Source organism: Noviherbaspirillum malthae, from assembly GCF_015352985.1.
Classification (GTDB): domain Bacteria; phylum Pseudomonadota; class Gammaproteobacteria; order Burkholderiales; family Burkholderiaceae_D; genus Noviherbaspirillum; species Noviherbaspirillum malthae.
On record NZ_JACYXF010000018.1, the window covers coordinates 1 to 101846 of the forward strand.

The 101846-nt window shown below is 61.7% G+C and carries 93 protein-coding genes; 46 read left to right on the forward strand and 47 right to left on the reverse strand.

All coding sequences use genetic code 11. The annotated features are described in order from the left end of the window. Positions 1-102 precede the first annotated feature (102 nt). Together IGW03_RS19000 and IGW03_RS19005 are read right to left on the reverse strand one after the other, a co-directional pair. The gene (locus IGW03_RS19000) at positions 103-489 is read right to left on the reverse strand and encodes a winged helix-turn-helix domain-containing protein (protein WP_194724112.1); all 387 of its coding nucleotides are present in this window, start codon (positions 487-489) and stop codon (positions 103-105) included. Between the two features lie 94 nt (positions 490-583). Beyond that, positions 584-2239 (reverse strand): ABC transporter permease, encoded by a 1656-nt coding sequence (locus IGW03_RS19005; RefSeq protein WP_194724113.1) that lies wholly within the window; start codon positions 2237-2239, stop codon positions 584-586. Between the two features lie 73 nt (positions 2240-2312). Between IGW03_RS19005 and IGW03_RS19010 the strand changes: the two genes are divergently transcribed. The 13 genes from IGW03_RS19010 (at position 2313) to ureG (ending at position 14709) form a co-directional block, all read left to right on the forward strand. Beyond that, the gene (locus tag IGW03_RS19010) at positions 2313-3419 is read left to right on the forward strand and encodes an ABC transporter ATP-binding protein (protein ID WP_194724114.1); all 1107 of its coding nucleotides are present in this window, start codon (positions 2313-2315) and stop codon (positions 3417-3419) included. A gap of 483 nt (positions 3420-3902) precedes the next feature. After that, the gene (gene urtA / locus IGW03_RS19015) at positions 3903-5156 is read left to right on the forward strand and encodes an urea ABC transporter substrate-binding protein (RefSeq protein ID WP_194724115.1); all 1254 of its coding nucleotides are present in this window, start codon (positions 3903-3905) and stop codon (positions 5154-5156) included. A gap of 148 nt (positions 5157-5304) precedes the next feature. Continuing rightward, positions 5305-6909 carry an urea ABC transporter permease subunit UrtB gene (gene urtB / locus IGW03_RS19020; RefSeq protein ID WP_194724116.1) on the forward strand — a complete coding sequence of 535 codons (1605 nt, stop codon included), beginning with the start codon at positions 5305-5307 and terminating at the stop codon, positions 6907-6909. Further along, on the forward strand, positions 6906-7991 hold the full coding sequence (gene urtC / locus IGW03_RS19025; RefSeq protein ID WP_194724117.1) for an urea ABC transporter permease subunit UrtC: 1086 nt from the start codon (positions 6906-6908) through the stop codon (positions 7989-7991). Before urtB ends, urtC begins: the two co-directional genes overlap by 4 nt. A 5-nt stretch (positions 7992-7996) precedes the next feature. Then, positions 7997-8833 carry an urea ABC transporter ATP-binding protein UrtD gene (gene urtD / locus IGW03_RS19030; RefSeq protein WP_194724198.1) on the forward strand — a complete coding sequence of 279 codons (837 nt, stop codon included), beginning with the start codon at positions 7997-7999 and terminating at the stop codon, positions 8831-8833. 31 nt (positions 8834-8864) lie between these two features. Then, positions 8865-9563, forward strand: coding sequence for an urea ABC transporter ATP-binding subunit UrtE (gene urtE / locus IGW03_RS19035; RefSeq protein WP_194724118.1), 699 nt, complete (start codon positions 8865-8867; stop codon positions 9561-9563). A gap of 7 nt (positions 9564-9570) precedes the next feature. Further along, on the forward strand, positions 9571-10431 hold the full coding sequence (locus IGW03_RS19040) for an urease accessory protein UreD (RefSeq protein ID WP_194724119.1): 861 nt from the start codon (positions 9571-9573) through the stop codon (positions 10429-10431). A gap of 40 nt (positions 10432-10471) precedes the next feature. After that, positions 10472-10774 (forward strand): urease subunit gamma, encoded by a 303-nt coding sequence (locus IGW03_RS19045; RefSeq protein ID WP_194724120.1) that lies wholly within the window; start codon positions 10472-10474, stop codon positions 10772-10774. A gap of 8 nt (positions 10775-10782) precedes the next feature. Then, on the forward strand, positions 10783-11091 hold the full coding sequence (locus IGW03_RS19050; RefSeq protein WP_194724121.1) for an urease subunit beta: 309 nt from the start codon (positions 10783-10785) through the stop codon (positions 11089-11091). Continuing rightward, complete coding sequence (ureC, locus tag IGW03_RS19055; protein WP_194724122.1) at positions 11088-12788, forward strand: urease subunit alpha; 1701 nt, start codon at positions 11088-11090, stop codon at positions 12786-12788. The genes IGW03_RS19050 and ureC overlap by 4 nt, the downstream gene beginning before the upstream one ends. 51 nt (positions 12789-12839) lie before the next feature. Beyond that, a complete protein-coding gene (ureE, locus tag IGW03_RS19060) occupies positions 12840-13364 on the forward strand; it encodes an urease accessory protein UreE (RefSeq protein ID WP_194724123.1) in 525 nt (174 codons plus the stop codon). Position 13365: 1 nt separating this feature from the next. Continuing rightward, on the forward strand, positions 13366-14046 hold the full coding sequence (locus IGW03_RS19065; RefSeq protein ID WP_194724124.1) for an urease accessory protein UreF: 681 nt from the start codon (positions 13366-13368) through the stop codon (positions 14044-14046). Between the two features lie 36 nt (positions 14047-14082). Continuing rightward, entirely contained in the window at positions 14083-14709 is a 627-nt protein-coding gene (ureG, locus tag IGW03_RS19070; protein WP_194724125.1) for an urease accessory protein UreG, read from the forward strand. Positions 14710-14758: 49 nt separating this feature from the next. Here ureG and IGW03_RS19075 read toward each other — a convergent pair whose 3' ends face one another. The 5 genes from IGW03_RS19075 to IGW03_RS19095 form a co-directional block, all read right to left on the reverse strand. Then, the gene (locus tag IGW03_RS19075; RefSeq protein WP_194724126.1) at positions 14759-15559 is read right to left on the reverse strand and encodes a competence/damage-inducible protein A; all 801 of its coding nucleotides are present in this window, start codon (positions 15557-15559) and stop codon (positions 14759-14761) included. A 73-nt stretch (positions 15560-15632) separates the two neighbouring features. Further along, entirely contained in the window at positions 15633-16499 is an 867-nt protein-coding gene (locus tag IGW03_RS19080; RefSeq protein ID WP_194724127.1) for an EI24 domain-containing protein, read from the reverse strand. Then, positions 16499-17485, reverse strand: coding sequence for a sterol desaturase family protein (locus IGW03_RS19085; RefSeq protein ID WP_194724128.1), 987 nt, complete (start codon positions 17483-17485; stop codon positions 16499-16501). Before IGW03_RS19085 ends, IGW03_RS19080 begins: the two co-directional genes overlap by 1 nt. 58 nt (positions 17486-17543) lie before the next feature. Further along, complete coding sequence (locus IGW03_RS19090; RefSeq protein ID WP_194724129.1) at positions 17544-18341, reverse strand: polysaccharide deacetylase family protein; 798 nt, start codon at positions 18339-18341, stop codon at positions 17544-17546. Beyond that, the gene (locus IGW03_RS19095) at positions 18341-19309 is read right to left on the reverse strand and encodes a YVTN family beta-propeller repeat protein (protein ID WP_194724130.1); all 969 of its coding nucleotides are present in this window, start codon (positions 19307-19309) and stop codon (positions 18341-18343) included. Before IGW03_RS19095 ends, IGW03_RS19090 begins: the two co-directional genes overlap by 1 nt. Here IGW03_RS19095 and IGW03_RS19100 point away from each other — a divergent pair. The 5 genes from IGW03_RS19100 (at position 19308) to IGW03_RS19120 (ending at position 21233) form a co-directional block, all read left to right on the forward strand. Continuing rightward, complete coding sequence (locus IGW03_RS19100) at positions 19308-19616, forward strand: hypothetical protein (RefSeq protein ID WP_194724131.1); 309 nt, start codon at positions 19308-19310, stop codon at positions 19614-19616. The two genes, IGW03_RS19095 and IGW03_RS19100, sit on opposite strands and share 2 nt — an antisense overlap. Before the next feature lie 17 nt (positions 19617-19633). After that, positions 19634-19942 (forward strand): hypothetical protein, encoded by a 309-nt coding sequence (locus tag IGW03_RS19105; RefSeq protein ID WP_194724132.1) that lies wholly within the window; start codon positions 19634-19636, stop codon positions 19940-19942. 96 nt (positions 19943-20038) lie between these two features. Further along, positions 20039-20395, forward strand: coding sequence for an FKBP-type peptidyl-prolyl cis-trans isomerase (locus IGW03_RS19110; RefSeq protein ID WP_194724133.1), 357 nt, complete (start codon positions 20039-20041; stop codon positions 20393-20395). A 179-nt stretch (positions 20396-20574) separates the two neighbouring features. Then, positions 20575-20799, forward strand: a complete 225-nt coding sequence (locus tag IGW03_RS19115; protein ID WP_194724134.1) for a hypothetical protein — start codon at positions 20575-20577, stop codon at positions 20797-20799. 179 nt (positions 20800-20978) lie between these two features. After that, entirely contained in the window at positions 20979-21233 is a 255-nt protein-coding gene (locus tag IGW03_RS19120) for an acyl-CoA-binding protein (RefSeq protein WP_194724135.1), read from the forward strand. Positions 21234-21288: 55 nt separating this feature from the next. Here IGW03_RS19120 and IGW03_RS19125 read toward each other — a convergent pair whose 3' ends face one another. The 3 genes from IGW03_RS19125 to IGW03_RS19135 are packed head-to-tail and all read right to left on the reverse strand — an operon-like array spanning position 21289 to position 23975. Continuing rightward, positions 21289-21570: a polyhydroxyalkanoic acid system family protein gene (locus tag IGW03_RS19125; protein ID WP_194724136.1), complete on the reverse strand. Its 282-nt coding sequence runs from the start codon at positions 21568-21570 to the stop codon at positions 21289-21291. Between the two features lie 2 nt (positions 21571-21572). Then, positions 21573-22562, reverse strand: coding sequence for a 2-hydroxyacid dehydrogenase (locus tag IGW03_RS19130; protein ID WP_194724137.1), 990 nt, complete (start codon positions 22560-22562; stop codon positions 21573-21575). 6 nt (positions 22563-22568) lie between these two features. Continuing rightward, the gene (locus tag IGW03_RS19135) at positions 22569-23975 is read right to left on the reverse strand and encodes a sodium:proton antiporter (RefSeq protein ID WP_194724138.1); all 1407 of its coding nucleotides are present in this window, start codon (positions 23973-23975) and stop codon (positions 22569-22571) included. 400 nt (positions 23976-24375) lie between these two features. On the opposite strand from IGW03_RS19135, the gene fdxA reads away from it, so the two are divergent. Further along, positions 24376-24699: a ferredoxin FdxA gene (fdxA, locus tag IGW03_RS19140; protein ID WP_194724139.1), complete on the forward strand. Its 324-nt coding sequence runs from the start codon at positions 24376-24378 to the stop codon at positions 24697-24699. A gap of 386 nt (positions 24700-25085) precedes the next feature. Here the strand turns inward: fdxA and IGW03_RS19145 are convergent, their stop codons facing one another. Beyond that, the gene (locus IGW03_RS19145) at positions 25086-25319 is read right to left on the reverse strand and encodes a hypothetical protein (RefSeq protein WP_194724140.1); all 234 of its coding nucleotides are present in this window, start codon (positions 25317-25319) and stop codon (positions 25086-25088) included. A gap of 334 nt (positions 25320-25653) precedes the next feature. Here IGW03_RS19145 and IGW03_RS19150 point away from each other — a divergent pair, with 334 nt between their 5' ends. Continuing rightward, complete coding sequence (locus IGW03_RS19150; RefSeq protein WP_194724141.1) at positions 25654-26835, forward strand: GNAT family N-acetyltransferase; 1182 nt, start codon at positions 25654-25656, stop codon at positions 26833-26835. Here the strand turns inward: IGW03_RS19150 and IGW03_RS19155 are convergent. The 3 genes from IGW03_RS19155 to IGW03_RS19165 form a co-directional block, all read right to left on the reverse strand. Next, complete coding sequence (locus IGW03_RS19155) at positions 26832-27341, reverse strand: CinA family protein (protein ID WP_194724142.1); 510 nt, start codon at positions 27339-27341, stop codon at positions 26832-26834. The two genes, IGW03_RS19150 and IGW03_RS19155, sit on opposite strands and share 4 nt — an antisense overlap. Positions 27342-27507: 166 nt before the next feature. Next, complete coding sequence (locus tag IGW03_RS19160) at positions 27508-29829, reverse strand: NADP-dependent malic enzyme (RefSeq protein ID WP_194724143.1); 2322 nt, start codon at positions 29827-29829, stop codon at positions 27508-27510. 43 nt (positions 29830-29872) lie between these two features. After that, positions 29873-30631: an FRG domain-containing protein gene (locus IGW03_RS19165; RefSeq protein WP_228535786.1), complete on the reverse strand. Its 759-nt coding sequence runs from the start codon at positions 30629-30631 to the stop codon at positions 29873-29875. A gap of 418 nt (positions 30632-31049) precedes the next feature. On the opposite strand from IGW03_RS19165, the gene rpoD reads away from it, so the two are divergent. Beyond that, entirely contained in the window at positions 31050-33740 is a 2691-nt protein-coding gene (rpoD, locus tag IGW03_RS19170) for an RNA polymerase sigma factor RpoD (RefSeq protein ID WP_194724145.1), read from the forward strand. 198 nt (positions 33741-33938) lie between these two features. On the opposite strand, the gene IGW03_RS19175 is transcribed toward rpoD, so the two are convergent. Together IGW03_RS19175 and IGW03_RS19180 are read right to left on the reverse strand one after the other, a co-directional pair. Then, complete coding sequence (locus tag IGW03_RS19175) at positions 33939-34403, reverse strand: DUF2269 family protein (RefSeq protein ID WP_194724146.1); 465 nt, start codon at positions 34401-34403, stop codon at positions 33939-33941. A 10-nt stretch (positions 34404-34413) separates the two neighbouring features. Beyond that, positions 34414-35703, reverse strand: a complete 1290-nt coding sequence (locus tag IGW03_RS19180; protein ID WP_323744999.1) for an SDR family oxidoreductase — start codon at positions 35701-35703, stop codon at positions 34414-34416. A 143-nt stretch (positions 35704-35846) separates the two neighbouring features. Here IGW03_RS19180 and IGW03_RS19185 point away from each other — a divergent pair, with 143 nt between their 5' ends. The 3 genes from IGW03_RS19185 to IGW03_RS19195 all read left to right on the forward strand — a co-directional run bounded on the left by IGW03_RS19185 (position 35847) and on the right by IGW03_RS19195 (position 37962). Next, positions 35847-36383, forward strand: a complete 537-nt coding sequence (locus tag IGW03_RS19185) for a hypothetical protein (protein WP_194724148.1) — start codon at positions 35847-35849, stop codon at positions 36381-36383. A gap of 136 nt (positions 36384-36519) precedes the next feature. Then, positions 36520-36690, forward strand: a complete 171-nt coding sequence (locus IGW03_RS19190) for a DUF6726 family protein (protein WP_194724149.1) — start codon at positions 36520-36522, stop codon at positions 36688-36690. Positions 36691-37023: 333 nt separating this feature from the next. Continuing rightward, positions 37024-37962, forward strand: a complete 939-nt coding sequence (locus IGW03_RS19195) for a LysR substrate-binding domain-containing protein (RefSeq protein WP_194724150.1) — start codon at positions 37024-37026, stop codon at positions 37960-37962. A 30-nt stretch (positions 37963-37992) separates the two neighbouring features. Here IGW03_RS19195 and IGW03_RS19200 read toward each other — a convergent pair whose 3' ends face one another. Further along, positions 37993-38634, reverse strand: coding sequence for a VOC family protein (locus tag IGW03_RS19200; RefSeq protein ID WP_194724151.1), 642 nt, complete (start codon positions 38632-38634; stop codon positions 37993-37995). A gap of 366 nt (positions 38635-39000) precedes the next feature. On the opposite strand from IGW03_RS19200, the gene IGW03_RS19205 reads away from it, so the two are divergent. Together IGW03_RS19205 and IGW03_RS19210 are read left to right on the forward strand one after the other, a co-directional pair. After that, on the forward strand, positions 39001-39987 hold the full coding sequence (locus IGW03_RS19205; protein ID WP_194724152.1) for a Bug family tripartite tricarboxylate transporter substrate binding protein: 987 nt from the start codon (positions 39001-39003) through the stop codon (positions 39985-39987). A 524-nt stretch (positions 39988-40511) separates the two neighbouring features. Further along, entirely contained in the window at positions 40512-42098 is a 1587-nt protein-coding gene (locus IGW03_RS19210; protein ID WP_194724153.1) for a DUF4142 domain-containing protein, read from the forward strand. A gap of 133 nt (positions 42099-42231) precedes the next feature. Here IGW03_RS19210 and IGW03_RS19215 read toward each other — a convergent pair whose 3' ends face one another. Further along, complete coding sequence (locus tag IGW03_RS19215) at positions 42232-42699, reverse strand: Lrp/AsnC family transcriptional regulator (protein WP_194724154.1); 468 nt, start codon at positions 42697-42699, stop codon at positions 42232-42234. Positions 42700-42836: 137 nt separating this feature from the next. On the opposite strand from IGW03_RS19215, the gene mdeB reads away from it, so the two are divergent. Further along, positions 42837-45530, forward strand: a complete 2694-nt coding sequence (gene mdeB, locus IGW03_RS19220) for an alpha-ketoglutarate dehydrogenase (RefSeq protein WP_194724155.1) — start codon at positions 42837-42839, stop codon at positions 45528-45530. A gap of 124 nt (positions 45531-45654) precedes the next feature. Here mdeB and IGW03_RS19225 read toward each other — a convergent pair whose 3' ends face one another. The 6 genes from IGW03_RS19225 to IGW03_RS19250 all read right to left on the reverse strand — a co-directional run bounded on the left by IGW03_RS19225 (position 45655) and on the right by IGW03_RS19250 (position 52143). After that, a complete protein-coding gene (locus IGW03_RS19225) occupies positions 45655-46743 on the reverse strand; it encodes a porin (RefSeq protein ID WP_194724156.1) in 1089 nt (362 codons plus the stop codon). 378 nt (positions 46744-47121) lie between these two features. After that, positions 47122-48060: a dihydrodipicolinate synthase family protein gene (locus IGW03_RS19230; RefSeq protein WP_438943659.1), complete on the reverse strand. Its 939-nt coding sequence runs from the start codon at positions 48058-48060 to the stop codon at positions 47122-47124. Then, entirely contained in the window at positions 48057-49253 is a 1197-nt protein-coding gene (locus IGW03_RS19235; RefSeq protein WP_194724157.1) for an L-rhamnonate dehydratase, read from the reverse strand. The genes IGW03_RS19230 and IGW03_RS19235 overlap by 4 nt, the downstream gene beginning before the upstream one ends. A gap of 27 nt (positions 49254-49280) precedes the next feature. After that, positions 49281-50327, reverse strand: coding sequence for a 4-hydroxythreonine-4-phosphate dehydrogenase PdxA (locus IGW03_RS19240; RefSeq protein WP_194724158.1), 1047 nt, complete (start codon positions 50325-50327; stop codon positions 49281-49283). A 2-nt stretch (positions 50328-50329) separates the two neighbouring features. Next, entirely contained in the window at positions 50330-51313 is a 984-nt protein-coding gene (locus IGW03_RS19245; protein ID WP_194724159.1) for a Bug family tripartite tricarboxylate transporter substrate binding protein, read from the reverse strand. 107 nt (positions 51314-51420) lie between these two features. Next, positions 51421-52143, reverse strand: coding sequence for a FadR/GntR family transcriptional regulator (locus IGW03_RS19250; RefSeq protein ID WP_194724160.1), 723 nt, complete (start codon positions 52141-52143; stop codon positions 51421-51423). Positions 52144-52425: 282 nt separating this feature from the next. Between IGW03_RS19250 and IGW03_RS19255 the strand changes: the two genes are divergently transcribed. Beyond that, a complete protein-coding gene (locus IGW03_RS19255) occupies positions 52426-53796 on the forward strand; it encodes an 8-oxoguanine deaminase (RefSeq protein WP_194724161.1) in 1371 nt (456 codons plus the stop codon). Positions 53797-54128: 332 nt separating this feature from the next. Here IGW03_RS19255 and IGW03_RS19260 read toward each other — a convergent pair whose 3' ends face one another. Together IGW03_RS19260 and IGW03_RS19265 are read right to left on the reverse strand one after the other, a co-directional pair. Continuing rightward, entirely contained in the window at positions 54129-54575 is a 447-nt protein-coding gene (locus tag IGW03_RS19260) for an SRPBCC family protein (RefSeq protein WP_194724162.1), read from the reverse strand. 162 nt (positions 54576-54737) lie between these two features. Beyond that, positions 54738-55199, reverse strand: coding sequence for a DUF2127 domain-containing protein (locus IGW03_RS19265; protein ID WP_194724163.1), 462 nt, complete (start codon positions 55197-55199; stop codon positions 54738-54740). Between the two features lie 96 nt (positions 55200-55295). On the opposite strand from IGW03_RS19265, the gene IGW03_RS19270 reads away from it, so the two are divergent. Further along, a complete protein-coding gene (locus tag IGW03_RS19270) occupies positions 55296-55904 on the forward strand; it encodes a DUF1345 domain-containing protein (protein WP_228535788.1) in 609 nt (202 codons plus the stop codon). Between the two features lie 36 nt (positions 55905-55940). Here the strand turns inward: IGW03_RS19270 and IGW03_RS19275 are convergent, their stop codons facing one another. Beyond that, the gene (locus IGW03_RS19275; RefSeq protein ID WP_194724165.1) at positions 55941-56207 is read right to left on the reverse strand and encodes a hypothetical protein; all 267 of its coding nucleotides are present in this window, start codon (positions 56205-56207) and stop codon (positions 55941-55943) included. On the opposite strand from IGW03_RS19275, the gene IGW03_RS19280 reads away from it, so the two are divergent. Beyond that, positions 56187-56786, forward strand: a complete 600-nt coding sequence (locus IGW03_RS19280; RefSeq protein WP_194724166.1) for a response regulator — start codon at positions 56187-56189, stop codon at positions 56784-56786. The two genes, IGW03_RS19275 and IGW03_RS19280, sit on opposite strands and share 21 nt — an antisense overlap. Positions 56787-56903: 117 nt before the next feature. Here IGW03_RS19280 and IGW03_RS19285 read toward each other — a convergent pair whose 3' ends face one another. Continuing rightward, positions 56904-58574 (reverse strand): PAS domain S-box protein, encoded by a 1671-nt coding sequence (locus IGW03_RS19285; protein WP_194724167.1) that lies wholly within the window; start codon positions 58572-58574, stop codon positions 56904-56906. Positions 58575-58872: 298 nt separating this feature from the next. Next, positions 58873-61425 carry a PAS domain-containing protein gene (locus IGW03_RS19290; RefSeq protein ID WP_228535792.1) on the reverse strand — a complete coding sequence of 851 codons (2553 nt, stop codon included), beginning with the start codon at positions 61423-61425 and terminating at the stop codon, positions 58873-58875. Positions 61426-61690: 265 nt separating this feature from the next. On the opposite strand from IGW03_RS19290, the gene IGW03_RS19300 reads away from it, so the two are divergent. From IGW03_RS19300 to IGW03_RS19315, 4 genes are all read left to right on the forward strand, one after another. Next, complete coding sequence (locus IGW03_RS19300) at positions 61691-62593, forward strand: LysR family transcriptional regulator (RefSeq protein WP_194724168.1); 903 nt, start codon at positions 61691-61693, stop codon at positions 62591-62593. Beyond that, the gene (locus tag IGW03_RS19305; RefSeq protein WP_194724169.1) at positions 62547-63236 is read left to right on the forward strand and encodes an RraA family protein; all 690 of its coding nucleotides are present in this window, start codon (positions 62547-62549) and stop codon (positions 63234-63236) included. Before IGW03_RS19300 ends, IGW03_RS19305 begins: the two co-directional genes overlap by 47 nt. 112 nt (positions 63237-63348) lie before the next feature. Further along, positions 63349-65307, forward strand: a complete 1959-nt coding sequence (locus tag IGW03_RS19310; RefSeq protein WP_194724170.1) for an aconitase family protein — start codon at positions 63349-63351, stop codon at positions 65305-65307. A gap of 33 nt (positions 65308-65340) precedes the next feature. Beyond that, positions 65341-66324 carry a tripartite tricarboxylate transporter substrate binding protein gene (locus IGW03_RS19315; RefSeq protein WP_438943660.1) on the forward strand — a complete coding sequence of 328 codons (984 nt, stop codon included), beginning with the start codon at positions 65341-65343 and terminating at the stop codon, positions 66322-66324. A 20-nt stretch (positions 66325-66344) separates the two neighbouring features. On the opposite strand, the gene IGW03_RS19320 is transcribed toward IGW03_RS19315, so the two are convergent. Together IGW03_RS19320 and IGW03_RS19325 are read right to left on the reverse strand one after the other, a co-directional pair. After that, on the reverse strand, positions 66345-67673 hold the full coding sequence (locus IGW03_RS19320) for an ATP-binding protein (RefSeq protein ID WP_194724171.1): 1329 nt from the start codon (positions 67671-67673) through the stop codon (positions 66345-66347). Next, positions 67670-68410 carry a response regulator gene (locus tag IGW03_RS19325; RefSeq protein WP_194724172.1) on the reverse strand — a complete coding sequence of 247 codons (741 nt, stop codon included), beginning with the start codon at positions 68408-68410 and terminating at the stop codon, positions 67670-67672. The genes IGW03_RS19320 and IGW03_RS19325 overlap by 4 nt, the downstream gene beginning before the upstream one ends. 187 nt (positions 68411-68597) lie before the next feature. On the opposite strand from IGW03_RS19325, the gene IGW03_RS19330 reads away from it, so the two are divergent. Genes IGW03_RS19330 through IGW03_RS19340 form a run of 3 tightly spaced genes read left to right on the forward strand, consistent with a single transcriptional unit; the run spans position 68598 to position 70315 of the window. Next, a complete protein-coding gene (locus tag IGW03_RS19330) occupies positions 68598-69062 on the forward strand; it encodes a DUF2147 domain-containing protein (protein ID WP_194724173.1) in 465 nt (154 codons plus the stop codon). After that, positions 69059-69757 (forward strand): cytochrome c biogenesis CcdA family protein, encoded by a 699-nt coding sequence (locus tag IGW03_RS19335; RefSeq protein ID WP_228535794.1) that lies wholly within the window; start codon positions 69059-69061, stop codon positions 69755-69757. The genes IGW03_RS19330 and IGW03_RS19335 overlap by 4 nt, the downstream gene beginning before the upstream one ends. A 9-nt stretch (positions 69758-69766) precedes the next feature. Beyond that, entirely contained in the window at positions 69767-70315 is a 549-nt protein-coding gene (locus IGW03_RS19340) for a thioredoxin family protein (RefSeq protein WP_194724174.1), read from the forward strand. 85 nt (positions 70316-70400) lie between these two features. Here IGW03_RS19340 and IGW03_RS19345 read toward each other — a convergent pair whose 3' ends face one another. Further along, positions 70401-71276 carry a LysR family transcriptional regulator gene (locus tag IGW03_RS19345; RefSeq protein WP_194724175.1) on the reverse strand — a complete coding sequence of 292 codons (876 nt, stop codon included), beginning with the start codon at positions 71274-71276 and terminating at the stop codon, positions 70401-70403. 110 nt (positions 71277-71386) lie between these two features. Between IGW03_RS19345 and IGW03_RS19350 the strand changes: the two genes are divergently transcribed. The 4 genes from IGW03_RS19350 (at position 71387) to IGW03_RS19365 (ending at position 75873) form a co-directional block, all read left to right on the forward strand. After that, entirely contained in the window at positions 71387-73108 is a 1722-nt protein-coding gene (locus IGW03_RS19350) for an acyl-CoA dehydrogenase family protein (RefSeq protein ID WP_194724176.1), read from the forward strand. A gap of 35 nt (positions 73109-73143) precedes the next feature. Next, positions 73144-74118, forward strand: coding sequence for a Bug family tripartite tricarboxylate transporter substrate binding protein (locus IGW03_RS19355; protein WP_438943661.1), 975 nt, complete (start codon positions 73144-73146; stop codon positions 74116-74118). Positions 74119-74123: 5 nt separating this feature from the next. Next, the gene (locus IGW03_RS19360) at positions 74124-75236 is read left to right on the forward strand and encodes a CaiB/BaiF CoA transferase family protein (RefSeq protein WP_194724177.1); all 1113 of its coding nucleotides are present in this window, start codon (positions 74124-74126) and stop codon (positions 75234-75236) included. Between the two features lie 184 nt (positions 75237-75420). Continuing rightward, positions 75421-75873: a PA2169 family four-helix-bundle protein gene (locus IGW03_RS19365; RefSeq protein WP_194724178.1), complete on the forward strand. Its 453-nt coding sequence runs from the start codon at positions 75421-75423 to the stop codon at positions 75871-75873. 162 nt (positions 75874-76035) lie between these two features. On the opposite strand, the gene IGW03_RS19370 is transcribed toward IGW03_RS19365, so the two are convergent. The 3 genes from IGW03_RS19370 to IGW03_RS19380 form a co-directional block, all read right to left on the reverse strand. Continuing rightward, on the reverse strand, positions 76036-77625 hold the full coding sequence (locus IGW03_RS19370) for an EAL domain-containing protein (protein ID WP_194724179.1): 1590 nt from the start codon (positions 77623-77625) through the stop codon (positions 76036-76038). Between the two features lie 152 nt (positions 77626-77777). Further along, complete coding sequence (locus tag IGW03_RS19375; protein WP_194724180.1) at positions 77778-78275, reverse strand: MSMEG_1061 family FMN-dependent PPOX-type flavoprotein; 498 nt, start codon at positions 78273-78275, stop codon at positions 77778-77780. A gap of 163 nt (positions 78276-78438) precedes the next feature. Then, positions 78439-79263 carry an ABC transporter substrate-binding protein gene (locus IGW03_RS19380; protein ID WP_194724181.1) on the reverse strand — a complete coding sequence of 275 codons (825 nt, stop codon included), beginning with the start codon at positions 79261-79263 and terminating at the stop codon, positions 78439-78441. A gap of 279 nt (positions 79264-79542) precedes the next feature. Between IGW03_RS19380 and IGW03_RS19385 the strand changes: the two genes are divergently transcribed. Beyond that, entirely contained in the window at positions 79543-80697 is a 1155-nt protein-coding gene (locus IGW03_RS19385) for a substrate-binding domain-containing protein (protein WP_194724182.1), read from the forward strand. Here IGW03_RS19385 and IGW03_RS19390 read toward each other — a convergent pair. The 3 genes from IGW03_RS19390 to IGW03_RS19400 all read right to left on the reverse strand — a co-directional run bounded on the left by IGW03_RS19390 (position 80617) and on the right by IGW03_RS19400 (position 85448). Further along, positions 80617-81384 (reverse strand): class I SAM-dependent DNA methyltransferase, encoded by a 768-nt coding sequence (locus IGW03_RS19390; RefSeq protein ID WP_194724183.1) that lies wholly within the window; start codon positions 81382-81384, stop codon positions 80617-80619. The two genes, IGW03_RS19385 and IGW03_RS19390, sit on opposite strands and share 81 nt — an antisense overlap. A 364-nt stretch (positions 81385-81748) precedes the next feature. Then, entirely contained in the window at positions 81749-83740 is a 1992-nt protein-coding gene (locus tag IGW03_RS19395) for an alkyl/aryl-sulfatase (protein WP_194724184.1), read from the reverse strand. Between the two features lie 22 nt (positions 83741-83762). Beyond that, positions 83763-85448 (reverse strand): twin-arginine translocation signal domain-containing protein, encoded by a 1686-nt coding sequence (locus IGW03_RS19400; RefSeq protein ID WP_194724185.1) that lies wholly within the window; start codon positions 85446-85448, stop codon positions 83763-83765. A gap of 152 nt (positions 85449-85600) precedes the next feature. On the opposite strand from IGW03_RS19400, the gene IGW03_RS19405 reads away from it, so the two are divergent. Then, complete coding sequence (locus IGW03_RS19405) at positions 85601-86488, forward strand: LysR family transcriptional regulator (RefSeq protein WP_194724186.1); 888 nt, start codon at positions 85601-85603, stop codon at positions 86486-86488. Positions 86489-86719: 231 nt separating this feature from the next. On the opposite strand, the gene IGW03_RS19410 is transcribed toward IGW03_RS19405, so the two are convergent. After that, positions 86720-87280, reverse strand: coding sequence for a sugar O-acetyltransferase (locus tag IGW03_RS19410; protein WP_228535796.1), 561 nt, complete (start codon positions 87278-87280; stop codon positions 86720-86722). 315 nt (positions 87281-87595) lie between these two features. Between IGW03_RS19410 and hmpA the strand changes: the two genes are divergently transcribed. Continuing rightward, positions 87596-88792: an NO-inducible flavohemoprotein gene (hmpA, locus tag IGW03_RS19415; protein WP_194724187.1), complete on the forward strand. Its 1197-nt coding sequence runs from the start codon at positions 87596-87598 to the stop codon at positions 88790-88792. Positions 88793-88885: 93 nt separating this feature from the next. Here the strand turns inward: hmpA and pyk are convergent, their stop codons facing one another. The 5 genes from pyk to gcl form a co-directional block, all read right to left on the reverse strand. Then, positions 88886-90316, reverse strand: a complete 1431-nt coding sequence (pyk, locus tag IGW03_RS19420) for a pyruvate kinase (protein WP_194724188.1) — start codon at positions 90314-90316, stop codon at positions 88886-88888. 98 nt (positions 90317-90414) lie between these two features. Next, positions 90415-91683, reverse strand: a complete 1269-nt coding sequence (locus IGW03_RS19425; RefSeq protein WP_194724189.1) for a glycerate kinase type-2 family protein — start codon at positions 91681-91683, stop codon at positions 90415-90417. A 48-nt stretch (positions 91684-91731) separates the two neighbouring features. After that, the gene (glxR, locus tag IGW03_RS19430) at positions 91732-92742 is read right to left on the reverse strand and encodes a 2-hydroxy-3-oxopropionate reductase (RefSeq protein WP_267253521.1); all 1011 of its coding nucleotides are present in this window, start codon (positions 92740-92742) and stop codon (positions 91732-91734) included. Positions 92743-92805: 63 nt separating this feature from the next. After that, positions 92806-93585: a hydroxypyruvate isomerase gene (hyi, locus tag IGW03_RS19435; RefSeq protein ID WP_194724191.1), complete on the reverse strand. Its 780-nt coding sequence runs from the start codon at positions 93583-93585 to the stop codon at positions 92806-92808. A gap of 12 nt (positions 93586-93597) precedes the next feature. Next, a complete protein-coding gene (gene gcl, locus IGW03_RS19440) occupies positions 93598-95373 on the reverse strand; it encodes a glyoxylate carboligase (protein WP_194724192.1) in 1776 nt (591 codons plus the stop codon). 195 nt (positions 95374-95568) lie between these two features. Between gcl and IGW03_RS19445 the strand changes: the two genes are divergently transcribed. Next, positions 95569-96480, forward strand: coding sequence for a LysR family transcriptional regulator (locus IGW03_RS19445; protein WP_194724193.1), 912 nt, complete (start codon positions 95569-95571; stop codon positions 96478-96480). Between the two features lie 407 nt (positions 96481-96887). Here the strand turns inward: IGW03_RS19445 and IGW03_RS19450 are convergent, their stop codons facing one another. Beyond that, complete coding sequence (locus tag IGW03_RS19450) at positions 96888-97766, reverse strand: glycine-rich domain-containing protein (protein ID WP_194724194.1); 879 nt, start codon at positions 97764-97766, stop codon at positions 96888-96890. A gap of 443 nt (positions 97767-98209) precedes the next feature. Here IGW03_RS19450 and IGW03_RS19455 point away from each other — a divergent pair, with 443 nt between their 5' ends. Then, complete coding sequence (locus IGW03_RS19455) at positions 98210-100417, forward strand: CHASE domain-containing protein (protein WP_194724195.1); 2208 nt, start codon at positions 98210-98212, stop codon at positions 100415-100417. A gap of 1 nt (position 100418) precedes the next feature. Here the strand turns inward: IGW03_RS19455 and IGW03_RS19460 are convergent, their stop codons facing one another. Together IGW03_RS19460 and IGW03_RS19465 are read right to left on the reverse strand one after the other, a co-directional pair. Next, on the reverse strand, positions 100419-100739 hold the full coding sequence (locus IGW03_RS19460; protein WP_194724196.1) for a hypothetical protein: 321 nt from the start codon (positions 100737-100739) through the stop codon (positions 100419-100421). Between the two features lie 727 nt (positions 100740-101466). Further along, a complete protein-coding gene (locus tag IGW03_RS19465) occupies positions 101467-101682 on the reverse strand; it encodes a hypothetical protein (protein ID WP_194724197.1) in 216 nt (71 codons plus the stop codon). Positions 101683-101846 lie beyond the last annotated feature (164 nt).

Below are 101846 nucleotides of genomic sequence, written 5' to 3' on the forward strand. Positions count from 1 at the left end.
GGGTCGGCGTCATATTGGTGCTGGCCCAAGTCTCATCCAGAAACACCAGATGCTCGACTTCCAGTTCAGGTTGTTCTGCCTGCCAGGTCTGTCGGGCCTGCGCTATGTCCGGGCGCGTTTGCTCGGATGCATGGAGCGTCTTTTTTTGAGGCTGATGCCCAGCCGAGCCAACGTCTTCCAGAGCGTGGAGATACCGACCCGCATCCCATGCTCAGCTTCGAGCCAGGCGCAGAGCTGCTTGAGAGTGAGATCGTTGACGGCATGGACCTTGTCGATGAGTACTTGTTCGAAGCCGGTCAGTTTGAGCTGCCTGTGGCTGCACTGCACGCCGGGCGTGTCTTCGCCGAGGCGTCGTCGCCGGGAGCGCACTCGCGACACGTAGGAATGACTTACGCCAAAGCGGGCCGCGACTTCCCGGATACTGCCGTCGGCCCGCAGTACGCGATCACGCAAATCTTGCCCGTAGGCTTGACCAAGATGCCATGCCATGACAGCCTCCCGCTTCACCGTGAGTGAGAGTTTGACTTCTTGGCCCCGCTGTAAATTCACCACCTTTAATGGTGCAGCTCAACACGAAAATGCTCTAGCGCTCCGCCTTGGCGATGGAGCGCGCCAGCACGCCGACCGGGATCAGGGCGATCATGACAATCGTGAAGGCCGGCAGGGCCGCCTCGCCCAGCCGCTCGTCCGCCGCCAGCTGATAGGTGATCACCGCGAGCGTATCGAAATTGAAGGGCCGGATGGTGAGCGTGGCCGGCAGTTCCTTGATCACATCCACGAACACCAGCAGTCCGGCCGTCACCACGCTGCGCCAGAGCAAGGGCGCATGCACCTTCGCCAGCATCGACACCAGGCCGTGGCCCAGCACCCGGGCGCTGGCATCCATGCTCGGCGTGATCTTGACCAGTCCGGCCTGTACCGTCTGGTAAGACACGGCGAGGAAGCGCACCAGGTAGGCATATACCAGCGCGGCGACGCTGCCGGTCAGGAGCATCTTCATCCCATGTTCGCTGGCCCAGGTATCAAGCCGGGCCAGCGGGATCAGGATGCCTACGGCGATGACCGCCCCCGGCACCGCATATCCCATGCTGACGATGCGGTTGCTGGCCGCCTGCACGCTGCTCTTCGTCACCCGTGCCGCGTAGGCAAGCAGCACGCAAATGACGATGGCGATCACGGCGGTGATCGATGCCAGCAGCACGCTGTTCTTGAACCAGCCCAGGTATCTTTCGCTGAGCTGCAGCGTCTCTTCGCCGAGCATCAGTCTTAACAGGATGGCAACCGGGACAATGAAGCCCAGCAGGACCGGCAGTGCACAGAAGGCCGACGCCAGCCAGGCATGCAGGCCGCCCAGGCGCATCGATTCCTGCAGCCGGGTGCGCGCGCCGACGGCATAGTAGCGCGACCGGCCCCGGCTTTTCTGCTCCATCACCATGAGCGCGGTGATGGCGATGAGCAGCACGGCGGCGATCTGCGCGGCGGCGGTGCGGTCGGAAAAGGAATACCAGGACTTGTAAATGCCCGTCGTCAGCGTCGGCACGCCGAAATAGGCGACCGCGCCGTAGTCGGCGAGCGTTTCCATCAGCGCCAGCGCGATGCCGGCGGCCGCCGCCGGCCGGGCCAGCGGCAGGCTGATCTTGAAGAAGGCAGACCAGGGGCCCGCTCCCAGCGTGCGCGCGGCATCCCACATGCGCGGGCTGCGCTCCAGAAACGCGGTGCGCGCCAGCAGGTAGACATACGGATACAGCACCATCGCGAACAGGATGCCGGCGCCGCCGACAGACCGGATCTGGGGAAACCAGTAGTCGCCCGCCTGCCAGCCGAAGGCGTTGCGCAGCGCGCTCTGCACGGGACCGGCGAACTGCAGGAAGTCGGTGTAGGCATACGCCACCACGTAGGCCGGCATGGCCAGCGGCAGGACAAGCGTCCATTCGAACATGCGCTTGCCGGGGAAATCGAAGACCGCCACCAGCCATGCGCATCCAACGCCCCCGATTCCCGCCAGCACGGCGACGATGGCTGCAATGGCGAGGCTGTTGCCGAGGTATTCCGGCATCACGGTGGCCCACAGGTGCTGGAAGGTGCCGGCGCCGGAATCCGGACCCGGGATTACCAGGTTGGAAACGACACCGAAAATGGGGATGCCGACCAGCACGGCGATGATCAGGGAAACAAGAAGCAGCGGGTGTATGCCTCCATGGCAACGATTGCCCGGCCAGCGGGGTGCGAATAAGCGCATGAAATCCTAAGCGGTTGTACGGTCTCTGCAAATGAGAATTATAATCAATGCCGTCTTCCACCTTTGCAATATTATGGATATCGCAGCCAGGTCCGAGTCGCATCTGACCATCGACTCGATCCGCGTCGGCTATTCCGCCGGCCGGACCTTTACTGAAATCGTTCACGGCATGTCGTTTTCGCTCGCCCGCGGTGAAATCGGCTGCCTGCTCGGCCCATCGGGATGCGGCAAAACGACCGTACTGCGGGCAATTGCCGGTTTCGAATCCCTGCTCTGCGGACGCATTGCCCTCGGCGGCAGGGAACTGAGCCATGCCGGCTTTACCGAAGCGCCGGAGCGGCGCGGGGTCGGCGTGGTGTTCCAGGACTATGCCTTGTTCCCGCACCTGTCGGTCTGGGAAAACATCGCCTTCGGCCTGCAGAAGCTTGCGCGCGACGAACGCAAGCAGCGCGTCGACCGCCTGCTGTCGCTGGTCGGCCTGTCCTCGCATGCAAAGCAGTATCCGCATGAACTGTCGGGCGGCCAGCAGCAGCGGGTGGCGCTGGCAAGGGCGCTGGCACCCCAGCCCGACCTGCTGCTGCTCGACGAGCCCTTCTCCAATCTCGACGTCGACCTGCGCGAGCGGCTTGCGCTGGAAGTGCGCGACATCCTGAAGGAACTCGGCACGACGGCGGTTCTCGTGACCCATGACCAGCATGAGGCATTTGCCATCGCCGACCAGATCGGCGTGATGCACCAGGGCGTCATCGTCCAGTGGGACAACGCCTATAACCTCTATCACCGCCCGGAAAACCGCTTCGTGGCCGACTTCATCGGCCAGGGCGTATTCACGCCGGGCACGATAGATCTGCCGCGCCAGCAGGTGCATATCGAAATCGGCAGCCTGCCGCTCTGGCAGGGCGTCAATGCCTGCTCGACGGCGGAGCGCACCCAGCAGGTGGTCGACGTGCTGCTGCGCGCCGACGACGTGGTGCATGACGACGCCAGCCCGCTGCAGGCGGAAGTGGTGCGCAAGGCGTTTCGCGGCGCCGAATTCCTCTATACCCTGAAGCTGCCGAGCGGGCAGCAGCTTCTGGCCCTCGTGCCCTCGCATCACGATCATGCGATCGGCGAGAAGATCGGCATCCGCCTCGGCGCCGATCACGTTGTCACCTTCCCTACCGAATCCGTGCCGCGTTGACTTGGTCATTATTCAGGGTTCGGAAAAACTTTATTCTTCCTTGCCCTTCCAGGATGGGATTGGAATTTTGCAGCAATCGATTCGGTATCTATAACCCATCCCCACCCTAACCCTCCCCTTGAAGGGAAGGGAAGGGAACATATGGGTCTTGGCCCAATGCAGGTGAAAGCTCGGCTGCAAAAAGCTTGGCCGGATCTCTTGGATGCGGTGACACGCACCAAAGCGCGCCGGCCTTCTGAGATCGATCAAGGCACTTCTCCCTGCCGCACAGGCATGTCGCGTTTTCCGCACCAATACGGCGTTCGCCAGCGCCAAAAAAGCGCACGCCCTCACCAGCGATTCAGTTGAGCGCACTTGAATTGGGCATGAAACCGCCCCGGGAACTTTTGGCCATGGGCCGAACGCATGGCACGCAAACTGCTAAAGCTTGCTTGCGAGCCATCGCACACCATCGACCCACCAAATAAACTCTTAGGAGCAAAAATGTCTCGTCGCACCCTCTTGAAAGCGACCGCCGCCGGCGCCCTCATGCTTACCGCTTCCGCATGGATGCCGCAAGCCCTTGCCGCTGACACCATCAAGGTCGGTATCCTTCACTCGCTGTCGGGCACGATGGCCATCTCCGAAACCTCGCTGAAAGACGTCGCGCTGATGACGATCGACGAGATCAATGCCAAGGGCGGCGTGATGGGCAAGAAGCTCGAAGCCGTGGTCGTCGACCCGGCCTCCAACTGGCCGCTGTTCGCCGAGAAGGCGCGCCAGCTGGTCACACAGGACAAGGTGGCGGTGGTATTCGGCTGCTGGACATCGGTTTCGCGCAAGTCGGTGCTGCCGGTCTTCAAGGAGTTGAACAGCCTGCTGTTCTATCCGGTCCAGTATGAAGGCGAGGAGCTCGAGAAGAATGTGTTCTACACCGGCGCGGCGCCAAACCAGCAGGCGATCCCCGCTGTTGAATACCTGATGTCGAAGGACGGCGGCGGCGCCAAGCGCTTCGTCCTGCTCGGCACCGACTACGTATATCCGCGCACCACCAACAAGATCCTGCGCGCCTTCCTGAAATCCAAGGGCGTGAAGGATTCCGACATCGACGAGGTCTACACGCCGTTCGGCCATTCCGATTACCAGACCATCGTCGCCAACATCAAGAAGTTCGCGGCCGGCGGCAAGACCGCGGTGATCTCCACCATCAACGGCGACTCCAACGTACCCTTCTACAAGGAACTTGGCAACGCCGGCCTGAAGGCGACCGATGTGCCGGTCGTCGCATTCTCGGTGGGTGAAGAGGAACTGCGCGGCGTCGACACCAAGCCGCTGGTCGGTCATCTCGCCGCATGGAACTACTTCCAGTCGGTGAAGAACCCGGCCAACGATGCCTTCATCAAGCAGTGGAAGGCCTATGCCAAGGAGAAGAAGCTGCCGAACGCCGACACCGTGGTCACCAACGACCCGATGGAAGCGACCTACGTCGGCATCCACATGTGGAAGCAGGCCGTCGAGAAGGCCAAGTCCACCGATACCGACAAGGTGATCGCGGCGATGGGCGGCCAGACCTTCAAGTCGCCGTCCGGTTTCGAGCTGGTCATGGACAAGACCAACCATCACCTGCACAAGCCGGTCATGATCGGCGAGATCAAGCCTGACGGCCAGTTCAGCGTGGTGTGGAAGACCAAGGGCCCGCTGCGCGCCCAGCCGTGGAGCCCGTTCATCGCCGGCAACGAAGCCAAGCAGAAGATGTAATTGGCTTAGCCTTGCATGGCGGCCTTCCGCTGCGGGAAGTCCGCCGTGCGGCAACAAGCACCATGAGCCGGAGAGTGGCTCCGAGTCACGCCCTCCGGCTTTTTTGCGCCCGTCGTTTTCGTGCGTCGCCCTGCTCAATACATCGCAAATGAATCTCATCAAAAAAATCCTTGCCATCGGATGGCTGTGCGCAACGGCGCTCACGGCCCAAGCGGCGATCGATCCGGCCCTGCTCAAGCCGCTCGCCGGCGACGATCCGGATGCGCGCATCGAAGCCGTCAACAAGATTGCAGCGCTCGCCAGCGACGACGCCGTCAAGGTGCTCAATGCGCTGAAGACCGATAACCTGTACGCAACGCCGGAAGGCCGCATCTACGTGGTCGAGGACGGCAAGGCCTTCGATCCGGAAGCCGGCGCGGATGTGCCGACGCCGGAAGGCATCGACGGCATCACCGCGAACAACCGCCTGCGCAGCGCAATCGACGGCGCGATGTCCGGCCTGAGGCTGCTGTCCGCCGATCGCGGCGAACGCCTTGCGGCCGCGCGGGCGATGGAAAAGAATGCCGATCCCGGCCAGCTCCCCCTGATCGAGAAAGCACTGGCAAAGGAAAGCGATGCCGACATCAAGGGCGTACTGCAGCTGGTGGCCGCCACCGCCAACCTGCAATCCCCCGACGCGGCCACCCGCAAGGCGGCGGTCGAAGCGCTGTCGGGCAGCACCAACGCCAATCTCAAGCCGCTGCTGATGCAGCTGCTGGAAAAAAATCCCGATGGCAGCTACATCGAGCCGGATGAAGCGGTGCGCGTCGCCGCGGTCGGCACCATCAGCGCCATCAACGCGCGGCAGTCCCGCGCGGAATTCGTCGGCAACCTGTTCTACGGCGTGTCATTGGGCAGCGTGCTGCTGCTGGCGGCGCTCGGCCTGGCCATTACCTTCGGCCTGATGGGCATCATCAACATGGCGCACGGCGAGCTGCTGATGATCGGCGCCTACACTACCTATATCTGCCAGCTCGTCTTCCGCCAGTACCTGCCGGGCGCGGTCGATTTCTACCTGCTGGCCGCACTGCCAGCCGCCTTCATCGTGGCCGGCGCAGTCGGCATCGCGCTGGAACGCACCGTCATCCGCTGGCTCTACGGCCGTCCGCTGGAAACGCTGCTCGCCACCTGGGGCATCAGCCTGGTGCTGATGCAGCTGGTGCGCTCCATCTTCGGCGCGCAGAACGTGGAAGTAGCCAATCCTTCCTGGATGTCGGGCGGCATCACGGTCATGGGATCGCTGGTGCTGTCGTACAACCGCATCGTGATCATCTTCTTTGCAATGTTCGTGGTGGCTGCCGTCTGGGCCATCCTCAACAAGACCCGCCTCGGCCTGTTCGTGCGTGCGGTGACGCAGAACCGCCGCATGGCCGATTGCGTCGGCGTATCGACCGGCAAGATCGACATGATGACCTTCGGCCTCGGCTCCGGCATCGCCGGCCTCGGCGGCGTGGCGCTGTCGCAGCTGGGCAATGTCGGCCCCGACCTCGGCCAGGGCTATATCGTCGATTCCTTCATGGTGGTGGTGCTGGGCGGTGTCGGCCAGCTGGCCGGCACGGTGATCGCGGCCTTCGGCCTGGGCGAGGTCAACAAGTTCCTCGAACCCTTCGCCGGCGCAGTGATGGCGAAGATCGCCATCCTGGTGTTCATCATCATCTTCATCCAGAAACGCCCGCAGGGCCTGTTCGCCATGAAAGGCAGGAGCGCAGAATGACGTCTTCCCTCTTCTCCCGTCCGGCATGGACCGGCATCGTGGTCTGCGCGGCCCTGCTGGCCCTGCTGCCGATTCTTAACCTCAGCTTCGAATCCGGCCATGCGCTGCACGTGTCGAGCTATACCGTGGCACTGATCGGCAAGTTCATGTGCTATGCGATGGCCGCGCTGGCGCTCGACCTGGTGTGGGGCTATACCGGCATCCTGTCGCTCGGCCACGGCGTGTTCTTCGCACTCGGCGGCTATGCGCACGGCATGTACCTGATGCGCGCGATCGGCAAGGACGGCGTCTACCAGAGCAACCTGCCGGACTTCATGGTCTTCCTCGACTGGAAGGCCTATCCCTGGTTCTGGTCGTTCACCGACAACTTCTGGTACTGCATGGCGCTGGTGGTGCTGGTGCCCGGCGTGCTGGCCTTCGTGTTTGGCTACTTCGCCTTCCGCTCGCGCATCAAGGGCGTGTACTTCTCGATCATCACGCAGGCAATGACCTTCGCCTTCATGCTGCTGTTCTTCCGCAACAACACCGGCTTCGGCGGTAACAACGGCTTCACCGACTTCAAGCGCATCCTCGGCTTTTCGATCACCGAGCCCGGCACCAAGGCAGCGCTCTACCTGATCACGCTGGCGGCACTGTTCGGCGCGCTGCTGCTGTGCCGCTGGATCGTCACTTCCAAGCTGGGGCGCGTACTGCAGGGTGTGCGCGATTCGGAATCCCGGCTGATGTTCATCGGCTACAACCCGCTGTGGTTCAAGCTGTTCGTCTGGACGCTGTCGGCGGTGCTGTGCGGCATCGCGGGTGCGCTGTACGTGCCGCAGGTCGGCATCATCAACCCGTCCGAAATGTCGCCCGGCAATTCGATCGAGATGGTGATCTGGGCGGCCGTCGGCGGACGCGGCTCGCTGATCGGGCCGATCATCGGCGCCTTCTCGGTCAACGGTCTCAAGAGCTGGTTCACCGCCGCCTTCCCCGATCTCTGGCTGTATGCGCTCGGCCTGATTTTCATCCTTGTCACGCTGTTCATGCCGCAAGGCATCCTCGGCCTGACACGCAAGCTTCAGAAATCCCGGGAGGCAGCATGAACGACATGAGCAGAAACCGCGAACTCGATGTGCAGAGCGAGCACGCCGACTACGGCACCTCCTACGGCCGCGTGAAGCAGGAAGGCGTCGATACCACGCACGGCGCCATCCTTTATCTCGAAGACATCACCGTGTCCTTCGACGGCTTCAAGGCAATCAACAAGCTCAACCTCGACATCTCGGTCGGTGAGCTGCGCTGCATCATCGGCCCCAATGGCGCAGGCAAGACGACCATGATGGATGTCATCACCGGCAAGACGCGCCCCGCTTCCGGCACCGCCTATTTCGGCCAGACCATGGACCTGACCAAAATGACGGAATACGAAATCGCACATGCCGGCATCGGCCGCAAGTTCCAGCGCCCCACCGTGTTCGAACAGCACACCGTGTTCGAGAACCTGGAACTGGCGATGAAGATGGACAAGCGGGTCAAGCCGACGCTGTTCTTCCGCCTGACCTCGGAGCAGAAAGGCAAGATTGATGAGATTCTCAAACTGATCCGCCTGAACGGCCAGGAGCAGCGGCTCGCCGGCCTGCTCTCGCACGGCCAGAAGCAGTGGCTGGAAATCGGCATGCTGCTGATGCAGGAACCGCAGCTGTTGCTGCTCGACGAACCGGTGGCCGGCATGTCGGACGCCGAAACCGCGCGCACCGCGGAACTGCTCAACGAACTGCGCGGCAAGCATTCGATCATGGTGGTCGAGCACGACATGGCTTTCGTCAACGAGATCGCCCGCGACGGCAAGGTCACCGTGCTGCATGAAGGCTCGGTGCTGGCCCAAGGCACGATGCAGCAGGTGCAGTCGGACGAGCGCGTCATCGAAGTGTATCTGGGACGCTGAACCCTCTCCTATCGACATCCGGAACAACAACATGCTCAACGTCGAAAAGCTCAATCAATACTACGGCTCCTCCCATACGCTGCGCGGCGTCTCGCTCGACCTGAAGAAAGGCGAATGCCTGGCCCTGCTCGGGCGCAACGGCGTCGGCAAGACCACATTGCTGAAATGCCTGATGGGCGTGCTGCCGGTCGCCGCCGGCAATGTCAGGCTTGACAGCCGCGACATCACCAAACTCAAGCCGCATGAGCGCGCGTCGCTCGGCATCGCCTACGTGCCTCAAGGCCGGGAAATTTTTGCCCGCCTCACCGTCGAGGAAAACCTGATGATGGGCATGGCCGTCAAGCCGGGCCGCCAGGCTTCGAAGATACGCAGCGAAGTCTTCGAACTCTTCCCGGTGCTGAAGGACATGCTGCACCGGCGCGGCGGCGACCTGTCCGGCGGCCAGCAGCAGCAGCTTGCGATCGCCCGCGCCCTGCTGGCCGATCCCAAGCTCATCATCCTGGATGAGCCTACCGAAGGCATCCAGCCTTCCATCATCAAGGACATCGGCCGCGTGATCCGCCTGCTGCGCGAGCGCGGCGACATGGCCATCCTGCTGTGCGAACAGTACTTCGATTTCGCCCATGAACTGGCCGACAAGTTCGTCGTCCTGTCGCGCGGCGAAGTGGTGGCCTCAGGAGTGCAGGCGGATATGGGCGGAGAGAACGTCAAGCGCCACTTGGCGGTATAGTCTGCGCATGAAACGAATTGCCGATGCACCCGACTTTCCTCCTGCCGCACATGCCCGATGGCAAGCCCGTCTGTCGTTGGGCTTCGAGCGCGACCGCAGCACGACCAGGCTGGTCGAGCGTACACATTCAGGACCGCTGCGCGTGCAGAAGCCGCTCTACCCGGAAGGCAATGCGGTCTGCCATGCCATCGTCGTTCATCCGCCCGGCGGCGTGGTCGGCGGCGATGAACTCGTACTCGGCGTACGCCTCGGTGCACAGTCCAGCGCCTTGCTGGCCACGCCCGGTGCTGCCAAGTGGTATAAGGCCAACGGTCATGTCTCCCGCCAGAACGTGCATCTCGCGGCCGGCGAAGGGGCAACGCTGGAATGGCTGCCGCAGGAAACTATTTTTTTCGACGCCGCGCATGTACGGCTCGAGCACCAGGTCGAACTCGGCAAGGATGCCAGCTATATCGGCTGCGAAATCCTCTGCTTCGGCCGCACCGCATCCGGCGAATCCTTCAACAGCGGCACCGTCGAGCAGCGCACCGCCATCCGCCGCGACGGCCGCCTGGTATGGTTCGAGCACGGCGTGCTCACCGCAGGCATCACCGCCATGCGCAGTCCGCTCGGCCTTGCGGGCCATACTGTCTGCGCCACGCTGATCGCGGTCGGCAAGCAGCTTCCCGCTACCGTGATCGCAGCATTGCGCGAGATCGATGCGCCCGCCGGTTCCTTCGGCGTCACGCAGATGAAATCGGTCGTGGTGGTACGCCATCTCGGCGGTTCGAGCGAAACCGCACGGCACGTGATGCTCGCCGCCTGGCGCCTGCTGCGGCCAGCGCTCACCGGCCGCGAAGCGGTCGTGCCGCGCATCTGGAATACATGAAAACAATCCGCCAACCCCGATATCCACAAGGAGAAACCGGATGGAGCTGACTCCAAGAGAAAAAGACAAACTCCTGATCTTTACCGCCGCCCTGCTGGCCGAACGCCGCAAGGCGCGCGGCCTGAAGCTCAATTATCCCGAGGCGGTGGCATTGATCACTGCGGCCATCATGGAAGGCGCGCGCGACGGGCGCACCGTCGCCGAGCTGATGTCCGACGGTACTAAGATCCTCAGCCGCGACGACGTGATGGAAGGCGTCGCCGAAATGATCCCCGACATCCAGGTGGAAGCCACCTTCCCCGACGGCACCAAGCTCGTCACCGTCCATCACCCGATTCCATAGGAGCAGCCATGATTCCCGGAGAAATGCTGATCGAGGACGGCGAGATCGAACTCAATGCAGGCAGGCAAACGAACACGGTCACCGTGGCCAACAGCGGCGACCGCCCGATCCAGGTCGGCTCGCATTTTCACTTTTTCGAAGCCAATCCGGCCTTGCAGTTCGACCGCCAGGCCGCCTACGGCATGCGCCTGAACATCGCCGCCGGCACCGCGGTGCGCTTCGAGCCTGGCCAGCAGCGCACGGTGGAACTGGTCGCGCTGGCGGGCGACCGCGTGGTCTACGGATTCAACGCCAAGGTAATGGGGAAACTCAAATGACAAGAATCTCCCGGCAAGCCTATGCCGAAATGTTCGGCCCGACCGTCGGCGACCGCGTGCGTCTGGCCGATACCGAACTGTTCATCGAAGTCGAGAAGGATTTCACCATCTATGGCGAAGAAGTGAAGTTCGGCGGCGGCAAGGTGATCCGCGACGGCATGGGCCAGTCGCAGCGCAATCACAAGGACGTGATGGATACCGTCATCACCAACGCGCTGATCCTCGATCACTGGGGCATCGTCAAGGCCGACATCGGGCTGAAGAACGGCCGCATCGCGGTCATCGGCAAGGCCGGCAATCCGGATATCCAGCCCGGGGTCGACATGGCCATCGGCGGCGCGACCGAGATCATCGCCGGCGAAGGCATGATCGTCACCGCCGGCGGCATCGATTCCCACATTCACTTCATCTGCCCGCAGCAGATCGAGGAAGCGCTGATGTCGGGCGTGACCACCATGCTCGGCGGCGGCACCGGCCCCGCGGTCGGCACCGCCGCCACCACCTGCACGCCGGGTCCCTGGCATATCCATTCGATGCTGTCGGCGGCCGATGCCTTTCCGATGAACCTCGGTTTCCTCGGCAAGGGCAACGTCAGCTTGCCGACGCCGCTGGAAGAGCAGATCCGCGCCGGCGTGATCGGACTCAAGCTGCATGAAGACTGGGGCTCGACGCCGGCCGCCATCGACAACTGCCTGACGGTGGCGGACCGCATGGATATCCAGGTCGCGATCCATACCGATACGCTGAACGAAGGCGGCTTTCTCGAAGATACGCTGGCGGCCTTCAAGGACCGCACCATCCACACCTTCCACACTGAAGGCGCGGGCGGCGGCCATGCGCCGGACATCATCGCGGCGGTCGGCCAGGGCAATGTGCTGCCCTCTTCCACCAATCCGACGCGGCCGTACACGGTCAACACGCTGGACGAGCATCTCGACATGCTGATGGTCTGCCATCACCTCGATCCGGCGATCGCAGAAGATATTGCCTTCGCCGAGTCGCGCATCCGCCGCGAAACCATTGCGGCGGAAGACATCCTGCACGACATCGGCGCGATTTCCATGATGTCGTCCGACTCGCAGGCGATGGGCCGCGTCGGCGAAGTCATCATGCGCACCTGGCAGACTGCGCACAAGATGAAGGTGCAGCGCGGATCACTCGCCGAAGACTCGTCTCGCAACGACAACTTCCGCGCCAAGCGCTACATCGCCAAGTACACGATCAACCCTGCGATCACCCATGGCATTTCGCACGTGGTCGGTTCGCTGGAAGTCGGCAAGATCGCCGACATCGTGTTGTGGAAGCCGGCCTTCTTCGGCGTCAAGCCGTCGATGATACTCAAGAGCGGCATGATCGCGGCGGCACAGATGGGCGACCCCAACGCCTCCATCCCGACGCCGCAGCCGGTGCATTACCGGATGATGTTCGGCGCCTTCGGCGGCGCGTTGCGCACTTCGTTCACGTTCGTATCGCAGGCGGCCTATGATGCCGGCGTCGGCGATGCGCTCAAGCTGAACAAGTCGCTGATCCCGGTGAAGAACACCCGCAACGTCCGCAAGGCCGACATGATCCATAACGGCCTGGCGCCAAAGATGGAAGTCGATCCCGAGACCTACGAGGTGCGGGCCGACGGCGAGCTGCTGGTCTGCGAGCCGGCGAAGGTGCTGCCGATGGCGCAGCGGTATTTCCTGTTTTGATTCCAAGTTGACCTGACGCCCTGCCGGACCGATCCGGCAAGGCAACGAACCATGCTGACACTCCATACGAAAATAGAAAAAGCCGACAAGATCGACGGCGAACTCGTTCTCCCCTACGACCTGCGCGAAAAGAGCCGCCTGCGCGCCCAGCTTGTTTCCGGAGAAGACGTGGCTTTATTCACAGTGCGCGGCACCGTGCTGCGCAACGGCGACCTGCTCAAGGGCGACGACGGCCGCATCGTGAAGATCACGGCGGCGCAGGAAGCCACCTACCGCGTCGAATGCGATACGCCGCGCAACCTCCTGCGCTGCGCCTTCCATCTCGGCAACCGCCATACCCAGGCGCAGGTGGACGGCGATGCGCAGCACGGCTTCCTGCGCATCCGCAAGGATGCCGTGCTCAAGGAAATGCTGGAAGGGCTGGGCGCGAAGGTGACCGAGGAACTCGCGGCCTTCGAACCCGAGTCGGGCGCCTATGGCGGCGGTCATCACCATCACGGCGACGACCATCATCACCATCCGCTGGCGCCGATTCCGCTGCGCCAGAAGATCCATCGCCCGTCGGACAAAAGCTGACATGCATGCGACCGCACTGCTGCACCTGCTGCAGCTGTCCAGTCCGTCGCTGCCGATCGGCGCCTACAGCTATTCGCAGGGCCTGGAAGCAGCGCTGGAAAACGGCACGGTGCATGACGAGGCGACCGCGCGAGCATGGATCGTCGACACGCTGCATCACGTCGTCGCCCGCTTCGAGGCGCCGGTGCTGTGGCGGCTGCTGCAGGCGTTCGCGGAGCGCGATGCGGCGCGCGTGGCGGAATGGAACGAACGCTTCATCGCGGCCCGCGACACGGCCGAGTTCCGCGCCGAGACGATACAGATGGGCTATTCGCTTTCGAAGCTCGCCATCGATCTCAAGCTCGGTGACGACGGCTTGCGCGCCGTCCTGCAAGCCCAGCCGGAAGTGCCTTTGCCGACCGCGCTCGCCTATGCCGCCGTCGCGCTCGAGGTGCCGCATGAAGCGGCACTTCTCGGCATGCTGTTTTCCTGGGCCGAGAACCAGGCGCTGGTGTGCGTGAAATCCGTGCCTCTCGGCCAGGTGGCCGGTCAGCGCCTGCTGCTGTCGATGCGGCCGGAACTGGAAAGCGCGGCGCAGCAGGCGATGCAGCTGGCTGACCATGAACTCTCGAACTGGTCGCCCGGCCTTTCGCTGCTGTCGATGCGGCATGAAGTGCAGTACAGCCGGCTCTACCGTTCGTAGATCCTATTGAAACTACCAAAGACACAAAGACAATACATGACAACTTCCTCCAACCCCCTGCGCGTCGGCATCGGCGGTCCGGTCGGCTCCGGCAAGACGGCGCTGTGCGAAATGCTGTGCAAGACGATGCGTGACCATTACGACATGGCCGTCATCACCAACGACATCTACACCAAGGAAGACATGGAGATCCTGCTGCGCGCCGATGCCTTGCCGGCGGAGCGTCTGATGGGCGTGGAGACCGGCGGCTGTCCGCATACCGCGATCCGCGAGGATGCCTCGATCAACCTCGAAGCCATCGCCCGCATGAGCGCCGACTTTCCCGATCTCGACCTGATCCTGGTGGAATCGGGCGGCGACAACCTTGCCGCGACCTTCAGCCCGGAACTGTCGGACCTGACCATCTACGTGATCGACGTCGCCGGCGGCGAAAAGATTCCGCGCAAGGGCGGCCCCGGCATCACCCGATCCGACCTGCTGATCATCAACAAGACCGATCTTGCGCCTTACGTCGGCGCCAACCTGGACATCATGGCCAGCGATGCGAAGAAGATGCGCGGCGAGCGGCCTTTCATCTTCACCAACCTGCGCAGCGGCGATGGGGTAGAAAAGGTGGTGGACTTCATCCGCAAGCAGGGCTTGCTGGATGAGGTGAAGAAATAAAGATGGAGTCGAAGGCGCGCCGGGCGCGCCCTATCGATGAATCAGCTCCTCAAACCGGCTGGTACTCGGCATTGAACCTGTCGAGGCCGGCCAGCATCTTCAGGTAGGCGGCCTCGACCTGGTCCGGCGCGCCCTTCACGCCGAGTTCGATATGCCGGCGCGTATTGGCGTCGCCGACGCTCGGCAGGCTGAACACCTTCACCAGCGGATACTCCGCCTCGATCGCCTCCATCAGCGGCGTCAGCGTCGACTCCGCCTGTTCATACACCAGCACCGCCTTTTCCAGGCGCGGGACGGTCTGGAACAGATGCGAGTATTTCGTATCGAGCACCCATTCGATCATCGGCCAGGCCATGACCGGGAAGCCCGGCACGAAATAAGCGGCGCCGCCGACGCCGTATTCGACGGAGAAGCCGGGAATCTTGTTGTAGGGGTTGGGAATGATGGATGCGCCCTGCGGAAACTCGCCCATTTTCATCCGGTGCGCATTGTCGGCCGCGTTGAAATCCGGCTCCTTGCCCGCCTCGCGCGCGACATCGGCAATGCGTTCCTCTATCTTCAATTTGGCTTCCGGGTGCAGCACCAGCGGCATCTTCAGTGCAGCCGCCGCGCACTGCCGGGTGTGGTCGTCGGGCGTCGCGCCGATGCCGCCGCAGGAGAACACGATGTCGTCGCTCTTGAAGACGCGCTCCAGGACGGAGGTGATGCGCGCCCTGTCGTCGCCAGCGTACTCCGCCCAGGACAGCTGCAGTCCGCGGGCGTTGAGCAGTTCGACCACTTTGGGAAAATGTTTGTCGACGCGCTTACCCGAAAGGATTTCGTCGCCGATGATGATCAGTCCGAAGGCCATGGCATGGAGATTGTGGTCAAAAGGGCATTATGCCTCAGTCGCAACAATCCGACCGATCGTCATCCAAACGCTATCACTCAGGCGGCGGATTAATGTCCTTCAGCCCACTCGCTGACGGCACGACGGCAGTGGTGGATGTGACGGCAGGCGCGGCCCGATATTGCCGAAGCGCATCAAGGCAGTAATGCTCGAACCACAAACCGGTAAAAACGAATACCAGCACATACAGCCAGATTGCGCCGGCGGCCAGTACGGGAAAGAAAATCACCGACAGCGCGCCGCCCAGCCACAGCAAGGTAGGCGCCGCGCCCATCGCGCCGGTAATCGCACCGATCACCAGCAGCGGCCACCGGTGCTGGCGCAGCACCGTCTTCATTTCTTCCGCGCTCGCATGTTCGGACAGTGCGTCGTAGGCCATCACCCGATAGGTAAGCCATCCCCACAAGGCGGGCTGCACGACGAAGGTCAGCGGCGGAAACAGCGCCAGCGGCAGCGTTACCAGCCACAGGACCGCAAAGATCAGGAAAGAGTAGGTGGCGATCCAAAGACTGCCGAGTACCGAGCCGCCCTTCTTCATCTCCAGCTCCGGATAATGCCGGGTGCCGACATGGCGCACGATGATGGGCATGGCCATGACACCAACGAAGACCAGCGCGGTCAGTATCATCAGCGGCAGCAATACCCACATTGCAATCAGCGGCACCAGCACCGTGCTGATCGCGCCGAGGCCCAGCCAGCCGAGCACGTCGCCGGCGACGCGGAAGCCGCCGCTATCCGTGAAGTAGGCATGCAGCCAGTCGATCATCGGCTGCAGTCCCAGCCACAACAGCACGCCCCAGATCGCCACGGAGACGATGAAGGGCAGCACGGTCAGCAGCAGCATCCTGTAGTGCAGCTGCGACAGCATCGCCTTGCCGAAGGTGACCAGGATCTTCTGCATCAGGAGGCTTTCCTCCGGCTGAATTCCAGCATGCGCTTGAGGCCGAGCCGTTGCTGGGCCCAGAAGCCGGCGCCGTAATCCCGGCCCTTGCCCTGCGGCGGCGGCAGCTGGTCGCGAACCCCGGTTTCGGCGAACTCCTTGCTGAAGTTGGCGGAACCGAACAGGATGTCCCAGACCGGAAACAGCACGGCGAAATTGCAGCCGCGCAGCTTTTTCGTGCCTGCCGGCTCGTGCCCGACACCGATCGCATGATGGGTTCGGTGGAAGCGGGGCGATACCAGCAGGCGCTCGCCGATGGCGCCGAAATGAATGCGCACGTTCGCATGCTGCAGGCTCTGCTGCATGCGGGAAATTACCACCAGCAGCAGGTACTGCGAAGGCTCGACGCCGATGACAAGTGCAATCGTCGCCATGTAGACGTCGCGGATCAGGTCGTCGAGCAGGTGGTTGCGGTTGTCCGACCACAGGTTCATGTCGGCCTGGCTGTGATGCAGGCTGTGCAGGCCCCACCACCAGCCCAACTGATGGCTGGCGCGGTGATACCAGTAATCGAAGAAATCCAGCACCACCAGATAGATGAGGAATGCGACCAGCGGAATATCGGTCACGCCCGGCCACAGGGTTTCGAGATTGAAGTGCACCACGCCATACAGCCGCAGATGGCCGGCAATTGCATCGAATATCGGATCGAGCACGAAGAACACCGCCAGGGTGAACGCGCCGAGGCGGTGGATGCAGGTGTAGAGGAAATCGATGCGGCGCGCCGCCGGATCGAGGTTTTTCTTCACCGGGATCCAGGATTCGAGCGGACGCAGGACGATGAACAGCAGGGCCAGTTCGAGCAGGCCGATCAGGAACCATTCGGTGCCGTCGAAGGCTTCCTCGGTGATGTCGCCGAGGGACAAGGCGTAGAGCAGCGGATGCACGACCGTCTGGAACAGCCAGCCGTGCACCTCCGAGAACCATTCAACCAAGGTTTGAATCATGATTCAACGTATATGGCATTGAGTTGTTGTTATTGAAACCGGGTGAAACCCATGAAGCTCAGCGTGCCTTGCGGTACGCCGGATGCTCGCGCAGCGTGGCGAAGCAGAAACCCTTCTCCTTCAAGCCGGTGATCAGCGGATCAAGCACCGCCGGTACCCACGGGTCCTTGCGCGACCAGATGCCGAGATGGGCCACGAAGATATCACCGTCCTTCAAACCCTTCAATGACCGTTCCAGCAGCTTGGCGTTGGGCCACTTGTCGCTGGGAAGTTCATCGCCGGAAAAGCCCGGGCCTTCGGTCCAGCCGACATGCGCATAGCCGCAGGCCTTGCCGGCGGCCAGCAATCCGGGCGTTGTCCTGCCGCCGGGCGCGCGCCATAGCGGATCGAGCCTGCTTCCCGTCAGTTCGGCAAAGCGCTTTTCCACGCGCTTGAGTTCATCGCAGTACTGGGCGGAAGTCCACACCTGCTTCTTCCCCGCGTCCGGACCGAACTGCGGCTTCATTTCAAGCCGGCCGTCGGGCAGGTCGCGCACGACATAGACATGGTCGAAGGTATGGGTGCCGAAGGCATGACCGTCTGCGGCCAGCGCTTTCCAGTACCTGGCCCAGGCAGGATCGAGCGAATAATCGCCGTTGACCGTCTTTTCGTTGGCAAGAAAGAAAGTGGCGCGGACCTTGTGGCGCGCCAGCGTGTCGGCGATGGTTTGCGCCTGAGACTGGCTGCCGGTGTCGAAGGTGAAATAGAGCGTGCCCTTGCAGGACTCGGGCTGTGCGGGTTGCGCCGACTGGGCGGCCGTTGCCAGCCCCGCCGGCAGGGCGGCGCACAGGGAGGCAGCGGCCAGCAGTCGTTTCATTACATCCGGGGGGCGTGATTGGCGAAATAGACGCCGTGGGGAGAGCGGCCGACCGGGATGGTACGCACGACTTTCCGGGAAGGGACGTCGATCACCGCGACCTTCTTCACCCAGCGCAGCGTCGCCCACAGCGTCTTGCCGTCATCGGCCAGTTCCATGCAATCGGGTCCGCCCGGCACATTGATGGTGCCGACGTTTTCCAGCGTCTGCTGGTCGATGATGTTGATGGTGTTCGACACCCGGTTCGAGACGAAGACATGGCGCTTGTCGCCCATCGCCCGGAAGTTGTGCGCGCCCTCACCCGCCTTGATCTTCTTGACGGTCTTTTGTGCGCGCCAGTCGATGACCTCGACGTAATCGCTGCCCATGATACCGACCAGCAGATACTTGTCGTCAGGCGTCATGACGATGCCCGCCGGCAGCTTGCCGACCGGGATGGTCCACTTGACGGTCTGGGTCGCGAGGTCGATGGCGCTGACTTCGTTGCTGCCCTGCTGCGTGATGAAGACGGTCTTGCTGTCGGCGCTGAAGGCCATGTGGCTGGGCAGCTTGCCCAGCGGCAGGCGTTTGGAAAGCTTCAGGTCCTTGCCGTTGTAGGTGTAGATATCGACATGATCGAGGCGCAGCGCGTTGGACACGAACCACTTCTGGTCCGGCGAAAAACCGATCTGGTAAGGATCGACAATGTCCTTGATGCGGCTCTGGATCTGGCCGGTCTTCGGATCGAGGAAGACCAGTTCATTGCCGACGGCGCTGCCGACGATCAGGGACTTGTTGTCCGGCGTGGCCATCAGGTGATGCGGCTCCTTGCCGACATTGATGTTGCCCACTTCCTGGAAGGTCGTCTGGTCGAGCAGCGTGACGCTTGCATCCCGCGAGTTCAGCACAACGACGACATTCGCATGCGCGGCGGCGGCCAGCAGCAAGGTGGGCAATGCAGATAAGGCAAGGGCAATAGGTCGGAGCATGGAAACTACCAGTCAAGTGGGGGGCGGCTATTATTTTACTCTGCGGAAACCGCGTTTAATCAAGAAAATCTCTGTGCTGTTGCGCCGCATGAAGCGCTTGCTAAAGGTGCATGTCAGAATCGTCAGAAATGCAGCGGCGGCAGTGATGCCGTCAAATGACAACCCAGTAGCAAACTCGACAGAAGGCCGGCATGAACGCGCCTGCTTGTGCAGCCATGGCAGCGCAGTAACGCCCATTCATGCGTTGCCGTTGACACCGCGGCGCATGTTTCAAGGTGCATCGCTGCCGGTTTCCCAGAAGTCTTAGCCAAGTCCAGAAAACCTATGCACCTTATCCAGATTCTCTTACCGCTTTATGACAATGCCGACGCCTCGCTGCCGACCGAACTGTTTGAAAAGACGCGAGAAGAATTGATTGACCGCTTCGGCGGATTGACGGCCTACACGCGCGTTCCTGCCAAGGGCCTTTGGCAGGAAGATGCATCGACCACCGTACGCGACGACATCGTCATCTACGAGGTGATGGCCGATACGCTCGACGAAGCATGGTGGCGTAAATACCGCCGCACGCTGGAGCAGCGCTTCCGCCAGGAGGCCATCGTCGTTCGCGCGCAGAGCATCACGCTGCTGTGAACAGCCCACTGAAAGACCCACCGCCGAGCACAATCCGGCCATCGTTCGACAACTGCTACAATCGCTGCACTCTTGAACAAACGACAAAGGAAAACCATGTCCACCACCATGACCGCTTCCGGATTGCAATATGAAGACGTCACCGTCGGTTCCGGCGATGAAGCCAAGGCAGGCCAGCATGTCACCGTGCATTACACCGGCTGGCTGCAGAACGCAGACGGCAGCGCCGGCCGCAAGTTCGATTCCAGCAAGGACCGCAACGATCCCTTCGAATTTCCGCTCGGCGCCGGCCATGTGATCAAGGGCTGGGACGAAGGCGTGCAGGGCATGAAGGTGGGCGGCGTTCGCAAGCTGATTATCCCTTCCTCGCTCGGCTATGGCGCACGCGGCGCCGGCGGCGTCATTCCGCCGAATGCCACTCTCATTTTCGAAGTGGAACTTTTGGGCGTCTGACGGCTCTTTCCCAAGAGCATCATTACTCCGAAGCCAGTAGTTGAAACGCTGCCAAACGCGCTCGTATCAAGGCTGAATAACCGGGCCTGCCCGCCGCAGGTCCGATCTTCCGGACCGTACTGAAGCTGCAGCGATTTCAATAACACCGGCCGCGCCCGCGGCCTTCACTGGATTCGGCCATGCCATTCAAGCAAGTCCTCCTCTACGCATTCTTTTCCGTCACCGTACTTGTCCTTAACGGCTGCGTGGCCGTCAGCGTCGCCACCACGGCTGTTTCGCTGGCCGGTACGGCGGTCAGCGTGGGCGTCACGGCCGGATCGGTTGCGGTAGGCGCGGCCACCACGGTGGCCAAGGGTGCGGTTGCCGTCGGCAGCGCAGTCGCCGGCGGCGATGACGAAGAGTAAAGAGCAGCACAAGGCGCAGGCCTCCGCAGGCGCATGAATTCCCCGAGCGTTTCCTCTAGAGCTTTTCTTTGGAACTGCCTGTCCCTGTGATATTTTTTGCAGCACTGGCTAGCCCATACGCGCGGCACCGGCCTGCATCAGGCCGGCGACCGGAATATCCACATCAGAGACAAGAACGAATGAGCCTTCAACACCAGTTCGAACAGGCAGTTGCCGATTCCAAGAACCTGCCGGAACGCCCGGACAACATGACCCTTCTGAAGCTGTACGGCCTGTACAAGCAGGCGAGCGCGGGCGATGCCGACGGCGACCGCCCCGGCTTCACCGACATGATCGGCCGTGCAAAATACGATGCGTGGGATGCCCTGAAAGGCGTATCGAAGGAAGACGCGATGCAGCAGTACGTCGACCTGATTACGGATCTCAAAGGTTGAGATTTGAAAGGCTGATAATCAGGGAATCGGACAGTCAAGGCGACTGTCCGATGTTCTACGCCGCGGCAAAGACTCTTGCCATCTTTGCCGCCACCTTTTCCTCTATCTTCGCCGCGAAGGCCTTCATCAGGAAACCGAGCCTGATTTCCAGGAGCGCCTCCCTTTCCAGCAAGGTCAGCGCGCCCGACACGCCGGCCCGCTCGAACAGCAATACATTGCCGTTCCACTGCAGCGCCATGTCGAAATCTCTTGCCATCTGTTCCGCGACTTCCTGAGCGGCCGCTCTTGCTCCCTGGTGACTGAGTGAATGCTGCTGTCTGATACTGATATCTGCCATGCCTACTTAACCTTCGATGTGACTTCGGGGTTAAGGATATTGGGAGGCGCCGCGCCCGTCAATGCGGCAATCAGGTTGGCCGCCGCGCAGTCGGCCATCGCGCGCCGCGTCGGTTCGGAGGCGCTCGCGATATGCGGTGTCAATACGACATTGGAAAGATTCAGGAAACCGGGGTCGAAGGCCGGCTCGTTCTCGAACACATCGAGCCCCGCCGCCGCCAGCCGGTTTGCCTGCAATGCAACGATCAGTGCCGCATCGTCGACGATGCCGCCGCGCGCGATATTGATCAGCGTAGCGCTCGGCTTCATCATGGCCAGTTCGGCCGCGCCTATCGTATGGTGCACGTCGGGAGAATAAGGCAGGGCGAGAATGAGGTGATCGGCACTGCGCAGCAGTTCTTCCTTGCTGACGTAGCGCGCGTTGTTGGCGCGCGCCTCGCGCTGCTCGTCGAGCCGCGAGCGGTTGTGGTAGATCACCCGCATGTCGAATCCCATCGAGCGGCGGGCGATGGCCTGGCCGATGCGGCCCATGCCGAGTATGCCCAGCGTGGCGCCATGGATGTCCATGCCCAGGAGCGTGTCGTAGCGCCATTTCTGCCACTTGCCGGCCCGCAGATAATGCTCGGACTCGGTGACCCGCCTTGCCGTCGCCAGCAGGAGCGCCCAGGCAAAGTCTGCCGTGGTTTCGTTCAGCACGTCGGGCGTGTTGGTCACCACGATGCCGGCCCGCGTCGCTGCGGCCACATCGATATTGTTGAAGCCGACGGCCATGTTGCAGATCGCCTTGAGCCGCGGACATGCCTGGATCACGTCTTCGCTCATGGCCGTGCTCGGCGTGGTGAACACACCATCCTTGTCCTGCAGTTTCGCGATGAGCTCTTCCTTGGCAAAGCTTGCATCCTCCGGATTCGCTTCGACGTCGAAATACTGCTCCAGCCTTTCAACCACATCGGGGAAAACCGCGCGCGTTACGAGAATCCTGGGTTTAGTCATCGCTTGTCACCGGAAGAAAATGAAGGTCATCACAACAAACAGCGGGATCAGCACGGCACATGACCATCCCATGTAGCCGAAGAAGGACGGCATCCTGATGCCGCGTTCCTCGGCAATGGCCTTGACCATCAGGTTGGGTGCGTTGCCGATGTAGCTGTTGGCGCCCATGAACACCGCGCCGCAGGAAATGGCCGCCAATGTGCTGGCCAGCGTCGTCATCAGCACCTGCGGATCGCCGCCTGCCGTATTGAAGAATACCAGATAGGTCGGCGCATTATCGAGGAAGGAAGAGAGGATGCCGGAGGCCCAGAAATACATGGCATCGATGGGCTGGCCATTGGTATCGGTGACCGCCCTGACAACGGAAGCGAAGGCGCCGGCCTCGCCGGCACGCAGCATGGCGATCACCGGAATGATGGTGATGAAAATTCCCGCGAACAACTTCGCCACTTCCTGTATCGGCCCCCAGCCGAACTCGTTGCCCTCGCGCGCCGATTTCGGCGTGATGCGCAGGGAAACAAAAATGACAGCCAGCAGCAGCACGTCGCGCACCAGGTTCTGCAGTTCAATTTCCACGCCGAACAGGGGGAAACTCACACCCGGCTTCCAGAGCCCGCTCATCAGAACCAGGCCGACAATAGCCGCCAGCAAGGCGAAGTTGGCCTTGCCTTCGAAGCGGATCGGCGAATCAGGCGTCGGATCGCTGGGCGGTGGCAACATTTCTTCCTTGTTGCGGTAATAGTGGAGATCGAGCAGAAAGAAGATCACCAAGAGCGCCACGCACAGGAACAGGGTCTCGGGGAAAATGTGCTTGACCGTCCAGAAGAAATCCACGCCCTTCAGAAAACCGAGGAACAGGGGCGGATCGCCGAGCGGCGTCAGCGAGCCGCCGGCATTGGCGACGAGGAAAATGAAGAATACGACAATATGCGCCGCATGCTTGCGGTTGTCGTTTGCGCGGATCAGCGGCCGGATCATCAGCATCGAGGCGCCGGTGGTGCCCATGAAACTGGCCAGTACCGTCCCGATCGCCAGCAGCCCGGTATTGAGCGCCGGCGTCCCGTGCAGGTTGCCGCGCACGCAGATGCCGCCTGCGACCACGAACAACGAAGTGACGAGAATGATGAACGGAATATATTCTCCGGCAAATGCATGCATCGCACCCGAGGCAGCCGTGCCGATGCCGAACAGGGCGGCGCAGGGAAGCAGGAAAGCCAGCGCCCAGCCAAGCGCCACCTTGCCGAAATGGTGATGCCAGAAGCCCGGCGTGATCAGCGGGCAGAGCGCGATGGACAACAGCAGTCCGGCGAAAGGCACGCCCCACCATGCCGACAATCCGCTGCCGTTCAATTCCGCTGCCTGACACCAGAGCGGCGCCAGGCCCGCCAAACCAATGAGAAATCTTGCCCGCACTGCTGTCTCCCTCGTGAATAATTTTGATTACGGCAATTTTATCGCGGAACATTCAACGCTTCGGCGCAACTCACCTACGTATTGATACTGACCCGGGCCGATTTCTGCAGGAGTTGGCCAATGACTAGCCTGATTTGCGTAAATTACGCCCTCCGCGAAGCAGACCTGCGCCGAAGTTGCTCTTCAGGCAATACCGTCGAAAGTGTAGAGTGCTATCCGGGGCGTGCTGCGGGTAGCCCGGCAGAGCGAACGCATTTGCTTATTCATAATCTGTCTAAGTCCCTGTCCAACACCGGTTTGTGGGAAATACCCGAATGTCTTAAAATACAAGGCTTTGCGGCGGGTTGCTTGTCAGCTTCGAAGCAGATCAGTTTCAGAAAAATTTACAGATAGGACTGTTATGACCCACGTTGTTACCGAATCCTGCATCCGCTGCCGTTACACCGACTGCGTAGATGTATGCCCGGTAGATTGCTTCCGTGAAGGCCCGAATTTTCTCGCGATCGATCCCGATGAGTGCATCGATTGCGCCGTATGCGTTGCGGAATGCCCGGTCAATGCGATTTATGCCGAAGAAGATGTGCCGGCCGACCAGCAGGAATTCATCAAGCTCAATGTCGAGCTCGCCCGCATCTGGCCTTCCATCACCAAGACCAAGGATCCGCTGCCGGAAGCCGAAGAGTGGAAGGATGTGAAGGAAAAGCTGCAAGAGCTCGTCAAGTAAGGACAGCAGCGATAGTCAGGAAGACTGTGTCCGCCGTTCGTGCGCATGCATGCGAGGACGGCGGCTACCTCTCATTGATATTGAGTGAGCAAAGAAGGAAGCCCGGCGTTGATGCCGGCTTCTTGAAGACAGAAAGATGGTCGGGCTTCCGGCATTTTTGATGCATCAAGGAAACCACTTCTGGCCATCGGCCGTTTTCAAGACGGCAACCAGTAGCGATAACTTCGCCCCGGCCTCAAACATTCTCCAGAGAGCTGCATTTCTCTACCCGGCGCGGTTCATGCCGGGGAACGAAGTTGCATCGGCTCCGACCGCATCAGCCTCGAAACCATGCAAGGCAAGCCATGGCCTGCCTTGCGGTCAACGTCGATTCAACGCAAACAATCTTACGACGCCGCGCGCATGAAGTCGGGCGTCAAAACCACAGCGGATCCGCCTTGCGCGGCATCGGCCGGTTTGGCGACAGCCTTGCGCGGTGACACCTGCTTGCTGCGCACGCGGCGTGAAAATGCGGTGATGAATGCTGCATAACCGTTCGAACCGGGCCGGATGCCCACCTCGGCGGCTTTCACAATACCCATTTCGAATGTATCGCCCAAGTCATAGGCGTAGTCACCCATTTCCCAGGCGGATTCGTCGCGATTGGCTAATTTCGGTTGCATCTGATACCCCGGTTCAAAACTGAATCAGTCATGTAGAGAAGAAGGAAGTTTCCTTCACGATTGAATTAACTTTACCTGCGCCGGGGCAACATCTTCAAGACTTCAATGTAACCGTTTGTTCGAACGTCGAAGGCATACAACACAGTTTGCAGGCTGTCATGCCGAAGGCCCGACAACAGTCCTGGAAAATGGTGACGATGTCATCGCGCCCCGTTCAGACTTGACGCATCTCCAAACAGGTTCATGCGGTCCATCCTATGTTGGTGGGCGTGACTCCTTGATCCGAGGCGATATGGAAGTTCCGCATGATAGCCACGGCGCCGCGCTTGCCGCCGGGATGACATACGATGAAACCGTACCGTTGCCGCACGATGATGACGGCAGCGAAATCGTCCAGGTGTTCAGCGAAATGCCGGCATTTGCAGGTGAACATCTGGAGCGCCTCTACGGCGCCCTGTATTCGAGCCTGAGGTATTTCCGGACCTGCGACAGTCTGGACGGCGTCCACACCTACGTCGCCCGGCAAGGCAAGGATATCTCGGCGATCCTGCTCTACCGCATCGAAGCCGGTGCGGTCCATGTCCTCAACGAAGGCATGCGCCTGCCGGAACACGAGGTGCAGCGCTTCTGTTCCCACATGTTCGCCCGCCATGCCGGGGTTGGAATGATCCGCTTCCATGCCGTCCAGATTCAGGGCTGCCTGCGGGCCTATCCGAGACAGCGCTTCCTGTGCACGGAAGACTTCATCGCGGAATTGCCGCCGGACGAATCTGCCTATCTCTCCGCGCTCGGCGGCGCTACCAGGAAGAACATCAAGCGCCACCGCAACCGGCTGCAGCGAGACCATCCCGGCTTCGACTTTCGCATGGCCGAAAGGGAGAACGCTGATGAAGCCCATGTGCGGGCCATCATTGAAATGAACCGCAGCCGCATGCGGCAAAAGAACAAGTCGTCATTCATCGACGAAGAAGAAACGCAAAAGATACTCAAGCTGGTGCGTGCCTGCGGCAAGGTGGGCGTCGCATCGATCGACGGCCGCATCGTCGGCGGCTCCATCGTATTTCACATCGGAGACAGCTTCATCTCCAAGGTCAATGCGCACGATGCGGCCTACGACGACTACCGGCTTGGCATGCTGTGCTGCTATCTGACGGTATGCGCGGCCATCGAACGCGGCTGCAAGCGATTCCATTTCGGCCATGGCCGCTACGCGTACAAGACCGCTCTGCTCGGCGCCTATCAGCCCTATGAACATGTGGTCGTCTACCGGTCTGCCTTCAAGATGGCGGCCCATGGGCGCACCTTCCTGCGGACCGCGGTGGACGGCTGCCGGATGGAAGGCAGCCACTGGTTCCTGGAGCACGCCGAACAGGGTGAAGGCGCCATATGGAAGCCGGCCGGCAAACTGCTCGCCGCCTGGCGTGCGCGCAAAAATCGAAACCTGGATGCCTTGCCACCGGAGAGTGCAGTCTAGGCAGCGTTTTGATCCTGCATCATTTCATTGTGATAATGCCAGACGCGGCTCAGCGCATATTCGCTGCCTGCCTTGCGCACCTCGTTGCGATCGCCGTTGAATCGCCGCGTTTCGGAAAATGTCGTAACTTTGTTGTCGATCTGGAACGACCAGGCGAAACAGATTGTGCCGGCCGGAATACCGCCGTCGCCATTCTCCGGCCCAGCCACGCCGGTGTCGGAAAGCGCGACATTGGCGCGGCTGATGCGCAATGCGCCTTCCGCCATTTCGCGGGCAACGTTTTCGCTGGTGAGATTGTAGGTCTCGATGGTTTCCGGCTTGACGCCGAGGCAGCTGATTTTCGCTTGCGGCGAATAGGTGACAAAGGCACATTCCAGCCAGCTTCCGCAGCCGGGAATGTCGGCAAGAGTGGAAGCGATCATGCCGGCGGTGCAGGATTCGGCGGTAACGAGTTTCAGGCGGTTCTCTTCAAGATAGCGTACGACGCTTTGCAGTTGTTCATTCATGGTTGCCTGGGAAAATGGAAATGGATGGCCGGCAAGCCGGAGGGCCGCCGATGGCGGCCTGTTCCGCTTGCTGATATGACAATTGGATTCGCGGCGAGAGGAAAGTTCGTGCATCCCGCCATTCCACCTGCTTCCGCCTGCCGCGCGGCAGGCGGATCGTCGTGGCCTATCCGTGTTCCACCGTCTTGAACGCCGACACGTCGGCGACCGCTACCGCCGTCATGTTGACGATGCGGCGCGAGGTCGCCGCCGGATTCAGGATATGTACCGGCTTGGCCGTCCCCAGCAGGATGGGACCGACGGTCACGCCGTAGCCGCCGGTGATCTTCAGCAGGTTGAAGGCGATGTTGGCGGCGTCGAGCGAGGGCATGATCAGCAGGTTGGCGCTGCCGGACATCTTGGTGCCCGGCAAGAAATGCCGGCGTACTTCCTCGACCAGCGCGGCATCGCCCTGCAGTTCGCCTTCGACATCCAGCTGCGGGGCAATCGCGGAAAGGATGTCGCGCGCGGCGCGCATCTTGCGCGCGGAGGGCCGGTCGGAGGAGCCGAACATCGAGTGCGACAACATCGCCACCTTGGGCTGTATGCCGAAGCGCTGCACTTCGGCGGCGGCCAGCCGCGTGATCGCCGCCAGTTCTTCCGCGGTCGGGTCGTCGTTGACATAGGTGTCGGCGATGAACAGCGTGTACTTCTCCAGCATCAGCGCATTCATCGCGGCGAGCACGCTGGCGCCCGGCGCCGTGCCGATGACATCGCGCACATGCTCCAGGTGGCCTTCGAAACGGCCTACCGTGCCGCACAGCAGCGCATCGGCGTCGCCCATGTGCACCAGCATCGTTCCGATCAGCGTGTTCGAGCGGCGCAGCGCCGTCTTGGCCACGTCGGGCGTCACGCCGTAGCGGCCGCGCAACTCGTGATAGGCCTCATGGTAGGCCCGGTAGCGGGCATCGTTCTCCGGATCGACCAGCTCGAAGTCCACGCCGGGCTTCAGCCGCAGGCCGGCCTTGCGTATGCGCATCTCGATCACATGCGGACGCCCGATCAGGATGGGCTTGGCCAAGCCTTCATCAATGACGGTCTGCACCGCGCGCAGCACGCGCTCTTCCTCGCCTTCCGCATAGGCCACGCGCTGCGGGGCCGCCTTGGCGGCCGAAAACACCGGCTTCATCATCAGGCCGGTGTAGTACACCAGGTGGCTGAGTTGCTGCCGGTAGGCGTCGAGATCGCGGATCGGGCGGGTGGCCACGCCGGAGTCCTCGGCGGCCTTGGCGACGGCCGGCGCGATTTTCACGATCAGCCGCTGGTCAAAGGGCTTGGGAATGATGTATTCCGGGCCGAAGCTCAGCTCCTGCCCTGCATAAGCCATCGCGACCGCATCATTGGTTTCGGCTTCTGCCAGTTCGGCAATGGCTTTCACGCAGGCCAGCTTCATCTCCTCGGTGATCTTGGTGGCGCCGCAATCCAGCGCGCCGCGGAAGATATACGGGAAGCACAGTACGTTGTTGACCTGGTTCGGATAGTCCGAGCGGCCCGTGGCGATGATGCAGTCGGGACGTGCAGCCTTGGCCACTTCCGGCCGGATTTCCGGCTCCGGGTTGGCAAGCGCAAGAATGATGGGCTGGGCGGCCATGGTTTTCACCATGTCGCCGGTCAGCACTCCGGCTGTCGAACAGCCGAGGAAGACATCGGCGCCGGCGACAATGTCAGCCAGCTTGCGGGCATCCGTTTCCTGCGCGTAGCGGGCCTTGTTTTCCTCCATCTTCGCATCGCGGCCGTGATAGATCACGCCCTTGGAATCGGCTACATAGATGTTTTCCTTGCGCACGCCCAGGCTTACCATGGTGTCGAGGCAGGCAATGGCGGCAGCGCCGGCACCCGAGACGGCAATCTTGACATCGCCGATGTTCTTGCCAATGACCTTGAGGCCGTTGAGCAGCGCCGCGGCCGAAATGATGGCCGTGCCGTGCTGGTCGTCATGAAAGACCGGAATATTCATGCGCTCGCGCAGCTTCTTTTCGATATAGAAGCATTCCGGCGCCTTGATGTCTTCGAGGTTGATGCCGCCGACGGTCGGCTCCAGCATCGCGATCGCCTCGACCAGCTTGTCGGCGTCGCGCTCGGCCAGCTCGATATCGAATACGTCGATGCCCGCAAATTTCTTGAACAGGCAGCCCTTGCCCTCCATGACCGGCTTGCCCGCGAGCGGCCCGATGTCTCCCAGGCCCAGCACCGCGGTGCCGTTCGTGATCACCGCCACCAGGTTGCCGCGCGAAGTGTATTCCGCAGCGGTGGCCGGATCGCGCGCGATCTCTTCGCAGGCGTAGGCCACGCCGGGCGAATAGGCCAGCGACAGGTCGCGCTGGTTTGAAAGCGCCTTGGTGGCATTGACTTCGATCTTTCCGCGCGTTGGGCTGCGATGGTATTCCAGCGCGGCGTCGCGCAGCTGTTCGTCCCGGCCGGCGTCATTGGTAGTATTGGTATCCGTCATGTCGTCTCCATATTGATTTTCGATAGGGGCGATGGGCATCCTCTCAGGAGCCGTTGCTCCCGGGGCCGGAAGGCGAGGCCGTGGTCCAGACGACTTCCAGTTCGACGCGGATCGAGCGGGCCAGGCCGTCGAGATCCGGAAACAGGGAAGCGTTGGTAATATTCATACGGTACAAGGCTTTCATTGCCTGCTCGCGCATGGTTTGCGAAAGAACAAGCTTTTTGATCAAAGTGCAGTTGCAGCGGTATGCCTGGAGGATTTCATCCAGCGACTTGTCGAGAACGCCCGGTACCACCATGGTTCCCGACTGCGCAACAAGCCGGCGGTCCATCTCTTCCGGCTCGCCGATCCAGACGATGTCGCTGTTGTTTTGAAGGAAATAGCGTGCAAAGTTCCCGTCGAGGCGCGGATCGATGGCGTCGCGTGTCAGCGCAGGAACGGCTGCCGGCGTCGCATTCCAGAGTGCAGGCGTATTGAGGGCGAACACCGCCGAGTCGGTGACGGCATTCTCCAACGCAAAGAATGCGGCGACGAATGGCGACTTGGTGAAATCCAGCAGACGCGTCGGCGCGCCGTGATGCTGCATCAGGGCGAGGCAGCGGAGGTCGTTCTCCAGCACATGTCGGTCGGGAAGAAAATTGTGGGCCTTGCGGCGGAAGATGCGCAGCGCGCGTTCCTCGCGGCTGCGCCACGTCGAGCGGTCGGAAATGAATGCGCCGAGATAGCGGGACAGCGAACTCACCAGCGGCCATCGCGCATCCTGCTGGCCGCGAAATGCCCAACCGTCAAGTTCTCCTGACAAGACGATAAAGTTATTCCAGTCTGAAACGAGGATCTCTTCCAAAAAACACTCCGCTGCGGAACCACCAAGAGTCTTCTGTGATCCGATGTTTTTTGTTTTGATCCGGCATTCCGAATATTTCGCCGTGAATATTTTTTAAAAGACCAATATAATACGGCCCCTGCTCTACCGACTGCCTTGGAGTTCCACTCAGCCCGCTGTCGAGAACCGGGCCTCATGCAGCTGCAGCACCCCTGAAATTTCACCCGAATTTGATTACCCTGAATACGGACATGCAAGCCAGCACTTCATGACCGCACGGCAGAACCGGCGGCGCACGTTTCGATCTTATGCGTGCATGCCCTTCCGCCATGCGAACGCGGCGCCGATACTTCGCGCCGGACACATGATGCTATTCTAGTTGCCTAATATTTACGCAATGACAAAGCCTGTAAAGACACTGACACTGACCGCAAAACCACGTAGCACCGATGCCGCAGCAAATCCGGCCTCGGTCCGCACCGTCACACACGCCGCCGATGCCGAGCAGATACCGACCACGGTGAAGGTGTTGACCAAGCGTTCCCGGCTGATCACGCCGAGCGTCACCGCGGCACCGGATGCCGGCACGGCGTCCGCCGAGCCCCAGATGCCGGACGCCATCGATGCGCAGCCGGTGCAAGCGCCTGCTGCGCCGGCGGTCAAGGTCGTCGTACGCAAGGCTGCATCCAAGCTCATCGTGAAGTCGTCGGATGCATCGAATCCGAATGCGGTACAGCCGATGACTTCCGCTGCTGCAGCAACTGTAGCAGCAACGGTGCAGGCTCAGGAACACGCCGCGCCGGACAGCGCTGCTGCGACCGCAGCCCCGGCAGAGCCGGCCGCCGTGAATGCGGATGTCGCGTCGACCGCTGCCGCAGCGCCGGCTGCGGCAGAAGCAAAGCCCGCACCTGCGCCCAAGGCGAAGGTTGTACGCCGCAAGCCTGCAGCCGAAGCTCCGGCTGCCGCCGCGAAAGCTTCCGCCCCCGCACCGGTGGTCACCGTCGATCCTTCCACCGTTGCCGCGATCGACACCTCGGCCTATACCCTGCCCGCCGTCAAGGTTCCCGCCCGCCGCGGACGCCGCCCGACCGAATTCCGCCCTGAGCATGATGAAGTCGCCGCACTGAACGCCGTCGAGCGCGCGGAGATCAATGCCGCCCGCAAGGCGCGCGACCGCCGCGGTGCGGAAGAAGGCATGACCGAAGAGCAGCTTGCCGTGCGCCGCCAGCAGATCGCTGCGCTGGTCCGTTCCGGCAAGGAGCGCGGCTTCCTGACGCACGCCGAGATCTACGATCACCTGCCCGAGGAATCCACGAGCCAGGAAGTCATCGAGGGCCTGATCGCCACACTGGGCGACATGGGCATCACCGTCTACGAACAGGCGCCCGACGCCGAGACGCTGCTCCTGTCGGACAACGTGGCCAATGCCAACAACGACGACGACGATGCGGAAGCGGCAGTCGCCACCGCGCTGTCGACCGTCGACTCCGACTTCGGCCGCACAACCGACCCGGTACGCATGTACATGCGTGAAATGGCGTCCGTGCCCCTGCTGACCCGCCAGGGCGAGATCGACATCGCCCGCCGCATCGAAGCCGGCTTCAAGGACATGATGCAAGCCATCTCGGCCTGCCCCACCACGATTGCGGAAATCCTTGCACAGGCGGAGAGGATCCGCAACGAGGAAGCCGCCATCGACGACGTGGTCGACAGCCTGGTGGACCCCAACACGTCCGAAGACGAACCCCAGGTCGTGGCTGCGGCCGCCGACGAAGAGGAAGCCGAGGAAGACCTCGAGGATGATCTCGACGACGACGAGGAAGAAGAAAGCAGCAGCGGCACTGCCGCGGCCAGCATGAGCGAATCGCAGCTGGCCGATATGCGCAAGCAGGCATTGCAGAAGTTCGATATCGTCGCCGTCGAATTCGACAAGTTGCGCGCCGCGCGCGATGGCGAAGGCTACGGTTCGCCGGCCTATCTGCAATCGCAGCAGACGATTTCCCAGGAACTGCTCGGCCTGCGCTTTACCGCCAAGCTGGTGGAAAAGCTGTGCGACACCCTGCGCTCCCGCGTGGATGAAGTCCGCCAGATCGAAAAGCAGATCCTCGACATCGCGGTCAACAAGTGCGGCATGCCGCGTCCGCGTTTCGTCAGCGGCTTCCCGGGGAACGAGACGGATCTGGAATGGGTCGACCGCGAGGCGGAGCAGGAACATGCCTACAGCCCGATCCTGCGCCGCAACAGCCCGGCCATCAAGGAGTACCAGAAGAAGCTGATCGAGCTGGAAAAGGCCGCCGGCGTGCCGCTGGCCGAACTGCGCAAGATCAACAAGCAGATGACCACCGCCGAAATGCGTGCTCGCCAGGCCAAGCGCGAAATGACCGAGGCCAACCTGCGCCTGGTGATTTCGATTGCGAAGAAGTATGTCAATCGCGGCCTGCAGTTCCTCGACCTGATCCAGGAAGGCAATATCGGCCTGCTGAAGGCGGTGGACAAATTCGAATACCGCCGCGGCTACAAGTTTTCAACGTATGCGACATGGTGGATCCGCCAGGCGATCACCCGCGCTATCGCGGATCAGGCCCGTACCATCCGCGTGCCGGTGCACATGATCGAAACGATCAACAAGATGAACCGCATCTCGCGCCAGATCCTGATGGAAACCGGCTCCGAGCCGGACCTCGCGACGCTTGCCGCGAAGATGGATCTGCCGGAGAAGAAGCTGCGCGAGATCATGAAGATCGCCAAGGAGCCGGTATCGATGGACATGCCGATGGGCGACGACGGCGATTCCCAGCTGGGCGACTTCATCGAGGACAGCACCACGCTGGCGCCGGCCGATGCGGCCATGCATGCATCGATGCGCAGCGTGATCCGCGACGTGCTCGATTCCCTGCCGCCGCGCGAAGCCAAGGTGCTGCGCATGCGCTACGGCATCGACATGGCGAGCGACGCGACGCTGGAGGAAGTGGGCAAGCAGTTCGACGTGACGCGCGAGCGCATCCGCCAGATCGAAAACAAGGCGATGAACAAGCTGCGCCATGCATCCCGCGCGGACCGTCTGAAGACGTTCCTGGAAAGCGATTGATCGTTTTGAGGCGTCAGTCATCGCTGACTGCCGCCCGCTGACTGATCAAATCAGCGGAAAGCGGTATAAAGCATGAAGCAAGAAAGGGGAGACTGCGGTCTCCCCTTTTTCATGCTCTCCGTTCTGCAATGCATTCGGAAGCGAATATCAAGCGAACCGGCACGCCGGTCGATGCCGGCCGCGCAAATTGCAACAGGTTCAGCTCGGCTTTGCCACCATGAGGTAGAAGATGGCAAGGAAAGCGAAGAACGCCGGTATGCCGAGCAGCACCCAGTATTTGAAGTAGCGCCAGTACGCATCCGGAAGCGGTGCATTGCTGTCCGCCGCGCTGCGCGACAGCTCCTTCAGTTTCATCTGCAGCCACAGCACCGGCAGCCAGCACGCCACCGCGATCACATACAGGATGACCGACCAGACGATCCAGCGGCTGTTCATCGGAAAGCCCGCGAGCCGGATCAGGATATATCCGGTCAGCGGCTGGATGATGACCGTCGTCGACGTGAACAGCCAATCCGCCAGGACCACGATGCGCGTCACCACGGCAATTGCGCGAATGTCGCGCGAGATGGTGGCGAACAGCAGGTAAAACGCGGAGCCGATGCCGGTGCCGAACAAAAAGGTCGATGACAGGATGTGCAGCCATTTCACAGTGACATAGTCCATCAGCGTTCCTTCATTTCTTGTGCGGTCTGTCGGGTTCTTCGAGTTCGAGCAGCAGCCAGATGGCCGCCAGCATCGGCAGGTTCTTGAGCAGGGGGCCGTAGGGATGCAGCCAGAATTCGGGCAGGCGGAAACTGATGATGACCGTATAGAAGCCGATCAGGCCGAGCTGGGCCAGCCATAGCCAGCGCCGGTGCCGCTTGAGCGCCAGCGTGCCGATGCCGAACGCCAGGTCGAGCAGCGCCGCGCCGTACAGCATCAGCGGCGCCAGCGCGCCGGTGATGCCGGTGCGCGCCAGCAGCGCATAGCTTTCCTGCACCGGATACAGGCCGAGCGAGACGATGCCGGTCACGATCCACACCAGCGCGATGCTGACCCGCAGCACCGGCAGCAGCCAGGCCAGCTTCGCCTGCAGCCGGGTGGGTGCCTTGTCCTGCGCCGCGATGAAATCGCGCACCGCCCGCGGGGGCCTTCCCAGCAGTTCGGTGATGCGGGCCGCGCTGCCGGTATTGCCGCGTTCAAGCATCTGCAGGGTTTCCGGATCGAGCAGGCTCCCGGGCAGCAGACGTCCCGCCGCCGCGCCAAGCCTTACCAGGGGCATGGGTACCGGAATGAAATGGGCGCTGCGCCAGCCCAGCGCCGTGCGCAGCGTTCCCAGGAAATCACGCAGCGACATCGGCTCGGGACCGACGATGGCCACTCTCGTGCCCTGCCCCGCCGGCGCATCGAGCATGGCCATGATGGAGGCGACGACATCGTCCAGATGCACCGGCTGCACCTGCTGATGCCCGCCGCCCGGAAGAGCGATCAGGGGCAGGCTGGCAAGCGCGGTGAACAGGCGGGCGCTGGTGCCGCCCGGCCCGAATACCAGCGAAGGCTGCACCACGAACGAGGGCACCGACAGGCCGGACAGAAAATCGTCCGCGCGTTTCTTGCTGAGGTGGTAGCGGCTTTGCGCCTGCTCGTCGGCCCCGAGCGCGGAAATCTGCACGATCTTCCTGACTCCGCACTGGGCAGCGGCCTCGAACAGCGCAATCGGCGCGCGGACATGAATGGCGTCGAAACTCTGCGCGCCGTGTTCGCGGATGATGCCGACCGCATTGATGACGACGTCGACGCCCTGCAGCCTCGGCAGCCACGCGGATGCGTCGAAGTCCCTGGTGAAGTCTGCCGCTACATACCGGAAGCGCGGATCACGCTTCACGGAGGGATCACGTACTGCGCAAATGACCTGATGCCGGGCGGCGATCAATGCCTCCGCAAGATGGCTACCTATGAATCCGCTTGCTCCGGTTAGCAGCACGACCAATTGCGACTCCTTGTCTGGGAACCCTGCTCCTGTTTTGCGCGTCTGTTATACGACCGGCAAGTATCGCACTGAGTTCATTGACCGCCGGGCCGTCGGACGGCAGCGAAGCCGCCGGGATACGATTGCCAGGAGGAACAATGAAGACATGGGGACAAGCTCTCGCCGACGGATTGGTATCGGGCAGCATCGCTAGCATGGCTTCGACAGCCATGCTGACAGTACGCGGCGTGCGCGAGGCCGACACGCCGTATGCGCCGACCAATGCCACCAGCCAGTGGGTCCACGGCGAACAGGCCGCCTATCATGACGAACCGAGCGTGCGGCATACCGCCGTCGGCTACGTGATACATCACGCCTCCGTGACGCTGTGGGCGGTCATCTATGAAAAATGCTTCGGCGAGCATGCGGAGCGCGGCGACCCCGCAGACATCGCCAAGGCCGCCGCCGGCGGCGCGGCGGTCGCAGCCATGGCCTGCTTCGTCGATTACAGGCTGACCCCGCGCCGGCTGCGGCCCGGCTTCGAGAAACGGCTGTCGCGCGCTTCCCTGTTCATGACCTATGCGTCGTTCGGCGCCGGCCTGCTGGTACGCGGCCTGACGAAGGCTGCCGCCTCCCCGCGCCGGCCCAAGGCAAGTATCCATGATCCGAACGGCCAAACGGGCGTCCGGCCGTAAGCGATCTGCAACATCCGGCACGCAATTGTATCCGGCGTGTATCCGGACTGTTCCTTCCAGGCATCGGCGCGGTATATTGGCGTTTCCCTTTCATATCGGAAACGGCCGGGCGCCCAGCACCGCCCGGCGGAACAACATGATTCGCCTTCGATTCCTTGCCGTACTTCTTCTTCCCGTCATCCTATCCGGCTGCGGCGTGCTTGCGGCGCCATGCCGGATCGCCTCCGCCGGCATCAAGATGGTGCCGATCGTCGGCCATGCGGCCGCCCTGCCGACCGACGCCTGCGCCGCCGTCATCGACCCCTGACGCCCTGCGCCATCGGCCGCTGCTCGAAAGCCGGGCCCGCGGCTGCCTCGATGCATCCATAAAAAAGGAGGCAGGTCTCCCTGCCTCCAACTCACACTCCATCGGAGAACCACACATCCGCGCCGCCCGGGCTATCCTGACAACCCCCGGCAAACCGGCATGCGAACGCCTGCGCACGAAATGTGCGGGCGCAGGCATGGCTTTCCGATATACCCGGGATAAGCGCCATCCTGTGTGAACCGACAGGTTGACACGATAGACTTTTTTATAGCCCGGAGCATCCGGCATCAAGTATATTTCGCATACCGAACCCAATATAAACAGAGACACGCAATGTCAGGCCTGCCAGATCATTTGGACATTCACCTTATCCGCATTCTCTACCTGCTGCTGTCGGAGAGGAATGTCTCGCGGGTCGCCCTGAAACTGAACCAGCCCCAGCCGTCGATCTCGGCTTCCCTGCGCAAGCTGCGCGAACTGACGGGCGATCCGCTGCTGGTGCGCGGCGCGCGCGGCATGGTGCCGACGCAGCACGGCGAAAGCCTGCTGCAGCCGGCCAAGCGCATCTTGGACGAGACGGAAAAGCTCTTCGCACAGAAAACCGCGTTCTCTCCGCAGCATGAGGCGCGCACTTTCCACATCGCCGCACCGGATTATCTAGACAGCCAGTTCCTGCCCAATATCGTCGCCAGCGTGCGCCGGGAATCGCCGAAGAGCCGCGTCGTGATCCACGGTCTCGGTCCCGAAATCGATTATCTGCGCCTGCTGTCCGACGGCGAGCTCGATGTCGTGATCGCCAACTGGGAAGAACCGCCGCAGCATCTGCACATGTCGAAGCTCTTCGAGGATGAGATCGCCTGCATCATGCGCGCCGATTGCGCCTACGCCCTGCGCACGGGGCCGGACGAAATGACGGTCGAGGATTACCTGTCGCTGCCGCATGTGGCGCCGTCGCAGATGCTGGCCGGGTATTTCGGCGTCATCGAATCATTCCTCGCGAAGCAGAACCTGCATCGCAACGTCGTCGTCGAATCCGCCTACTTCGGCCTCATTCCCTACATGTTGACGCGCAGCGACCTGGTGCTGACCACCGGCCGCCAGTTCATGCGCTTCTACGAAAAGAACCTGCCGCTCAAGACCTTCAAGGTGCCCATCGCCTTTCCGGCCATGCGCTTCTATCAGCTCTGGCACGAGCGAGTGCATCATGCGCCGGAACACAAATGGCTGCGGGAGCTGATTTCCTCGACCGCGAAATCGCTATTGTTGCGTTGAAGCGGCACCGGCCGGCGTTCGCGCCGCTTTTCAGGTTCGGTCTCCGATCGTGCAAGGCCCCGATGGAGTATGGATGGCGGCAAGCAGACTTGCAACGTCGGACCGGGTTACGGTCAACGAGACTCCCGGCTCGGCGATGGAAAGTCCGGACAGCAGGGTGCTGAGTCGATCGGGCTCGGGGTGCATCAGTTCCAATGCGATAAGCCGGCATCCCCGGTCTTCGAGGAACAGCGCGGGATGACTCTTTGTATGCCACTCGATCAATGCTGGCGCCGTTCCGCTCAAGGGGAGACTGCCGTCTTCCGGGATGGTGATCAGCCATTCCAGCGGTCCTCTTGTCATCGGCTCGATGATGCCGAGCGGCTCGGTCGTACCGGAGAGCGACTTGCGAATGTCATCTGTTCGCGCGACCCAGCATGCAAGCCCGGGACCGGAAGCGGGCTGCTTGTCCAGTTCGAACCAGCGCGGACGCTGCGGTTTCACGGCTGCAGGATTGACGGCGATGACTTCGAGGAACATTGCGTTGCCCAGCCTGAGCAGCATGTTGTGCGTGCCCATGCGCGGATGCTCCCCTCCCGCCTGCGGCATCACGCCGAGGCGCTCGAGTACCAGCTTGCTTCCGGCCTCCAGCGACGGCGATGTAATGGTGATGTGGTCGATGCGGCATGCCATGCCATGGTCTCCTGACTGTCAAATACCTGTGCCAATGGGGCAATAAAACACCGCAACGGAAAGCGCCAACACTGATACAGGTTTTGAATTAATCGATTCAGTATCTAGCTTAGACTAATCAGAATCGTTTTTCTACAATTGCCCACTGAAGATGCATGGCAGTCCCCTGCACAACAGAGCGTGCCTGCCTTCCCCTGCAAGTCCATCGGCCCGGGAGTGTAAAAAGGCACAGACCTTATTCGCGTGTTCCGAGACCTGCGGTTCCTTCTTCGTCGGGTAGCGGCCCAGGCATCAACCGGCACTCATGCATCGCAGCGCAGAAGCCTTGGGCTTCACCGCATCAACAACATCATTGGAGGACGACACATGAAACACAGGAGACGCGTCTCTATCATTTCCATCGCCATGGCCGCGGCGGCATCAGCCGGACTGACGTTCTCAGTCATGGCAACGGCCCAGAATTTTCCCGCCAAACCGATCACCATCGTCGTGGGCTCAAGTCCCGGCAGCACCACCGATGGACTGGCGCGGACCATCGCCCAGGAAGTGATCGGCGCAACGAAGCAGCCGGTCATCGTGGAAAACAAGCCGGGCGGAGGCGGCGGAATCGCAGCGCAGTTCGTGGCACGCGCAGCGCCCGACGGCTATACCGTGTTCATGACCACCAATACCACCCAGGCCGCCAATCCCTTCCTCTACAAGAAGCTGACCTATCACCCGGTGAAGGACTTCACGCCGGTGGCGGCGCTTGTCAAAGGCTATCTGCTGATGGTGGTCAATCCGAGCGTGAAGGCGAAGAACGTCTCGGAATTCATTTCGATGGCGAAGAAGGAACCGGGAAAATATACCTTCGGTTCAGGCAGTTCCTCGGCGCGCGTCGCGGCGGAACTGTTTCAACAGATGACCGGGGTGAGCATGACGCATGTCCCCTACAAGGCCAATCCGAATGCGGTCGTGGACCTCGTCAGCGGCCAGATCGACATGATGATCGTCGACCTGACAACCAGCCTGACGCATGTGCGTTCCGGCAAGCTCAATGCACTGGGCGTCACCAGCCTTCAGCGTTCGCCCCTGGTACCTGACCTGCCGACGCTGAATGAAACCGGACTGCCCGGCTACCAGATCAGCTATTGGAACGGGCTGTATGCACCTGCCAACACGCCGGAGGCCGTCGTGAAGCGGCTCAACGAACTCATGCTCAAGGCGATGCAGTCGGAAGCCGTGAAGAAGTTCGTGTACCAGAACGGAATGGAAGTGTTCACCTCCAGCCCGGACGAACTCAAGGCGTTCCAGGCAACCGAGCTTGAGCGCTGGGGAACGATCATCAAGAGCGCCGGCATTCAGCCGGAATAAGCGCTCCTGTCCGACAGGTTGATGGCGGGGTGGCGAAATAAGGCTTCGCCGGCATCAGCCAAGTGGAGACATGAAGGATTCGGGCTTCTGGTTCATTGGTGATTCTGGATAGCGCGGGCGAAAGCCGGAATGGAAATTGGCAAAGCTTCCGACGTTCATCAATTTCTTTCGAACACGCATTTCTCTGCCCTTTCTACCATGTACGTGTCTTGCCCTATGGAGCGTGTTGATGAATTGCACGCATTCTCAAAGATACATGCGCGCTGAATCATGAGTTTGCTGCAGCGCGGCTTTGTGCAAGGTCAAACACAGCCATGGTCAATGCAAAAGGCAGAACCCGAGGCTTGTAATCACGCGGCTGGAGCCTAGACTTTGCCCACTGCCGCCCGAGATCGCTGCAGGATGTGCCATGCATGTGTGAAAGCTCCGCCTCGCTTTCCATGCGTTAAATCGACCACCCAACCGTCGCGCAACTGTCCTGTGTCTCCTGACGGCAGATGATTACTGCTCTTCAGGAGGTCAAGATGAAACGAGTTTCCATGATTGCGCTTGCCGTTTCGCTCACGGCTTGCGGCGGTTCGGACAATATCGGCGGTGTTGCCGCAACGGTGACGAGTACGCCGGACGCATCGACTGCCCAGGCAACGGCGACCGTTCCGCCAGGAACGCCTGCGACCCCGCTGGCGCAAGCCGGCGCTACGCCTGCAGCTACGCCAGGAGCGACACCAGCCGCAACGCCCACAGCGGCTACGCCCGCGTTGCCTGCCGACACCCTGCCAGCCGACGCCGCAGCCACGGCATTCTTTGTGACCGCCTACCAGTCCGGGCTCGCTGAAATCCAGCTTTCCCAGTTGGCCGCCACCCGCGGCGAAAACGGAAAGGTTAGAGAATATGCACAGCAAGTGCTTGCACATCACACCGTGGTCAACGGAGAAATTCAAAAGATCGCACAGGCAAAGCAGATCACGCTGCCGACTGCCGTCACGCAGGAGCAAACGGCGGATGTCACTGCATTGACGGCACTGAGCGGACTCGAGTTCGACCGTTCCTACATGGCGCTGAATGTGAATGCGCACCAGGCCGCGGTGGCGGAAACAATGCGCACCGGCGCCGCGACCAATGACGACAATGTGCGGGTGTTTTCGGCTGCCGTGCTTCCCATCCTCAAAACGCATCTTGTTTTTGCCGAAGACATTCTCAACCAGCTGGACCCTGCCGCCTTCGTTGCGACGATCTATCAGAGCAGCCAGGCTGAACTGGCCTGGGCGCAGTCGGCTCTGGAGCGCGCAAGCGACGCCGGGGTGCGCCAGTATGCGCAGAAGATGGTCACCGAGCATACCGCGGCAAACGATCGCATATCCTCTTTCGCCGGCGACAAGGAGCTGCCGCTGCCCAGCGGCCTGAGCCAGGAGCAGCAGGCGGTGACGGAAGACTTGCAGCGCTTCTCGGGCGCCGACTTTGACCGTGCCTATATGGACGTGAATGTCATTGCCCACCTGCGCGCCACCCGTTATGCGCGCAGCCAGATGGGCTCATCCGGCCGCGATGTCGATGTGCGCGCATTGGCGCGGGAACTCGAACCCGATCTCGCCGGGCACCTGCTCAATGCCACCGAACTGGCACGGCTGATCGAACCGAGCTTTGTCTACCGCGCCTACCAGTCGAATCTGGCCGAGCTTAGCCTGGCCTATCTGGCGGCCGCTCGATCGACCGACAGCAGCGTCATCTCCTATGCGCAACGCATGATCAACGAGCATCTGCCGGTTGCGGCCCAGCTGCGCCAGCAGGCGGCGGCAACGAACACGCCGTTGCCCGTCGAGGTGTCGCCGGAGGCCATGCTCGCATTCGGCACATTGCTGGTCATCGATGACGACCTCTTCAATGCCGGATACACCGCCTACAATACGCGGCTGCATGACAAGGCGATCGAGTTGTTTAGCGAAGAAACGCGTACGCCCGACAGCACGGCAACCCAGACCTTCGCGCAGACGCTGTTGCCAACGCTGACTTCCCATCGCGACGAGGCGCGCACGCTGCGCTCCAGGTTTGCGCTTCAGGTGCTGCAGCTGATCCAGCGCCTGCCGGTCTTTACCGGCGCATCGACGATGTAGGAGGCAATGCGGTTCGCCGGCAGCAGCCTTGTGACGCATGCTGCCGGCGCTTGGCGCAGATAGGCCGTTCAATTGCACGCCTGCCGCACAGGTGCGATACCGGTCTGGATTGCACCGGCAGCCCGAGCCGGTATCACGCGGACCCGATGGGAAGCGCTGTCTTGTACTTCACCTGCTTGAGCGCAAAGCTCGAGCGGATGTTCTTTATCCCCGGAATCCTGGTCAAATGGTTCAGGATGAAGCCTTCCAATGCCTGGATGTCCGGCACGACGATGCGCAGCAGGTAATCCGCGTCGCCCGTCATCAGGTACACCTCCATGACCTCGTCGAAATGGCTGACCGCCTGTTCGAACCGGGCCAGTGCGGCCGACTCCTGCTTCTCCAGGCTGACCTGGATGAAGACGTTCATCTTCAGGCCGAGCATCGGCGGGTCCACCAGCGCGACATAGCGGGAAATGACCTTGCCCGCTTCCAGCTGCTTCACCCTCGCAAGCGTCGGCGAAGCGGACAGGCTGACCTTCTTGGCGAGTTCGACATTGCTGATGCCGGAGTCTTCCTGCAGCACCTTCAGGATGCGCAGATCGGTGGGATCCAGTTTCATCTCGGTATTAAATCCTGATTTTTATCTAACGATGGCATTTTATGCTGCCATCGAACTTTCAGTCAGCTCATTTCGATCGCCTATTCTGCAAGATCGGCCGTACAGTATGTGCAACAAACCCAACTGGAGCACAGACCATGGAAATGCCGGCCATCAACCATCTCCAACATCAGTTCGACCAGGACCCGCAGGAAACCGGCGAATGGCTGGATGCGCTCCAGGCGGTGATCCAGCATGCAGGTCCGGAACGCGCGCGTTACCTGCTCTCCTGCCTGAGCGCGGGTGCTCGCGAATTGGGAGTCAAATGGCAGGACGCACGCAACACGCCCTACATCAATACAATCCGTGCAGCGGATGAGCCGCCCTTCCCCGGCGGCTCCGACGCACTGGCGGCCGAACAGCATCTTGCCAGCCTGATGCGCTGGAATGCGCTGGCGATGGTGGTCAGGGCAAACCGCGCTTATGGCGAACTTGGCGGCCACATCGCCAGCTATGCGTCCGCCGCGGACCTGTTCGAAGTCGGATTCAACCATTTCTTCCGTGCCCGCACCGCAACCTTCGGCGGCGACATCGTGTATTTCCAGGCGCATTCGGCGCCCGGCATCTATGCGCGCGCCTATCTCGAAGGCACGCTGACCGAAAGGGAGCTCGGCTTCTACCGGCAGGAGATCGAGGCTCGGAAGCACGGCACGCGCGGACTGTCTTCCTATCCGCATCCCTGGCTGATGGAGAATTTCTGGCAGTTCCCGACCGGATCGATGGGCATCGGGCCGATCAGCGCGATCTACCATGCGCGCTTCATGCGCTATCTCGAGCACCGGGGCCTGATGGCCGCACAGGACCGCAAGGTATGGGGCGTGTTCGGGGACGGCGAAATGGATGAGCCGGAATCGCTGGCCGCATTGAGCCTCGCGGCAAGAGAAAATCTCGACAACCTCGTCTTCGTCATCAACTGCAACTTGCAGCGCCTCGACGGCCCGGTGCGCGGCAACGGTCATATCGTCGATGAGCTAGAAACGCTGTTTGGCGGCGCTGGCTGGAACGTGATCAAGCTGCTGTGGGGCTCGGATTGGGACCCGCTGTTCGAGCGCGACAAGACCGGTGAACTCGCCGATGCGCTGAACCGCACCGTGGACGGCCAGCTGCAGACTTTCGCGGCCAATGACGGGGCCTTCAATCGCGAACATTTCTTCGGACAGACGCCCGCATTGAAAGAACTCGGCGCCAACCTGACCGACGACGAGATCGACCGCCTGCGACGCGGCGGCCACGACATGAAGAAAATCCATGCCGCTTACGATGCCGCGAGCCGCCACCGGGGCCGGCCGACCGTGATCCTGGCCCAGACGAAAAAAGGCTACGGCATGGGCAAGGCCGGCCAGGGAAAGATGACGACCCACCAGCAGAAGAAACTCGACACCGATACGCTGCTCGAATTCCGCGACCGCTTCCGCCTTCCGATTTCGGATGCCCAATGCGAGGCAGTGGCTTTCTACAAGCCGGCCGAAGACAGCGCGGAAATGCGTCATCTGCACCGGCGACGGGCGGAGCTGGGCGGCTTCATGCCGCGCCGGACGGTTTCAAACGCAAGACTGGAAGTGCCCGATGCACAGTCCTATGCCAGGTTCGCCCTGGAGGCCGATGGCAAGGAAATGTCGACCACCATGGCGCTGGTGCGCATGCTGGCCGCCCTGCTCAAGGACGGCGGCATCGGAAAACACATCGTACCCATCGTCGCCGACGAAGCCCGGACCTTCGGCATGGCCAACCTGTTCCGCCAGGTCGGCATCTACTCCTCGCAGGGACAGCTCTATGAACCGGAAGACATCGGCTCCATCCTGTATTACCGCGAAGCGCGGGACGGGCAGATCCTGGAGGAAGGCATTTCTGAAGCCGGCGCCATCTCGTCATGGACGGCGGCGGCCACCAGCTACTCGGTGCATGGCTTGCCGATGCTGCCTTTCTACATCTATTACTCGATGTTCGGCTTCCAGCGCATCGGCGACCTGATCTGGGCGGCGGCGGACCAGCGCGCCCGCGGCTTCCTGATTGGCGCCACGTCCGGCCGCACCACCCTGGCGGGCGAAGGCCTGCAGCATCAGGACGGCTCGAGCCATGTGGTTGCAGCCACGGTGCCCAACTGCATTTCGTATGACCCGGCCTATGCGTATGAACTGGCGGTGATCGTGCAGGACGGCATGGAACGCATGCTGCAGAAGCAGGAAGACGTCTTTTACTACGTGACCGTCACCAACGAAAACGAGGCCCAGCCGGCGATGCCGCAAGGTGTAGAAGGAGTGGAAGACGGCATCCGGCGCGGCATGTATTGCCTGAAGGCCGAGGCGCAGGCCGACGTGCGCCTGCTGGCCTCGGGTCCGATACTCAAGGAGGCCATCGCCGCCGCTGCGCTGCTCGGGCAGAAGTTCGGCGTGCGCGCCGAGGTATGGAGCGTGACGAGCTTTACCGAACTGGCCCGCGACGGCATGGCGGCTGAACGCAGGCAGCGCCTCGAGGGTTCCTGCGATGAAGCCTTTGTGACCCGTCAGCTTTCCGGCAGCACCGTACCCGTCATCGCTGCCAGCGACTATGTCCGCAGCCTGCCGGAAAGCATACGCGCCTACGTTCCGGCACGCTATGTCACGCTGGGCACGGACGGGTTCGGCCGCAGCGATACGCGGGCGAACCTGCGCGACTTCTTCGAAGTCAGTGCAAGCTGGATTGCCTTCGCTGCGATGCGGGAATTGCCGCAAGGGCGAAACCCCGATCAACTGACGAGCATTGCAGAAACACTGGGGCTGGAGTTGAACAAGCCCATGGCGACGCAATCTTGAGAGCAAGGCATAGTGCCGCCCGGCCGCGGGACACCGCATCAAACAGATGCTGGCATCCCGCAGCCGGGAGGCACCATCTATACCCGGCTAAAGGATATGCAACCCTTCAACTCCTCCGGCGACCTTAGAACAGGTGACGGATGCCGGCGTTGAAGATGGTCGCCTTGACGTCTGCGGCACCGGTTGCTTCGGAGCGCTGCCATGCAGCCGACGTGTACAGGTTGGTGCGCTTGGACAGAGGGTGTGAGTAGCCGAGAGCAATCTGGTCGGACTTCGCGTCCGAGTTCTTGTCGTCGGCACGAATCCATGATGCCAGAACATTGCCGACGCCAACCGGAACGGTTGCGCCCAGCAGGAAGGTACGGTTTTCGAACAGCGTGACTGCGCCAGTCTCCAGTTGATTATCCTGATAACCCGCGTGCAGCTTGGCTACGCCCAGGTTGTAGGTGCCGCCGAGCAGATAGGATTTCTGGTCGATCGCGCCGGTTGCGTTCCGTGCATTGGTATAGGTAGCGACTGCGGCGATCGGACCATTGGCGTAGGTAGCGGAGACAGCAAGCTGCCGGCCGTTCGAGAATGATCCAGCCTGCTCGCCCAGGCCATACTGCAGCGCGCCCGTGAAACCACCGAAATTACCAGTCTGGTAAACGATGGAATTGTCGAGGCGGATATCGACGTTGGGCGAAGAGCCGACGACAAGGCCACTCGCAGGCGTCGCTGAGCCGAGTGCCACTACGCTGCCGGCCCAGAAGTAAGGCAGGCCGGGAAAACCGAGCCTGGCGCTGCCCGGAATGGCATTCTCGGTGTTACCGGCGAGATTGGTGGAGAACGGGTCGAACACGTTCAACGCGTCATGGTTCAGCGTGTACTGGCGTCCCATTTTCAATGTGCCGAGCGCTTTGCCGGAAAGACCTACAAATGCCTGGCGGCCGAACAGGCGACCACCCTGGCCCAGCGAGCCGGTGTCGATGTTGTAGCCGTTCTCCAGTGTGAAGATGGCGGAGAGGCCGCCACCGAGATCTTCAGTACCGCGGAAGCCGATGCGGCTGCCGCTCTGCTGTCCGCTGCCGATGCCCCAGACCGGCTCCGTCGTATTGGTGTCGATGCGGGAGAAGCCGACATCGGCCACGCCATAGATGCTGACATTCGTTTGTGCGCTGGCGATGTTGGCAAAGGCCGCAAACAAGGCCAGTGCGAGCAGGTTTTTTTTCATTATGTTTTCCCTTGGTTGGTATTGGAGAAGGCAAGTCTTTCCATCGACCAGACTGCTGGTCGACATTGCGATCGGCCTTCCTGCGATCGAAAGCGAACTGAAAACGGCAAGCGGAATGCGTAACGTGTTTGCAGATATGCCCTCACGACGCACCCGGAGCCGATCGGGTATGAAATGCAGGCGTGACAAAATGAACCGGTCTCGCCATGTCACAGCTGACCGGTTCATTGAAACGGCGATTGGGATCAGGTTACGCGTGCGTCCGATCCACCTTGGGAACCGCAGCTGGAATCCTGTACCCCGCCGAGCGGCAATTCCGCCGACGAAAGCGCAGGCATTTTCATCTGCACACGGATAAGCTCCCGGCCTCTTGCTTGCTTATCTTGCCCAGCGCAGCACGAGCGGATCGAGCCGGCGGGCGGCATCGAGCAAGCCTTCCCGCACCGCAGGATGCATGGGCGCGAACGGATGGCGCGGCGCTTCGCAGGCAATGATGCCGCCCGCCTTCATCAGGGCTTTCGCGGTCAGGATGCCGCCCTGGCGGTTTTCGTAGTTGATCAGCGGCAGCCACTTTGCGTAGGCCGCAACGGCGTCCTCGCGCCGTCCTTCCATGTACGCATCGATGATGGTGCGGATGCCGTCGGGATAGGCGCCGCCCGTCATCGCACCGGTCGCGCCGGCGTCCAGATCGGCCAGCAGCGTGATGGCTTCCTCGCCGTCCCAGGGACCTTCGATGGCTTCGCCGCCCAGCGCAATCAGTTCGCGCAGCTTGCTTGCCGCACCCTGCGTCTCGATCTTGAAATAGGCCACATTCTCGATTTCCCTGGCCATCCTCGCCAGGAACGCCGGCGACAGCGGCGTGCCGGCCACCGGCGCATCCTGGATCATGACGGGTATCGTGATCGCATCGGACAGCCGTGCGAAGAACTCGTGTATCAAGGGTTCCGATACGCGGATGGTCGCGCCATGGTAGGGCGGCATCACCATGACCATCGACGCACCCATGTCCTGCGCCCTGCGGCTGCGCGCCGCGCAGACGGCGGTGCCGAAATGCGTGGTGGTCACGATGACCGGCACCCGGCCGGCCACATGCTCGAGGATGGTCCGGGTCAGGATCTCGCGCTCGTCGTCGGCCAGCAGGAACTGCTCCGAGAAGTTCGCGAGAATGCACAGGCCGCTGGAACCGGCGTCGATCATGAAATCGACGCAGCGCTTCTGGCTTTCCAGATCCAGCGTGCCGTCCTCATTGAACGTTGTCGGCACCACCGGGAAGACGCCGCGGTAGCGTTGGCGCGAGAGTGAATTCATCTGGCTCATTCAATGATCTCGAAGTTGTGAAGATGATCGGTACGCAGCGACAGGCCGAGTCCCGGGGTCTTGTCGTCGAGCTGCAGGAAGCCGTTGACGGCATCGGGCTCGCCTTCGAAGATGTAATAGAACAGTTCGTTGCCGACTTCGACGTCATGCACCGGGAAGTATTCGCTCATCGGGCAGTTCAGGCTGCTCATCGTCAGATGGTAGTTGTGCATCTGGCCTGCATGCGGAATCACCGGTACCGAATAAGCCTCGCACAGCGCATTGATCTTGTGCGCCATGGTGATGCCGCCCACACGGTTGGTGTCGTACTGCACCACCGAGACCGCGCGCTTGTCGAGCAGTTGCTTGAATCCCAGCAGCGAGAACTCGTGTTCGCCGCCGGAGATCGGGATGCTGGTCAGGCGGTTCAGCTCCGCATAGCCGTCGATGTCGTCGGCGATGACCGGCTCTTCCAGCCAGCGCGGCTGGTATTTTTCCAGCTTGGGCAGGATGCGCTTGGCATATTCCAGGTTCCAGCCCATGTAGCATTCGAGCATCAGGTCGTTGTCATAGCCGATGACTTCGCGCACCGCTTCGACCGACTTCAGGTTTTCCACCACGCCCTGCTGGCCATGTGCCGGGCCGTAGCCGAAGCGCATCTTGAAGGCGCGGAAACCCTGCTTCAGGAATTTTTCCGCTTCCGCCTGCATTTCCCGGAGGTCGGTGCGATACAGCTTGCTGTAATAGCAGGGAATCTTTTCCTTGGTGCGCCCGCCGAGCAGCTTGAACACCGGCTGGTTGGCTGCCTTGCCGAGGATGTCCCAGATGGCGATGTCGACCGCGGAGATCGCAGCCATGCCGACGCCCTTGCGGCCCCATGCATGGGTGGCGCGGTACATGCGCTGGTTGATGTATTCGTAATCCCACGGATCCTGCCCCAGCACCAGCGGCGCGAGGTACTGGTCGATGATGGCCTTGGCGATGCGCGGCGCCAGCGCCACGTTGCCCAGACCGACCAGTCCGGTGTCGGTTTCCACTTCCACCACGGTCCAGCCATGGAAGCGGAAGGTATTCATCGTATCGCTGCCGCTCTCGTGGCGATTGGCCTGGTTGTCATAGACCATGTCCATCGCGTTGGAGCAGAAGTTGCCCTGCGGCGGCACGGTCGGGCCTTTCCATTCGAAGACGCGCGCGCGAATTGATTTGATTTTCATGTTGTGGTTCCTGGTAATCCTGATTGATTAAGAAGCGCTTTTTTGACGATAGGCCGCGCCCATGCGGGCGGCGATGGCGAAAGCATTGGCGGTCGCGGTGACATCGGCCTTTCCCTGGCCGGCGATGTCGTAGGCGGTGCCGTGTGCCGGCGTCGTGATCGGAATCGGCAGCCCGCCCTGCACGGTCACGCCGCGCGAAAAGCCCATCAGCTTCAGGGCGATCTGTCCCTGGTCGTGATACATCGTGACGATGCCGTCGACCTTGCCGTCACGTCCCTGCAGGAAGATGGTGTCGGCGGAGAACGGACCTGTGACGGCCACGCCTTTTTCCTGCAGCTCCTTTACCGCGGGGATGATGATGTCGATCTCTTCGCGGCCGCAGGTGCCTCCTTCGCCGTTGTGCGGATTCAGTCCGGCTACCGCGACGCGGGGCTGCGCAACGCCGCTGGCCTGCAGCGAGGTGTACAGGAGCGTTGCAGCGTCCGTCACGCGCTTGCGGTCGATGTACTTCGCCACATCCTTCAACGGCACGTGCGAAGAGATGCGTGAAGTCCAGAGGCCGTCCAGCGTATTGAACTCGCAGAAGTAAGTGTCGACGCCAAGGTACTCCGCGAAGTGGTGCAGTTCATCCTCATGCCGCAAGCCGCCTTGCTTCATTGCATGCTTGTTCAGCGGGGCGAAGCAGATCGCATCCACTTCGCCGGCGCGTGCGGCATCCATGCAGCGGTCCAGCACATTCAGCACCGATCTGCCTCCAGGTGCGGCGGCGACGGCAATCTGTACTTCCGCCGGATCGACGCTGGCAACCGCGAGGAAGGCCGGCACTTGCGTATTGCCGCGATTGCGCACTTCGGCAAAACCGCCGACTTCACGCGTCGGCACCGTCAAACCGGCCTGCTGCTGCCCTTGCGCCCACAGCCATGGGTCGCCGACCAGCACCACATTGGCCGCCTGCATGGTTTCGGCACGCGCAAGCAGTTTTGCGATCAGCTCGGGACCGATCCCGCCCGGGTCGCCGAGCGTCACGGCGACGACCGGCTGACGCGCGGATTGTTGAGTCGTGTCTTGAGTCATGATTAATCTGCCTTGATGCCGCGCCGCTTGATCAGCTCGGCATACCGGGCATTCTCCTTTTCGTGGAAAGCGATGAATTCCGCTTGTGTCATCGGGTTGATTTCGGCGCCGATGGATTCCAGGCGCTTGCGGGCGTCCGGATTGGCCAGCAATTTGTTCACCTCGTCATGCACGCGCTGCTGTACGGCCTTCGGTGTGGCCGCAGGCATGTAGAGTCCATACCAAGCGCCCATTTCGGCGCCCTTGACGCCGGATTCCGCCAGGGTCGGAACGTTCGGCAGTTTCGGGCTGCGCTGGGGGCTTGCCACCGCCAGTGCCTTTACCTTGCCGGTCTGGATATGCGGCAGTACCGAGGCCATGGTGTCGAAGCTCATCTGCACCATGCCGCCCATCACGTCGAGCAATGCCGGACCGCTGCCCTTGTAAGGAATGTGGACGATCGATGTACCGGTCGCTTCCTTGAACAATTCCCCGGCGATGTGCTGGGTGCTGCCCGAGCCGCTGGACGCATAGTTCAGCTGGTCCGGCTTGCTCTTTGCGAGGGCGATCAGCTCGCTGACGTCCTTTGCCTTCAGATCGTTGTTCACCACGAGCACATTCGGTACGGACCCGACGAACGCCACCGGCACGAGATCCTTCCTGTTGTCATATGGCAGCTTGAGGATGTACGGCGCAATCGCGTGCGCGGTGGAGACACCCATCACCATGGTGTGTTCGTCGGTGGATTTCGCGGTTGCATCCGCGGCAAGCGTGTTGGAGGCGCCCGGCTTGTTTTCCACGATGAAGCTGACCTTGAATGCGGCACCCAGGCGCTCGGCGACCACCCTGGCCATCGCGTCGGTGCCGCCGCCGGGGCTCGATCCCACGAGAATGCGCACCGGCTTGCTGGGCCACGCCACTGCGGCCGGCTGCGAGGATTGCGCATGGACCAGGCCAGGCGCCAGGAGTATCCAGGCGAGAAAGGCCAGCCGCTGTCGTTTATTCATTGAAGTCTCCTTGATAATTTATTTAATAAGTATCGAATCAAACAGGTCTACAAACCATACCAGTTGTCACAAATAAAAGGTCATGCTCCGGCAAAGGCACGCCTTGTTTAGCGCGCCATCTCCTGCACGGTACTCTTGTGAACGTGCTGCAAATGATGTCCCAGCGCTTCTTCCGCGATGACGGGATCGCCGGTGGCAAGCGCGGCGACGATGCGCTCATGGTCCTGCACGCTCTGCGCGATGGCGCCTTTGCGCTTGAGCGCCTGGCGGCGGTAGTCGAGCGCATAGTCATACATGTCACTGACGAAATCGCGCAGCAATCCGTTGCCGCAAGCGGCATAGATGATGGCGTGGAACTCGCGATCCGAAATCTGGAATGAGACCGGATCGTTCACCATCAGCTTCTGGTCGGCCACCAGCGTGCGCAGCCGTTCCAGGTCAGCCTTGCTGATTCTCGTCGCGGCCAGCTTGACCACCTGGGCTTCGACCTGGGCGCGGGCTTCGGCAACCTCATCCGCGCCCTTGTCCTTCAACTTGGCCAGCGCGCGAACGGACGATGCCAGCGTTTCCTTGCCCGGGCCGATCACGCGGGTGCGCGCCCCCTGCGAGACTTCCAGCATGCCGCGCGCATGCAGTTCCGCAATGGCTCCCCGGACCGTTTCGCGCGACACCTGCAAAGTGCCGGACAACGCACGTTCCGATGGAAGCTCGTCGCCGGGCTGAAGCAGACCGCTTACGATCATGTAAGCCAGCTTGTCGGCGATCTGATGCTTGACCGTGCGCTTGACGATATCAGTCTCGCCGCCGGGTAAACGGGTCAGGAGTTCCATTGTTGATCAACTTATCTACTGGTACGGCCAGTGTACCAGTCGTTTTCGCGGAAAGCAAGGAGGCACTGGTTGACATGTTACCGCCGACGAGGCGGCGCCCTCGTCAAGTATGGGTCTCGATACCCAATATATCGGCATGCATAACATGTCTATCAGTCAACGCCTATGCGCGGCGTGCCGCTTTCCGCTAGCATGCGCATAGCATGGGGATTCGGCCGTTCGAAACCCGTGCGCTGCTCTCTTTGCAGTTTGCAAATGTTTTAAACCATAGAAGGTTACGCAATGAGTTCCACCCTCCTCGTCAAGCATGCCCGCGTTCTGGTCACCATGGACGATACCCGCCGCGAGATCGCCGACGGCGCCGTCTTCGTCCGCGGCAACGTGATCGAACAGGTCGGACTCACGGCGGACTTGCCGCAGGACGCGGATGAAGTCATCGATGCAGGAGGCTGCGTCGTGCTGCCCGGCCTCGTCAATACGCACCACCACATGTACCAGAGCCTGACGCGCGTCATTCCCGGCGCGCAGAACGGCGAGCTGTTCAACTGGCTGCAGAACCTGTATCCGATCTGGGCCAATCTCACGCCGGAAATGGTGGAAGTCTCGACGCTCACGGCCATGACGGAACTGATGCTGTCCGGCTGCACGACCAGCAGCGACCACCTGTATATCTATCCGAACGGCTGCCGGCTGGAGCACAGCATCGAGGCTGCTCAGCGCATCGGCATGCGCTTCCATGCCGCGCGCGGGTCGATGAGCGTGGGACAGAGCAAGGGCGGCCTGCCGCCCGACCGCGTAGTGGAAGATGAAGCCGCGATCCTCAAGGATACCCAGCGCCTGATCGAGACCTGGCATGATTCGTCGCGCCATGCAATGCAGCGCATCGTGGTCGCTCCCTGCTCGCCCTTCTCCGTGTCCAGGGACCTGATGCGGGAATCGGCGGCAATGGCGCGCCACTATGGCGTCTCGCTGCACACTCACCTTGCCGAGAGCAAGACCGATATCGACTACAGCCGGGAAAAGTTCAACATGACGCCTGCGCAGTATGCGGAAGACTGCGGCTGGATCGGCCACGACGTCTGGCATGCGCACTGCGTCCAGCTTGACGACGACGGCATCGCGCTGTTTGCGCGCAGCCATACCGGCGTTGCCCACTGCCCTTGCTCCAACATGCGCCTCGCATCAGGCATAGCACCGGTGCGCAAGATGCGCGACGCCGGTGTGCCGGTGGGCCTTGGGGTTGACGGCTCCGCGTCCAATGATTCGGGCCATCTGCTGGGCGAAGTGCGCCAGGCAATGCTGCTGCAGCGCGTGGGCTTCGGCCCCGATGCGATGACCGCGCGCGAGGCGATTGAAATCGCAACGCTGGGCGGCGCGAAGGTGCTGAACCGAGACGATATCGGCGCATTGAAGCCCGGCATGTCGGCCGATATCGTGATGTTCAACCTGAACCAGATCGGATTTGCAGGCGCATTGCACGACCCGGTTGCGGCGCTGGTCTTCTCGACGCCTTCCAATGCCTGGTACAGCATCATCAACGGCCGCGTGGTGGTGCGCGACGGCCGCTGCACGACGGTGGAAACCGGACCGCTGATCGAACGCCATCAGCGCCTGGCACTGCAGTTGTCCAATGCGGCGCGTGTCGTGAATTAAGACATTCATCTGATTCGGCTTGCATGCCGGATTCTGGAATGCAAAGCGACGGTCGGAAATACAAATAGTAAAAAGCCGCCTGAGGTCTTGGCAATCCCCCTCACCCCTACCCCCGCTCCGCGCCCCACGGTTCGGCTTGCAAGCCGAACCGGCTACGGCAGCGCAAACCAATGGTTTGCGAAACCCTGCCTTCGCCCCGCCTGCGGGAGAGGGGAATTCATTCTCCGTGCCCAAACCGCGCCGGTGTCAATCAAGTCGAAAAGACCGGCACGCGGGCTTGAAGTAATTCAGTTGAGTTGTGCCTGCGGGATAGCACCCGGCCCAGGCCATATCTAGTCCCTGATCTCGGGCTCGACGAGCTTCGCGAGCTGTTCAAGCGATTCCTGCCAGCCAAGGTAGCAGGCTTCGGCCGGAATCGCGGAAGGAATTCCCTCCTGCCTGATGCTCACCTCGACGCCGCAGAATACCTCCCGCAATGTCACGGTGGTTTCCATGCGGCCGGGCAAACCCGGATCATCGAACTCGGCCGTATAGCGCAGACGCTTGCCCGGCTCCAATTCCAGGTATTCACCGCCGAATGCATGACTGCGACTTGTCGTGAAATTGGCGAACGACATCCTGTAACGGCCGCCGACCCGGCAGTCCATCTCATGCACGGTGCCGACGAATCCATAGGGCGGCAGCCATTTTGCGAAGGCGCCCGGCGTAGTGAATGCGCGAAACACGCGATCGGGTGTGGACTTGAGAACACGGTGCAGTTCAACGGTATGCCTGGACATGATGAAGTACCTTATGGAAGTGGCAGAGGACAACCCTCACCCGCACGACGAACCAGCTGTCCTGATTTCGACATGCCGCCGCAATCTTTTTGCGCCATGTTCGCCGCCGGGCTTCCGGTGCTCATCGGCTGCCGTTGGTTTCATGGAAAAATTTCCCGGAAGTCACTGCTTTCGGCCACTGCGCTTGCGGTGCAAGCTGTACAGCATGAACAGCACGATGGCCAGGTTGAGCGCCAGCATGCTTGCGGCGAGCCAGTTCGGGCGCTTGAACAGCTCATTCAGTTCGAAAGGCAGATAGACCGCGCCGCTGGCCGCCGCAAACCATTCGCCCCAGGGTCTTTCCCGCCACAGGCCGTAGGCCTCGATGAACCTGACCAAGGCATAAGCCCCTGCGCCGGCGGCGAGCTGCAGCAGGCGCGCATCGTCGATTTTCGCCGCCAACTCCAGAAAGATACGCGGACGGTGCGAGGCAGGGTTGAGATGCGCATGCCGCACAAGCGCTTCGGCAAGCTCCTGCACATTATGATGAATCAACGAGAACAGGCCCAGGCCGGCCAGCAGAACCACAGCCCCTTTCGCTGCTTCGAGCATTGCCACTGCGCGCAAACCATTCGAGAGCTGCATATGAGCATAATAGTGAAATGATCAACCGAGATTATGCCTATTTCCATGACCCCGAGCTCCGTCGTTCATTTTTTCCGAACCAGGCCACGATTGCTCATGGCATTCATGATCGGCACGCTCGTCGCGGCGGCCCTTCCCCCTCCGCTGCGCATGACCTTTCGGATATTGGTCGGATGGAACATTGCCGCCTGGGGTTATCTGGTAATGATCGCGTGGCTCATGGCCACTTCCAGCCCGGAAAAGGTGGAAGACATCGCACAGCGCGAGGATGCCAGTGCGCTTGGGGTACTTTTCATCATGTCGCTGGCATCGGCTCTCAGCGTCGTCGTCATCATTCTTGAACTCGCAACGGTGAAGCAGGTGACTGGTGCGCTTCGACTCGGGCATTTCCTGTTTACCGGATTGACCGTGGTCGGATCATGGCTGCTGGTCATTGCCATCTACACCTTCCATTACGCCCTCCTGTACTACCGGTCGCCGCCTGGCAAGCGGGCTTTGCGATTTCCGGAAGAAGAGCCGGATCCCAATTATTGGGACTTCATGTATTTCGCCCTGACGATCGCCGTCGCCGCCCAGACATCCGACGTGAGCGTGGCCACCCGTTCCATGCGAAAAGCCGTCATGGCGCAATCGATGCTGAGCTTCTTCTTCAACGTCGTCATCATCGGCCTGACCATCAATGTTTCGGCCAGCCTGCTGGGATGATGCCCGAGGTGCCCAGGCCGATCGGCAGGTCGGTATTCATGAAGGTACGACCAGCGTCTGCGGCGCTGCCTGACGCAAGCGAGTCCGCAGCCAGGTACGCTGGCGGCTGTTGCGTTCCCTGATCTGTCTGATGGATGATTCGAACTCGCGGTCATGCTTTGCATGTGCCGCCTGCTCCAGCACATCGAGCGAAATCAGGCTTTCGCTGACCATCAGCCAGAGATCATGCAGATCGCGCCGCAGGTTGAATGCGCTCGGCCCAGCGCGGACCTGCTTGCCCGCTTGTTCACCATCTTCGAGCAAGGGAAAACCACGATCGATCGCGGGAAAGGCGGACTGGGCATCGGCCTCGCCCTGGTCAAGAATTTTGTTGAACTCCATGGCGGAAGCGTTGCCGCGGCCAGCGACGGGCTTGGACGAGGCGCCGAGTTCACGGTCATTCTTCCCTTGCTTCAGATCGCCGAGTCAAGCCAAAGAGATACAATGCAATCGGCCGCGGCCGGCAAGCCGCTCCGCTCGGTGCGTGTCCTGCTGGTTGACGACAACGTCGATGCATTGCATAGCCTGAGCTACTACCTCAGCGGCTGCGGCCATCAGGTGCAGGCAACGGCCGATCCGATTGAAGCATTGCGGATCGCCTCAGAGTTTCTGCCCGAGGTAGCGGTGCTGGACATCGGACTACCGGTACTTGACGGTTATGCGCTTGCAGCGAAAATCAGGGAGGTTCCTGCGTTGCAAGGAGTGCGTCTTGTCGCGCTGACGGGCTACGGGAAATCGAAGGATATCGAAAGATCGCGCGCAGCCGGCTTCGATGTCCACCTTGTGAAGCCGGTGTTATTGCAGGACCTCGATACGGCAATTGCGCGGCTCACCGCAGCGTGACCAGGCTGTCGCACCCCGGACCGGGGCTTTCGCAGAGATAGTGGTCCTGCGGTTGATGTGCTGGGAGCCGCGCAGCCTTGCGTGAGAAGCCGTCCGCATTACTGCTTCACGCGCCATTCAATGCGCCGTGCGCTCGAACACCATAGGCTCTCGTCCACGCCCGAATTCAATCGCGGCCTTGTTCTTTCCCGCTTGCTTGGCCGCATACATGGCGGCATCCGCACGTGACAGGAAGTCTTCCGCCTGCTCTTCATGCATGTGGAAGGCCAGGCCGACCGAGGCGCTCAGCTCGCAGTCGCCCCTTGCATCGGCCAATCCCTCGGAGCCGGCCAGGAGCACGTCCTGCGCGACCTGCATTGCACGTTCCCGGGACACATCTTCGAGAATGACGACGAACTCATCTCCGGCAAGGCGGGCCACGGTGTCGATTTCGTTGCGGACGAGATGACGCAGCTTTTCCGCAAAGGCCTTCAGTACATTGTCTCCCGCATCGTGGCCGAGAACGTCATTGACCTGCTTGAATCCGTCCAGATCGATGAAGAGCAGGGCGACATGTTCATCCTCGCCGGTCCTCGCTTCACGCCGCAGGGCGCGTTCGAGCCGGCTCATCAGTTCGAACCGGTTCGGAAGTCCGGTCAGGTAATCGCGCGTCGCCTGGTAGTGAAGCTGTGCTTCGAGTTCCTTGCGGTGGGCGATGTCGCGGATGAATGTCCCGAAATAGTATTCGTCGCCGTGGTGAATGGCGCCTACCGTCATCTCGACCAGCATCTCCTTTCCTGCCTTGGTCAGAACAGGAAGCTCGACCCGCTTGTTGACGATGTTCGCCTTGCCTGTCTCGATGAAGTTGGCAACGCCTTGTTCATGCCGGCTGCGGTAACGGTGCGGCGCCACGAGAGTGGCCATGTCCCTGCCGATGGCTTCCTGCGCGGTCCATCCCAGCATCTTCTCCGCCTGGCGGTTCCATTCGGTGATCCTGCCGGCCTGGTCCATGCCGATGAATCCATCGCCCGTGTTTTGAACGAGCAGCCGGATTTTTTCTTCCTGCAGGACCCGCATCTGCTCGGCCTCGAACTCCCGCGAGACATCGCGCGCCATGCAGAAGCAGCGCCCTTCGTGAACGGTGGGAGCACTCCATTCCAGCCATCGATAGCTGCCGTCCTTGGTGACATAACGGTTCCGGAAACCTTTGGTCGGCGTCCCTTCGTACAGCTTGCGCATCTCCGCCAGCGTCCTTTCCCTGTCGCCCGGATGGACGAAGTCGATGTAAGGACGCGAGGTGAGTTCCGCGGCGCTCCAGCCCAGGGTGGTGGTCCAGGCATCGCTGACCTCGACGAGATAGCCTTTTACGTTCGCAATCGCCGGCAGATCCGGCGAAAGATTGAAGAACAGCTGGCGATCGACCTCGGCCAGCTTCTGGCGCGTCATGTCGACGATCTCGACGATGAAGCATTTCGGCTGGTTGTCTTCGTCCTGCACGAGAGCGACGAACAGCGATGCCCAGGCGACGGTACCGTTCTTGCGCACGTATCGCTTTTCCACCTGGTATGTTGCCCGCGCTCCCGCCAGAAGCTGCTGCACAAGAAGCAGGTCGGCTTCAAGATCGTCCGGATGGGTGACTTGCTGGAAAGTCAGGCCGAGAAGCTCTTCCTTCGGGTATTCGAGCATGCTTGCCAGCGCATCGTTGACCTCCAGCCAGCGTCCATCCAGATCGACTAGCGCCTTGCCGATTGCGGTGTTATGGAAGGCGACCATTTGCAGCCGGTCGTTCCCAAGATACGCCTTTCCCATTCCTCTTCTCCAACGGAAATTCAGATGGAAGCCATGACAAGCCGCGGCATGCCGGGAGGAAATGGCAAAATAAATGCTTGCCGAATCGACACGCCAAATGTCTGGCCTCTTCAGACTGAAATTCAGTGTAGATGCTTGTTGCATGATATGCAACAGAGAACGACCCGGGCGTTTGACTCACTTTAAGCCAAGGCGCATTTCAACAACCTGTGCGGCACCAAGTCCGGCGCGGCATGGACCGCCGAGCGTATGCAATCAGATATAAAGCCCGGGATTCATGGTGCCCCGTGCCGAAGGCTCATTCGCCCTTGTTCAGCAATTGCCGGATCTTGGCCGCAAGCTGTTCGCGCCTGTAGGGCTTGGTCAGGAGCTGCAGACCGGGGTCCAGCCGGCCGCCGTGAACGATTGCGTTCTGGGTATAGCCGGAAGTAAACAACACCTCGATGTTTGGATGCAGCAACTTCGCCTGGCGGGCAAGCTCGGGGCTTCGCAGCTCGCCAGGCATCACCACGTCGGTAAACAGCAGGTCGATGGGAAGGCCGCTTTTCAGCACGACGAGCGCACTCTCCGCATTATCGGCCTTCAGGACGCGATAGCCGAGACTGCTCAGAATTTCGACCACGGTGCGCTGAACGGCAAGATCGTCTTCGACGACGAGTATCGTCTCGGTGCCGCTGGCGGCGGCGGCCGGTGTTGAACTGGGCGTTACGTCGAGTTCGGCATCGTAGGCGCGCGGGAAGTACATCCTGATGGTGGTGCCATGGCCCACCTCGCTGTAAATCTTGAGATGGCCGCCGCTTTGCTTGACGAAGCCGTAGGCCATCGAAAGGCCGAGTCCGGTGCCCACCCCTTCCGGCTTGGTTGTGAAGAAGGGATCGCACGCCCTTTCTAGGACTTCGCGCGTCATGCCCGTGCCGGTATCGGAGATGGCGAAGACCACATACTGGCCCGGGCGCAGGTCGCCTTCGCCGGAGACATACTCGTCATCGAGCATGGTGTTCCCGACTTCGATGGTCAGCTTCCCGCCCTGCGGCATGGCGTCGCGCGCATTGATGACCAGATTGAGAATCACGTTTTCGAGCTGATGCGGATCGACGAGGGTGTTCCATAACCCGCCTGCCGCAATCGTCTCCACATGAATCATTTCGCCGATGGCCCGCCGGATCAGGTCATCCATTGCACGAATCAGCCGCGTCGGGTTGAGTACTGTGGGCTGCAGCGGCTGGCGGCGCGCGAAGGCGAGCAGCTGCGATGACAGTTTCGCTCCGCGCTCGACGGCATCGAGCGCGCTTTGCAGCCGCGTCTGCATGGCGGTATCGCTTCGCATCGCCGAGGCGCCGATCTGCAGCAGCTGCAGGTTGCCGGCAATGACCTGCAGGATGTTGTTGAAGTCATGCGCCACGCCGCCGGTCAGTTTGCCGACCGCTTCCAGCTTCTGCGAACGCTGAAGCGCGAGCTGCATCTCTTCCAGTTTCCGGGTGCGTTCCACAACCAGACGTTCCAGATCCGCCTGATAGCGCCTCACCTCGTCCTGCGCGGCCTTGTATTCGGTCACGTCGTTGCCCTGGACGAAGATGCCGATCACCGATCCGTCGGGCCCGATCACGGGCTGGTAGACAAAGTCGACATACCTGACGATGGCCGGCTCCTTCGGATCGGGCTGCACCGTCAGCGGCAGTCCGCGGCCGATGAAAGGCTCCGCCGTGGCATACACCTTGTGGAGAAGCTCGACGAAGCCCTGCGATTTCACTTCCGGCAAGGCTTCATGCACCGGCCTGCCCAGCAGGTCACGCGTTCCGACAAGCGCGAGGTAGGCCTTGTTGGCGATCTCGAATACATGGTTGGGCCCGTTCAACACGCAGATGAAACCCGGCGCCTGATCGAACAGTTGCAGCAGGTGCCGCTTGTCGCCCTGCAGTTCGCGGACCAGGATCAGGGCCTTGCGCGTTTCCTCCAGCGTCTTGGTTCGCTCTGCAAGCAGCGCCTCGAGTTCGGTCTGCTTGCGCTGCACTTCGACCTGGGCCCGTACCTGCTCGGTGACGTCGCTGCCCTGGGAAAATACGCCGACAATCTCGCCTTCGTCTCCGAAGATGGGCTGGTAGACAAAATCGATATAGCGCTGCTCCGCCGCCTTGCCGTCCGCCGGCTTCACCGCGAGGGGCAGTGCTCGACCGACATATGGCTTTCCCGTTGTGAATACTTGATCCAGCAGTTCGAAAAACCCCTGCCCTTCCAGTTCGGGAAGCGCCTCGCGCACGGGCTTGCCGATGATGTCCTTGTATTCGGCAAGCCGGTGATGCGCCTTGTTCTGCAGCTCGTAGACATGCAGCGGGCCGCGGAAGAAACACACGAAGCCCGGCGCCTGCTCGAACAGGCGCAGCAGATCGCGGTACTGTCCGGCCTGCTGCCTGAGCAATCGTTCGTGAGCTTCCTCGAGCGCCCTGGCTGCGTTGCGGCGCTCGGTAATGTCGCGCGTGACCTTCGCGAAGCCGACAAAGCGGCCGTCGTCGTCATGGATGGGGGTGATGACCACATGCGCCCAGAAGCGCGAGCCGTCCTTGCGCATCCGCCATCCCTCGGCTTCGAACTTGCCCTCCTTTCGGGCGCGCTCCAGCGCCTGCAAAGGTATGCCGGCAGCCTGATCCTCGGGCGTGTAGAAGCGTCCGAAATGCTGCCCGATGATCTCATCCGCGGAATATCCCTTGAACCGCTCCGCACCCGCATTCCAGCTGCTGACGAGGCCTTCCGGCGAAATCAGGTAGATCGCGAAATCGCTGATGCCTGACACAAGCAGGGACAGTTGGCGGTCGTGGAGGTTGCTATCCAGCGATGAAGCTGCTTTCTTCGTCATGGGCAGATTAGTAAGAGGCGACTAGGAATCGTTGGCGGCGGGTGACCGAAAATCTCGACCGCCGAAAGGCCGGCATAGAGGCCGGGATGGCAAACCCTGTATTTTACTCAAGCCCTCTAGTAGACGCATGCCAACAAGGCAGGCATGTCCTCCTGCACGCGGCACGGCGGAAAGACGATTCGTATTCGATGCAAAAACAGCCATGCATTTCGAAGTGGAATACACTTGGACAAGTTGCCTTTTCATTCGCATTCCGTCGAAGTCCATGGATAATCTCCTTCGCAAGCTTGACCTGACCTCCCTTCGGCTGTTCGTCGCCGTCTGCCAGGAAAAGAACATCGCCCGCGCGGCGGAACGCGAGTTCATCGCGCCTTCGGCCGTCAGCCGCCGCATTGCGGATATCGAGAATGTCATCGGCCTGCCGGTGATCCAGAGACAGTCGCGCGGCATCACCGTGACGCCGGTGGGTGAAACGGTACTGCGTCATGCGCTCGCCGTCATCGGCAACATCGAGTCTCTCGGCGCCGAACTGTCGCAGTACTTCATCGGCGCAAAGGGCAATGTCAGGATCATCGCGAACCTGTCATCCATCGTCCAGTTCCTTCCCGAAGACATTGCAGCCTACCAGCGCATTTTTCCGGAAGTAAATATTGACATCGAGGAATACAACACCGTCGAGGTGATACGCCTGCTTGCCGAGCGAGGCGCCGACTTCGGCATCTGCAATGCGATCGCCGGCATCGAGGAATTCGAGCATGTGCATTACCGCACCGACCGCCTGTCGGTCATGCTTCCCCAGACGCACCCGCTCGCTGATGCGACCAAGCTGCGGCTCGCGGACCTGCTGGCAGAAAGTTTTGTCGGCCTGCGCCGGGACAGCGCATTGACCATGCTTCTCGCACGGGAAGCTGCGGCCCTCGGCAGCGAACTTGCGGTAAAGATCCGCGTCGGCAGCCTGGATGCATTGTGCCGCATGGTGCACGCGGGACTGGGCATTGCCGTCGTTCCCCATCAGGTTGGAGAACTGTACGTCAATACGCTCAACGTGAATCTCGTTCCTCTCAGCGATGCATGGGCCACTCGCGAGCTCGTGATCATTTACCGGTCGCGCGAGCAGTTGAATGCAACTGCGGCCACGCTCGTCAATTTCCTGGCGCAGCGCTGCTGAGGCGTTCCTGAACCGCCCGTGGATCGGCATTGCAGGCATCACATTTCGAGATGCCTGCAATGCCGATCCACGTTTTGATCTCAGGCTCAAGGCAGGCGATCATCCGGCGACTTGCCACTCTTCGCCTGTCATCATGAATCCGTTCTCGACTTCCGACCTGCATGACGCGTGCATGGACCGTCCCGAAGTGCATCTGCAGGTCGCAAGGCCGGGCCTGAAGTCTTTTGGAGGAAAGCACTGCTACAGCGGTGAAATCACGACGGCTGCCGCCGCGGGTACCTCCGCGCTGCGCTTGCGCGACATTCTTTCCGAAACCGGCCTGGGGCGCGTACTCGTGGTCGAAGGCAATGGCATCGATGCGCAATGGGCGCTGCTCGGCGACAGGATGGGCCAGCTTGCGCTCGACAACGGCTGGTCTGGCGTCGTTCTGCACGGCTACATACGGGACGTTGCGGCGCTGAAAAATATTGCGCTCGGCGTTCATGCGCTGGGAAGCCTGCCCTCGCGCCCCCGCTGGCCGGAATCGATACCGGTCATGCGGGATATCCCCCTGACACTCCATGGCATGCGTTTCCTTCCCGGACACTGGCTCTATGCCGACGAAGACGGCCTGATCACGACGGACCGTCCGATCAGCCTGTGAAACGCCTCTCGGCGTAGCCTGCCCCGGCATCGCATGCCGCGATGCCTGCCTTGGCCATTCAGCACTTCAGCTTGCCCGGTCCGGCGTGTAGATTCGTTCACAGGAGACTTAGATGACGACACTGAACTTCAACGGCCGCATGCTCTTCCTCAGCGCCGATCCCGAAAAAGTCACGGCGCAGCTTGAAGGCAAGGATCTTTCGCCTGCGCAGGCAGGCCCGCTGCGCGACGATGTATCAACCGACGAAATCACGCCGATTCCGGTACTCGCGTATTACGACGAGCGCCTGGGCCGCTATCCCTATCTCGGATTCAAGGCCGGCTCGCAGCTTCCCGTCGTCAAGGACGCCGTCAGGAACGGCGGCTTCAGCGTGACCGTGGCCGGCAAGCGCTACGGCAAGGGTTCGTCGCGCGAACACAGCCCGGTTGCCGAACGCACGGCCGGCATCCGGCTCGTGATCGCGGAGAGCTTCGAACGGATCTATCGCCAGAATGCCGACAATGTCGGCTTGTTCACCTCCACGGATTTCAGCCTGATCGATCGCATCCGCCGCGGCGAAGGCATCGATATCGAAGAGATTGTCGCCTCGCGCGACAGGCTGGCCGCGGCGATACTGCGCCACGGCGGCCTGCTGCGCTATGGGCAGGAACGAATGCGCACGATATCGCTGGCCAAGGTCGGTTCGGATTCGACGCCGCGCACGCTGGCCGAGAAGATACTGCAGCGCCACCTGGTGCGAACCGCCGACGTGGAGGCCAGCCTGAAGCCGGGCGACGGCGGCTTCGTGCGCGCCGACTGGCGCTTCATTCACGAGTACTACACGGGCATGTGCACGCACATGCTGCATGCCACCTTCGGCAAGCCGGTGACGCTGCATGAGCCGCAATCCATCATCGCCTTCGAAGATCACCTGTCGTATTCGCACCGCAGTCCCGTGCATATTGCCAACGGCCTGCTGAACGACGTGCGCAACCTGTCTGATGCGCATCGCGCCTTCGTCAGCGATTACGGCGTGCGATCCCACGGCTATCTGGATGGAATCGAAGGACGCGAAGGCGGTTCGCAGGGCATTTCCCACGCAATGATGGCGGAACTGTATGCGCTGCCGGGCAATGTCGTCGTCGGCACCGATTCGCATACCCCGCACAGCGGCGCGGTCGGATGCGTTGCCTTCGGCGTCGGCACCACCGACATGGCCAACAGCATGGTCACCGGCGCGGTGCGCATGACGATGCCGGAAACCTTGCGCATCGATCTGCATGGCGACATTCCTCCCGGCGTTACCGCCAAGGACCTGGTCCTGCATCTGCTGTCCGATCCGAAGATCAAGGCCGGCGCAGGCGTGGGCAAGATATTCGAATTCGGCGGCAATGCGATTTCGCAGTTGTCGACCGACGAACGGGCAACGCTGACCAACATGACGGCCGAGCTCGGCGGCTTCACCGGCATCGTCGCGCCCGATGAGGAAACCGTGCGCTTCCTGCGCGAGCGGCGCGGCGTCGAATTCAAGATCGAACCGTGGATGCGCAGCGATCCGGGCGCGCACTATGCCGACACCATACGCATCGATTGCAGCGCGGTGACGCCCATGGTCGCTGCGCCCGGCGATCCCGGCAACGGCGTTGCGCTGGGCAGCCTGAAGGAACGCGTGAAGCTCGATATCGCCTATGGCGGCTCCTGCACCGCCGGCAAGCGCGAGGACTTCGATCATTACCATGAAGTGCTGTCCTGGGCTGCGAAACAGGGCTTGCGCGTGCCGCCGAACGTGAAGCTCTACCTGCAGTTCGGCACCGCGGCCGTACGCGACTACTGCATCGGCAAGGGTTATCTCGCCGCCTTCGAACAGGTCGGCGCGGAAATGCTGCAGCCTGCCTGCGGCGCCTGCGCAAACTGCGGACCAGGCTCATCGACCGAGGCAAGCCAGGTAACGGTGAGCGCCATCAATCGCAATTTCCCCGGACGTTCGGGGCCGGGCCAGGTCTGGCTCGCCAGTCCGCCGACCGTGGCGGCAAGCGCAATCGCCGGCGAACTGCTTTCGTTCGCCGAACTGCGCGAGCGCTTTTCACATTAAAAAATACTTCCACGAGAGTGAAGGAGACAACACATGAACAAGTTTTTCAACAGGCGCCGCCTCGTCGGCGCAATCGTCGGCACCATGCTGGCTGCACCGCTGCTGACCGCATCGGCGCAGGTCATGGGCGAGAAATCCGTGCGCCTGATCGTGCCCCTGACTGCGGGTTCGACGGTGGATGCGATTGCCCGCGTCATGGCCAACCAGTATGCGAAGTCCATGGGACATCCGGTGGTGGTGGAAAACCTGGTCGGTGCGGGCGGCCTGACCGGCACCGCGCAGCTGGTGCGCGCCCCCAAGGATGGCATGACCATCGGCATGGTGTCATCCAATCATGTCATCAATCCGAGCATCTATAAATCGGTTCCGTTCGATGCGATCAAGGACATTACGCCGATCTCGGTCATCGGCACCGTGCCGCTGGTGCTGGTCACGCATCCTTCCGTGCCGGCGAAAGACCTGAAGGAACTCATCGCGCTCGCCAAGGAAAAGCCGGGCGAGCTGAACTATGGCTCGGCGGGCAATGGCAGCTCGCTGCACCTGGCGGGCGAACTGTTCAAGAGTGAGGCCGGTGTCGATCTGCGCCATATTCCTTATCGCGGCACCGGCCCGCTGACCAACGACCTGCTCGGCGGCCAGGTGCAGATGGGCTTCGTGTCTGTGACGGCGGTGGCGCCCCACATCAAGGCCGGGAAATTGCGGGCGATCGCGGTTTCCACGTCCAAGCGTTCGACAGTGCTGCCCGATGTGCCGACCGTTGCTGAACAAGGGTTGCCGAATTACAGCTTCGATGCCTGGATTGCGTTGATCGGACCGGCCGGCCTTCCCGCGGCGACGGTGAACAAGCTCTATGGCGATACCAAAACCGCGCTGGGCACAAAGGAAGTGCAGGACAGCCTGGCGGCGCAGGGCATCATGGTTATCGGCAGCGCACCGGAGTCGGCTGCGCAATTCTTCAAGACCGAACTTGAAAAGCACACCAGGCTTGTGAAGCAATCCGGTGCACGGCTGGAATAAAAGCCTGAGGCTGATTGCTGCTAGGCCTGCTTCTCCGGCAACGCAGGCAGCGGCAAGTCCAGGCTTGCCCGCAGCCCGCCCCCTTTGCGATTGGCAATGGTCAGCTCGCCGCCGAGCGCGGCGCTGAGCTGCTGGGCAATCGCCAGGCCAAGGCCGCTGCCTCCGGTTTCCGGATTGCGGGAGCTCTCCAGTCGATAGAAAGGCTGCAGGACGGCCGCCTGTTCATGCTCGGGAATGCCAGGGCCGCGATCGAGCACCGCAATCGATATTCGCCCATCGGCGGCAGTGACCTCGATGTCGGCGCTGCCCGCAAACTTGAGCGCATTGTCGACCAGGTTCGACACGATGCGGCGCAGCGCCTGCGGCCGGGTCGTCAGTTTCCTGTGCGCGGCGCCATGCAATTCAACGGCCTGCCCGGCATCCTGGTAATCGGATGCGAGCGCATGCAGCAAGGCGTCGATATCGACCTGCATCGGCTGTTCCGTGGCCGCATGCGCGCTGCGCGCATAGGCGATGCCTTCCTGTATCAGCGACTGCATCGCATCGAGATCGGCCTGCCACTTGCTGCGCTCTGCGCTTTCCTCCATCAATTCGGTTCGCAGCCGCATGCGCGTGACCGGCGTCTGCAGGTCATGCGAGATGGCGGCGAGAATCCGGGTGCGTTCCTGCAGGTGCTGTGCGATGCGCGCCTGCATGGCATTGAAAGAGCGCGCGGCTTTCGCCACCTCGGCGGGACCGTGTTCCGCGACAGGCTGGGCGGCGCTTTCGGGAGAGATGGCTTCTGCAGCTTGCGCCAGCTGCGCCAGCGGACGGGTTGCAATGCGGACCGCAAGCAAGCAGGAAAGAACGATCAATGCAAGCTGCGCGGCGAGCAGCGCGGGCAGCCATTCGGCCAGCGGCATGGAAGCCGGATTCAGCTCGATGGCCAGGGGCGTGCCGTCATGCAGCTGCAGGCGCAGGCGCGGCCGTCCGTCGCCAGGCGAGGCATCGATACCGATGCGGTAAGCCGGCCCGAGAACCGCGGCAAGGCTGGCGGCAATGGTTGGGTCAAGCTCGCCGGCCTGCTCCTTCCCTCCGGGGACCGCCCCCAGACGGTAGCGGTAATTCCGGCGATCGAGCCTTTGCAGCCACGAGGCCCGCTCCTGCGGCGGCACGCGTTCGAGTATGGCGATGGAACTGGCGACATCCCTTGCAAGGTAAGCCGCCATCATGGATTGCGAGGCGCGCGTTCGCTCGTACCAGAGCAGGCCGAAGGTCAGCAGTTGTGCGGCGGCCAACCCGCAAAGCAGTATCAGCATCAGGCGGCCGAACAGGGAGCGCGGCAGCACGCGCGGCCAGCGGCTCGTCATTGCCCGCCTGCGATGAGATCGACCGCGGCGCAGAACACATAACCCTCGTTCCTGACCGTCTTGATATAGCGCGCGCCGCGCGCATCGTCGCCCAGGCGCTGCCGCAGCCGGCTGACCAGCAGGTCGATGGACCGGTCGAACAGGTCCACGTCCCGCCCTTGGGTCAGGTTGAGCAGCTGGTCGCGGTTGAGCACACGCTGCGGATGATCGAGGAATACCCGCAGCAGCCGGTACTCCGCGCCGCTCAGGGCCACCATCGTGCCGTTCGCATCCAGCAGGTGGCGCGCGGTGGTGTCGAGGCGCCAGTCACCGAAGGCGATGAAGGCCGCCGCTTCCGTCACCCTGAGATTCGGCGGCAGCATGCGCGTGCGGCGCAGGACCGCCTGGATCCGGGCCATCAGTTCGCGCGCCGCGAAGGGCTTGGTCAGGTAATCGTCGGCACCCATCTCCAGGCCGACGACGCGGTCGGTTTCCTCGCCGCGCGCGGTCAGCATGAGCACCGGCATGGCCTTGTGCGGGCCGGCGCGCAGGCTGCGGCACAGGCTGAGTCCATCCTCGCCGGGCAGCATCAGGTCGAGCACGATCAGGTCGACGGCGGTGTGTTCGAGCAGCGCGCGCATCTGCCGTCCGTCGGCAGCCAGCGAGACCTTGAAACCGTTTTTCTGCAGATACACGGCCAAAAGCTCCCGTATCTCGCGGTCGTCGTCGACAATCAAAATGTGGTCGGGGTTGTTCATACCTGCTTTATAGCCGATTTCCGGCGGCTTCTGTCGCTGCCATGTATCTCAATGTATCTCGGGTGCGGGTAGATACACAGGCTTGCAGGGCGGCCCCGTTGCGGACACATTGCGGACAACTCCGGAGCTTGAAATGGCGTCACCGGCCTTTGCGGCCGGCACCGACCAACCATCCTGGAGCCACACCATGAAAAGCATCATTGTCCGCGCGGCCATTTTCGCTGCTGCTGCCTGCGCAGTGCAGGCACATGCCGCCGGAGCGCCGGCCGCCGGAGCGCCGGCCGCCGAATCCGGTCGCTGGATCACCGAAAGCGGCAATCTCGAAATCGACATCGCGCCCTGCGGCGAAGCCCTGTGCGGAACCGTCGTCCGGGTGATCGCCAACCGCTCGATGAGCCGCCCCGGCACCGACATGCAGGCGGCCGACGGGCGCTCCGCCATTGGCATGCAAGTGCTGTCCGGCTTCATGCCCTCCGGGAACGGAGAATGGAAGGGGCAGATTTATAACCGGGAAGACGGCCAGACCTATGATTGCCTGATTGAACTGCTGGCGCCCGGCCAGCTGAAGGTCCGCGCCTACAAGGGACTGCCGCTGTTCGGCAAGACCCAGGTATGGCGCCGCACATCCGAGGTGCCGGGAGAACCGCAATGATGGCCGCGGATCCAATGGTGGAACTGCCGCTGGCTTTCTCGGCCGGCCTGCTGACAGTGGCCGCGCCGTGCATTCTCCCCATGCTGCCGATCCTGCTCGGAGCGGCCGTCAGGGAAGGCGGCCGGCTGCGGCCCGCCTGCATTGTGCTCGGCTTCATTGCCGCCTTTTCGGGCATTGCCTTCGTTTTCGGCAGCGTCTCGAGTGCCATCGGCCTGTCTGCGGAAACGCTGCGCAATGGCGCCATCCTGATGCTCCTGGTCTTCGGTGCGCTGATGGTCTGGCCGCGCCCGTTCCAGCTGCTCGGCGTGCGCATGGGCGGCCTGCTCAACCGGATCGACGGCGTTGCGTCCCGGGCGGGACCGGGCAACCTGGGCGGACTGGTGCTGGGTGCAAGCATGGGCGCCGTCTGGACGCCCTGCGCCGGGCCGGCGCTCGGCTCCATTCTCGCCCTCGTCGCCGCCGCCAAGGATCCCGGAGGCGCTGCGCTGCTGTTGCTTTCCTATGCGGCCGGCGCGGGCATTCCCATGCTGGCGATCGCCTATGGCGGGCAATACGCAGCGGCCCGCGTGCGCCGCATTGCGCCTCACTCCTACAAGATCCAGCAGACCTTCGGCGTTCTCATCGTACTGACGGCGGCAGCCATGTATTTCCAGTACGACACGCTGGTCACCGTCTGGCTTTCCACATTGGCATAAGGAGACATCATGCAATTATTTTCAAAGGCAAAATGGGGTGCGGGATTCGCCGCGCTTGTCCTGGCCCTGTCGGCGCAAGCCTCGACGCCGGCCCTCGTCGACCGCGGTCCGGCCCCGGAATTCACCGGCATCGAAACCTGGCTGAATTCCCCTCCCCTGACCATGAAGGACTTGCGGGGCAAGGTGGTGCTGGTCGATTTCTGGACTTATTCCTGCATCAACTGCCTGCGCACCCTGCCCCATGTCACGAAGTGGCACGAGAAGTACAAGGATCAGGGCCTGGTCGTGGTCGGCGTCCATACGCCGGAATTCGCATTCGAACGCAGTACGAACAATGTTAAAACTGCCGCCAGGCGTTTCGGCGTCGGCTATCCGATCGCCCAGGACAACCAGTACGCCACCTGGAATGCCTACCGCAACCAGTATTGGCCCGCGTCCTACCTGATCGACAGGAACGGCCGCATCATGCACCAGCACTTCGGGGAAGGCGGATATGAGGAGATGGAAGCGGCAATCAGGACGCTGCTGGCAAGACCCGGCGACAAGGCGGGCGGATAAGCCGCTCCCGGGCCATGGCGAATGACACGGGCCCGGGTCGCACTCTCTTCCCCCAACGGTTCGCCGGCCGGTTTTCAAGCCGCCTTCAGGGTTTGTTGAGGGCTTGGATCAAGGTCGGCAGAACTGCCGGCATCTGCCGCTCGTCCCAGACCGCATACACTTCCGAACGGTATCTGGATGCGCCGACAGGAACGAATTTCACGCCGCTGATGCCGGCGCCCGCCAGTGCGCTCGGCACCAGCGCAATGCCCATGCCTTTCGACACGAGCGACACGACGCTCAGCCAGTGGCGCACCTCGTGCCTGACGGTGGGCTGCAGGCCCTGCTCCTCGCATAGCGCGAGGATGCGCTGATAGTAATCCGGCGAAGCGCCGCGGGAAAACATGACGAGCGGCTCATCCGAAAGAAGGCCGAGATCGATCGCCTTCTTGGCCGCCGCGCGGTGATTGGCAGGCAGGCACCAGACGAAAGGTTCGGAGGCATAAAGCGCCTTGCTGAGCTCTCTCGGCATGCGCGCGGTGTGAACGAATGCGAGATCGATCTGCCCCCGTATCAGCGCATCGACCTGCTCGCTGGAATTGCCCTCGGAAAGAACGATGTCCACGCGCGGATGGAGTTTCTGAAACGCGGTCAACCGCTCCGGAAGCTCGCGGAACAGCATCGACCCCACCATGCCGATACGTACCCGGCTGCCCGCCCCCTTTGCAATCTGCCGCACCTTTTCCTTGCCTTCTTCGGCTTCGGCCAGCAGGCGAAGCGCAACATCCCGAAAGGCAATCCCGGCCGGCGTCAGCTTCACCGACTTGCTGTTGCGCTCGAACAGGCTGGCACCGAGCGAGGCTTCGAGTTGCTGGATGTTAAGGCTGAGCGGCGGCTGCGAGATCGCCAGGCGCTTGGCCGCCCGGCCGAAATGCAGCTCTTCGGCGAGCACGACGAAGTACTTGAGATGCCGGAATTCCATGGATCATCCATTAAATATAAATATCGAACCATTCTAAATCAATATTTGACGCGTATCGTCACCGGCAGCACAATGATCCGGACTTCAATACCAGAGACTGGAGAGAGACCATGAATGCGCGCGACGGCTTGTACGAAGAGGCGATTCCCGACCGGTTCGGCACCAATTCCTTCCTGGAAGACCGGGACATGGAGTCGCTGCTGAATGTTTATCTTCCTGAAGATCTCGTCCGCCACCTCAAGCCCCATCTCAATCGGCTCGGCGAATTCGCCGGGGGGCTTCTCGATACGCTTGCGCACACCTCCGACCAGAATCCGCCCACGCTGCAGCATCGCACCCGCACCGGCAAGGATCTGCAGAAGATCGTCAAGCATCCCGCTTACATCGAAATGGAAAGGCTGGCCTATTCCGAGTTCGGCCTGGCCGCGATGTCGCACCGGGGCGGCGTGCTCGGCTGGCCGGCTCCCATGCCGGCCGCTGCGAAATACGCACTGACTTTCCTGTTCGTGCAGGCCGAGTTCGGCCTTTGCTGCCCGGTATCGATGACCGATTCCCTGACGCGTACCCTGCGCAAGTTCGGCGACCCTGCGCTGGTGGAGAAATACCTTCCGGCGCTGACGGCGCAGGATCTCGATGCTCTCGCACAGGGTGCGATGTTCATGACCGAGCAAGGCGCCGGGTCCGACATCGCCGCGACCGCAACCATGGCACGGCGCGACGGCGATGTCTGGAAGCTCACCGGAGACAAGTGGTTCTGCTCGAATCCGGATGCGGCGCTGGCGATGGTTCTGGCTCGCGTGGAGGGCGCGCCGGAAGGCATGCGGGGCGTGTCCCTGTTCCTGCTGCCGCGCCGTCTGGAAGACGGATCGCCGAATTCGTATCGCATCATCCGCCTCAAGGACAAGCTCGGCACCCGTTCGATGGCCAGCGGAGAGATCCGCCTGGAAGGCGCAACCGCCTACCTGGTCGGCGAACTCGGCCGCGGCTTCGTGCAGATGGCGGACATGGTGAACAATTCCCGCCTTTCCAACGGCGTGCGTGCAGCAGGCATGATGCGCCGCGCCGCGGCGGAAGCCCTGTATATCGCGCGCCACCGCAAGGCCTTCGGCAAGCGCTTGATCGACATGCCGCTGATGCAGCGCCAGCTTGCCAAGATCATGCTGCCGGGCGAGCAGGCCCGCAGCATGATGTTCCAGGCCGCCGATGCCTTGCGGCGCTCCGATGGCGGAGACGCCAAGGCCTACGCGCTGGTGCGCATCCTGACGCCGATGCTGAAATTCCGTGCCTGCCGCGATGCGCGCCGGGTCACGGGCGATGCGATGGAGGTGCGCGGCGGCTGCGGCTATATCGAGGAATGGAGCGATGCGCGCCTGGTCAGGGATTCCCATCTCGGCTCGATCTGGGAGGGCACCAGCAATATCGTGGCGCAGGATGTGATTCGCGCCATTGTCAGGGAGGATTCGCTGACCGTCCTGCAGGCGCATCTGTCTTCGCTGCTGCAGCAAACCCATATGCATCCCGCCGTGCGGGCCAGGATCGACTCGCTCATCAACGGAGCGTCCAGGCTGGCCGAAGAAGCGGCCGGGACGGAAGCCGGCCACCTTGCGCGCCAGGCGGCATCGGCGCTGTATCACCTGACCTCGGCGGTGGCGATGGCATGGGAAGCCGGGAAGATCGGCTCATCCAGGCGCATGGCGCTGTCGCAGATGGTCATCCTGCATCGGCTCACGGCCCGTGATCCGCTCCGGTCCCAAAGCAATGCAGGCATGGAACTGCTGTTTGACGACGATGCAAAAGCCGATCCGGCAACCCTGAACCTGCTCGACCAATAAAACAACGCCTGGCACAGGCAAACAAGGAGACAACAGTGAAAATCGCTTCCATCGTTCTTAGCGGCCTGCTTTGCATCGTCACCCATGCCAGCGTGCTGGCCCAGGGCGCCGCATCGGGCAAACCCGTCACGCTGGTGGTTCCGTTCGCACCGGGCGGCCCGACCGATGCCATGGCGCGCTCCATCGCCCATGAACTCAAGGACATACTCGGGCAGACCGTCATCGTCGACAACCGCGCCGGCGCGGGCGGCAACATCGGAGCCGACTTCGTCGCCCGTGCGCCGGCCGACGGCCAGACGCTGCTCTTCGGCACATCGGGTCCGCTCGCCATCAATGCGAGCCTCTACAAGAAGATCAGCTACGATCCCCTGCGCAGCTTTGCGCCCATCATCAATCTGGGCTACCTGCCCAATGTGCTCGTCGTGCATCCCAGCCTGCCGGCGAAGAACGTCAAGGAACTCATCACCTACGCCAAGGCCAATCCCGGCAAGCTGACCTATGCCTCTTCCGGCAACGGCGCATCGTCCCATCTTGCCGGCGTCATGTTCAACAAGATGGCGGGAACGGATTTCGTGCATGTCCCGTACAAAGGCACCGGCCCTGCGCTCAATGACCTCATCGCCGGCCATGTGTCGATGGCATTCACCGATGTGCTCACCGCGCTGCCTTTCATCAAGACCGGAAAACTGCGCGTGCTCGGCGTGACCACTGCCGAACCGTCGCGCGCGCTTCCCGACGTGCCTACCGTTGCCGAACAGGGCGTGAAGGGTTTCGACGTCAGCGTCTTCTTCGGCATCGTCGCGCCCGCCGGCACGCCGCCTGATGTCGTCACGCACCTGCATCGCGCATTCGCCGCCGCGCTGAAGCGGCCCGAACTGGCGAAATCGCTGGAGAAGCAAGGGCTGGAGATGGCTGCCAAAAATGACCCGGAAAGCCTGCATGCCTTCATGACCAGCGAAGTCAGCCGCTGGAAGGAAGTCGTCAAGACATCGGGCGCACAACTGGATTGAACCCCATGACAAGCTTATCTGCAGGAGCCCTTCAAGGGCTCAAAGTGATCGACGTCTCGCGCATCCTCGGTGGGCCGTATTGCGGCCAGATTCTCGGCGACCACGGCGCCGACGTGCTCAAGGTCGAGCCGCCCCAGGGCGACGATACCCGTACATGGGGGCCGCCTTTCCTGAATGGAGTCGCCTCCTACTATCTCGGCCTGAACCGGAACAAGCGCGGCATGCGCCTCGACCTGAGCAGGGAAGACGGCCGGGCAACGCTGCTGGAACTGCTGTCGGATGCGGACGTGCTGCTCGAAAACTTCAAGACCGGCACGCTGGAAAAATGGGGACTGGGCTATGAAGCCTTGTCCGAGCGTTTTCCGCGCCTGATCCACTGCCGGGTCAGCGGCTTCGGTGCAGATGGCCCGCTGGGCGGCCTGCCCGGTTATGATGCCGCCATCCAGGCGATGAGCGGCATCATGAGCGTCAACGGCGACGCCGGCGGAGAACCGCTTCGCGTCGGCCTGCCGGTGGTGGATATGGTGACGGGCCTGAATGCGGTGATCGGCATTCTGCTGGCGCTCAATGAACGAGAGCGCAGCGGCAAGGGGCAGTTCGTCGAAGCGGCCTTGTACGACAGCGGCCTGTCGCTGCTGCATCCGCATGCGGCGAACTGGTTCCTGAACGGAAAGACGCCGGTCCGCACCGGCAACGCGCATCCCAACATCTATCCCTACGACAGCTTTCCCACCCGCACTTCCGCGATCTATCTTGCTGTCGGCAACGACCGCCAGTTCCAGATCCTTTGCAAGGTGCTGGGCGAGCCTTCGCTGGCGTTCGAGCCCGAATTTCGCGATGCGGGTTCGCGCTCGTCCAATCGCGAGGCATTGCGCGGCCGGCTAGCGGCTCTTCTCATGCAATTCGATGGCGAATCCCTGACCGGGCAGCTGATGAATGAAGGCGTTCCCTGCGCACCTGTCCTGGATGTCAAGGATGCGCTGGAGCATCCGCATACAGCCCACCGTGAATTGATTGTCAGCATGCCGAACGGGTACAAGGGTCTGGGTTCGCCGATCAAGCTCAGCCGCACGCCGGCAACCTATCGATTGCCGCCCCCGGATGAATCCGGCAGCTGAAATTCGGCAGCGATCAGGCAGGAGCGATCAAGCGTGTGCCTTGCTTGACCGTATGCCCGTAAATGTCATCTCGCGTACATAGGCTGCGAACTTTTCTCTTGTCAATGCATCAATGTGGATAAGCGTGCAGCGCATTCCGCCTGCATGAATTTGCAACGAGCAAAGAAACCGAAAGGGAACCATCATGGACAAGAGTGAAGTCATTTCCACCTTGAATGACCTGATTGAAACTTGCAAAGATGGCGAAGAAGGTTTTCGCACTTGCGCTGAAGACATTTCCAGCGCTGAATTGAAGACGTATTTCACAAACCGCGCGCACCGCTGCGCAACCGCAGCAGCCGAACTGCAGGATATCGTCGAGGAATACGGCGGCTCGCCCGAGACCTCGTCGAGCCTGAGCGGCACCCTGCACCGCCGCTGGGTCGATATCAAATCGGCTGTCACCGGCAAGGACGATGAATCGATCCTGAATGAATGCGAACGCGGCGAGGACGTAGCGAAGCGCAGCTATGAAAATGCGCTGGCCAAGGATCTGCCGGTGGAAGTCCGCTCCGTCGTCGAACGGCAGTATCAGGGCGTGATGCAGAACCATGATCAGGTGAAGGGCCTGCGCAATCAGGCTCGTGCACGGCACTGATCATTCGGTCGTTTAGGTCTCAGGTCCGGGCCGCAATGGTCCGGACCTTTTTGCTTGAGTGGAACGGAATTGGCGAGTGAGCATGCGCCGGCAGCCCTTGCCACGCCTGTAGTACGGCAGGCTCATCGAAAGGGAGACTCCGGCTTGCTGCGCACTCTTCCGTCATACGTTTGAAGGACCACCCGGCATGCCCGGCCGCGACGCTTCCAGCGCCCGCATCAGGTCTTCGAAACGCATGGGTTTTCCGAAGAGCCAGCCCTGCCCGTACTGCACGCCGCGTTCGCGCAGAAACTGGGCTTGCACTTCCGTCTCGACACCTTCGGCGATCATTTCTATCCTGAGGGATTTCGCCATCTCCATGATGTGCAGGATGACTTCGCTCGTTGCCGCCCCGGTATTGATCGTATCGACGAATGACTTGTCGATCTTCAAATAATCGAACCTGACTTTCTCGAGATACGACAGGCTGGAATACCCCGTACCGAAATCATCAATCGCGACCGGAAACCCTTCGGCCCTCAGCTGCGCAATCACCGCACTCGCAAGACCGTGGTTGGTGAAGCTGCGCTCGGTGGCCTCGACCATGATGCAGTGATGGCGCGCGCCGATTGCAGCGGCGAGCTTTCTTAGCATGAGCACCGTCGATTCGTCGTGCAGATCCGCTGCCGCCAGGTTGATGCCGATATGAAAATCCGGAAAGCGTCGAAACAACTCCTTTGCCTCGGCGGCGATCTGGTCGACGACATACTGGCTCACCTCACGGATCAGGCCGCTCTCTTCCGCAACCGGAATGAAGATATCCGGCTTCATGATTTCGCCCTTCATCCTGCGCCAGCGTATCAGCGCCTCCGCGCCGACCCAGCGCCCGGTCGACAGCTCGACCAGGGGCTGGTACTCCAGGAAGAATTCCCTCTCTCTGAGTGCGCACCGGATGATGGCCGGCAGCGCAGTGCGCCTTTTGGCGAGCTGAAGGAACGCCCAGGCCAACGCCATGCTTGCCAGCAAACCCACCGGTATCATGACCAGCGAAAGCGCATGGATGCGCTTGTCGAGTTCTGCAACAGGAAGCGCGCAAACCGCGCCGATGTAATATCGCCTGGGCGCCGCCACGGCGACGACGTGATCCCGGTCGAGAAACGTCCTCGACTCGGCAACGACGGCGGTAGCCCATTTCGCTTCGACGACGCCTCGCGATGTCAGGACCCTGGCTTCGGGATAGGCGACAGTCGCCAGAACCACGCCGCTTACATGCGTTGTCGTATCGATGGGCAGGTCCTTGTGGATGATTGCAACGAACCCGTCTCTTTCCACGGCCAGGAATTTCGATCCCCTTGCAAAGGGAAATTCCACATTCAACCTGAGCTTGACTCCCGACGGCCTCACCATGTCGACCGGTCCCAGTTCCAGCCCGCCAATCTCCGAGCCCAACGAGGAGCAGATCAGACGGTTGCCGGCGATGTAGCCGATCGACTGGATATAGCTGGACGAGAGGTCGATCTGTTTCATCAGCGCCTGGCTGCCGGCCGAACACGGGTCCTGCGCCCCTGCAGCCGCCAGCCGCTTGATGGCGACATCAATCTGGTCGGTCACGGCCTCGGATCTGGCCAGCACGTCAGCGGCATAGGAGAACGCCAGATCCTTCGTGGCGCGGATCGCTTCCTGCCGTGCAAGATAAACCGAGAGTGCGAGTGGAGTCGCCGCTGCGGCAATGGCTGCCAGAGTGATAAGTGCCGTCAGCGGTTTTTTCTTCATTTTCTAACGGCAAGGAACTGAACATCGGAAGGGAGTTGGCAGCTGCTCAGTATAGCAATGCACAACCAGTGCCCTTCCTGAAACCATCTGCTTCAGGTGTTCCAACCGAAGGCGGTTTTGGCATCGGAAGCCGAGGTCCTTTTCTGGTCCGATCAGAAAGCGGCATCCCAGAGGCCGGCGCGCTGCAGTGCGCGCGTACATTGGAAAAACGCTTCCTCCACCTGCACCACGACGACCGAGCGTACCGTCCCCGGACCGGCAAAAAATCTGGCAACTAGTTCGGGGTCGACGCTCACATGCGCCTTGCCGCAAATCCTCAGCAATTCCGGCGTTCCTGGAACGAGAAAGATCAGCGCAACGCGCGGGTCGGTCACGATGTTTCTCAGACTGTCATTGCGCCCGTTCGCGCCTCGCTCCGGAACCAGCAGGGTCTTCGCATCGCGCACCTGGACGAATCCTCCGGCATCGCCTTTTGCCGAGGCGTCGAGGCCGTCGCTGCCGTTGGTTGCCAGCACCATGAACGGCGCCTTCTCGATGAAGGCCTGGAATGCAGGCTCGATGCGGTCCGATTCCTGGCGGGCCGTCTTCTTCGGCGGGCCGTACAGGCGTTCAAGTTCCGTCAAGCTGGAAATGCGGTACGGGTCGTTCATTGGAATGGTCCCGGCAATGGACAGTAGAAAGTAGATGATAGACAGCGGGCAGCGGCCCGTCATGCGGCAGGCGCACCTGCCCTGCGCCCGTCTTCCGATCTGCGTGATCCTCGCATCAGCCGGGACAAGCCTTGCCGATGTGCCCGACGCGACGATGGGCTCGTTACTTGGCTGCTTTCGCCGAAGGGAAGAAGAGCTGCTGGCCATCCACCTTGAAATCGGCGATTTTCTTTTGGCCTTCGTCGGAAGTCATCCATTCGATCAGCTGCATCGCGCCCTTGTAATTGATGTCCCTGTACTTGGCCGGGTTCACCGCGATGATGCCGTAGGGGTTGAACATCTTCGTATCGCCTTCGACTGCAACCACCAGGCCGGTCTTGGCGCGATAGGCGCCGTAGGTGGCACGATCGGTCAGGGTATAGGCCTGCATTTCCGCAGCCATGTTCAGGACCTCGCCCATGCCCAGACCTGCCGAGACGTAGGCATTGCCTTGGGGTTTGACGTCGGCTTCCTTCCAATAGGCCTTTTCCATCTGATCCGTGCCGGAGTTGTCGCCGCGGGAAATGAATTTCGCCTTGCTGGCCACGATCTTCTTCATCGCGGCGATGACGTCCTTGCTGCCGGAGATGCCGGCGGGGTCGCCGGCCGGGCCGACGATGATGAAGTCGTTGTACATCACGTCGCGCCGGTTCACGCCATGGCCTTCTGCGACGAACTTGTCTTCTGCGGCGCGCGCATGCACGAGCGTGACATCCACATCGCCGTTCTTCGCCAGTTCGAGCGCCTTCCCGGTGCCGACCGAGATGACGTTGACCTTGCTGTTCGTTTTCGCTTCGAAGGCCGGCAGCAGGTACTTCAGCAAGCCCGAGTTCTCGGTGCTGGTGGTGGTCGAGAGCTTGATGACATTCTGCGCCGTCGCCGGCAAGGCAGCTGCCGAGCAGCCCAGCACCAGGGCGAGAGCGGCAAGGCGCGATTTCAAGGTCAGCATTGAAGGTCTCCAGTATCCAGTATGGTTATTCGAAGGCCGATGGCAGCCTTGACCGGCTGCCATCGGTGTTGGTTGACATGGTAACCACCAGCGGTTGGCATTCCAATATGAACCGGTTTTCATATGTTTGATGCTGAACTGTTGGAATTTCCGGCAGCTTTCTTCAAACATGCCTACCTGCTCCGCACAATGAAAAGCGGCCTTCCATGCAGCCTGCCAAGGTTTATTGATATGCTAGGAGCTTCCTTCACATGCAATTTCATATGAACAGGATTGCATATGCTGCACATAAAACTCGGCTACACTTTTTCCCATGCGCCTGTCGACAAGCCGCATCTGGACAATCCTTTGTTCGAACTCCTGGCCGCGATCCACGGCACGGGGTCGGTGGCGCAGGCGGCCGAACGTCTGAACCTGTCTTACCGCCATGTCTGGGGCACCCTGAAAAAATGGGAGGAGTCTCTCGGATCGGATCTGATCCTGTGGGAGCGCGGCAAACGGGCGCGGCTGTCCGGCTTCGGTGAAAAGCTGCTGTTTGCCGAGCAGCGGGCCAAGACGCGCGTTCTGCCTCAGCTTGAAAACCTGGTGGCGGAGATGGAGCGCGAATTCGCCTTTGCCTTTGATCCCACGACGCATGTCGTTTCGATGGTCGCCAGCCATGACATGGCCTTGCCGCGCTTGAAGGAGTTCATGGCGCAGGAAGCGAAGCTGCATCTAGACCTCCAGTTCCGCGGCAGCATGGATTGCCTTGCGGCCCTGTCGCGCGGCGAATGCCTGCTGGCAGGTTTCCACGTCAGCGAAGATCGGGCCAAAGGCACGCTCACCCAGAAAGCCTTCAAGAAACTGCTCAAGCCGGGCAAGCACAAACTGATCAATTTTCTCGGGCGGCAGCAGGGGCTGATGGTGCGGCCAGGCAATCCGAAAAACATCAGGAGCCTGCGCGATCTCAAGCGTGCCGACATCCGCTTCATCAACCGGGAAGACGGTTCCGGCACGCGGCTGGAAATTGAACAGCTGCTGGCGGCGGAAAACATTGCAGCAGCCAGCATCAACGGCTTCGACATCGTCGAGCCGACCCACCTGGCGGTTGCGGCGGCGGTTGCCTCCGGTCAGGCGGATGTCGGCTTCGGCATCCAGGCCGCCGCCGCCAAGAGCGGACTGGGATTCATTCCCTTGCTGAGGGAGCAGTATTACTTCGTCTGCCTGAAGGAATCGCTGGATGAGCCGGCCATCGTCAAGCTCAGGGACTTGCTCGGGCGCAGGGAATGGCAGCTCTTGATCAACGATCTTCCGGGGTACGACACGCAGTCCGCCGGCAACGTCATCTCCCTGCGCAAAGCGATGCCCTGGTACTCATTCAAGACCGAGAAGCTGCGGGCGGCGGCCATGGAGGACCGGCTGGAACAGGACGTCGTCCCGGCGCTGCACGTCTGAGAATCCCGCTTCTTTCAGCAGGGCGGCGAGGCGTTCGACCGTAATCGCATAGTAGCGTGACGTGAGCACGCGCGTGTCGCATTCGCCAGCGGGCGACTCGCTGGTGAGATACATGCGCAGATCGTATTGGTCGGCATCCCATTCCCAGACCTGGACGGCGAGAAACCTGTTGCCGTCCTGATAGCGCATCCCGTAAGGACGTACATCGGGGGTCTTGCGCTCGATGCTTGCATAGTCGCGCACCGAAAACACCGCCGCTCCGCCGGGGCGCAGGCAACGGTAGCAATTGCGGAAGGCTTCCAGGATCTCGCCATCCGACAGCAGATGGGGAATGCTGTTGTCGCAGGCGAGAACGGCGTCCATCGATTCTGATGGTGCATGATGAAGGTTGCGCAGGTCATCGACCCTGACATCGGCATGCAGGGAGCGGCGCACCAGTTCGGACTGCAGCCTGTCGACCGCTCCGGGAGACAGGTCGGATGCGGTTACCCTGTAGCCGCGCTCCAGCAGCCCCAGCGTCTGCGTCCCGATGCCGCACGCCGCGTCGAGAATGGACGCGCCCGCCCCGATGCCCAGCTCCTGAAGGAGTGCGGACAAGGCAGCGCCCTGTACGTTCACAGCACCCTCCCAGTCGCCGTAGAGGAGATGATAGTAAGGTGCGAGTTGGTCGTAGAAGGGCTCAGTCATTGGCGTAGGGGCGGCAACAATAAAGGTCGGCTCATCGCGGGCATGTTGCCATGCCGGCATGGCCGGCGCAATATCGAGGCCGCCCCGGTCGGGCTCTGAACAAGTGTGCAGAAATTTTTTGACAAGACCCGCGCATTTGTATTTGCTCCATCTCCCGCAGGCGGGAGAGGGTTGGGGTGAGGGCGGTTGTGACGAAGATCGGTGTCGACAAATCCCTCATCCCCGGCCCTCGCTCCGCGCTCCACGATCTGGCTTGCAAGCCAGATCTTGGCAGTGCAAACCATGGTTTGCGAAACCCTGCCTGTGAACCGCCTGCGGGAGAAGGGAAAAGACGCGACTTGTAAAACCATTTTTGCTGCCCTGCTCAGAAGCCTCCCGCCGGTGTCACGACAGCGAAATTCGGCGAGAAGGTATCGAGCATCGTGAACAGGCTGCCGAGGGCGGCGCCGTCGCCCGCCACCTTGACCGTGCCCTGCTTCAACGCATCGCCGAGCGACTGCCGGGCGGTGCCGATGTCGTCGAGCGCCGCCTTGGTCAGCGTGACGGTGACCGTGGGCTTGTCATGCAAGGCGCCCGGCAGGAAGGTCAATGCGGCATTGCTGAGCGTCATCGCATACTTCTCGCCGATATCGGTGAAGACCCAGTTGACGGTCATGGATTTGCCGGCGGCCTTGTCGGCGTTGAGGCGCACCGAAAGATAGTCGAAGTACATCGGCACCGACATCGCCCGCACCATATCGGCGGATGCGGTGCTCTGCCGCGGAATGGGAGCAATGCCCTTGCGCAGTTCCTGCGCGCCGGTCAGGTAGGCGTTGCGCCAGGTGCTGTTTTCGGACTGGTAGCCGAGCTGTTCCAGCGCGTCGGCCTGCAGTTCGCGCGCGGCCTTGTTGTCGGGATCGGCAAACACCAGCTGGTTCACGACCTGCGCAACCCAGCGGTAATCACCCTGCCTGTAGGATGCCCTCGCCTTTTCCAGCACTGCATCCGGACCGCCCATCCATTCAATCGTCTTGCGCGCCGACTGCACCGGCGGCAGCGGATTGAGGCTGGCCGGATTGCCGTCGTAGAAGCCGAGATAACGCTGGTACACCGCGCGCACGTTGTGGCTGATGGAGCCGTAGTAGTCGCGCGCATACCAGCGGCTGGCCAGCGGCTCGGGCAGTTTCTGCAGGCGCTCGGCGATGTCCATCGGCGTGTATCCCTGGTTGGCCAGGCGCAGTGCCTGGTCGTTCAGATAGGCGTACATGTCGCGCTGGTCGCCCAGGAGCGAGGCAATTTTTTCCTTGCCCCAGGTCGGCCAATGGTGCTGGCCGACGAGGATCTCCGCATCGCGGCCGTAGCGCAGCAGCGTCTGCCCCAGGTACGACGACCAGGTCTTCGCATCGCGTACCTTGGCGCCGCGCAGCGTCAGCAGGTTGTGCTGGGTATGCACCGCGTTTTCCGCGATGTTGAGCACGCGCAGCTGGGGCAGGTAGAGATTCATCTCGGACGGCGCCTCGGTGCCCGGCGTCAGCTGGAACTCGATGTCGATGCCGTCGATGCGGCGGCGTTCGATCGGTTCGGCAATGGTGTCGTTCGGTGCGATCAGCGTGATGGTGCCGCGCGACAGCCCCTTGCCAAGGCCGGCATCGACCTGGCCGGTCGCCGACTTCGGCAGCAGCGAGCCGTACATGTATTGTGCGCGGCGGCTCATTGCGTTGCCGGCGAGGACATTCTCGCTCACCGCTTCTTCGAGAAAACCTGACGGCGCAATGACCTTGACCTTGCCGGACGCCGCATCGGCCGCATCGATCACCCCCTTGACGCCGCCGAAATGGTCGACATGGCTGTGGGTGTAGATCACGGCCGCCACCGGCTTGCGCGGACGGTGGCTGTAGTACAGGTCGAGGCCGGCGCGCGCCGTTTCCGCCGACAGCAGCGGATCGATCACGATCAGTCCCGAATCGCCTTCGACGATGGTCATGTTGGCCAGATCCATGCCCCGGATCTGGAAAACACGCTCGGTGACCTTGAACAGGCCGGCCGCGTTGTTGAGGCGTGCCTGGCGCCACAGGCTGGGATTGACGGTAGGCGGCGCTTCCGCGTTCGATTCGAAGCCGTAGGCGCGGCCGTCCCATACCGTGCGGCCATCGGCTGCGGTGAGAACGGGCGACGCCGGCGCCGCGATGAAGCCGCGCTGCGCATCCTCGAACGCCTGCATGTCGGCGAAAGGCAGGCGGCCCAGCCAGGCGCGGTTGGATTCCGCAGTCGCTGGTTCGGCGGGCCGGCCTTCGGCGACAGCAACATTCGGGTTGGCGAACAGGGCGACGAGCGCGATGGACAATGCAGCCGTTGCAGTCAGGCGAAATGGAATCATGGTCGGATACCGGTGTTCAGTGTCATGTGCGCGGCCGGGTGATCTCGACCACATCGTAAGGCTGCAGCGTGCGGATGGCATCGAAGGGATCCGGTTCGCGCCAGGCGAACAGATGACAGACCAGCTTGTCCGGCGTGACATCGATGATGCTGAAGCCATTCTTTTCCATCGGCCGCGCATTGCGCTCCAGCGTCAATGCGCCGGGCGCGGCTGGCCCCAGCCCGCGCGGGCCGCTCGGCCAGCCCGCCATGCCGGTGCCCAGCGGTCCATTAAGGATGAGGTTGATGGGATTGGCGCGCATGTCGAGTTCGCCGCTCTTGAGCAGGCGGTCCCAGCCGGTCGCATGCAGGTCGCCCGACATCATGACGGCGGCGCGCTGCTGCTGCGTGAGCGCGCCGGCGATGCGCTGGTGCTGCTGATACCAGCCCGATTGCCACATGTACTTCTGCTTGTCGGTGCTCAGGCGCAGGTTGCTGCCGCGCACGCCGCCGAAGCGCTGCGATACCGTGCTCGCCGCAGCCGCCATGGTTTCGTCGGACACCACCACATCCGGATACCATTCGCGCCACTTGCCGGCGGACCAGCCGAACGGCGTCGACGGCATGTGCACGAGGTGACGGGCATCCGATGTGCGTGTACGGTCGAGCAGCCACTTCTCCGCCTCGGGCGGAATGAGTCCTGCATGGCGGTCCTTGAGGTTCATGTAGCGGCCGCAGTCGTACATCAGCACCTCGAGCAGCTTGCCGTAGCGCAGCGTGCCGAAGCATTCCGACAGACCCGGCCCCCGGTCTCCCGCGCCAGTGCCGGGCAGCATCGCGGAGCGGGTGGCATCCGGCAGGAATTGCGGGTAATACATGTCCTGCACGGTGCGGCCGAGACTCAGATCGAAATGATCGGGCGGGAAAGTAATGAAGTTGTCTTCCGCCTCGTCGTTCTCGAAATAGTCGTGGTCGTCCATCATGAAGAACACCGGCGTGGAACGCAGCCGCGTTCCGTACAGGTGAGCGATCTGCGGATCGACCACCGTGCGCAATATGCGTTCGTTGTCGGTGCCCAGCACCGGCAGGCTGGTGTCGAACATGCCGATGTTCTTGTAGAAGTCGGTCGCCGCCTTGCGGATGCCGGGATTATTGCTTTCCAGCCAGGTTCGCTGGTCCTGGTAGACATGGTCGCCGTTGGCGATGACGGCATCGGGCTGGAATGCGAGCCCGCGCTCCAGCAGCGCATGCCGGATCGCGAGCGAGCGGAATACTTCCATGCCGCCGGGTCCCTTCGCCTCCGGATCGCCGCCGGCACAGGTATAGACCAGCAGGCGCACGCGGTCCGGCGACGCATCCGGCTTGGGAAAAGTCTTGAGCGGCCAGGGAGAGCACAGTCCCCTGCCCTTGCTGTCGAGGATCTGCAGGGTGTAACCGGTATCGGCCCGCAGGCCCGCCGCATCGAACTGCCAGAAGCGGCCGAGGCTGTCGGAACGGCGGCCCTTGACCGTGCGCCCGCCCACACGCAGCTGCGGTGCATCTTTCAGCGGCTGCTGGAACGAGGCTTTCAGCAATACGCGCTCATGATTTGCCGTCGGCAACAGGTGAACGACTTCGCCGGCACTCCAATCGTCCTGTGCAAGCGCTTCATTGGCAAAAGGCAAGCCTGTGCTGGCAACGAGCGCGGCGCTCGTCTGCAGGAATTGGCGGCGCGTGAAAGATTTCGGCATGAGAGTCTCCTGTTGTCATGGCTGCGTGGCACTGCGCCGCGGCCTGCTATTCGTGTCCGGCGGTTCCACCGTGTTTTCCAGAACTATGGAGCCCGCCAGCCATGAAGTAAAATAACTCCAACCGCAACACCCATAACCGAAAGGAATGGCTAATGCTGAGCGACGACGTCGACTATTTTCTTTCCCTTGCCGCTTCCGGCACTTTCACGCGCACAGCCGAGCGGCTGGGGATCTCGCAGCCGGCATTGAGCAAGGCCATTCAGCGGCTTGAAAAGAAGATGGGCGTGAAGCTGCTCATCCGCACGGTGCGCGGCGTCGAGCTGACCGATGCGGGACGCGCGCTGCATCTGCGCCTGCAATCGGTATCGCGCGACATCGACAACGCAATGCAGGAAGCCCGCGACCTCGGCGGGAACCAGGCGGGGCTTCTGCGGGTGGGGATTACGCCGGCCACCACCGATTTCGCAATCCGTGCCCTGCTGCCGCAGCTGATCACGGAACGTCCTGCGGCGCACATCAGCTTCACCACCGCATTCAGTGCCGTACTGGTCGATGCCGTCAGCCGCCGCGAGGTTGACTTTGCGGTCTGCCCGATCCCGGAACACGTCGCAGCGCCGCTCGAGCATGAACTGCTGTATGAAGATCCTGTGGCGCTGATGCTCAACCGGACGCATCCACTCGCAAAGCGCCGGAAGCTGCCGCTGGAGGAACTGGTGAAATATCCATGGGCCGGCACGCGCAGGCATGAACTGACGCGCTCTCAGATGGAGCGCGTCCTTTCGGCGCAAGGCTTGCCGCGGCCGCGCATGGTGGTGGAAGCGGATACCTTGAACGGCTTGATCATGATCGTCTCGCAGACGCAGTTGCTCAGCATGATCAATACGCGCGGCGTACGGCCTGAAGCTCTGCCCGACAATGTGATCATGCGTCCGGCGATGATAGAAGGACTGGACCGGCAGATCGGGATTGTCCGGCGTGCGGGGTATGCATCGCCGATTGCGGAGCGGGCGCAGGAGTTGATCCGGGTGGCGGCGCAGTAGCCCAGGCATAATCGCCGCAATCCGTCGAGATGGGAGACTCTCCCCCTCGCCCGCAGGCGGAATAGGGGCTGGGGGTGACGGAGATTGTCAAGACCTGAGGAGGCTTTGCTACTTCCCTCATCCCCAACCCTTCTCCCGCCTGCGGGAGAAGGGAGTCTTTCAAGGTTTGTACGTTCTGCTGGTCATTGAAAGTCTGGCCGCAACCGTGAATTGCACTATGAACCATTGCCCTCACTGATCGATCTCCCTCAGTACGACGCACGGATTACCCGCAGCAAATACACCATCCGGAACATCCTTGGTCACCACGCTACCGGCACCAATAACCGATCGATTCCCGATGCGCACTCCAGGGCAAATGATCGCCCCGCCTCCGACCCAGACATCATCGCCAATCTCGATTGCCCTGCCGAGCTCCAACCCGGTTTGTCGCTCGTCCGCAGACAAGGGATGTGTCGCCGTATAGATCTGCACGGCCGGACCGAACAATACACGCGACCCGATCTTCACCTGCGCCACATCGAGAACGACGCAATTGAAATTGAAGAAGACTTTGTCGCCGAGAACGATGTTGCTTCCGTAATCGCAGTAGAACGGAGGCTCTATCCAGACGCCCGTTCCTGATGAGGGAATGAGCTCCTTGACGATGCGGCTGCGCTCCTCGACCTGGTCATCACGGGTATCGTTCAATGCCTTGAATAGCAAGCGGGCATGGCGGCGTTCTTGGGACAGCTGCTGATCGAGCGGATCGTACAGTTCTCCGTCAAGCATTTTTTCCTTTTCTGTCTTCATGATTTTTCCTTGGGCGTTTTCCGGCAACGGCTTGCAACCTTCTTGCTGAAGACAACGATGACAGGCAAGTAGACAAATCGATATCCGTCGCGTTCGCCATTCCGAATTTGAAAACCGCGAAACGATGCAAATTTAAAGATGCTTTATTTATGCATCTTTGATAGAATCGCGGCAAAGACAGCAAAGGCATTCGTGCCGTTAGGCGTTACATGTCGTTCACCCTCAAGGCGTCGACATTGCGAAGTCATGACGGCAGCTCAATGCCTTCTTTTTTGCCCATAAACAGCATTCAATTTGTATATTTAAGGGGAAATCATGATCTCAGCCGAAGCACGCCCGTATATCGATGCCAGCGTTCCCGTTCTGCGCGAACACGGCACCACCATTACGCGCACGTTCTACAGCAGCATGTTTGCCGCGCATCCCGAACTGACGAACCTGTTCAACATGGGCAACCAGGCAAACGGCGCTCAGCAGAACTCGCTCGCTGCAGCCGTTTTCGCCTACGCTGCGAACATCGGCAATCCGGGTGCGCTCGGCCCGGTGGTCAGCCGCATCGTCCACAAGCATGTGTCGGTCGGCATCCGTGCGGATCATTACCCTATCGTCGGCCGCTACCTGCTCGGCGCGATCCAGAAAACACTCGGTGACGCTGCCACCGCGCCGCTGCTGTCGGCATGGGACGAAGCCTACAATGCATTGGCAAAACTGCTGATCGAAACGGAAAAGAATTTGTATGCCGACGCCGGCGTAGCACCGGGTGCGCTGCGCGACATGCGCGTGCTCGAAGTCACCAGGCAGTCCGACGATGTCGTCTCTTACGTGCTGCAACCGGTCGACGGCAAGCCCGCGCCGCAATTCAAGCCGGGCCAGTATGTGAGCGTGCGCGCCGATCTCGGCGATGGCCGGCAGCAGTTGCGCCAGTACAGCCTGTCCGATGCGCCGGCTTCCGATCGTCTGCGCATCTCGGTCAAGCGGGAGCGCGGCGATACCGCAACCCCGGCCGGCGAAGTATCGAACTGGATACATCGCAATATCGAGCGCAACAGTGTGATCGCGGTTTCGCATCCCTTCGGCGACTTCACGCCGGATACCGAATCGGACAAGCCGATCGTGCTGCTGTCGGCCGGCGTCGGCATCACGCCGATGATCTCGGTGCTGAACCGTATCGCACAGGTGCAGCCGGCAAGACGCGTGGTGTTTGCGCACGCGGCACGCAGCGAAGCGCTGCATGCGCATCGCGCCGATGTGGCAGCAGCGCAGAAGCGCATGCCGAACCTTGCGGTGGCGACCTTCCATGAATCAGCAGGCGCCAAGGGTAAAGGCATTCATGAAGGATTGATGGACATTTCCAAGCTTCCGGCATGGGCGCGCGAAGAGACCGATGTCTATCTCTGCGGTCCGATCGGGTTCATGCAGGCGCAATGGAAGGCATTGATTGAAGCCGGCGTGCCGGCGAACCGCCTGCATCGCGAAGTGTTTGGTCCGGAACTGCTGGATCATCTGCTGTAACGACCTGCTGTAATCGGTCGGTTCTTCGGACCAAGGGGATTGGTGCAGGCGCGGAGGCCTGCACTATCTGATACCAGAACAGTATTGCTTGAACTACACCGTCTGCTCCCACACCTCCGCTATCCTCAACAGGTTCGTCGTTCCCGATTCCGCGAACGGCATGCCCGCCGCAATCGCCACCAGATCTCCAGGACGCGCGAACTGCTCGCGCAAGGCCGTCTTGCATGCGGCCGCCACCATCTCGTCTACACTGCGCACATCAGGACTCACCGTCGTATGCACGCCCCACGCCAGCGCCAGCTTGCGCGCGGTGGACAAATGCGGCGTGATGCTCAGGATGGGCGCGGCCGGCCGTTCACGTGCCGCGCGCAGGCTGGTGTGGCCGGATGTCGTATAGGTGATGGTGACCTGCGCGCCGATGATCTGGGTGACGCTGCGCAGCGCCGAGCAGATGGCGTCGCCGCGCGTCGGCAGCGGCTCGCCGCGATGGGCGTCGATCACGCTGCGGTACTGCGGATCGCGCTCGACCTCGGTGATGATGCGGTCCATCATCGCCACTGCCTGCACCGGATAGGCGCCGCTCGCCGATTCGGCCGACAGCATGACCGCATCGGCGCCGTCGTAGATCGCGGTGGCCACGTCCGATGCCTCGGCCCGGGTCGGCACCGGCGCGGAAATCATGGATTCCAGCATTTGCGTGGCAATCACCACCGGCTTGCCCTGCCTGCTGCAGCTGCGCAGGATGCGCTTCTGCACGCCTGGCACCCGCTCCGGCGGCAGTTCCACGCCGAGATCGCCGCGCGCTACCATCACGGCGTCCGCCGCTTGAACGATGTCTTCCAGCCGGTCGAGCGCAGCCGGTTTTTCCAGCTTGGCCAGCAAACCGGCGCGGCCCTGTATCAATTCGCGCGCCTGCAGCAAGTCTTCCGGGCGCTGCACGAACGACAGCGCGATCCAGTCGACACCGAGCGCCAGCGCGAACTCCAGGTCGCGCCTGTCCTTCTCCGTCAGCGCGGGAATCGGCAGCACCACGTCCGGCACATTGACGCCCTTGCGGTCGGACAGCACGCCGCCGGTGACCACCTTCGTGAAGATGGCGTCGCCGTCGCTGTCCAGGACCTGCAATTTCAGCTTGCCGTCGTCGAGCAGCAGGGACTGCCCTGCCGATATCACCTCGAACAATTCCGGATGCGGCAGGCAGACGCGCTGCCGGCTGCCCGGCGCGGGATTGCGGTCGAGCCGGAATTCATCGCCCGCCGCCAACGTCACGCGCCCTTCCGCAAACTGGCCGATGCGCAGCTTCGGCCCCTGCAGATCGGCCAGGATGGCGATCGGCCTGCCCACGCTGCGCTCGACCTCACGCACGATGTCGTAGCGGGCGCGATGGTCTTCATGGGTGCCGTGGCTGAAATTGAAGCGGAATACATCCGCGCCGGCCTCGAACAATGCCTGTATCGCTTCCTTGCCGGAACTGGCAGGGCCGAGGGTGGCCAGAATTTTTGCCTTGCGTTGACGTCGGGTCATGTTGCTTCCAAACGGGTAAAAGAGGGCCTGCTCCCGGCGAGGGCCGGAAGTGGCGGGTTGACAAAGAAAAAGTCCGGCGGCTGCCGGACCGGTCATGCTCAGAGAATCAGGATTGCCCTGAAATCATTGACGTTGGTGCGCGTCGGGCCGGTGACGACCAGATCGCCGAGCGCATCGAAGAAGCCGTAGCCGTCGTTGTTGTCCAGCATGGCGCGCGCACGCTTGCCCAACTGTTCTGCGCGCGAAACCGAATCGGGCTGATAGATGGCGCCGGCATTGTCTTCCGAGCCGTCGATGCCGTCGGTGTCGCAGGCGATCGCATGCACATCGGGCAAGCCGTTGAGCGCCGTGGCGAAGCTGAGCAGGAATTCCGCATTGCGCCCGCCCCTTCCCTTGCCGCGCACCGTCACCGTGGTTTCGCCGCCGGAAATGATGACGCAAGGCTTCTGGAAAGGCTGGCCGCGCAGCGCCACCTGCCTTGCGAGTGCCGCATGCACCATGCCGACATCGCGCGCCTCGCCTTCCATTTCATCCGACAGGATGCAAGGCGTAATGCCTGCGGCGCGCGCCACATCAGCGGCGGCTTCCAATGCCTGCTGCGCGGTGGCGATGACGTGATGGCTGTTGCGCGCGAAGCGCGGATCATCCGGCTTCGGCGTTTCGCCTGCACCCGACGTCAGCGTCTGCAGCATGTTGTCGGGAACTTCGATTCCATACTTGCGCAGGATGGCCAGCGCCTGTTCGCATGTCGTCGGGTCTGGCAGGGTCGGGCCGCTCGCGATCACGCCGGGATCGTCGCCCGGCACATCCGAAATCAGCAGCGTGACCACGCGCGCCGGCGCGCAGGCCAGCGCCAGGCGCCCGCCCTTGATCGCGGAGAAGTGCTTGCGAACGCAGTTCATTTCGGAAATGTTGGCGCCGCTCTTGAGCAGCGCCTTGTTGACCGCCTGCTTCTGCTCCAGCGTAATGCCTTCGCCCGGCAGCGCCAGCAGGGCCGAGCCGCCGCCGGAGATCAGGCACAGCACCAGGTCGTTCTCGGTCAGTCCCTGCACCATTTCCATCATGCGCCCGGCGGCGCGGCGGCCGGCTTCATCCGGTACCGGATGCGCCGCTTCCACGACTTCAATCTTCCTGCAGTCGGCGCCGTGGCCATAGCGGGTGACGACCAGGCCGCCGATCTCGCCCTCCCAGTGATCCTCGACCGCCTTGGCCATCGCCGCCGCGCCCTTGCCCGCGCCTATTACCAGCGTCCTGCCGTTAGGCGAAGGCTTGGGCAAAAAGGCGGGCAGGCATTTGTCGGCACTGACGGCACCGACGGCGGCGGCATACATGTCGAGCAGGAGTTGGCGGGGGTTGATGTCTGGCATGGCGGCGGCTTTCAGGAAATGGAAAAGGCGATCCTTATTGTACGCAAATCAGCCCTTGGCGATTTCATGATTGGACATCAGCTCGATCGCGCGGCACAGCGCAGAATGGTCGAGACCGCTCATGCCGTTGGCGGCGCAGGCGTTCATCAGTTCCTGCGCGGCGGCGGTGTTGGGCAGCGACACGCCCAGCGCCTTGGCGCCCTGCAGCGCGAGGTTCAGGTCCTTCTGGTGCAGCTCGATGCGGAAGCCGGGGTTGAAGGTGCGCTTGACCATGCGCTCGCCGTGCACTTCGAGAATGCGCGAGGAAGCAAAGCCGCCCATCAGCGCCTGGCGCACGCGCGCCGGATCGGCGCCCGCCTTGGAAGCGAACAGCAGGGCCTCGGCCACCGCCTGGATATTGAGCGCGACGATGATCTGGTTGGCGACCTTGGTGGTCTGGCCGTCGCCATTGCCGCCGACGAGGGTGATGTTCTTGCCCATCAGTTCGAACAGCGGCTTGACGTCGTTGAATGCGCTTTCGGAGCCGCCAACCATGATGGTCAGCGACGCAGCCTTGGCGCCGACCTCGCCGCCGGAAACCGGGGCATCGAGATATTCGCAGCCGAGCTCGTTGATGCGCCTGGCGAACTGCTTGGTGGCGATCGGCGAGATCGAGCTCATGTCGATCAGGATCTTGCCCTTTTCCAGCCCGCTGGCGACGCCGTTCTCGCCGAACAGCACCGCTTCCACGTGCGGCGTGTCCGGCACCATGACGATGATGACGTCGGCGCGCTTGGCAACTTCGGCGCCGGAGGTGCAGACGGTGGCGCCGCCTTCGATCAGCTGGTAGGGCGGGTTTTTCTGGTCATGCAGATAGAGCTTGTGCCCGCCTGCTTGCAGGTGGCCTGCCATGGGTGCGCCCATGATGCCGAGTCCGATGAAACCGATTTTTGCCATGTTGTTCTCCGTTGAATTGTTTAGTTCTGGGGATGAGGTTTGTGGTGATGATCCGCAATCTGATCTACTCCCCTCTCCCGCAAGCGGGAGAGGGGTTGGGGGTGAGGGCGCCCGCAATAACATCAGGAGGTCTTGCTACCCCCCTCATCCCCAACCCTTCTCCCGCCTGCGGGAGAAGGGAGCAAGTCAAATTCCGTGGTCTTGACGCCAGCCCAGCCCCTCGACCGTCCCCGCCTTCGGCTTGTACTCGCAGCCGATCCAGCCGTCATACCCGATCTCTTCCAGCATCCCGAACAAATACCGGTAATTGATCTCCCCCGTCCCCGGCTCGAAGCGCCCGGGATTGTCCGCCAGCTGGATGTGGCGGATGATGTCGCGGTTGGCCCTGATGGTATTGGCGATCTCGCCTTCCATACGCTGCATGTGATAGATGTCGTACTGCAGGTAGATGTTGCTCGACCCGGTATCGCGGATGAGGTCGATCGCCTGCCGGGTGCGCGTCAGAAAAAAGCCCGGAATGTCGAAGTCGTTGATCGGCTCGATCAGCAGGCTGATCCTGTGCTCCCTGAGCATGTCGGCCGCATACTTCAGATTCTCCACGACAGTCTCGCGCGCCTGTCCGTAGCTCACTCCCGGCGGCAGCTTGCCGACCAGGCAGTTGAGCTGCTTGGTGCCCAGCACCTTCGCATAGCGGATCGCCTCATCGACGCCTTCCCTGAACTCGCCGATGCGGTCCGGATGGCAGGCGATGCCGCGCTCGCCCGCTTCCCAGTTGCCCGCCGGCAGATTGTGCAGCACCAGGTCGAGCTGATAGGCATTGAGCTTGTCCGCAATCTGGTCCGCATGGAAGGCATAGGGAAACAGGAATTCCACGCCGCGGAAGCCTGCGCGCGCCGCTGCTTCGAAACGCTCCATGAAGGGATGCTCGTTGAAGAGCATCGTCAGGTTCGCTGCCAACTTCGTCATGTAGTCTCCTCCTCAATCCAGCAGGGCGATGGCCGTCGGTGCATGCTCGGGCTTCTCCGCCAGTTCTTCGAACTCGTTGATGTTGTTGATCTCGGTGCCCATCGACACATTGGTGACGCGTTCGAGAATGATCTCGACCACCACCGGCACCCGGTACTGGCGCATCCATGCACGAGCCTGGCCAAAGGCGTCCTGGATATCCTGCGGCTTGGTCACGCGGATCGCCTTGCAGCCCAGGCCTTCCACCACGGCGACATGGTCGACGCCATAGCCGTTGAGTTCCGGCGCGTTGATGTTCTCGAAGGACAGCTGCACGCAATAATCCATGTCGAAGCCGCGCTGCGACTGGCGGATCAGGCCGAGGTAGGAGTTGTTCACCACCACATGCAGGTAAGGCAGGTTGAACTGCGCACCGACGGCGAGTTCCTCGATCATGAACTGGAAGTCGTAGTCGCCGGAGATCGCCACCACCGGGCGTTCCGGATCGGCGGCGCATACGCCGAGCGCTGCCGGCACGGTCCAGCCGAGCGGGCCAGCCTGGCCGCAGTTGATCCAGTGGCGCGGCTTGTAGACGTGCAGGAACTGCGCGGCGGCGATCTGCGACAAGCCGATGGTGCTGACGTAGCACGTGTCGCGGCCGAAGGCGCGGTTCATTTCCTCATACACGCGCTGGGGTTTGATCGGCGCATTGTCGAAATTGGTCCGGCGCAAAAGCGTGCGCTTGCGCTGCTGGCAGGACGAGACCCAGCTCTTGCGGTCCTTCAGCTTGCCTGCGGCTGCCCATTCCTTCGCCACTTCGACGAACAGCTTCAGCGCGGCGCCCGCATCGGAGACGATACCGAGATCAGGACCGAACACGCGGCCGATCTGGGTCGGTTCGATATCCACATGCACGAACTTGCGGCCCTGGGTGAATACGTCGATGGAACCGGTGTGGCGGTTGGCCCAGCGGTTGCCGATGCCAAGCACGAAGTCCGATTCCAGCATGGTGGCGTTGCCGTAGCGGTGGCTGGTCTGCAGGCCGACCATGCCAGCCATCAGCGGATGATCGTCGGGAATCGTGCCCCAGCCCATCAGCGTCGGGATCACCGGAACGCCGGTGACTTCGGCAAACTCGACCAGCAACTCGGAAGCATTGGCATTGATGATGCCGCCGCCGGCGGTGATCAGCGGACGCTCGGCCTCATTGAGCATGGCCAGCGCCTTTTCGATCTGGGCGCGAGTGGCGGACGGCTTGTAAACCGGCAGCGGCTCGTAGGTTTCGGGGTCGAATTCGATTTCGGCCATCTGCACGTCGAACGGCAGGTCGATCAGCACCGGGCCCGGACGCGCCGAGCGCATCAGGTGGAAGGCCTGCTGGAACACGCGCGGCACCAATGCCGGTTCGCGCACGGTGACTGCCCACTTGGTCACCGGCTTGGCGATGGATTCGATATCCACCGCCTGGAAGTCTTCCTTGTAAAGGCGGGCGCGCGGCGCCTGGCCGGTTACGCACAGGATGGGAATGGAGTCGGCCTGGGCCGAGTACAGGCCGGTGATCATGTCGGTGCCGGCCGGGCCGGACGTGCCGATGCACAGGCCGATATTGCCCGGCTTGGCGCGGGTGTAGCCTTCAGCCATGTGCGACGCGCCTTCGACGTGGCGCGCAAGAATATGCTTGATGCTGCCGCGCTTGCGCAGTGCCGCATAGAACGGGTTGATCGCTGCGCCCGGCACGCCGAACGCCTGGTCGATGCCTTCCTTCTCCAACACGTAAATCGCCGCTTCCGCTGCGGTCATCCTAGCCATACATCCTCCTGGACACAGTCAATGAGAGTCAAAATTCGATGGACTGAGTCTAAAGGCGAACATAAAGTTTGATAAGGACACAATTAATCGCTGTATTCAATACTCTCGGTATGGAATAATGGCCGCGTTTGCAGGTTAAAGTCTTGCCTCATTTCCGCTGCCCGGCGGTCAACCTCCTACAAATTCGTTTCCGCCATGGACAAGTTCAAACAGATCGAGGCCTTCGTCGATGTCATCGAAAAGGGCAGCCTGGCCCGCGCCGCGCTGGAGCAGAACATCACGCCGGTGATGCTGGGCCGCCGCATCGATGCGCTGGAAAAACGCCTCGGCGTCAAGCTGATGCACCGCACGACACGGCACCTGACCCTGACCGAGGAAGGCACGGTCTTCCTCGACCATTGCCGCAAGCTGCTGGGCGACCTCGATCATGCGGAAAAGATCATCGCCGAAGGCCGGCACAAGGCAACCGGCCACCTGGTGGTATCGGCGCCGGCCGCCTACGGCCGCAAGCATGTGGCACCGCATGCGCCGGCCTTCATCGCCGCCAATCCGGATGTGCAGATTTCCTTCAACCTGACCGACCGCGTGGTCGACCTCGTGCGCGAGGGCTACGACCTGAGCATCCGCATCGGCGGCGCCATCGATCCGAATTTCGTGGCGGTCAAGCTGGCGAGCAACCGGCGGGTGGTCTGCGGCACGCCGGAATACTTCGAGCGCAACGGCATTCCCCGCACGCTGGAAGACCTGGAGCATCACAATTGCCTGGCGTTCAACCTGCAGGGCGGGCAGCAGCGCGGCTGGTATTTCCAGCAGAACGGCAAGCCGGTCACGATCAAGGTCAACGGCAGCCTGGATTGCAATGACGGCGAGCTGCTGCACCGCTGGGCCTGCGAGAGCCTTGGATTGGCATGGCGTTCCACCTGGGAAATCCAGTCGGAGCTGGCATCCGGGGAACTGATCACCGTGCTCGACGAATACGCGCTCGACAATTACGACATCATGGCGGTCTACCCGCAGCAGCGGCATCTGCCGGCCAAGATTCGCTTCTTCATCGACATGCTCAAGTCGGTATATGCGCAGCCCGGGTATTGGAGGCGTGCTGCCTGAGATGCAGGCATCCCCTGGTGGGGTGAGCTGGAAATTTGTTGAAGGCAAATGTGGCGAAATCGAGTCGAGACAAGGAAACAAGCACGGCAAGGCCGAGGCCTTGCGCGCGTTGTTAACATCGTTGACGCCGTATCGGCACGATTCTCGTCCACTATTTGACCAACAAATTCTTAACACGCACCACTAGAGGCGGTGGAAGCAGCATGCGGGGAAAGCGGACGAGGCGGAGACGCCTGACGTCTTCTTCCATTGAAAAGGCGCCGCAACATGGTGCGGCGCCCGGTCACGGCAGAACGGGGAACGAAGCTCTTCCGGAGCCGCCAGTCCAGCCAAAGAATCGGTGTCCTAGTTTAGCCTGGTGAAGAATCGGAACGTCCCATATGCGGACCCGTGGGTCCGGCGGCATATCAGCGTTTGCCTGCGGCCTCGAGTGCCGGACGCCCCTTGCCCAGCACCTTGGCAAGATACGCCGGCGCAGCCGAGGGCTGGGCGACGGCGCAGTAAGTCTCCGTACCTGCTCCTGCCGGAGCGGCAGCGCGGGCGCAATAGGAAACTTCGGTGACTGCAGGTGCAGCGGGGGCCGCAACTCGGGCGCAGTAAGCCGCTTCCGGGCGGGCGACGCGTGCGCAGTAGGACGACTGCGGCGCTGCGACGCGTGCGCAGTAGGCGGCCTCGGGCAGCGCCGGTGCGGCCGGGTTGGCGACCCGTGCGCAATACGATGCGCCGGCGGCTGGTGCTGCCACGCGGGCGCAGTAGGCAGCATCGCCTTCCAAGGCGACTTCCGCTCCGGCTGCATACTGAACTGCGCGTGCGCAGTAGGCGCTTGCCGGCTCGGCAACGCGGGCGCAATAGCCGGCTTCTCCGGCATGCGCGGATTGCGAGGCGCCGAATTCCTGCTGGTAAAGGCTGCGTGTCTTGGCGGCGGCTTCAGCCAGGTTGGCGGCATCCTCGTCGCCGCGCATGCCGAAATACGGGAAATGATGCAGGAAATAGCCGAAAATCTGCTGGCAGTCTTCCGCATATTTCATGGTGTCCAAGATATGGCCGTGCCAGAACTTGTCGACATTGGTATCCGGGGTAATGGCTTCCTCGGGATACTTGGCCACCAGGGCAAGAAAGCGGCGATATTCGATTTCATGCCGGTCGGCTTCCTCGCGCGTCCAGCCGTGTCCTTCCTTGGCATCCATCAGTTTAAATTTGATCGGATCGAGATCCAGGGCGTACACCGCCTCGATCATTTGCGCCGCAGTCTTGTCTTGGCCGTTATTGGACGTCTGCTGGTTCATTTTCCTGCCTCCCATGGAATCCATACCAGTCCCGCGCCAGCCTGTGCCGGGCATGCGACGGGTACGAGAAGATTGATCGGAACATCTCGTTCTCACAATGCCACTGTTAAATCTTTGATAACGAAGCAATTGCAGCGAGGAAAATATATCATTGCAATCCGACAGGAAACGGGCATGGGAATTGACGTAACTCAAGCTTGCCTCGCGCCATGTTTCTCGAAAACAATATATCTTTGAGGACGCGACACAGGCAAAAAACAGCATGTCCTCACTTCGTTTCGGAGTGGCTCGCGAGTGCATGCCGGCAGGAATGTCCGTACACTGCGAAGCTGGCTGCTTGCCGGAACGGAAAGCACAGGACCGTCGGCGGAGTCCGCACCGTCGGCGGCACAAACCAGCAGCCGCGTTGCGGATGCATCAGGACGGGCAGAAGTATCAAGCAGATGAACGATTTATTTTTGGGCAAGATGCGCATTTCACGCCGGTTTCTGATTTCCCTGCTGACTTCCCCGGCCTGGTGGCTTGGCGTCACGGGCTCCCTGCTCCTCCACATCCTGGTTACTCAGGTGGTCGAAGACAAGGCGAAGTCGCAGTTCGAGTACTTCGCCGAAAATGCCCAGCTCGCGATACAGAACCGCGTGCGCTCCTATATCGATGTATTGCGCGGCACAGCCGCTCTCTTCTACACCGCCGATAACATCAGCCGGGACCAGTTCCGAGCCTATATCAGGGAACTCAAGCTCGAATCGAGCTTCCCCGGCATTACCAACCTCAATTTCGCGCGTCACTTCCCGCACGCCGAAAAGGCAGCTTTCGAGGCGTCGGTCAGGCGCGACGACAGCGTCACCCCCGGCGGCTATCCCAATTTCGCCGTCATTCCGGCGGGCGAACGCAAGGATTACAACGTGCTGACCTACATCGAGCCGATGGAGAGCAACATGGTGTCCTTCGGCGTCGACATGGCCGCCAACGCCGCGGCGGCAAATGCGCTGGCGGCCTCGCGCGATACCGGCCAGCTGGTTTCCTCCGGCAGGCTGATCCGCATATCCGGCCCCCACAGCCACGTCGGGCTCGCCATGCGCATGCCGGTCTATAGGCGCGGCATGCCGATCAAGACGGTGGAACAGCGCCGGGCGGCGTATTACGGCTCGGTGGGCGCCGGCTTCGATGTCAACAAGCTGATGCTCGGCGCCATCGACGCGAACATGCTCGATACCATGCGCATCCGGCTCTACGACACCGGTGCGACAGATGAGCCGTCCCAGGCCGCCTCGGCTGCCGCCAGTCAGCATCTGATCTTCGACAGCGCCGAGAACCGGCCGGCCGAGCGGCCCGCGGCGGGCGACCTGTTCATCAAGCGGATTTCGATGACCGTGGGCCCGCGCGTCTGGGAAGCGGAAATCACGGCGCCGCGCTCGCGCATGCTGAACGGCTTCGATGTTTCGCTGGCCTGGATCGTACTGGTCGGCGGCCTGCTGGCTTCGACGCTGCTGTTTTCCATCTATTACTCGATGATGACGGCGCGCCGCCGCGCGGTCGAACTGGCACGCGAAATGACCAAGGATCTGCGTACCAGCGAAGCCAGCCTTGCGGAAGCGCAGCAGATGGCAAGCCTGGGCAGCTGGACGCTCGACCCGGACAGCGGCCGGATGGGCTGGTCGGCCGAAACCTACCGCATCTTCGGCATGAATCTTTTCAATGACGGCCCGCAGTTCGACGACTTCCTGCGGCGCATCCATGCCGACGACAGGGAACGCGTCAGGCAAGGCATCGCGCACGCCATCGACGAAGGCACGGAATTCAATTGCGAACACAGGATCACGCGGCTCGACGGCGCCGTGCGCTGGGTGCACAGCATTGCCCGTTTCGGCAGGGATGACCGGCAGGCCCTGCTGTGCGGCACGATCATGGACATCACCGACCGCAAGCATACGGTGGAAGCGCTCAAGCGCTCGCAGGAACTGCTGCGCGACCTGACCGCGCACCAGGACCGCGTGAAGGAAGAGGAGCGCAAGCGCATTGCGCGCGAGATCCACGACGAACTCGGGCAAACCCTGCTGGCGCTGCGAATCGATGTGTCGATGCTGGACGCCCGCACAGGCGCATCGCATCCCAAGCTGAATGAAAAGGTGCGCAGCGCGCTCAACCATATCGACGCCACCGTCAAGACCGTGCGCACCATCATCAACAACCTGCGCCCGGCCGTGCTCGATCTCGGCCTAGTTGCGGCAATCGAATGGCAGGTTGCGGAATTCCGCCGCCGCAGCGGCATCACCTGCGAATTGCTGATGGATGAAAAGGAACTTGCGATCGACGACGCGCGCGCCACTTCCCTGTTCCGCATCCTGCAGGAATCGCTCACCAACGTCATACGCCATGCCAACGCAAGCCACGTCATCATTGAACTGCGCCAGGACAAGACCCGGCTGGTCATGAGAATTACCGATGACGGCATCGGCATCGCGCCCGAACGCCGCAAGTCCGGGACTTCCTTCGGCCTGGTCGGCGTGGAAGAGCGCATTCATGCGCTCAACGGCGAATTCCGCATTACCAGCGCAACCGGCGAAGGCACGACGCTGACGGTATATATTCCCCTTGATCCTTCGGGGGAGCAGGATTTGCCGATCAACCTGATCGACAGTACGCAGTGATCTATTCTTCCCGCAACAAGCCGATGCGGCTTCTTGCTTCGAATTCCGGCGCCGGCAGGCCGAAAAGGAAATCACTGAGCAGATGACGAAGCGCCGCGTCCATGAACCCGGCGTCTAGGCCGGCCAATCGGCAGACCATCCAGTCTTCACCGGTTTCGATGGCCTCGCTTCTGCTTTGATCGATCAGCCACTGATCGTAAGCGATCGTGGTAGCGCGGTCTTGCGGAATGATCCAGGGCGGCTGCGGAATGAGGCGTCCGCTTGCGGTAATTACGTTTCCGTCGATTGGCCTGCGTACCAGGTTTGTTGCTGTGTCACTCAAGTTAATCATTGAATACATGTTTGATCTGCGTGCCTGCGATTCATTCTGTTTGCATTTGGCTCGTTATACCTGCAATGGCCTGCAAAGATTATGCCTGCCGTACGTTACGCTGATATGAAAGTGTTGTTTTCATTTGATGTTAAGGCAAGATGTATTCACTTTTACCCGAAATATCCATCCACCGAGAAGGCAGGCGCGATGAAACGGGGGCACACGGGCTGCTTCAGCATGCGCCGGTTTAGAAAGTACTGCGGACGTACGTCCAATCCCGGAGACTTACGATAAGTCTTTTTACAGTTGGGCGGCGGGACTATGCTTCCTTCGCCCGCATGCAGGGTTTCGCAAATCATCGGATAGCGCTGCTAAAGCTTAACCTGGCTTGCAAGCCAAGTCGGGGAGCACGTAGCTGGGGATGAGAGCGACCAAGACCGTAGGAGGTTTTGCTATCCCCCTCACCCCTGCCCCTCTCCCGCTTGCGGGAGAGGGGTACTCATATGCGATGCGATAGCACGGTCAAAAAATGTGAAGGACTCAATGAGGGAAATGCACTGCGTGAAATACACAGAACATTGCTCTGCCCACTTAAGCAAACCTTTAGACTTCATACAGGTAAAGATAACTTCCCGAACATGAGTCCTGCTGCAGGACGACACTTCAAGCCAGCCTGTCGAATCGCCTCGTTTCGTCAACACGTGCGCCTGAACATGCACGTTCACTCATCCCGGCATCACGTCATTTTCACAGTATGCATCCGTGCCCTGGATCGCCTTTCGCCCAATACGCTGCGCAGTTCTTCAATGCTGGTCTGCGCGCATTCCGCCATCCAGAGCAGCATCGACGGACTGATCGTCAGGGCGCCGCTGCGGATCTTCTCGAGCAGCTTGTAGGAGATATGCAGTTTCCGGCTCAGCTCTCTGTCGCTCTTGAGGGACAAGCGGGACATTATCGTGTTGAGCAAACGGTTGGGATCGTATTTTGAATAGAACTCATTTCATAAATGGCGGCGAAGCAGAATCATGATGAGTGAGAGATGAACAAAGGCGGTGTAATGTTCGATGCAGCGGTCCCAACGTGTAATGACACGCTTGAACTTGTTAAGCCAGGCAA

Bases quoted from the DNA above. Each gene is read 5' to 3' on its own strand.
- IGW03_RS19000 (WP_194724112.1), bottom strand. From the start codon at position 489: ATGGCATGGCATCTTGGTCAAGCCTACGGGCAAGATTTGCGTGATCGC.
- IGW03_RS19005 (WP_194724113.1), bottom strand. From the start codon at position 2,239: ATGCGCTTATTCGCACCCCGCTGGCCGGGCAATCGTTGCCATGGAGGC.
- IGW03_RS19010 (WP_194724114.1), top strand. From the start codon at position 2,313: ATGGATATCGCAGCCAGGTCCGAGTCGCATCTGACCATCGACTCGATC.
- urtA (WP_194724115.1), top strand. From the start codon at position 3,903: ATGTCTCGTCGCACCCTCTTGAAAGCGACCGCCGCCGGCGCCCTCATG.
- urtB (WP_194724116.1), top strand. From the start codon at position 5,305: ATGAATCTCATCAAAAAAATCCTTGCCATCGGATGGCTGTGCGCAACG.
- urtC (WP_194724117.1), top strand. From the start codon at position 6,906: ATGACGTCTTCCCTCTTCTCCCGTCCGGCATGGACCGGCATCGTGGTC.
- urtD (WP_194724198.1), top strand. From the start codon at position 7,997: ATGAGCAGAAACCGCGAACTCGATGTGCAGAGCGAGCACGCCGACTAC.
- urtE (WP_194724118.1), top strand. From the start codon at position 8,865: ATGCTCAACGTCGAAAAGCTCAATCAATACTACGGCTCCTCCCATACG.
- IGW03_RS19040 (WP_194724119.1), top strand. From the start codon at position 9,571: ATGAAACGAATTGCCGATGCACCCGACTTTCCTCCTGCCGCACATGCC.
- IGW03_RS19045 (WP_194724120.1), top strand. From the start codon at position 10,472: ATGGAGCTGACTCCAAGAGAAAAAGACAAACTCCTGATCTTTACCGCC.
- IGW03_RS19050 (WP_194724121.1), top strand. From the start codon at position 10,783: ATGATTCCCGGAGAAATGCTGATCGAGGACGGCGAGATCGAACTCAAT.
- ureC (WP_194724122.1), top strand. From the start codon at position 11,088: ATGACAAGAATCTCCCGGCAAGCCTATGCCGAAATGTTCGGCCCGACC.
- ureE (WP_194724123.1), top strand. From the start codon at position 12,840: ATGCTGACACTCCATACGAAAATAGAAAAAGCCGACAAGATCGACGGC.
- IGW03_RS19065 (WP_194724124.1), top strand. From the start codon at position 13,366: ATGCATGCGACCGCACTGCTGCACCTGCTGCAGCTGTCCAGTCCGTCG.
- ureG (WP_194724125.1), top strand. From the start codon at position 14,083: ATGACAACTTCCTCCAACCCCCTGCGCGTCGGCATCGGCGGTCCGGTC.
- IGW03_RS19075 (WP_194724126.1), bottom strand. From the start codon at position 15,559: ATGGCCTTCGGACTGATCATCATCGGCGACGAAATCCTTTCGGGTAAG.
- IGW03_RS19080 (WP_194724127.1), bottom strand. From the start codon at position 16,499: ATGCAGAAGATCCTGGTCACCTTCGGCAAGGCGATGCTGTCGCAGCTG.
- IGW03_RS19085 (WP_194724128.1), bottom strand. From the start codon at position 17,485: ATGATTCAAACCTTGGTTGAATGGTTCTCGGAGGTGCACGGCTGGCTG.
- IGW03_RS19090 (WP_194724129.1), bottom strand. From the start codon at position 18,341: ATGAAACGACTGCTGGCCGCTGCCTCCCTGTGCGCCGCCCTGCCGGCG.
- IGW03_RS19100 (WP_194724131.1), top strand. From the start codon at position 19,308: ATGGAAACTACCAGTCAAGTGGGGGGCGGCTATTATTTTACTCTGCGG.
- IGW03_RS19095 (WP_194724130.1), bottom strand. From the start codon at position 19,309: ATGCTCCGACCTATTGCCCTTGCCTTATCTGCATTGCCCACCTTGCTG.
- IGW03_RS19105 (WP_194724132.1), top strand. From the start codon at position 19,634: ATGCACCTTATCCAGATTCTCTTACCGCTTTATGACAATGCCGACGCC.
- IGW03_RS19110 (WP_194724133.1), top strand. From the start codon at position 20,039: ATGTCCACCACCATGACCGCTTCCGGATTGCAATATGAAGACGTCACC.
- IGW03_RS19115 (WP_194724134.1), top strand. From the start codon at position 20,575: ATGCCATTCAAGCAAGTCCTCCTCTACGCATTCTTTTCCGTCACCGTA.
- IGW03_RS19120 (WP_194724135.1), top strand. From the start codon at position 20,979: ATGAGCCTTCAACACCAGTTCGAACAGGCAGTTGCCGATTCCAAGAAC.
- IGW03_RS19125 (WP_194724136.1), bottom strand. From the start codon at position 21,570: ATGGCAGATATCAGTATCAGACAGCAGCATTCACTCAGTCACCAGGGA.
- IGW03_RS19130 (WP_194724137.1), bottom strand. From the start codon at position 22,562: ATGACTAAACCCAGGATTCTCGTAACGCGCGCGGTTTTCCCCGATGTG.
- fdxA (WP_194724139.1), top strand. From the start codon at position 24,376: ATGACCCACGTTGTTACCGAATCCTGCATCCGCTGCCGTTACACCGAC.
- IGW03_RS19145 (WP_194724140.1), bottom strand. From the start codon at position 25,319: ATGGGTGACTACGCCTATGACTTGGGCGATACATTCGAAATGGGTATT.
- IGW03_RS19150 (WP_194724141.1), top strand. From the start codon at position 25,654: ATGGAAGTTCCGCATGATAGCCACGGCGCCGCGCTTGCCGCCGGGATG.
- IGW03_RS19155 (WP_194724142.1), bottom strand. From the start codon at position 27,341: ATGAATGAACAACTGCAAAGCGTCGTACGCTATCTTGAAGAGAACCGC.
- IGW03_RS19160 (WP_194724143.1), bottom strand. From the start codon at position 29,829: ATGACGGATACCAATACTACCAATGACGCCGGCCGGGACGAACAGCTG.
- rpoD (WP_194724145.1), top strand. From the start codon at position 31,050: ATGACAAAGCCTGTAAAGACACTGACACTGACCGCAAAACCACGTAGC.
- IGW03_RS19175 (WP_194724146.1), bottom strand. From the start codon at position 34,403: ATGGACTATGTCACTGTGAAATGGCTGCACATCCTGTCATCGACCTTT.
- IGW03_RS19185 (WP_194724148.1), top strand. From the start codon at position 35,847: ATGAAGACATGGGGACAAGCTCTCGCCGACGGATTGGTATCGGGCAGC.
- IGW03_RS19190 (WP_194724149.1), top strand. From the start codon at position 36,520: ATGATTCGCCTTCGATTCCTTGCCGTACTTCTTCTTCCCGTCATCCTA.
- IGW03_RS19195 (WP_194724150.1), top strand. From the start codon at position 37,024: ATGTCAGGCCTGCCAGATCATTTGGACATTCACCTTATCCGCATTCTC.
- IGW03_RS19200 (WP_194724151.1), bottom strand. From the start codon at position 38,634: ATGGCATGCCGCATCGACCACATCACCATTACATCGCCGTCGCTGGAG.
- IGW03_RS19205 (WP_194724152.1), top strand. From the start codon at position 39,001: ATGAAACACAGGAGACGCGTCTCTATCATTTCCATCGCCATGGCCGCG.
- IGW03_RS19210 (WP_194724153.1), top strand. From the start codon at position 40,512: ATGAAACGAGTTTCCATGATTGCGCTTGCCGTTTCGCTCACGGCTTGC.
- IGW03_RS19215 (WP_194724154.1), bottom strand. From the start codon at position 42,699: ATGAAACTGGATCCCACCGATCTGCGCATCCTGAAGGTGCTGCAGGAA.
- mdeB (WP_194724155.1), top strand. From the start codon at position 42,837: ATGGAAATGCCGGCCATCAACCATCTCCAACATCAGTTCGACCAGGAC.
- IGW03_RS19225 (WP_194724156.1), bottom strand. From the start codon at position 46,743: ATGAAAAAAAACCTGCTCGCACTGGCCTTGTTTGCGGCCTTTGCCAAC.
- IGW03_RS19230 (WP_438943659.1), bottom strand. From the start codon at position 48,060: ATGAGCCAGATGAATTCACTCTCGCGCCAACGCTACCGCGGCGTCTTC.
- IGW03_RS19235 (WP_194724157.1), bottom strand. From the start codon at position 49,253: ATGAAAATCAAATCAATTCGCGCGCGCGTCTTCGAATGGAAAGGCCCG.
- IGW03_RS19240 (WP_194724158.1), bottom strand. From the start codon at position 50,327: ATGACTCAAGACACGACTCAACAATCCGCGCGTCAGCCGGTCGTCGCC.
- IGW03_RS19245 (WP_194724159.1), bottom strand. From the start codon at position 51,313: ATGAATAAACGACAGCGGCTGGCCTTTCTCGCCTGGATACTCCTGGCG.
- IGW03_RS19250 (WP_194724160.1), bottom strand. From the start codon at position 52,143: ATGGAACTCCTGACCCGTTTACCCGGCGGCGAGACTGATATCGTCAAG.
- IGW03_RS19255 (WP_194724161.1), top strand. From the start codon at position 52,426: ATGAGTTCCACCCTCCTCGTCAAGCATGCCCGCGTTCTGGTCACCATG.
- IGW03_RS19260 (WP_194724162.1), bottom strand. From the start codon at position 54,575: ATGTCCAGGCATACCGTTGAACTGCACCGTGTTCTCAAGTCCACACCC.
- IGW03_RS19265 (WP_194724163.1), bottom strand. From the start codon at position 55,199: ATGCAGCTCTCGAATGGTTTGCGCGCAGTGGCAATGCTCGAAGCAGCG.
- IGW03_RS19270 (WP_228535788.1), top strand. From the start codon at position 55,296: ATGGCATTCATGATCGGCACGCTCGTCGCGGCGGCCCTTCCCCCTCCG.
- IGW03_RS19285 (WP_194724167.1), bottom strand. From the start codon at position 58,574: ATGGGAAAGGCGTATCTTGGGAACGACCGGCTGCAAATGGTCGCCTTC.
- IGW03_RS19290 (WP_228535792.1), bottom strand. From the start codon at position 61,425: ATGACGAAGAAAGCAGCTTCATCGCTGGATAGCAACCTCCACGACCGC.
- IGW03_RS19300 (WP_194724168.1), top strand. From the start codon at position 61,691: ATGGATAATCTCCTTCGCAAGCTTGACCTGACCTCCCTTCGGCTGTTC.
- IGW03_RS19305 (WP_194724169.1), top strand. From the start codon at position 62,547: ATGCAACTGCGGCCACGCTCGTCAATTTCCTGGCGCAGCGCTGCTGAG.
- IGW03_RS19310 (WP_194724170.1), top strand. From the start codon at position 63,349: ATGACGACACTGAACTTCAACGGCCGCATGCTCTTCCTCAGCGCCGAT.
- IGW03_RS19315 (WP_438943660.1), top strand. From the start codon at position 65,341: ATGAACAAGTTTTTCAACAGGCGCCGCCTCGTCGGCGCAATCGTCGGC.
- IGW03_RS19320 (WP_194724171.1), bottom strand. From the start codon at position 67,673: ATGACGAGCCGCTGGCCGCGCGTGCTGCCGCGCTCCCTGTTCGGCCGC.
- IGW03_RS19325 (WP_194724172.1), bottom strand. From the start codon at position 68,410: ATGAACAACCCCGACCACATTTTGATTGTCGACGACGACCGCGAGATA.
- IGW03_RS19330 (WP_194724173.1), top strand. From the start codon at position 68,598: ATGAAAAGCATCATTGTCCGCGCGGCCATTTTCGCTGCTGCTGCCTGC.
- IGW03_RS19335 (WP_228535794.1), top strand. From the start codon at position 69,059: ATGATGGCCGCGGATCCAATGGTGGAACTGCCGCTGGCTTTCTCGGCC.
- IGW03_RS19340 (WP_194724174.1), top strand. From the start codon at position 69,767: ATGCAATTATTTTCAAAGGCAAAATGGGGTGCGGGATTCGCCGCGCTT.
- IGW03_RS19345 (WP_194724175.1), bottom strand. From the start codon at position 71,276: ATGGAATTCCGGCATCTCAAGTACTTCGTCGTGCTCGCCGAAGAGCTG.
- IGW03_RS19350 (WP_194724176.1), top strand. From the start codon at position 71,387: ATGAATGCGCGCGACGGCTTGTACGAAGAGGCGATTCCCGACCGGTTC.
- IGW03_RS19360 (WP_194724177.1), top strand. From the start codon at position 74,124: ATGACAAGCTTATCTGCAGGAGCCCTTCAAGGGCTCAAAGTGATCGAC.
- IGW03_RS19365 (WP_194724178.1), top strand. From the start codon at position 75,421: ATGGACAAGAGTGAAGTCATTTCCACCTTGAATGACCTGATTGAAACT.
- IGW03_RS19370 (WP_194724179.1), bottom strand. From the start codon at position 77,625: ATGAAGAAAAAACCGCTGACGGCACTTATCACTCTGGCAGCCATTGCC.
- IGW03_RS19375 (WP_194724180.1), bottom strand. From the start codon at position 78,275: ATGAACGACCCGTACCGCATTTCCAGCTTGACGGAACTTGAACGCCTG.
- IGW03_RS19380 (WP_194724181.1), bottom strand. From the start codon at position 79,263: ATGCTGACCTTGAAATCGCGCCTTGCCGCTCTCGCCCTGGTGCTGGGC.
- IGW03_RS19385 (WP_194724182.1), top strand. From the start codon at position 79,543: ATGCTGCACATAAAACTCGGCTACACTTTTTCCCATGCGCCTGTCGAC.
- IGW03_RS19390 (WP_194724183.1), bottom strand. From the start codon at position 81,384: ATGACTGAGCCCTTCTACGACCAACTCGCACCTTACTATCATCTCCTC.
- IGW03_RS19395 (WP_194724184.1), bottom strand. From the start codon at position 83,740: ATGATTCCATTTCGCCTGACTGCAACGGCTGCATTGTCCATCGCGCTC.
- IGW03_RS19400 (WP_194724185.1), bottom strand. From the start codon at position 85,448: ATGCCGAAATCTTTCACGCGCCGCCAATTCCTGCAGACGAGCGCCGCG.
- IGW03_RS19405 (WP_194724186.1), top strand. From the start codon at position 85,601: ATGCTGAGCGACGACGTCGACTATTTTCTTTCCCTTGCCGCTTCCGGC.
- IGW03_RS19410 (WP_228535796.1), bottom strand. From the start codon at position 87,280: ATGAAGACAGAAAAGGAAAAAATGCTTGACGGAGAACTGTACGATCCG.
- hmpA (WP_194724187.1), top strand. From the start codon at position 87,596: ATGATCTCAGCCGAAGCACGCCCGTATATCGATGCCAGCGTTCCCGTT.
- pyk (WP_194724188.1), bottom strand. From the start codon at position 90,316: ATGACCCGACGTCAACGCAAGGCAAAAATTCTGGCCACCCTCGGCCCT.
- IGW03_RS19425 (WP_194724189.1), bottom strand. From the start codon at position 91,683: ATGCCAGACATCAACCCCCGCCAACTCCTGCTCGACATGTATGCCGCC.
- glxR (WP_267253521.1), bottom strand. From the start codon at position 92,742: ATGTTATTGCGGGCGCCCTCACCCCCAACCCCTCTCCCGCTTGCGGGA.
- hyi (WP_194724191.1), bottom strand. From the start codon at position 93,585: ATGACGAAGTTGGCAGCGAACCTGACGATGCTCTTCAACGAGCATCCC.
- gcl (WP_194724192.1), bottom strand. From the start codon at position 95,373: ATGGCTAGGATGACCGCAGCGGAAGCGGCGATTTACGTGTTGGAGAAG.
- IGW03_RS19445 (WP_194724193.1), top strand. From the start codon at position 95,569: ATGGACAAGTTCAAACAGATCGAGGCCTTCGTCGATGTCATCGAAAAG.
- IGW03_RS19450 (WP_194724194.1), bottom strand. From the start codon at position 97,766: ATGAACCAGCAGACGTCCAATAACGGCCAAGACAAGACTGCGGCGCAA.
- IGW03_RS19455 (WP_194724195.1), top strand. From the start codon at position 98,210: ATGAACGATTTATTTTTGGGCAAGATGCGCATTTCACGCCGGTTTCTG.
- IGW03_RS19465 (WP_194724197.1), bottom strand. From the start codon at position 101,682: ATGTCCCGCTTGTCCCTCAAGAGCGACAGAGAGCTGAGCCGGAAACTG.